Annotated in this window: 125 protein-coding genes; 72 read left to right on the forward strand and 53 right to left on the reverse strand. The window is 31.8% G+C overall.

Annotation, left to right across the window (positions count from 1 at the left end; all coding sequences use genetic code 11):
• Positions 1-708: IS110 family transposase (locus Q0829_RS06280; protein WP_298541245.1), on the reverse strand; the 708-nt coding region annotated here is incomplete at its 3' end.
• Between the two features lie 567 nt (positions 709-1,275).
• Between Q0829_RS06280 and Q0829_RS06285 the strand changes: the two genes are divergently transcribed.
• The 8 genes from Q0829_RS06285 to Q0829_RS06320 all read left to right on the forward strand — a co-directional run bounded on the left by Q0829_RS06285 (position 1,276) and on the right by Q0829_RS06320 (position 7,816).
• Entirely contained in the window at positions 1,276-1,647 is a 372-nt protein-coding gene (locus Q0829_RS06285) for a hypothetical protein (RefSeq protein ID WP_298542747.1), read from the forward strand.
• A gap of 78 nt (positions 1,648-1,725) precedes the next feature.
• A complete protein-coding gene (locus Q0829_RS06290) occupies positions 1,726-2,391 on the forward strand; it encodes a leucine-rich repeat domain-containing protein (RefSeq protein WP_298541247.1) in 666 nt (221 codons plus the stop codon).
• Positions 2,392-2,626: 235 nt separating this feature from the next.
• Positions 2,627-3,082, forward strand: a complete 456-nt coding sequence (locus Q0829_RS06295) for a GNAT family N-acetyltransferase (protein ID WP_298541250.1) — start codon at positions 2,627-2,629, stop codon at positions 3,080-3,082.
• Positions 3,083-3,274: 192 nt separating this feature from the next.
• On the forward strand, positions 3,275-3,838 hold the full coding sequence (locus Q0829_RS06300; RefSeq protein WP_298541252.1) for a hypothetical protein: 564 nt from the start codon (positions 3,275-3,277) through the stop codon (positions 3,836-3,838).
• A gap of 219 nt (positions 3,839-4,057) precedes the next feature.
• The gene (locus Q0829_RS06305) at positions 4,058-4,777 is read left to right on the forward strand and encodes a hypothetical protein (RefSeq protein WP_298541255.1); all 720 of its coding nucleotides are present in this window, start codon (positions 4,058-4,060) and stop codon (positions 4,775-4,777) included.
• A 137-nt stretch (positions 4,778-4,914) separates the two neighbouring features.
• Positions 4,915-5,514: a DUF6090 family protein gene (locus Q0829_RS06310; protein ID WP_298541258.1), complete on the forward strand. Its 600-nt coding sequence runs from the start codon at positions 4,915-4,917 to the stop codon at positions 5,512-5,514.
• Between the two features lie 81 nt (positions 5,515-5,595).
• Positions 5,596-6,924 carry a hypothetical protein gene (locus Q0829_RS06315; protein WP_298541261.1) on the forward strand — a complete coding sequence of 443 codons (1,329 nt, stop codon included), beginning with the start codon at positions 5,596-5,598 and terminating at the stop codon, positions 6,922-6,924.
• A gap of 58 nt (positions 6,925-6,982) precedes the next feature.
• The gene (locus Q0829_RS06320; protein WP_298541264.1) at positions 6,983-7,816 is read left to right on the forward strand and encodes a VOC family protein; all 834 of its coding nucleotides are present in this window, start codon (positions 6,983-6,985) and stop codon (positions 7,814-7,816) included.
• Between the two features lie 148 nt (positions 7,817-7,964).
• On the opposite strand, the gene Q0829_RS06325 is transcribed toward Q0829_RS06320, so the two are convergent.
• A complete protein-coding gene (locus Q0829_RS06325) occupies positions 7,965-8,564 on the reverse strand; it encodes a hypothetical protein (RefSeq protein WP_298541266.1) in 600 nt (199 codons plus the stop codon).
• Between the two features lie 205 nt (positions 8,565-8,769).
• Between Q0829_RS06325 and Q0829_RS06330 the strand changes: the two genes are divergently transcribed.
• On the forward strand, positions 8,770-9,291 hold the full coding sequence (locus Q0829_RS06330; protein WP_298541268.1) for a TetR/AcrR family transcriptional regulator: 522 nt from the start codon (positions 8,770-8,772) through the stop codon (positions 9,289-9,291).
• Between the two features lie 46 nt (positions 9,292-9,337).
• The gene (locus tag Q0829_RS06335; RefSeq protein ID WP_298541270.1) at positions 9,338-10,162 is read left to right on the forward strand and encodes an oxidoreductase; all 825 of its coding nucleotides are present in this window, start codon (positions 9,338-9,340) and stop codon (positions 10,160-10,162) included.
• Between the two features lie 142 nt (positions 10,163-10,304).
• On the opposite strand, the gene rsmG is transcribed toward Q0829_RS06335, so the two are convergent.
• Positions 10,305-10,934, reverse strand: coding sequence for a 16S rRNA (guanine(527)-N(7))-methyltransferase RsmG (gene rsmG, locus Q0829_RS06340; RefSeq protein ID WP_298541273.1), 630 nt, complete (start codon positions 10,932-10,934; stop codon positions 10,305-10,307).
• Between the two features lie 137 nt (positions 10,935-11,071).
• On the opposite strand from rsmG, the gene Q0829_RS06345 reads away from it, so the two are divergent.
• The 3 genes from Q0829_RS06345 (at position 11,072) to Q0829_RS06355 (ending at position 13,882) form a co-directional block, all read left to right on the forward strand.
• Positions 11,072-12,172, forward strand: coding sequence for an acyl-CoA desaturase (locus Q0829_RS06345; protein ID WP_298541275.1), 1,101 nt, complete (start codon positions 11,072-11,074; stop codon positions 12,170-12,172).
• Between the two features lie 43 nt (positions 12,173-12,215).
• Positions 12,216-13,403: a pyridoxal phosphate-dependent aminotransferase gene (locus tag Q0829_RS06350; protein WP_298542749.1), complete on the forward strand. Its 1,188-nt coding sequence runs from the start codon at positions 12,216-12,218 to the stop codon at positions 13,401-13,403.
• Positions 13,404-13,603: 200 nt separating this feature from the next.
• Positions 13,604-13,882 carry a hypothetical protein gene (locus Q0829_RS06355; protein WP_298541276.1) on the forward strand — a complete coding sequence of 93 codons (279 nt, stop codon included), beginning with the start codon at positions 13,604-13,606 and terminating at the stop codon, positions 13,880-13,882.
• Between the two features lie 16 nt (positions 13,883-13,898).
• Here Q0829_RS06355 and Q0829_RS06360 read toward each other — a convergent pair whose 3' ends face one another.
• Positions 13,899-15,395 carry a potassium transporter TrkG gene (locus tag Q0829_RS06360; protein ID WP_298541278.1) on the reverse strand — a complete coding sequence of 499 codons (1,497 nt, stop codon included), beginning with the start codon at positions 15,393-15,395 and terminating at the stop codon, positions 13,899-13,901.
• 1 nt (position 15,396) lies between these two features.
• On the reverse strand, positions 15,397-16,746 hold the full coding sequence (gene trkA, locus Q0829_RS06365) for a Trk system potassium transporter TrkA (RefSeq protein WP_298541280.1): 1,350 nt from the start codon (positions 16,744-16,746) through the stop codon (positions 15,397-15,399).
• A 292-nt stretch (positions 16,747-17,038) separates the two neighbouring features.
• On the opposite strand from trkA, the gene Q0829_RS06370 reads away from it, so the two are divergent.
• The 4 genes from Q0829_RS06370 to Q0829_RS06385 all read left to right on the forward strand — a co-directional run bounded on the left by Q0829_RS06370 (position 17,039) and on the right by Q0829_RS06385 (position 20,920).
• Complete coding sequence (locus Q0829_RS06370; RefSeq protein WP_298541282.1) at positions 17,039-17,836, forward strand: alpha/beta fold hydrolase; 798 nt, start codon at positions 17,039-17,041, stop codon at positions 17,834-17,836.
• A 301-nt stretch (positions 17,837-18,137) separates the two neighbouring features.
• Positions 18,138-18,722 carry a DUF1349 domain-containing protein gene (locus Q0829_RS06375; RefSeq protein ID WP_298541283.1) on the forward strand — a complete coding sequence of 195 codons (585 nt, stop codon included), beginning with the start codon at positions 18,138-18,140 and terminating at the stop codon, positions 18,720-18,722.
• A gap of 745 nt (positions 18,723-19,467) precedes the next feature.
• On the forward strand, positions 19,468-20,196 hold the full coding sequence (ubiE, locus tag Q0829_RS06380; protein WP_298541285.1) for a bifunctional demethylmenaquinone methyltransferase/2-methoxy-6-polyprenyl-1,4-benzoquinol methylase UbiE: 729 nt from the start codon (positions 19,468-19,470) through the stop codon (positions 20,194-20,196).
• Position 20,197: 1 nt separating this feature from the next.
• Entirely contained in the window at positions 20,198-20,920 is a 723-nt protein-coding gene (locus Q0829_RS06385) for a porin family protein (RefSeq protein WP_298541287.1), read from the forward strand.
• Between the two features lie 5 nt (positions 20,921-20,925).
• On the opposite strand, the gene Q0829_RS06390 is transcribed toward Q0829_RS06385, so the two are convergent.
• The gene (locus tag Q0829_RS06390) at positions 20,926-21,657 is read right to left on the reverse strand and encodes an RNA methyltransferase (protein WP_298541290.1); all 732 of its coding nucleotides are present in this window, start codon (positions 21,655-21,657) and stop codon (positions 20,926-20,928) included.
• A 115-nt stretch (positions 21,658-21,772) separates the two neighbouring features.
• Here Q0829_RS06390 and Q0829_RS06395 point away from each other — a divergent pair, with 115 nt between their 5' ends.
• The 4 genes from Q0829_RS06395 (at position 21,773) to Q0829_RS06410 (ending at position 27,519) form a co-directional block, all read left to right on the forward strand.
• Complete coding sequence (locus tag Q0829_RS06395) at positions 21,773-24,259, forward strand: outer membrane protein assembly factor (RefSeq protein ID WP_366892786.1); 2,487 nt, start codon at positions 21,773-21,775, stop codon at positions 24,257-24,259.
• Between the two features lie 87 nt (positions 24,260-24,346).
• On the forward strand, positions 24,347-25,414 hold the full coding sequence (gene fbaA / locus Q0829_RS06400) for a class II fructose-bisphosphate aldolase (RefSeq protein ID WP_298541294.1): 1,068 nt from the start codon (positions 24,347-24,349) through the stop codon (positions 25,412-25,414).
• 67 nt (positions 25,415-25,481) lie between these two features.
• Positions 25,482-26,342: an acetyl-CoA carboxylase, carboxyltransferase subunit beta gene (gene accD, locus Q0829_RS06405; protein WP_298541296.1), complete on the forward strand. Its 861-nt coding sequence runs from the start codon at positions 25,482-25,484 to the stop codon at positions 26,340-26,342.
• 181 nt (positions 26,343-26,523) lie between these two features.
• Positions 26,524-27,519, forward strand: coding sequence for an endonuclease/exonuclease/phosphatase family protein (locus Q0829_RS06410; protein WP_298541299.1), 996 nt, complete (start codon positions 26,524-26,526; stop codon positions 27,517-27,519).
• Positions 27,520-27,663: 144 nt separating this feature from the next.
• Here the strand turns inward: Q0829_RS06410 and Q0829_RS06415 are convergent, their stop codons facing one another.
• Positions 27,664-28,494 (reverse strand): hypothetical protein, encoded by an 831-nt coding sequence (locus tag Q0829_RS06415; RefSeq protein WP_298541301.1) that lies wholly within the window; start codon positions 28,492-28,494, stop codon positions 27,664-27,666.
• A 163-nt stretch (positions 28,495-28,657) separates the two neighbouring features.
• On the opposite strand from Q0829_RS06415, the gene rpsO reads away from it, so the two are divergent.
• From rpsO to Q0829_RS06430, 3 genes are all read left to right on the forward strand, one after another.
• A complete protein-coding gene (gene rpsO / locus Q0829_RS06420) occupies positions 28,658-28,927 on the forward strand; it encodes a 30S ribosomal protein S15 (RefSeq protein ID WP_025664998.1) in 270 nt (89 codons plus the stop codon).
• Between the two features lie 248 nt (positions 28,928-29,175).
• A complete protein-coding gene (locus Q0829_RS06425) occupies positions 29,176-31,380 on the forward strand; it encodes a polyribonucleotide nucleotidyltransferase (RefSeq protein ID WP_298541303.1) in 2,205 nt (734 codons plus the stop codon).
• A gap of 159 nt (positions 31,381-31,539) precedes the next feature.
• On the forward strand, positions 31,540-33,318 hold the full coding sequence (locus Q0829_RS06430) for a chondroitinase-B domain-containing protein (protein WP_298541305.1): 1,779 nt from the start codon (positions 31,540-31,542) through the stop codon (positions 33,316-33,318).
• Positions 33,319-33,585: 267 nt separating this feature from the next.
• On the opposite strand, the gene Q0829_RS06435 is transcribed toward Q0829_RS06430, so the two are convergent.
• The 8 genes from Q0829_RS06435 to Q0829_RS06470 form a co-directional block, all read right to left on the reverse strand.
• Positions 33,586-34,395 carry an outer membrane beta-barrel protein gene (locus tag Q0829_RS06435; protein WP_298541307.1) on the reverse strand — a complete coding sequence of 270 codons (810 nt, stop codon included), beginning with the start codon at positions 34,393-34,395 and terminating at the stop codon, positions 33,586-33,588.
• A 118-nt stretch (positions 34,396-34,513) separates the two neighbouring features.
• Positions 34,514-35,215, reverse strand: coding sequence for a hypothetical protein (locus Q0829_RS06440; protein ID WP_298541309.1), 702 nt, complete (start codon positions 35,213-35,215; stop codon positions 34,514-34,516).
• A 475-nt stretch (positions 35,216-35,690) separates the two neighbouring features.
• Positions 35,691-36,383 (reverse strand): hypothetical protein, encoded by a 693-nt coding sequence (locus tag Q0829_RS06445; RefSeq protein WP_298541311.1) that lies wholly within the window; start codon positions 36,381-36,383, stop codon positions 35,691-35,693.
• Positions 36,384-36,621: 238 nt separating this feature from the next.
• Positions 36,622-37,437: a hypothetical protein gene (locus Q0829_RS06450; RefSeq protein ID WP_298541313.1), complete on the reverse strand. Its 816-nt coding sequence runs from the start codon at positions 37,435-37,437 to the stop codon at positions 36,622-36,624.
• 432 nt (positions 37,438-37,869) lie between these two features.
• Positions 37,870-38,928, reverse strand: a complete 1,059-nt coding sequence (locus Q0829_RS06455) for a fatty acid desaturase (protein WP_298541316.1) — start codon at positions 38,926-38,928, stop codon at positions 37,870-37,872.
• Positions 38,918-40,015, reverse strand: coding sequence for an acyl-CoA desaturase (locus Q0829_RS06460; protein WP_298541319.1), 1,098 nt, complete (start codon positions 40,013-40,015; stop codon positions 38,918-38,920). The genes Q0829_RS06455 and Q0829_RS06460 overlap by 11 nt, the downstream gene beginning before the upstream one ends.
• Before the next feature lie 167 nt (positions 40,016-40,182).
• Entirely contained in the window at positions 40,183-40,569 is a 387-nt protein-coding gene (locus tag Q0829_RS06465) for a hypothetical protein (RefSeq protein WP_298541321.1), read from the reverse strand.
• A 2-nt stretch (positions 40,570-40,571) separates the two neighbouring features.
• A complete protein-coding gene (locus Q0829_RS06470) occupies positions 40,572-41,300 on the reverse strand; it encodes a hypothetical protein (RefSeq protein ID WP_298541325.1) in 729 nt (242 codons plus the stop codon).
• Positions 41,301-41,548: 248 nt separating this feature from the next.
• Between Q0829_RS06470 and Q0829_RS06475 the strand changes: the two genes are divergently transcribed.
• The 8 genes from Q0829_RS06475 to Q0829_RS06510 all read left to right on the forward strand — a co-directional run bounded on the left by Q0829_RS06475 (position 41,549) and on the right by Q0829_RS06510 (position 47,452).
• Positions 41,549-42,517 (forward strand): hypothetical protein, encoded by a 969-nt coding sequence (locus tag Q0829_RS06475; RefSeq protein WP_298541327.1) that lies wholly within the window; start codon positions 41,549-41,551, stop codon positions 42,515-42,517.
• A 174-nt stretch (positions 42,518-42,691) separates the two neighbouring features.
• Complete coding sequence (locus Q0829_RS06480) at positions 42,692-43,555, forward strand: sigma-70 family RNA polymerase sigma factor (RefSeq protein ID WP_027395748.1); 864 nt, start codon at positions 42,692-42,694, stop codon at positions 43,553-43,555.
• 221 nt (positions 43,556-43,776) lie between these two features.
• A complete protein-coding gene (locus Q0829_RS06485; RefSeq protein WP_298541329.1) occupies positions 43,777-44,184 on the forward strand; it encodes a BLUF domain-containing protein in 408 nt (135 codons plus the stop codon).
• A 125-nt stretch (positions 44,185-44,309) separates the two neighbouring features.
• Positions 44,310-44,717 carry a BLUF domain-containing protein gene (locus Q0829_RS06490; RefSeq protein ID WP_298541331.1) on the forward strand — a complete coding sequence of 136 codons (408 nt, stop codon included), beginning with the start codon at positions 44,310-44,312 and terminating at the stop codon, positions 44,715-44,717.
• Between the two features lie 126 nt (positions 44,718-44,843).
• The gene (locus tag Q0829_RS06495; RefSeq protein WP_298541332.1) at positions 44,844-45,248 is read left to right on the forward strand and encodes a BLUF domain-containing protein; all 405 of its coding nucleotides are present in this window, start codon (positions 44,844-44,846) and stop codon (positions 45,246-45,248) included.
• 50 nt (positions 45,249-45,298) lie between these two features.
• Entirely contained in the window at positions 45,299-45,958 is a 660-nt protein-coding gene (gene rpe, locus Q0829_RS06500; protein ID WP_298541333.1) for a ribulose-phosphate 3-epimerase, read from the forward strand.
• Positions 45,958-46,935 (forward strand): YpdA family putative bacillithiol disulfide reductase, encoded by a 978-nt coding sequence (locus Q0829_RS06505; protein ID WP_298541335.1) that lies wholly within the window; start codon positions 45,958-45,960, stop codon positions 46,933-46,935. Before rpe ends, Q0829_RS06505 begins: the two co-directional genes overlap by 1 nt.
• Positions 46,925-47,452, forward strand: a complete 528-nt coding sequence (locus tag Q0829_RS06510) for a hypothetical protein (RefSeq protein ID WP_298541337.1) — start codon at positions 46,925-46,927, stop codon at positions 47,450-47,452. Before Q0829_RS06505 ends, Q0829_RS06510 begins: the two co-directional genes overlap by 11 nt.
• A 71-nt stretch (positions 47,453-47,523) precedes the next feature.
• On the opposite strand, the gene Q0829_RS06515 is transcribed toward Q0829_RS06510, so the two are convergent.
• The 5 genes from Q0829_RS06515 to Q0829_RS06535 form a co-directional block, all read right to left on the reverse strand.
• Positions 47,524-48,228 carry a Bax inhibitor-1 family protein gene (locus tag Q0829_RS06515; protein ID WP_298541340.1) on the reverse strand — a complete coding sequence of 235 codons (705 nt, stop codon included), beginning with the start codon at positions 48,226-48,228 and terminating at the stop codon, positions 47,524-47,526.
• Between the two features lie 163 nt (positions 48,229-48,391).
• Positions 48,392-49,267, reverse strand: coding sequence for a zinc-dependent peptidase (locus tag Q0829_RS06520; RefSeq protein ID WP_298541342.1), 876 nt, complete (start codon positions 49,265-49,267; stop codon positions 48,392-48,394).
• 199 nt (positions 49,268-49,466) lie between these two features.
• Positions 49,467-52,247 (reverse strand): LuxR C-terminal-related transcriptional regulator, encoded by a 2,781-nt coding sequence (locus tag Q0829_RS06525; protein ID WP_298541344.1) that lies wholly within the window; start codon positions 52,245-52,247, stop codon positions 49,467-49,469.
• A gap of 526 nt (positions 52,248-52,773) precedes the next feature.
• Positions 52,774-52,959 (reverse strand): hypothetical protein, encoded by a 186-nt coding sequence (locus tag Q0829_RS06530; RefSeq protein ID WP_298541345.1) that lies wholly within the window; start codon positions 52,957-52,959, stop codon positions 52,774-52,776.
• 22 nt (positions 52,960-52,981) lie between these two features.
• The gene (locus Q0829_RS06535; RefSeq protein ID WP_298541346.1) at positions 52,982-53,254 is read right to left on the reverse strand and encodes a heavy metal-associated domain-containing protein; all 273 of its coding nucleotides are present in this window, start codon (positions 53,252-53,254) and stop codon (positions 52,982-52,984) included.
• A gap of 618 nt (positions 53,255-53,872) precedes the next feature.
• Between Q0829_RS06535 and raiA the strand changes: the two genes are divergently transcribed.
• On the forward strand, positions 53,873-54,175 hold the full coding sequence (gene raiA / locus Q0829_RS06540; RefSeq protein WP_298541347.1) for a ribosome-associated translation inhibitor RaiA: 303 nt from the start codon (positions 53,873-53,875) through the stop codon (positions 54,173-54,175).
• Positions 54,176-54,675: 500 nt separating this feature from the next.
• On the opposite strand, the gene Q0829_RS06545 is transcribed toward raiA, so the two are convergent.
• Positions 54,676-55,554 carry a sterol desaturase family protein gene (locus Q0829_RS06545; RefSeq protein ID WP_298541348.1) on the reverse strand — a complete coding sequence of 293 codons (879 nt, stop codon included), beginning with the start codon at positions 55,552-55,554 and terminating at the stop codon, positions 54,676-54,678.
• 187 nt (positions 55,555-55,741) lie between these two features.
• Positions 55,742-56,014 (reverse strand): acylphosphatase, encoded by a 273-nt coding sequence (locus Q0829_RS06550; protein ID WP_298541350.1) that lies wholly within the window; start codon positions 56,012-56,014, stop codon positions 55,742-55,744.
• 148 nt (positions 56,015-56,162) lie between these two features.
• Here Q0829_RS06550 and Q0829_RS06555 point away from each other — a divergent pair, with 148 nt between their 5' ends.
• Positions 56,163-56,999 (forward strand): universal stress protein, encoded by an 837-nt coding sequence (locus tag Q0829_RS06555; protein ID WP_298541352.1) that lies wholly within the window; start codon positions 56,163-56,165, stop codon positions 56,997-56,999.
• Positions 57,000-57,140: 141 nt separating this feature from the next.
• On the opposite strand, the gene deoC is transcribed toward Q0829_RS06555, so the two are convergent.
• The 6 genes from deoC to Q0829_RS06585 form a co-directional block, all read right to left on the reverse strand.
• The gene (gene deoC, locus Q0829_RS06560) at positions 57,141-57,785 is read right to left on the reverse strand and encodes a deoxyribose-phosphate aldolase (protein ID WP_298541353.1); all 645 of its coding nucleotides are present in this window, start codon (positions 57,783-57,785) and stop codon (positions 57,141-57,143) included.
• A gap of 2 nt (positions 57,786-57,787) precedes the next feature.
• Positions 57,788-58,087 carry a thioredoxin gene (gene trxA / locus Q0829_RS06565; RefSeq protein WP_298541354.1) on the reverse strand — a complete coding sequence of 100 codons (300 nt, stop codon included), beginning with the start codon at positions 58,085-58,087 and terminating at the stop codon, positions 57,788-57,790.
• On the reverse strand, positions 58,084-58,698 hold the full coding sequence (locus tag Q0829_RS06570; RefSeq protein ID WP_298541356.1) for a DUF998 domain-containing protein: 615 nt from the start codon (positions 58,696-58,698) through the stop codon (positions 58,084-58,086). Before Q0829_RS06570 ends, trxA begins: the two co-directional genes overlap by 4 nt.
• A gap of 19 nt (positions 58,699-58,717) precedes the next feature.
• Positions 58,718-59,602: an RsiV family protein gene (locus Q0829_RS06575; RefSeq protein WP_298541357.1), complete on the reverse strand. Its 885-nt coding sequence runs from the start codon at positions 59,600-59,602 to the stop codon at positions 58,718-58,720.
• 294 nt (positions 59,603-59,896) lie between these two features.
• Positions 59,897-60,181, reverse strand: coding sequence for a hypothetical protein (locus tag Q0829_RS06580; protein WP_298541358.1), 285 nt, complete (start codon positions 60,179-60,181; stop codon positions 59,897-59,899).
• Positions 60,182-60,274: 93 nt separating this feature from the next.
• Positions 60,275-60,679 carry a hypothetical protein gene (locus Q0829_RS06585; protein WP_298541359.1) on the reverse strand — a complete coding sequence of 135 codons (405 nt, stop codon included), beginning with the start codon at positions 60,677-60,679 and terminating at the stop codon, positions 60,275-60,277.
• Between the two features lie 107 nt (positions 60,680-60,786).
• On the opposite strand from Q0829_RS06585, the gene Q0829_RS06590 reads away from it, so the two are divergent.
• From Q0829_RS06590 to hemN, 4 genes are all read left to right on the forward strand, one after another.
• On the forward strand, positions 60,787-62,016 hold the full coding sequence (locus Q0829_RS06590) for a PAS domain-containing sensor histidine kinase (RefSeq protein WP_298541360.1): 1,230 nt from the start codon (positions 60,787-60,789) through the stop codon (positions 62,014-62,016).
• 6 nt (positions 62,017-62,022) lie between these two features.
• A complete protein-coding gene (locus Q0829_RS06595) occupies positions 62,023-63,078 on the forward strand; it encodes a response regulator (protein ID WP_298542752.1) in 1,056 nt (351 codons plus the stop codon).
• 75 nt (positions 63,079-63,153) lie between these two features.
• On the forward strand, positions 63,154-63,993 hold the full coding sequence (locus tag Q0829_RS06600; RefSeq protein WP_298541361.1) for a universal stress protein: 840 nt from the start codon (positions 63,154-63,156) through the stop codon (positions 63,991-63,993).
• Between the two features lie 21 nt (positions 63,994-64,014).
• Positions 64,015-65,379: an oxygen-independent coproporphyrinogen III oxidase gene (gene hemN, locus Q0829_RS06605; RefSeq protein ID WP_298541362.1), complete on the forward strand. Its 1,365-nt coding sequence runs from the start codon at positions 64,015-64,017 to the stop codon at positions 65,377-65,379.
• A gap of 15 nt (positions 65,380-65,394) precedes the next feature.
• Here hemN and Q0829_RS06610 read toward each other — a convergent pair whose 3' ends face one another.
• The 7 genes from Q0829_RS06610 to ccoS all read right to left on the reverse strand — a co-directional run bounded on the left by Q0829_RS06610 (position 65,395) and on the right by ccoS (position 71,912).
• Positions 65,395-66,099, reverse strand: coding sequence for a sulfite exporter TauE/SafE family protein (locus tag Q0829_RS06610; protein WP_298541363.1), 705 nt, complete (start codon positions 66,097-66,099; stop codon positions 65,395-65,397).
• A complete protein-coding gene (locus Q0829_RS06615; RefSeq protein WP_298541364.1) occupies positions 66,100-66,546 on the reverse strand; it encodes a FixH family protein in 447 nt (148 codons plus the stop codon).
• A gap of 129 nt (positions 66,547-66,675) precedes the next feature.
• Entirely contained in the window at positions 66,676-68,100 is a 1,425-nt protein-coding gene (ccoG, locus tag Q0829_RS06620; protein ID WP_298541365.1) for a cytochrome c oxidase accessory protein CcoG, read from the reverse strand.
• 135 nt (positions 68,101-68,235) lie between these two features.
• Complete coding sequence (locus Q0829_RS06625; protein WP_298541366.1) at positions 68,236-69,192, reverse strand: cbb3-type cytochrome c oxidase N-terminal domain-containing protein; 957 nt, start codon at positions 69,190-69,192, stop codon at positions 68,236-68,238.
• A complete protein-coding gene (locus Q0829_RS06630; protein ID WP_298541367.1) occupies positions 69,189-69,380 on the reverse strand; it encodes a CcoQ/FixQ family Cbb3-type cytochrome c oxidase assembly chaperone in 192 nt (63 codons plus the stop codon). The genes Q0829_RS06625 and Q0829_RS06630 overlap by 4 nt, the downstream gene beginning before the upstream one ends.
• A 143-nt stretch (positions 69,381-69,523) precedes the next feature.
• The gene (ccoN, locus tag Q0829_RS06635) at positions 69,524-71,716 is read right to left on the reverse strand and encodes a cytochrome-c oxidase, cbb3-type subunit I (RefSeq protein WP_298541368.1); all 2,193 of its coding nucleotides are present in this window, start codon (positions 71,714-71,716) and stop codon (positions 69,524-69,526) included.
• Between the two features lies 1 nt (position 71,717).
• Positions 71,718-71,912, reverse strand: coding sequence for a cbb3-type cytochrome oxidase assembly protein CcoS (gene ccoS / locus Q0829_RS06640; RefSeq protein ID WP_298541369.1), 195 nt, complete (start codon positions 71,910-71,912; stop codon positions 71,718-71,720).
• A 292-nt stretch (positions 71,913-72,204) separates the two neighbouring features.
• Between ccoS and Q0829_RS06645 the strand changes: the two genes are divergently transcribed.
• The 8 genes from Q0829_RS06645 to Q0829_RS06680 all read left to right on the forward strand — a co-directional run bounded on the left by Q0829_RS06645 (position 72,205) and on the right by Q0829_RS06680 (position 77,415).
• A complete protein-coding gene (locus tag Q0829_RS06645) occupies positions 72,205-72,738 on the forward strand; it encodes a DUF5946 family protein (RefSeq protein WP_298541370.1) in 534 nt (177 codons plus the stop codon).
• A gap of 133 nt (positions 72,739-72,871) precedes the next feature.
• Positions 72,872-73,297, forward strand: coding sequence for a VOC family protein (locus Q0829_RS06650; protein WP_298541371.1), 426 nt, complete (start codon positions 72,872-72,874; stop codon positions 73,295-73,297).
• Positions 73,298-73,385: 88 nt separating this feature from the next.
• On the forward strand, positions 73,386-73,754 hold the full coding sequence (locus Q0829_RS06655; protein ID WP_298541372.1) for a hypothetical protein: 369 nt from the start codon (positions 73,386-73,388) through the stop codon (positions 73,752-73,754).
• Positions 73,755-73,865: 111 nt separating this feature from the next.
• Positions 73,866-74,846, forward strand: a complete 981-nt coding sequence (locus Q0829_RS06660) for a hypothetical protein (protein ID WP_298541373.1) — start codon at positions 73,866-73,868, stop codon at positions 74,844-74,846.
• Positions 74,847-75,026: 180 nt separating this feature from the next.
• Complete coding sequence (locus Q0829_RS06665) at positions 75,027-75,773, forward strand: DUF6882 domain-containing protein (RefSeq protein ID WP_298541374.1); 747 nt, start codon at positions 75,027-75,029, stop codon at positions 75,771-75,773.
• Positions 75,774-75,788: 15 nt separating this feature from the next.
• Positions 75,789-76,178, forward strand: a complete 390-nt coding sequence (locus Q0829_RS06670) for an NTF2 fold immunity protein (protein WP_298541376.1) — start codon at positions 75,789-75,791, stop codon at positions 76,176-76,178.
• A gap of 118 nt (positions 76,179-76,296) precedes the next feature.
• The gene (locus Q0829_RS06675) at positions 76,297-76,455 is read left to right on the forward strand and encodes a PLD nuclease N-terminal domain-containing protein (protein ID WP_298542755.1); all 159 of its coding nucleotides are present in this window, start codon (positions 76,297-76,299) and stop codon (positions 76,453-76,455) included.
• 810 nt (positions 76,456-77,265) lie between these two features.
• A complete protein-coding gene (locus Q0829_RS06680; protein ID WP_298541378.1) occupies positions 77,266-77,415 on the forward strand; it encodes a hypothetical protein in 150 nt (49 codons plus the stop codon).
• Positions 77,416-77,479: 64 nt separating this feature from the next.
• On the opposite strand, the gene pdxH is transcribed toward Q0829_RS06680, so the two are convergent.
• Complete coding sequence (gene pdxH / locus Q0829_RS06685; protein WP_298541379.1) at positions 77,480-78,094, reverse strand: pyridoxamine 5'-phosphate oxidase; 615 nt, start codon at positions 78,092-78,094, stop codon at positions 77,480-77,482.
• A complete protein-coding gene (locus Q0829_RS06690) occupies positions 78,091-80,484 on the reverse strand; it encodes a heavy metal translocating P-type ATPase metal-binding domain-containing protein (RefSeq protein ID WP_298541380.1) in 2,394 nt (797 codons plus the stop codon). The genes pdxH and Q0829_RS06690 overlap by 4 nt, the downstream gene beginning before the upstream one ends.
• A gap of 22 nt (positions 80,485-80,506) precedes the next feature.
• Between Q0829_RS06690 and Q0829_RS06695 the strand changes: the two genes are divergently transcribed.
• Positions 80,507-80,638, forward strand: a complete 132-nt coding sequence (locus Q0829_RS06695) for a hypothetical protein (protein ID WP_298541381.1) — start codon at positions 80,507-80,509, stop codon at positions 80,636-80,638.
• Positions 80,601-81,512, forward strand: a complete 912-nt coding sequence (locus tag Q0829_RS06700) for a universal stress protein (RefSeq protein ID WP_298541382.1) — start codon at positions 80,601-80,603, stop codon at positions 81,510-81,512. The genes Q0829_RS06695 and Q0829_RS06700 overlap by 38 nt, the downstream gene beginning before the upstream one ends.
• A 177-nt stretch (positions 81,513-81,689) precedes the next feature.
• On the opposite strand, the gene Q0829_RS06705 is transcribed toward Q0829_RS06700, so the two are convergent.
• Positions 81,690-81,926: a hypothetical protein gene (locus tag Q0829_RS06705; protein ID WP_298541383.1), complete on the reverse strand. Its 237-nt coding sequence runs from the start codon at positions 81,924-81,926 to the stop codon at positions 81,690-81,692.
• A 143-nt stretch (positions 81,927-82,069) separates the two neighbouring features.
• Here Q0829_RS06705 and Q0829_RS06710 point away from each other — a divergent pair, with 143 nt between their 5' ends.
• The 12 genes from Q0829_RS06710 to Q0829_RS06765 all read left to right on the forward strand — a co-directional run bounded on the left by Q0829_RS06710 (position 82,070) and on the right by Q0829_RS06765 (position 90,834).
• On the forward strand, positions 82,070-82,918 hold the full coding sequence (locus tag Q0829_RS06710; RefSeq protein ID WP_298541384.1) for a universal stress protein: 849 nt from the start codon (positions 82,070-82,072) through the stop codon (positions 82,916-82,918).
• A gap of 12 nt (positions 82,919-82,930) precedes the next feature.
• The gene (locus tag Q0829_RS06715) at positions 82,931-83,848 is read left to right on the forward strand and encodes a universal stress protein (protein WP_298541385.1); all 918 of its coding nucleotides are present in this window, start codon (positions 82,931-82,933) and stop codon (positions 83,846-83,848) included.
• 44 nt (positions 83,849-83,892) lie between these two features.
• Positions 83,893-84,744, forward strand: a complete 852-nt coding sequence (locus Q0829_RS06720; protein ID WP_298541386.1) for a universal stress protein — start codon at positions 83,893-83,895, stop codon at positions 84,742-84,744.
• Between the two features lie 126 nt (positions 84,745-84,870).
• Complete coding sequence (locus tag Q0829_RS06725; RefSeq protein ID WP_298541387.1) at positions 84,871-85,719, forward strand: universal stress protein; 849 nt, start codon at positions 84,871-84,873, stop codon at positions 85,717-85,719.
• Between the two features lie 67 nt (positions 85,720-85,786).
• A complete protein-coding gene (locus Q0829_RS06730) occupies positions 85,787-86,638 on the forward strand; it encodes a universal stress protein (protein ID WP_298541388.1) in 852 nt (283 codons plus the stop codon).
• An 11-nt stretch (positions 86,639-86,649) separates the two neighbouring features.
• Positions 86,650-87,051 carry a hypothetical protein gene (locus tag Q0829_RS06735; RefSeq protein ID WP_298541389.1) on the forward strand — a complete coding sequence of 134 codons (402 nt, stop codon included), beginning with the start codon at positions 86,650-86,652 and terminating at the stop codon, positions 87,049-87,051.
• A 65-nt stretch (positions 87,052-87,116) separates the two neighbouring features.
• The gene (locus Q0829_RS06740; RefSeq protein ID WP_298541391.1) at positions 87,117-87,530 is read left to right on the forward strand and encodes a hypothetical protein; all 414 of its coding nucleotides are present in this window, start codon (positions 87,117-87,119) and stop codon (positions 87,528-87,530) included.
• 93 nt (positions 87,531-87,623) lie between these two features.
• Positions 87,624-88,067: an Hsp20/alpha crystallin family protein gene (locus Q0829_RS06745; protein ID WP_298541392.1), complete on the forward strand. Its 444-nt coding sequence runs from the start codon at positions 87,624-87,626 to the stop codon at positions 88,065-88,067.
• Positions 88,068-88,216: 149 nt separating this feature from the next.
• Positions 88,217-88,660, forward strand: a complete 444-nt coding sequence (locus tag Q0829_RS06750) for a hypothetical protein (RefSeq protein ID WP_298541393.1) — start codon at positions 88,217-88,219, stop codon at positions 88,658-88,660.
• A 96-nt stretch (positions 88,661-88,756) separates the two neighbouring features.
• Positions 88,757-89,185 (forward strand): hypothetical protein, encoded by a 429-nt coding sequence (locus tag Q0829_RS06755; protein WP_298541394.1) that lies wholly within the window; start codon positions 88,757-88,759, stop codon positions 89,183-89,185.
• A complete protein-coding gene (locus Q0829_RS06760; protein ID WP_298541396.1) occupies positions 89,178-89,849 on the forward strand; it encodes a hypothetical protein in 672 nt (223 codons plus the stop codon). The genes Q0829_RS06755 and Q0829_RS06760 overlap by 8 nt, the downstream gene beginning before the upstream one ends.
• Positions 89,812-90,834 carry a 2-hydroxyacid dehydrogenase gene (locus Q0829_RS06765; protein ID WP_366892809.1) on the forward strand — a complete coding sequence of 341 codons (1,023 nt, stop codon included), beginning with the start codon at positions 89,812-89,814 and terminating at the stop codon, positions 90,832-90,834. The genes Q0829_RS06760 and Q0829_RS06765 overlap by 38 nt, the downstream gene beginning before the upstream one ends.
• Here Q0829_RS06765 and Q0829_RS06770 read toward each other — a convergent pair.
• The 3 genes from Q0829_RS06770 to Q0829_RS06780 all read right to left on the reverse strand — a co-directional run bounded on the left by Q0829_RS06770 (position 90,823) and on the right by Q0829_RS06780 (position 92,119).
• Positions 90,823-91,236 (reverse strand): DUF6691 family protein, encoded by a 414-nt coding sequence (locus tag Q0829_RS06770; RefSeq protein ID WP_298541397.1) that lies wholly within the window; start codon positions 91,234-91,236, stop codon positions 90,823-90,825. The genes Q0829_RS06765 and Q0829_RS06770 overlap by 12 nt on opposite strands.
• A gap of 3 nt (positions 91,237-91,239) precedes the next feature.
• Complete coding sequence (locus Q0829_RS06775) at positions 91,240-91,797, reverse strand: YeeE/YedE thiosulfate transporter family protein (RefSeq protein ID WP_366892811.1); 558 nt, start codon at positions 91,795-91,797, stop codon at positions 91,240-91,242.
• A gap of 118 nt (positions 91,798-91,915) precedes the next feature.
• Positions 91,916-92,119 carry a DUF2892 domain-containing protein gene (locus Q0829_RS06780; RefSeq protein ID WP_298541398.1) on the reverse strand — a complete coding sequence of 68 codons (204 nt, stop codon included), beginning with the start codon at positions 92,117-92,119 and terminating at the stop codon, positions 91,916-91,918.
• A 238-nt stretch (positions 92,120-92,357) separates the two neighbouring features.
• On the opposite strand from Q0829_RS06780, the gene Q0829_RS06785 reads away from it, so the two are divergent.
• On the forward strand, positions 92,358-93,029 hold the full coding sequence (locus Q0829_RS06785; protein ID WP_298541399.1) for a bifunctional 2-polyprenyl-6-hydroxyphenol methylase/3-demethylubiquinol 3-O-methyltransferase UbiG: 672 nt from the start codon (positions 92,358-92,360) through the stop codon (positions 93,027-93,029).
• Positions 93,030-93,167: 138 nt separating this feature from the next.
• Here the strand turns inward: Q0829_RS06785 and Q0829_RS06790 are convergent, their stop codons facing one another.
• From Q0829_RS06790 to Q0829_RS06825, 8 genes are all read right to left on the reverse strand, one after another.
• Positions 93,168-93,842, reverse strand: a complete 675-nt coding sequence (locus Q0829_RS06790) for a Crp/Fnr family transcriptional regulator (protein ID WP_298541401.1) — start codon at positions 93,840-93,842, stop codon at positions 93,168-93,170.
• A gap of 49 nt (positions 93,843-93,891) precedes the next feature.
• Complete coding sequence (locus tag Q0829_RS06795; protein WP_298541403.1) at positions 93,892-94,335, reverse strand: rhodanese-like domain-containing protein; 444 nt, start codon at positions 94,333-94,335, stop codon at positions 93,892-93,894.
• A 3-nt stretch (positions 94,336-94,338) separates the two neighbouring features.
• Positions 94,339-95,751 carry a rhodanese-like domain-containing protein gene (locus Q0829_RS06800; RefSeq protein ID WP_298541404.1) on the reverse strand — a complete coding sequence of 471 codons (1,413 nt, stop codon included), beginning with the start codon at positions 95,749-95,751 and terminating at the stop codon, positions 94,339-94,341.
• A gap of 128 nt (positions 95,752-95,879) precedes the next feature.
• Positions 95,880-96,677 carry a sulfite exporter TauE/SafE family protein gene (locus Q0829_RS06805; protein WP_298541406.1) on the reverse strand — a complete coding sequence of 266 codons (798 nt, stop codon included), beginning with the start codon at positions 96,675-96,677 and terminating at the stop codon, positions 95,880-95,882.
• A 424-nt stretch (positions 96,678-97,101) separates the two neighbouring features.
• Positions 97,102-97,734: a Crp/Fnr family transcriptional regulator gene (locus tag Q0829_RS06810; RefSeq protein WP_298541408.1), complete on the reverse strand. Its 633-nt coding sequence runs from the start codon at positions 97,732-97,734 to the stop codon at positions 97,102-97,104.
• Between the two features lie 8 nt (positions 97,735-97,742).
• On the reverse strand, positions 97,743-98,522 hold the full coding sequence (locus Q0829_RS06815) for a patatin-like phospholipase family protein (RefSeq protein ID WP_298541409.1): 780 nt from the start codon (positions 98,520-98,522) through the stop codon (positions 97,743-97,745).
• 13 nt (positions 98,523-98,535) lie between these two features.
• Positions 98,536-99,957, reverse strand: coding sequence for a cardiolipin synthase (cls, locus tag Q0829_RS06820; RefSeq protein ID WP_298541410.1), 1,422 nt, complete (start codon positions 99,955-99,957; stop codon positions 98,536-98,538).
• Positions 99,958-99,980: 23 nt separating this feature from the next.
• A complete protein-coding gene (locus tag Q0829_RS06825) occupies positions 99,981-100,817 on the reverse strand; it encodes a universal stress protein (protein ID WP_298541411.1) in 837 nt (278 codons plus the stop codon).
• 607 nt (positions 100,818-101,424) lie between these two features.
• Here Q0829_RS06825 and Q0829_RS06830 point away from each other — a divergent pair.
• From Q0829_RS06830 to Q0829_RS06880, 11 genes are all read left to right on the forward strand, one after another.
• Complete coding sequence (locus Q0829_RS06830) at positions 101,425-102,312, forward strand: hypothetical protein (RefSeq protein ID WP_298541412.1); 888 nt, start codon at positions 101,425-101,427, stop codon at positions 102,310-102,312.
• The gene (locus Q0829_RS06835) at positions 102,287-102,727 is read left to right on the forward strand and encodes a hypothetical protein (protein ID WP_298541413.1); all 441 of its coding nucleotides are present in this window, start codon (positions 102,287-102,289) and stop codon (positions 102,725-102,727) included. The genes Q0829_RS06830 and Q0829_RS06835 overlap by 26 nt, the downstream gene beginning before the upstream one ends.
• Positions 102,728-102,751: 24 nt before the next feature.
• Positions 102,752-103,156, forward strand: coding sequence for a hypothetical protein (locus tag Q0829_RS06840; protein WP_298541414.1), 405 nt, complete (start codon positions 102,752-102,754; stop codon positions 103,154-103,156).
• Positions 103,157-103,248: 92 nt separating this feature from the next.
• A complete protein-coding gene (locus Q0829_RS06845) occupies positions 103,249-103,545 on the forward strand; it encodes a hypothetical protein (RefSeq protein ID WP_298541415.1) in 297 nt (98 codons plus the stop codon).
• Positions 103,546-103,584: 39 nt separating this feature from the next.
• Positions 103,585-104,037 (forward strand): hypothetical protein, encoded by a 453-nt coding sequence (locus Q0829_RS06850; protein WP_298541416.1) that lies wholly within the window; start codon positions 103,585-103,587, stop codon positions 104,035-104,037.
• A gap of 38 nt (positions 104,038-104,075) precedes the next feature.
• Positions 104,076-104,252, forward strand: a complete 177-nt coding sequence (locus Q0829_RS06855) for a hypothetical protein (RefSeq protein WP_298541418.1) — start codon at positions 104,076-104,078, stop codon at positions 104,250-104,252.
• Between the two features lie 41 nt (positions 104,253-104,293).
• The gene (locus Q0829_RS06860; protein WP_298541419.1) at positions 104,294-104,443 is read left to right on the forward strand and encodes a hypothetical protein; all 150 of its coding nucleotides are present in this window, start codon (positions 104,294-104,296) and stop codon (positions 104,441-104,443) included.
• Between the two features lie 65 nt (positions 104,444-104,508).
• Positions 104,509-104,955, forward strand: coding sequence for a nuclear transport factor 2 family protein (locus Q0829_RS06865; RefSeq protein ID WP_298541420.1), 447 nt, complete (start codon positions 104,509-104,511; stop codon positions 104,953-104,955).
• 1,496 nt (positions 104,956-106,451) lie between these two features.
• Entirely contained in the window at positions 106,452-107,417 is a 966-nt protein-coding gene (locus tag Q0829_RS06870; RefSeq protein WP_298541421.1) for a sodium-dependent bicarbonate transport family permease, read from the forward strand.
• A gap of 107 nt (positions 107,418-107,524) precedes the next feature.
• Positions 107,525-107,827, forward strand: a complete 303-nt coding sequence (locus Q0829_RS06875; RefSeq protein ID WP_298541423.1) for a hypothetical protein — start codon at positions 107,525-107,527, stop codon at positions 107,825-107,827.
• A gap of 242 nt (positions 107,828-108,069) precedes the next feature.
• A complete protein-coding gene (locus Q0829_RS06880; protein WP_298541424.1) occupies positions 108,070-109,116 on the forward strand; it encodes a succinylglutamate desuccinylase/aspartoacylase family protein in 1,047 nt (348 codons plus the stop codon).
• Between the two features lie 7 nt (positions 109,117-109,123).
• Here the strand turns inward: Q0829_RS06880 and Q0829_RS06885 are convergent, their stop codons facing one another.
• From Q0829_RS06885 to Q0829_RS06900, 4 genes are read right to left on the reverse strand one after another with little or no spacing between them, the layout of a single operon-like run.
• Positions 109,124-110,470 carry a DUF3526 domain-containing protein gene (locus tag Q0829_RS06885; protein ID WP_298541426.1) on the reverse strand — a complete coding sequence of 449 codons (1,347 nt, stop codon included), beginning with the start codon at positions 110,468-110,470 and terminating at the stop codon, positions 109,124-109,126.
• Positions 110,467-111,918 carry a DUF3526 domain-containing protein gene (locus Q0829_RS06890; RefSeq protein WP_298541427.1) on the reverse strand — a complete coding sequence of 484 codons (1,452 nt, stop codon included), beginning with the start codon at positions 111,916-111,918 and terminating at the stop codon, positions 110,467-110,469. Before Q0829_RS06890 ends, Q0829_RS06885 begins: the two co-directional genes overlap by 4 nt.
• A gap of 4 nt (positions 111,919-111,922) precedes the next feature.
• The gene (locus Q0829_RS06895) at positions 111,923-114,406 is read right to left on the reverse strand and encodes a TonB-dependent siderophore receptor (protein ID WP_298541429.1); all 2,484 of its coding nucleotides are present in this window, start codon (positions 114,404-114,406) and stop codon (positions 111,923-111,925) included.
• 24 nt (positions 114,407-114,430) lie between these two features.
• Positions 114,431-115,126 carry an ATP-binding cassette domain-containing protein gene (locus tag Q0829_RS06900; protein WP_298541431.1) on the reverse strand — a complete coding sequence of 232 codons (696 nt, stop codon included), beginning with the start codon at positions 115,124-115,126 and terminating at the stop codon, positions 114,431-114,433.
• Positions 115,127-115,343 lie beyond the last annotated feature (217 nt).

The following is a 115,343-nucleotide window of genomic DNA, read 5'->3' on the forward strand; positions in this document are numbered from 1 at the left end:
CTCTCTTATCATTGGGGTTATTCCAACATAACTACAAAGCTGTGCTGAAGTTTCAAACTTAGAAAAACCATCGGTCATAACTATTAAAAACAAGGCTGTCTTTTCTCCTATTCCTGGTATAGAAGTTAGTAAGGTTAATTGCTCCTGTTGATCCTCTTTTACCAATGATAAAATCTTTGATTCGATAGCAGCTACTTCTTTATCCAACTGTTTCTTGTTTCGTATTAGAGAACGGTAAACAAACTTTGATGGAATACCCAAAACAACTTCTCCATGTATCTTATTTTTAGTTGCTGTACGATGCTTTAAATAAGCATCTAGCAATCTGAATAGTTGTAAGCATTCACTTTGAATATCTGTCAAAGCATTATAAATAGGGACTTCGTTGATTAAAGCATATTCACAAATAGCTTTTGCATCACTCTTGTCCGTTTTTACCTTGGCCAACTTCATCTGAATAAACCGCTTTACAGACAAAGGGTTTACAACAGAGACAACTACTGCATTTTTGTATAAAAATTGGGCAAGTCGATAATGATAATAACCCGTGACCTCCATAACAACAAGACACCCTAAGGGTAAATCCTTTAATAATTTCTTGAAGCCTAGTTCATCATTTTTAAATTGGCAGTGACCACTGACACTACCATAAACATCAAAAACATCTTTACTAATGTCTACTCCATAAGTTTCTTTATATTTAATCATATAAAATAGTTGATGAAAGAACTAACTACTGGCTTCACAACAACTTGAAAACGAGATCTAAGGTCTCACAGAACTGAACGTGATCTGAGTAGTAAAAGAGAGAGGATTATCAATGTTGTCGAAGTCTAAAGCTTCACCGTGTATACTAACCTTAATTCTCTCTTTTGTTCTTTCTGATTATTATATCAATTTAAAGAGAATCAAACTTAAGACGTGTATAAGCAATAGCGGTTTGAGTAATAACTCGAACCGTTTTTGTTTTAAATAAAGTATATTGTAATCTGAAAAGCAGTTGTGCAAAATCCGCTACTGCTCATACACAAAACCGTTGTAGCTAATTAAAAACTAAAATGAAAAAAACAACTTTATTTCTTCTATTTTTTACAGGATTAATTTTTAACACTTACTCCCAAAAAAAAAACTCACGAATTATGGGAACATACTGAAATAGGCCCTGTAATAATATATTATTCTCTGGAAGAAGCTTTAAAGAACCCTGAAGAAATTAGAGGTTTACAAATAAGAGATAAAGGCTTTGAAAAGATACCTAATGAAATAGCTAAATTAATAAACCTTGAATATTTAAGATTGCATCATAATAAATTTGAGAAAATTCCTGATTTTATCTTCGAAATGAAAAAAATTAAAGTTTTAGAGATTGGAGGCAATAGATTAAGAAAAATTCCCAAAGAAATTGGTAAAATGGTACAATTAAAACATTTAGAATTAAAAGCTAATGGTTTAACAACTCTTCCAGAATCAATTGGAAATTTAATTAATTTAGAATCACTTGACTTAGATTTCAACCCATTAAAAACACTTCCTAAATCTTTAAAAAAATTAATTAACTTAAAGACTTTATATTTTTCTCACAACAAAATGTCTGATGAGGAAATCAATGAAATTAAAAAATTACTTCGTCAAAATCGTGGCTATTAAATACTAACTACAATAATATTTTTACTCACTATTTAATTTATTGAGATAGTAGCGTGGATTTTAAAATAAAACACAATTATGAAAAAACACATTGTATCGTACTTTTTTTTACTCTTCTCAAGTTTCACTTTTTCTCAAACTTCACAAACAACTGAAGACGACAAGGGTGAATATATGATAGAAAGTACTGAAGGAGAAGTTAAAAAAGAGAATAATAATAAAGTACTACCTTTTGAAAATCAAAAAAAAACAACAACTACTTTTTATTCATTAGAAAAAGCTTTCAAAACACCAAAAGATGTAAAATCTTTACAAATTGTAGATAAAGACCTAAAAAAAATACCTGAAAATATTTCTAAATTAATCAACCTTGAAACTTTAATAATTCGTACCAATAACATTAAAAAGATTCCTGTTTTTATTTTCGATTTGAAAAAAATAAAGCATTTAGAAATAGAAGGAATAACAGGAAATAATTTAGCTGAAATTCCTGAAGAAATAGGAAAAATGACAGAGCTAGAATATTTGAGTCTAAGTGCTAACGGCTTAAAATCGTTACCTGAATCTATTGGGAATTTGGTAAACTTAGAAACTCTTGATTTAGATTTAAACCCTATGGAAAAACTCCCTGAATCTATAGAGAAATTAACCAAACTAAAGAAAATATATTACGCCTTTCATAACTTTTCTGACAATGAAATAGAAAAAATTAAAAAATTACTATTACGAAACCGTGACTATTAAAAAACTAGCTACAATATAGGCTATAATTAATATGGGTTTTATCTTTAATCCAAAGTTTAGTGCATTTTTAAGGTCCGTCAAATAGAATATTACGCGATAGCGAATGGATTTAAAAAATAGGATAGTCGAATAAAAAACTGCACCCAACAATTTGCATAATGCATATGCCACCTTCGGCAGGCAAAACCCAATATACAAGGAACGTTAGCAACAAGCTGAAAAACCGAACTGAAAAATGAAATTTAGAACAGCAACAAGAAATGACATTGCCAAAATTGTTGAAATGATTGCTGATGATGAACTCGGAAAAACAAGAGAAAATTACCAGATTCCTTTGCCAACCGAATATCTTAATGCATTTGAAAATATTGATACTGACAAAAATCAAGAATTAATAGTTGTGGAAAACGAAAACTCTGAAATCATCGGAACTCTACAATTATCATTTATTCAATATCTGACTTATCGTGGCGGAATTCGTGCGCAAATAGAAGCAGTAAGAATAAGAAAAGACCAAAGAGGACTTGGAATTGGAAAAACAATGTTTGAATGGGCTATTAATAGAGCAAAAGAGCGGAATGCGCATTTATTACAACTAACAACTGATAAAAAACGACCGAAGGCGATTAAATTCTATGAAAATTTAGGATTTAAAGCCACTCACGAGGGAATGAAAATGCACTTCAAATGAAAAAAAGCCAGTTGCTAACAATGTATAACCGCAATTAAGGTGGATTCGACTACTTCCGAATCCAATCGGAATTGCTTATGTCTGTGCCAATCCGAAAATTAACGCATATAAACCCGTAACTGACGATTATACGAGACCGTTAACAAATATTAAAAAAAGAAAATTGAGATTATTAATTATTATTTTACTTGTTTGTTCTTTAGCTGTAAAAGAGCTAGTAAACTAGAAAAATTTGAAAAAGAAAATTCTAATATCAATAGAATTTGGTTAGTTGACAAGCAAAATGAAGTTGATAGTTTAAAATCAGAAACATATATTTTCCCAACTGGAGATTCTATTCAAAATCAATATAAAAAATTTGCGAATGGAAAATTAGATACTCTAAATAGCTATTTCTACGAATTTGGAGAATTAAAGACTGTTAATAATAAACAAAAAGTAAATCTGGAATTTTATTCTTGTTACGATACTCTAAAAAAATTTAATGAAAGAAAAATTGAGTTAACTATTTTTCATAAAAATAAAGATAGTTCATATAGTAAAACTTATTCTCCTATAAGCGGATACAATCATTTTGAATTTGACTATCTAGATTTCCAAAATGAAAATATATCTGGAATGATATGGGAACTAGTACAAATTGACACTGTTATTGACGGACAAGAAAAAGTGAGATTCTTAGAGAATGTAATTCTCGTGGATAATAAAAATCCTAGTTCAAATCCTTTTGACTTAATTGGATGGTCTAAAAAGTAAAACATTTGCTAACACTATATCCTATGTATTCATAGCAGCTAAATGATCAATCGAATGGTTATTGTATTTTTGGTATGGTGCAATGCTTGTAGAATGAAAAAGTTAGCTACCAATGCGCAGATAGATTGATTGGTTCAGGCTTGCTTGCCTTTCTCCGATTCATATATTTGACGTTGTATTTCATAATAAATCGACATCTATACAAGTTAAAAAACTAAAATGATAAAAGGAATAATAAAAAAAATATTAGGAAGAGATCTTCAACAAGTAATAATTAACCAAACCAAAGAATTAGAATGGGCACACATATATCATGACTCTATAAGAGATAAGGGATGGATAAATAGCCTCTCCTTAAATATAGGCAGATGGGCAGGTAATTATCCGTTTTTTTATATTCTTAATAGAATCTTAAACGATTATAAACCAAAAGAAATCTTAGAATTAGGTCTTGGAGAGTCTTCAAAATTCATTTCTACTTATCTAGATAATTACTTAATGGAATCGACTCACACAATAATTGAACAGGATAATAACTGGAAAAATAATTTTAATGATCGTTTTACACTCTCCACTAGATCTTCGGTACATATTCTTCCTTTACAAAAAAAGAATATAAACGGGTTTAAATTTAACGGTTATGAGAAAATTGAAGAATTTATCACAAAAAAATATGACCTATATCTTGTTGACGGTCCTTTAGGATCATCATATTACTCACGCTATGACATAGTTAACATTGTAAAAAAAATGAACAAGAATGATGAATTTATTTTGATACTTGATGACGTTAATAGAGATGGTGAGAAACAAACTTTTAATGAGCTAAAAAAACTTTTTAAAGAGAAAGAAATTGATATACATATTGGTCAATATGGAGGAATGAAATCCGTTGCTGTTATTGGAACCAAAAAGTATCGATTTGTTGAAAGTTTATAATTGAATTTCAAAATCATAGGTAATTAGAAATATAAAAATGTGTATACCGCATTAAAACGCGTCATATACTAACCGGTATTGGTTGGCAAAAAATATATCAACAAGGGCAAACAAAACTGAATAAACAATAATTTTAGATGAAACAATTAAATCAATTAATCAAAGAAGTTATTCCGGTCATAATTGGAATTTTGATTGCTTTATTTATTAATAATTGGAATGAGGAGAGAAAAGATAAGAAGTATCTGAATCAAATATTTTCCTCTGTCGAAAAGGAATTAAAAGAAAGCATTGTAGATATAAAACGAGTAATTCCCAAGCAACTGGCAACTGTAGACAGCATAAATATCTACTTAAATAATGAAGAACTCTCTATATATGATATAATACAAAGATCCGAAGGTGTTTATTCGCCAAGTATAAAAACTAATTCGTGGAATGCCATGGCCAATTCCAAAATTGAATTAATAGAATATGAAAAACTATCTGCATTAGCTGGTATTCAAGAAAGGAAGGAGAACCTGAATATGAGAACTGAAAAACATATGGATTTCCTATTTCAAAATTTTGAAGAGACCGATAGAAAAAAGAAAGAAGTTCTTAAAATGTTGATTTTAGATAAAGTTGGTGCTGAAAAAAGATTACTATCTTCCATCGAAGAAATATTAAAAAATGAATTTAATATTGATAATACACAAACTATAAAAGAACAAAGCCAAACTGACAATAAGCGATGATCTTGTTAGGCGAGATATCACCAAGAACTAATAGTAATTAAAAGCACTAACAAAGATTCACATACAACTAACTATTCATTAATGAAAAAAATAATTTTACTACTATTAGTATTTCAATTTCAATCTGTTTTAAGCCAAAAAACTTTAGAGCAAATTATTAATGAAATACCATTTTCTAAAAATTATTATTCACCTTTTAGTTATCACGATAGTGCTGAAAAAAAACAAGGTTTTTCTATACAAAACGAAACTAAAGTTTTAAAAAGATTAAACCTTTCTCCTTTAGAACATAGTGAATATTATATTACGGGTAAATATGAAATAAACAATTTAATTGTTCTTTTCTTCTCAAAATATTGGGTTTCCGAAAATATTCATTTTGCTATACTACTGGATAAATCCCTAAACATAATAGATAGGTTAGACGAAACTGCTTATGATAATGAAGAAGGTTCTTATGGGGTAAACTCATGGATAGACTACAATATCATTACGATCAATATTTATAACATTTATAATACCCCAGAATACGTAACAAAAAAATATTCAATTACCAATAGAGGTTTTAAGGCTATAAAAAATCAAGTTGTCATAAAAACACCATCTGGAATTAGGATCCGTAATAAACCAACAACAGATGGAACTATTGTAGCTTCTGCTCCGAATTTAAAAGTTTTTAATTACTTATCGAGCGATTACAAACTAGATTCGACCTCAGTTTTCGATAACGGAAAATATTTAAAAAACTACTGGTTAAAAATAGCAGCAAAAGATTCTTTACAACAATTAGGATATGTTTTTGGTGCTTTTGCAAAAAGACATATTGAAGTAATTACTAATGATCATAAAATAATTTTTGATGAAATTTCAAAAGAAGATTTTTATCAAGAAAATTACAAAAAACAGAACAACTCATCCGCCGAAAAAATTACAGATATTAAAAAAATAAAAAGTATTTTAAAAAACCAATTAATTGGAGAATATGAAAATGGTGATTTTTTTATTAAAAAAATATTGACGGATAATAACAAGGAAATTGATGTATATCAGGACGAATGTAATATTATAGCATATTACCCCAAGTATCATTATTTATTATTAGAATGTGGCCATTCTTCAGATTATACAATAGATTTAAAAAATGGAAAAGATGACACTAACCGAATAGGAAATCCGGACTATTACTTATCATCTCCACAAAATACTTTTCGTTTAAATGGATATTATAGCGGGCAATCCCATATTTATTTTTTAGAAAAAAACAACAAAAATGCTGCCCCAGAATATATGCTTAATATATCTAGTCTTGTTCAATTAGATTATTGGGAAAATTATTTTTGGAAAGACGATAATACTATTTTCTTAAAAATTGAAAAAATATATTACAAAATACAATTACAAAAGCATTGAGTAATAATGTAATTCAGTATCTAAGTCGTCAAACCTTGTTTATCACAAAACATTTAAAATGAAATTAAGTAATCATATTTTAGTCTTAATCTTTATTTTAGGATTTGCTTCCTGCAAAGAGAAAATAGCAGAACAAAAAACCAATAAAACAACACAAAATAGTTCAACCGATTTACAAGTCGACCACTTAAATATTTGGGTAGAAAACCCAAATATGGCAAAGGAAAAATTAATTAAAATTGGATTTACCGCTATTCCTGATTCGCTTTCACAAATTCATCACGGACAAGGAACGGCCGGAAGATATTTTAATTTTTTAAATGGATATCTAGAATTAATTTTTGTACATAACCAAAACGAATTAGAAGAAAATAATTTAAAAAACAAAGATTTAGATTTTACGGAAAGAGCAAATTATAAAAAAAATGAAGCTTCTCCTTTTAGCATTGCTTTAAAAATTAAAGATTATGACATAGATAAAATTCCATTTAAAACAGTCCAATATCATCAAGATTGGATGGAAGATAGTGTTAGTATCTATTCTGCTAAGAATTCGAAAACGCACCTTAATGAGCCTTCAATTTTTGTTGTTTATCCCGAAATTGAATCTCAAATATTTGAATCATTACCCATCTTACAAAGTATATCTAGTGAAGATGAATTCTGGAAAAGTTTTTTTAAACATCCAAACGGAGCAAAAAAGATTACCAATATTAGTATCACATCAACTTCTTTAGATCTCAAAACAGAAACAATTAAAGCGGTCAACGAAATTAAGAACATAACTGTAAAAAATGGAAATAAGCATTTAATGGAATTATATTTTGACAACAATATCCAAGGGAAATCATTTGACTTAAGACCCGAATTACCTTTAATTATATACTTATGACAAAACAATAAATTACCAACGAATTTCTAATAATTATTTATTTTCTTTCACTAGTACTGGTTAACAAATAGCACCTCGACGCAGTTGAAGCTTTCTTTTCTATTTGACTTGTCATTCTTAAATTAGTTTTCAAAAACAATAGCAGATGTTACTTTGCTTTTTTTCTCAAAAACCAGGACAGCTTCATAGCTAATGTACCATAAGCAGCTCCAATTCTCACTTCTCTCTTATAAGGAGCTATTTTAGCCTCTACGCGCAAAGGTGATTTCGATTCCCAAAGAACATTTTCTGGGTTTGCTATTTCATATATTTTAAGTGCTACTTCTATTTTACAAGGCTGCGAAAAACCTACATTATACCCAGGATACACCCACAATGTCTCCACATGCAAATTGTATTTTGCCTTAGGATTGTTTCTGGAAACTATGATTTTTCTTTTTTTAGGTATTGCATAGTTCAGGTTTTCAATAAACATTGGCGCATATACGGTATCTCTATCTGCAAACCAAGAGCCTTTAAATCTTTCACCAGATCCAGGTTTATGTTTTTCTCGTATTCGCATCTTATCTTTTATAAACTCTTCCTCTGTGGTATAGCCGTGTACCTTTATGTTATCATACCCAAAAGTAACTGATAGCTCTTTTTCTCCTGCTAATACAGAGATATTTCCAGAAGCTGTTTTGATTTTCTGACCTAAAACAGACAGCGTACAAAAGATAATTAGAAATATACTAAGTGCGTTTCTCATGTCCTTTATTTATTAAGTTCGGCAAACTTAACAATTATCTGATATATGGAAATTACAATACAACTTTTGTTTTCTCAGCTTTTTTTTTTGAGCTAGCACTAGTTTTACAACGAGTGGCCGAACATAGTTGATTTCTCTTTTTAACCTAAAAAATTGTTTCTTATAAAAAGTTTTATATTTTTGCAAGTGATCACTCACTATTAAAATGACAGAGAAACAAGAAAAAATTATTAATTCTGCGTTAACTCTTTTTGCAAAAGAAGGATATACAGCAACGTCTACCAGTAAAGTAGCCAAGCATGCTGGAGTTTCTGAAGGATTGATTTTCCGTCATTTTAAAAACAAAGAAGGATTGCTACAAGCAATTTTACAGCAAGGCGAAGCACGGATTAAAGAACTATTTATTCCTATTCTAACATCAGAAGATCCAAAAGAAGTAATCAGATTGACATTAGAAATGCCTTTTTCGGTTACAGAAAGTGAGTTCGAATTCTGGAAGCTTCAGTTTAAACTAAAGTGGGAGTTAGAATATAATAATCCGGAGAAAATGCAACCGCTGCAACAAGCGTTGATGATAGCTTTTCAGAAATTGGGTTATGAAATTCCCGAACTGGAAGCAGAATTCATCATTGTCTTTTTGGAAGGAATTTCGACAGCCATTATCAAAGACAATATGTCCGACAAACTAAAATTCAAAGAATTCTTAATTCAAAAATATAAGCTTTAAAAAAATTTATTAATAAAATTAGTAAGTACTCACTAATTTAAATATTATGAAAGAAAAAGTAATTTTAGTAACAGGTGCATCCTCAGGAATAGGAAAAGAAACCGCTATACAACTTATCAATGAAGGCCACATCGTGTATACAGCAGCAAGACGTGTGAAAAATATGGAAGCTCTGGATGCTTTAGGAGGGTTTCCTTTACAAATGGACATCACAAAAGATGAGGATATCCAAAATGTTGTGAACACAATTATCGAAAAACATCAAAAAATTGATGTATTAGTCAATAATGCCGGTTACGCAATCTATGGAGCTATAGAAGATACAACGATCGAGGATGCCAGAAGACAGTTTGAAGTGAATATTTTCGGACTGGGCAGATTGACACAACTGGTATTACCATATATGCGCAAACAACAAAGTGGAAAGATTATTAATATCTCCTCTATGGGTGGAAAAATGTATACACCTCTTGGTTCGTGGTATCACGCCACCAAACACGCATTAGAAGGATGGTCTGACTGCCTTAGATTAGAAGTAGCTCAATTCGGAATAGATGTAGTCATCATACAACCAGGAGCAATTCAGACTGAATTTGGGGATGTTATGACAAAACCTTTAATGGAAAGATCAGGCAACACTGCCTACAGCAAACTAGCCAAAGCCATAGAGAAATCTACTATTGACACCTACAATAAAACCGGAGGAGGATCTCCTAGTTCAGTGATATCAAACCTTATTTCGAAAGCTATTAAAGCAAGAAAACCAAAAACCCGCTATGTTGCCGGGAAGTATGCTAAGCCCATGATGTTTATTCGTAAATATTTTGGTGATAGGATTTTTGATAAACTCATCATGAGTCAGGTGAAGTAGGTAATGAGAAAAACTATCTAAAAAAATCTTGTCAATGTCAATTGTCAGTCTGAGCTTGTGGAAGACGTTTCTTAAATATATCGAAAAACACTTCGACAAACTAATTGTGACAGTGATGTCTTTTTAGAGAGCTTCTTCTTTATTACAACTTATACTTTATTGGTAGATGCACTACCTTTTTGGTTTCGAAAAAATCTTCTTCAAAATAGTCCGGTAAATTGTATTGCATCGCTTTTGGAAACAAAGTAAGCTCCTCTGTTAAATCACCTCCCTTAAGGTACAAAATACCATTAGGTAATTCGTGATTAGATTTTTTGGCAATATTTTTACGCACCCATTTCACAAAATCTGGCATATTGGTAACTGCTCTACTGACTATAAAATCAAAACGATCATCAAATGTTCCTGCGCGTCTTTGCTCTGCTTTAACATTTGTTAATCCTAACGCACTTGCAACCTCATTAACAACGCGTATTTTTTTTGCAATTACGTCTACCAAATAAAATGTAGTTGCAGGAAACATAATTGCCAATGGTATTCCAGGAAATCCACCACCAGTACCAACATCCAGCACAGAAGCACCCTCTTTAAACTCCTGAATCTTAGCAATTCCCAATGAATGTAGTACGTGTCTTTCATATAATAGATCAATATCTTTTCTAGAGATTACATTAATTTTAGCGTTCCAATCTTTATACAAATCACCCAGTTGACCGAACTTATGTATTTGGTCTTCTGTTAATTCGGGGAAATATTTAAGTAGAATATCCATTACGTTTTTTTTAAAGCGCAAAAATACATGTAAACTTGATATATTTTACTACTTTTTAAGAAGTTAGAAAAATATAAATACCTAACTTTACCGAATAATTTATGACTAATAACGTTTAGTTATAAACCCAAAAACCCATGACTACACCTAATGTAAGATTTAGCAGAGCGGATTCCGCAAAATTTTTCAGAACACTGAATAAACGTGTAAATGATTATTTTAAAGAAAATAATATAAAGCGCACAGGTAACTGGAAATTACATCTGAAAACGATTGTAATGTTTTCTCTTTTCTTAACACCTTATTTTTTAATTCTTACCCTAAATATTTCTCAATGGTGGATGTTATTATTAACCATCATTATGGGAGTTGGTATGGCTGGTGTAGGGATGAATGTTATGCATGATGGAAATCATGGTTCTTATTCTTCTAAAAAATGGATCAACAAGTTAATGGGTAGTAGCATGTATGTGCTAGCTGGCAACGTATATAATTGGCAGGTACAACATAATGTTTTACACCACACCTATACCAATATTCATGGTCACGATGAGGACATGGATGCTGGTAGAGTTATTCGTTTCACGAAACACGCTAAATGGGAGCGGTTTCATAAGTTTCAACATTATTATTCTGTATTTCTTTATGGTTTGCTAACTTTTAACTGGGCATTAACCACTGATTTTACACAAACTAAAAGATATCTGGCGCGAAAACTTGCTTACGGAAAACTACCAAGTCCATTAAAACAATGGAGTACGATTGTAGTCACTAAGATTATTTATGTGATGATCTGGATTGTAATTCCTATGCTTATTATGTCTATAGCTTGGTGGAAAATTTTAATTGGGTTTTTCATAATGCACTATGTAGCTGGTCTTATTTTGAGTATCGTATTTCAATTGGCGCATATGGTAGAAGAAGCACAGATGCCATTACCAGACACGACAGGCACAATGAAAAACACCTGGGCAATTCACCAGTTATTTACGACAGTAAATTTCTCAACTAAAAATAGATTAGTTAACTGGTTTACAGGAGGACTAAATCATCAGGTAGAACACCACATTTTCCCTAATATCAGTCATGTACATTACACTAAAATTTCTAAAATAGTGAAACAGACTGCTCAGGAATTTAATCTACCTTATAACGAATATAAAACCACTCGCAAAGCGATTATCGCTCATTTCAGACATTTAAAAGAAATGGGAATGAAACCCGCAATGCAACCATAACTTTTATTTACCAATTACCAAAATGAGCACACAAGTATCGGAAATGAGCATTCAATTATCAGACAAAATCAACAAGCTTAAAGCTTCTGCAACATTAGCAATGGCTGCAAAAGCTAGAGAACTAAGAGCAGAAGGAAAAGACATTATCGGCCTAAGTTTAGGAGAACCGGATTTTAACACACCGGATTTTATTAAAGACGCAGCCATTCAGGCGGTTAATGAGAATTACAATTCATATACACCAGTAGATGGATATGTAGAATTGAAAGATGCGATTATTACTAAATTTAAAAGAGATAACAATCTAACCTACGATCACTCTCAGATTGTAGTTTCTACTGGTGCTAAACAATCATTATACAATGTAGCACAGGTGTATCTTAATCCTGGAGATGAAGTTATACTTCCTTGTCCGTATTGGGTTAGTTATAGTGACATCATAAAATTAGCAGAAGGAGTTCCTGTAGAGGTAAAAACCTCTATAGATACTGATTTCAAAATGACTGCAGAGCAGTTAGAAAAGGCAATAACTCCAAAAACCAAAATGATTTGGTATAGTTCTCCATGTAATCCAAGTGGTTCTATCTATAGTAAGGAAGAACTAAGAGCACTAGCGGATGTATTACAAAAATATCCGGATATCATTGTAGTAAGTGATGAAATCTATGAGCATATCAATTATGTTGGTGATCACGCTTCTATGGCGCAATTTGATGATATGTATGATAGAACGGTTACTGTTAATGGAGTAGCAAAAGCTTTTGCAATGACAGGATGGAGAATCGGTTATATTGGAGCACCAAAAGCTATTGCCAGAGCTTGTAACAAGATGCAAGGTCAGGTAACTAGTGGAGCTAACTGTATTGCTCAGAGAGCAGTAATTACCGCATTAGAAGCTCCTGTTAGCAACATCCAATATATGGTAGATGAATTTAAAAATCGTAGAAAACTTATTTTAGGATTACTTGCTGATATTCCAGGATTCGAATGCAACGAACCTGAAGGTGCTTTCTATGTTTTCCCAGATGTTTCTTATTACTTCGGAAAAACTATTAACGGAAACACTATAAAAAATGCTTCTGACTTCTCTATGTTTTTATTAGAGCACGCAAATGTAGCAACAGTTACCGGTGATGCATTCGGAAATGGAAATTGTATTAGAATTTCTTATGCTGCCAGCACAGAGCAGATTACAGAAGCAGTAAGCAGAATCAAAAAAGCACTGTTATAGATTAACAAAATCATATAACTTCTATTAAAAAACCGATGATTTCACAAAAATCATCGGTTTTCTGTTTTTCTAAAAATAAATTGATGCTTTTGGAGTTATTCCTGTTATACTTTTAACTGTTTTGGGGAAAACATTTATAAGAAAGAGACAAATTGTGGTTTGAACATGAATAACATTCTTAAAACCTACTTTTTGTATTTATGGACATTCTTGAAAAAGAACGTATCGTTCAAAAAAATGTGCTTCAAATTTTCAAAGAAAATTTCAAGGCACCATACTCCGAAGATGAGATCTTAAACTATACACCTTCTGATGTAGAAAACACTGCACCTTATTACGAATCTATTCTCGATATCTTTTTTATTGAACAAGAATACTTACAAAGTGTAAAAGGTTGTGTAAAAGATACTATCAAAAAAGTCGCAGAGCTTTGGCATATAAACCCTTATGCTTTTGGTCCTTGGGAAGAATCTTTTTGACGTTTTAAGCTATCTATTATCTGTTTCTCCAGAAGAAAGGAGTTAATAAGATTAACACTGTAAACAATTCTAACCTTCCGATTAGCATTAGGAAACAACACCACCATTTACCAAATGCTGGTAATACATCGAAATTATTTACTGGGCTTAATTTACCCAAAGCTGGACCAACATTTCCTAGAGATGATGCTGCTCCACCTATAGCAGTTTCGAAATCTAATCCTAACATTCCTAACACCAAAGATCCTATAATAAAGGATAGCATATACAATATAAAAAAGGCTAATATATTAAATACAATTTCTTTGGAAACAGCTTTTGTATTATACCTCACAGGCAAGATAGCTCTAGGGTGTAATGTTCGTTTAAACTCAAGAATACCGTTTTTTATAGTAATAAGATGCCTTACAATTTTCATTCCTCCCGCTGTAGATCCTGCAGAACCTCCTAAAAAGAATAACCCGAAGAAAACGATTTTTAAAAAAGGCGTCCAAACCGTAAAATCCGCAGAAACAAATCCAGTAGTAGTTATAACCGCTAATACCTGAAACAGCGCATGTCTAAAAGCACTCTCCGCTTCACCATAAACCATTGGATGATCAATTACAGAATTAGCAGGGTCTGCTTTTAAATAAATAATTAGCGCCGATACAGCAGTAAAAGCAACTAAAAAGATGATGTACCATTTAAATTCTTCATCTTTTAAAAACTTTCCAAACTTGCCTTTAAAACCAAAATAACTCAATATAAAATTCATACCAGCCAAAAACATAAATAGTATAATAATATATTGAATAAGCGGCTGGTCATTCCAATACGCAACACTAGCGTTTTTTGTTGAAAAGCCTCCTGTAGACAACGTACTCAATGCATGATTTATCGCATCAAAGAAGTCCATTCCCGCAAGTTTCAGTAAGATAGTTTCTGCAGCTGTATACCCAAAGTAGATAAGCCACAGTCTTTTTGCTGTATCTGTAATTCTGGGATGTAATTTATCAGCACTGGGGCCAGGGGCTTCTGCTGCAAATAACTGCATTCCTCCTATCCCTAACAGTGGCAAAATAGCTACTGCAAGCACAATAATTCCCATTCCACCAATCCAATGGGTAAGACTACGCCAGAACAAAACCCCTTTTGGAACAATTTCTATTTCATTAAGAATAGAAGCTCCCGTAGTAGTGTATCCGGACATGGTCTCGAAAAAAGCGTTTGTAAACGACGGAATAGCTTCAGAAAACAAATAAGGCAAAGTTCCACTTAGAGACATAAATATCCAACCAAATGTAACTACAATATATCCTTCCCTTTTATTTATTGATTTTTGATGCTCTTTGGTAAGAAACATTAAAATTATCCCTAAAAACATTGTAGATAATGCAGCTAGCATGATTTGCATAGTAACACCATCTTTGTAGATAAAACTTACAATGGTTGCTATAAGCATAAATCCTCCATTACAGAGCAATAAAAGCCCCATAATGTGCGTAATAATTTTAAAGTTTAGCTTAGACATGTTATAAGAAAAGGTTTTCTATTTTCTTAATCGACTTGGGTAAACAACAAACTACAACTCGATCACCTGCTTTGATATAAAAACCACCTAATGGTATCATTCCTATACCATCTCTGATTACTCCCGCAATAATAGCAGAACGAGGAAAATCTAAATCTCTGATTAAATTATCACTTACTTCAGAAGTTGGTTTAACGATAAATTCCAATAACTCTGCATTCATATTATTGAGCTTGGTCATCGCTACCACTTCTCCTTTTCTAATAAATCTAAATATGTTATTTGCCGCTAACAGCTTTTTATTAATCAATGTGTCGATACCTATGGAATGGGATAGTTGAAAATAATCCATATTTTCTACCAAGGCAATTGTTTTACGGACTCCTTTTGACTTTGCCACCAGACAAGACATTATATTAGTCTCAGAGTTACCCGTTACCGCAATAAAAGCGTCCATATCATCTATATTCTCTTCTTCCAGTAATTCTACATTACGTCCATCACCATTTATAATCAAAGCATTAGGAAGATCATCTGCCAGATCAAAAGCCTTCTCCTTGTCAGTTTCGATAAGTTTTACTCTAAATTTATGATCACATAAATCACAGGTAGTTTTATAACCAATTTTACTACCTCCCAGAATCATTACTTTTTTAATCTGTTCCTTAACCTTACCTGTCAATTTATACAGTTCCTCTACTCCACCTTTTGAAGTAACAAAGTACACCTGATCTCCTTCCTTAAACTTGGTATCACCTCTAGGAATAATTGTGTATTGTGTTCCCGATCGCTGAATCGCAATTGGCATAAAATGAAGTTCAGGGAATATCTCCGCAGCTTCTCTAACAGTTTTATCTACAAACAGTGCCGTACTTGACAATGTTGTTCCTACCATCGTTAGCGCTCCATCCTCAAACTCATAACTATCACTAAAAGCCGATTGATTGAGTAATAATTCTATTTCGCTAGCCGCCAAAGCTTCAGGAGAAATTAATTCGTCTATACCAAACTTGATAAAACCAACTTCTTCTTTATTCTCTATAAATTCTGTATTAGAAATTCTGGCAATTGTGCGCTTAGCACCAAGTTGTTTTGCCAATACACACACCGTGATATTAGTTGTCTCACTAGAAGTGACACTAATCACCATATCTACATTCTGAACTCTGGCATCTTTAAGAATACTTATAGAAGTAGCATCTCCCTTAATCACTCTAATATCCAAATGGCTATCAGCATAATTCAAGCATTCCTTATCAGGATCTATAAGTGTAATATCCTGAGATTCAAATGAAAGTAATTTTGCCAAATGAAATCCAACTTCACCAGCACCGGCAATAATAATTTTCATCCGTATATTTTATTATTTATCATCAAAAGATAAAATTAAACTTCAGCTAATCCACCATAAATCGTGTGAAAATTTAACGCTGAAAAATAAAAGCCTACAAAGATAGTGGAATTTCAGAAACTGGTGAAATAATTAGACAATAGCAGCCCAATAAGCTGTTTTTTTTGTTCTATAAGTTGATAAACTTTTTCAACTACATTTCAGAAGTCAAAAGCAACAATTGGGTAACTTATTTTTTTAAAAAAATAGCAATAACAGCATCTTAGCTGTATAAACACTAACTTTTTAATCAATGAGAACAAAACTTTTATTACTGGCTTTATTACTAACGAATAGTATCGTTGTTAATGCTCAAATGGATGACAAATTCTATTACCCTAAAAAGGATTTGAGGCCCATCGAATGGAAAAATTATGAAGAATTAAAATTTAATGTAGAAACAGATACGATTTCCGCATTAATCCTAAAACCTATAACTAAGCCCAAAGCAACTGTATTTTATTTTCATGGAGCAGGCGGAAACATCACTTACTATCTCCCGCTTACCAGAATATTGGCAGAAAACAATTTTCAGGTGGTTATGGTAGATTTCCGAGGTTATGGTAAATCAACGGGAACTCCTACCCATAAAAATATAGCCAAAGATGGTCAGCAATTTTTTGAAATGCTTCTTGAACAGAAAGAAATAAAAAATACACCAAAAATAATTTATGGAATTTCTATCGGAACTCAAGTTGCTACACTTTTAGCCAAAGACAATCAAGATAAGATCGATGGATTGGTTCTAGAAGGTGCTATGGCATCTTTTACAGATATCGCTATGCACGCAACGCCTCAGTACAGAGATTTTTTAGAAAAAAATTACATCTCACCATATGCTGCAAAAGAAGACATAAAAAGTATTGATAAAATCGATAAACTTTTCATACATAGTAAAGAAGATAAAGACGTGCCATACGCACAAGGAAAAGTTATTTTTGATAATGCATCAGGTCCTAAAAATTTTATAGAGTTTACAGGAGCACATTTGTATGGACTAAAATATGAGAAAGAGCAAATACTCGAAAAGATGGAGGAAATGGTTAAGTAAGAAACAAGTATTCTGGGCGTCCGGGCGGGCTATTCGTTTCAATTCCGCGCATCTCTCCACCGCGGCGGATCGAACTGTGGGATTTTCTCTACTATCCCTGACGCATATAACAGATTTTAATAACCTAACTACGTTATAATCTTTAAAAAATCAAATATGATTTGACACATAGTTTTGTTAGCCGAAGAGTTTTACATTATTTTTAAAACTTAGAAACAAAAAACAGCTATGAAATTAAATGATTATGTAAAACTAAATAAATGTATTTAGGTGTTAGCAATCCTTCTAAAAAAGTCAAATAATGAAAAAGATGCAATGGTTTAATGAACCAGATAAATGGGAAATAATTAATGATACTTCGTTGTCTATGTATGTAACGCCTAATACAGATTTCTGGAGAAAAACTCACTATGGCTTTACTGTGGACGATGGGCCTTTTTATTACACTATTATTGGTGGAGAGTTCGAATTAAAAGTAAAAATAACCGGTGTATATAAAAGTAGGTTCGACCAAATGGGAGCAATGATTAGAATAGATGAAAAAACCTGGATTAAAGCTGGTATAGAATATGTGAACAAAAAAATTAATTTAAGTGCTGTTGTCACTCATAAATATAGTGATTGGAGTATCGTTGAGTTACAACAAAAACCTGACTTCGTTTGGTTAAAGATCATACGAAGATTGGATGCAATAGAAATAAAATACTCATTAGATAATGAAGACTACACTTTGATGAGATTAGCATACTTCCCCGATAACACACCTACGATGGTAGGATTAACTGCAGCTTCTCCGGATGGAGATGGGTTTGATGCTTTATTTGAAGATTTCGCCATTAAGCACCTCCCTGATAAACGAAGAACTGAGTGGTTAAAACAAAACTAACAGAAGAAAACGAATCGCTAACACCAGTAATATGTAATGAAAACTATTCAAAAGCCTACTGTTATTTGATGACTTTTAAATTAGCTCAGAACATCTACCTAACATTTAAATCACAAGTAATTCGAATTTTAGTACCTTAATAACAGGGAATATAGATTGCTTCAGGAACAAAAACTATGATACAGTAAGGGATATCACGGAAAAGTGTGGTATTACTAAAAATAACAAAAGAGATTAATACTGTTTATACAACATTAATACAAGTTATTATATGATAAAAACAATTGCGCTAGTCCTTTATTGGATTGTTATCATCTCTATTATAAACATCCTGGGTAGATATCTATATATTTATTTTATTATAGGGTATCACTATATGTACGCTATATATATTCTTCTAGCAGGGTTTTATGCTACACTAATTTCTATAATTATCTTTTTTGTTGTAAACTATTGGATAACTAAAAAAAGAAAAGAGCAAAACTTATTTTCTTCTACTAAAACTAGATTACTAACCATGATTATTTCAATAATCATAGCTCTTATAATCGAACTGATATATACATTTTCTGCATCTCTCTACACTTAATATAGATTCAGGAGATTCTAACAACAGAACAAAGAACAAGTATACCAAACATATTTTTAAATCAAAAAAACTGAATCACAACAAGGTATCACAACAAAATGACAATCTTTTCCTACGATCCATATCAAAAATGTATATTTGCCTAAATTTTTTTGAATGTCAGAAAAAATAACTCCATACAACGATAAAAACAAAACCAAAAAAGAACAGGTTACCGAAATGTTTGATACGATTTCGGGCAACTACGATGGTCTTAATAGAGTAATTTCTTTTGGGGTTGATATAAAATGGCGTAAAAAAGTTGTAAAAATTGTTACTAATTCCAAACCTAATAAGGTTCTTGACGTTGCGACTGGAACTGGTGATTTGGCAATTAATCTAGCCAAAACCGGTGCCTCAGAAATTATTGGCCTCGATATTTCGGCCGGAATGTTAGCTGTAGGAAAAGACAAGATAAAGGCTAAAAAATTGGATCAGATCATCTCTATGGTAAAAGGTGATGGAGAAAGCTTACCATATGAAGAAAATTATTTTGATGCGATTACAGTAGCTTTTGGTGTAAGAAATTTTGAAGACTTAGAACAAGGGCTTTCAGAAATATACAGAGTACTAAAACCAGGTGGTGTATTTGTAGTTCTAGAAACCTCCGTACCTACCAAAACCCCTTATAAACAGGGATATAAACTATACACATCTTCAATTTTACCTTTAATTGGAAAGATCTTTTCCAAAGATAGATCTGCATACTCATACCTTAGCGAAAGCGCTGCAGCTTTTCCTTATGGAGATGCTTTCAACAATATTTTGAGAAAAATTGGGTTTATAGAAGTCGAGGATAATCCGCAAACTTTTGGTGTTGCCACAATTTATACAGCCACAAAATAATATGAAAAAAGTTTTTATAGCAATAGCTGTTATCGTTTGCACTCAGAATGTGAGTGCACAATTGTTTTCTAAAGAACGTGTTAGAAATCTTCAGAATTACGATAAACCACGATTAAGTTGGGGGTACATCCTTGGTTTTAATAGCTATGATTTTAATTTTGATTATAAAGCTACACCAGAGGGAGAAGAACCTATACTAGATGGGGACATACAAGTTGCTAAATCTGTAGGGTTTAATGTTGGATTGCTGGGTAACCTTAGAATCAATGATTACTTAGATCTAAGACTGGAACCTCAGGTATCTTTTGTAAGAAGAGACCTTACGTTTAACTCACCCGATCTTGATGATAATCAATCTCAAAGAGAAGTTACATCAACCTATGTGCATATTCCATTATTATTAAAAGTTTCTACGAAAAGGCTCAATAATTTTAAACCTTTTATCGTAGGAGGAGTTTCTACTTCTCTTAATTTATCCAGTAACGAGGATAACCCTGATGATAATAGCGTTGGGCAATTTAGAACTAAAACCAGGACTAATTATTTTGAGTTAGGTTTTGGGATAGACTTTTATATGTACTACTTTAAATTTACACCTTCGATACGTGGAGTATTTGCTATGTCTGATGAATTAGTAGCTGATAGTGATCCGAATAGTCCTTATACTTCTACTATTGATAAAATGTCGTCAAGAGGGCTTTTTATCAATTTTACTTTTCAATAAAAAAACTAGATTCTTCTAAATTCATTTAGGATAATTGCAGTTGCTGTTGCTACATTAAGGCTCTCAGTTATTTGAGTATTTCCAAATCTTGGTATTGCAATTCTTTTGGACACTAATTTTTCTATTTCTGCAGAAATACCATTAGCCTCATTACCCATTACAATAATCCCCGTTTGAGGTAATTGTTCTCCATAAATTATTTCTCCATCCATAAAAGTACCATATATCGGCATTTTATTTTTTTGAGAAGTTAAAAAATCCTGTAGATTAGTGTAGATAATATTCACTCTTGTAAGAGAACCCATAGTTGCCTGAACTACTTTTGGATTAAAACAATCTACTGTTTGCTCAGAACAAACTAAGCCCGTAATACCAAACCAATCACATAAGCGAATAATAGTCCCCAAGTTACCTGGATCTCGAATATCATCTAATGCCAAAATCAAACCATTGTCATTTACAGGTTTAACTTTTGGAATATAAAATATTGCCACTGCGAACTGGGGGGTTGTTAAGAAACTAATACTCTTCAATTCTGTTTCAGTCACCACAAAGGTCTTGTCTGATGATGTTTCAAAATAAGAGGCATCTAATACAAAAAGAGCGTGAAGTTCTAAATCCGCTTCTAAAAGTTCATTAATCACCTTTTTCCCTTCTGCTACAAACAATCCATGTTGTTTTCGGTACTTTTTTTGATGTAAACTATTTATTAATTTCTTTTGGTTTTTGCTAACCATACAAATAATGTATTTTTGACACAATAATGAATTTCGATTGAAACACCTGCACACAAAAATAGTATTTGTTGTATTAACTACAATTTTTTTAATTTCATGTAATGCAATTAAAAGAGTGCCAGAAGAGGAATACCTATTAACTAAAAATGAAATTTTTGTTGATAGTGTTAAAACTAATGATACTAAATTATTCAATCAACTATATCAAAAACCTAATTCTAAACTTGCCTGGACTCCTCTTAGACTACATATTTATAATCTTGCTAAAGTACATCCAGACTCCTCATATCAAAATTGGCTTTATAAAACACCTAACAGAGAGCGAAGGTTAAATAATTTCTTATCTAAGAAACAAGTAAATCGACTAGGCACAGGTTATACAGGCCTTAACAATTGGCTAAAAAAAACCGGAGAAGCTCCTATTATAGTTGACGAATCCAAAGCGAAACGTTCTGTTAAGAGACTACAATCATATTACTGGAATAATGGGTGGTTTAATGTAGAAACCGATTACAAAATTAATCTAGAAGAAAACCAAAGAGCATCTGTAGCATATTATGTTCAACCTCATAAACCATATTTTATTGATTCTCTTCATACTAAAATAGAATCTAAGGCAGTAGATTCCATTTATAAACTGAACCAAAGTGAATCTTCTATAATCTCAGGAAAACAGTACAGAACATTAGACATAGAGGCTGAAAGAGAAAGATTAACACGATTATACAGAAATTCAGGACTATATCATTTCGAAAAAGAGTTTATTAAATTTGATGCAGATACCATAAACACAAACCAAAAAATACAACTTAACTTACTAATTAACAATAGACAAATAACAGAAGGGGAAGAAACCAAAAGAATCCCTTTTCAGGTTCATAAGATTAGTAAAGTAAACATCTTTACAGATTATTCTTATCAAAACAAGGATGAAAAACCTAAAGACAGTGTATCCTATAATGGATATAACATATACAGTTATGATAAGCTTAGATACACCCGTAAGGCAATCACCAACTCTATTCTAATAACACCAGGAGAAATTTTTAGAGATAACGATCGAACACTTACCTATAATCAAATTAGTAACTTAAAAACCTTTAAATACCCTAATATACGTTATAGTGTAGATCCAGAAGATCCTAATGGAACTGATCTAATAGCAAATGTTTTATTGACACCCAGAAAAAAATATAGTACAAATGTAGAATTTGATGTATCTACATCTAATATTCAGGTATTTGGAATTGGTTTTAGTGGTTCTTTTTTGATAAGAAATGTTTTTGGTGGTGCAGAAATTTTCGAAATCTCAGCAAGAGGAAGTGTAGGTTCATCAAAGGATCCAGTAGATCCGGATGGACAGTTTTTTGATATTTCAGAAATTGGAGTAGATCTTAAATTATCGTTCCCTAAAATAATATTCCCATTACAAACAAGAAGAATTATTCCAAAATACATGTCTCCAACGACCAATCTTATTTTTGGTATTAATTCACAACAAAACATAGGACTTGATAAGCAAAATGCTTCTGGAATATTTAATTACCAATGGAAACCAAGTACAAAGCTTACAAATCAGATCGATTTAGTAAATGTACAATATGTTCGAAATCTAAATACCGGTAACTATTTTAATGTGTACTCTAATTCATTTACAAGACTTAATAATATTGCCACAGAAGTACTTGATGCTAACTCACCTTTCTTTGACCAAGAAAACACGAATCAAAATGTATTATCTATTCCCTTGGGTGCCAATAGTTTTATTGCGCAATCCTTGGGAGAAAATACTAATGGTGATTTGACTACAGATCAATTACAGGAAATCAGAAATATTAACGAAAGAAAAGAAAGACTAACGGAAGATAACCTGATTTTTGCCTCTAATTACACCTATCTAAAAAACAATCGAGAAAATCTTTATGATGAAAACTTCTCCAGGTTTAGAGCGAAAATTGAATTCGCCGGGAATGTTTTAAACGCCGTTTCTAATCTTGCAGGATTAAAAGAAAACTCTAATGATCGTTTTGAAGTATTTGGTGTAGAATTCTCACAATATATCAAGACAGAATTGGACTACATAAAACATTGGGATTTGGGTAGAAAAAGTGTGTTAGCTATCAGAGCATTTGGCGGCATTGCTCTACCCTACGGAAATGCTAATAGCATTCCATTTGCTCGAAGTTTTTTTGGTGGAGGACCAAATGATAATCGTGCCTGGTTGCCATACGACTTGGGTCCAGGAAGTAGTGGTGGTAGAAATGAGTTTAATGAAGCTAATATGAAACTAGCAATAAATGCAGAATATAGATATAAGATCTTAGGAGCTCTCAATGGCGCATTTTTTATTGATGCAGGAAATATCTGGAATGTATTAGATAGTGTAGAAGAAGAAGATGCCGTTTTTTCTAGGTGGGATGATCTTCAGGAAATTGCTGTAGGTAGTGGCCTGGGTTTACGATATGATTTTGATTTCTTTGTCGTAAGACTAGATTTAGGTTTCAAAACATTTAATCCAGCAAGAATCGAAGACCAAAGATGGTTTAAAGGGTATAATTTTTCTGAAGGTGTTTATAATGTTGGAATCAATTATCCTTTCTAAAAACAATCCCTGTTTTTCATCCTTAAATATAAAATTCATTCCGTATTATTTTACTATTTTTGTTGGCTTATTAACTAAAAGTAAATTATGAGTCACAACATCAAACCAGGAGTTGCTACAGGAGACGAAGTGCAGGCTATCTTTAATTATGCTAAAGAAAAAGCCTTTGCTTTACCAGCAGTAAATGTAATTGGATCTAATTCGATTAACGCTGTATTGGAAACTGCCGCAGAATTAAACTCACCTGTAATTATTCAGTTCTCTAATGGAGGGGCACAATTTAATGCAGGAAAAGGACTTTCTAATGAAGACCAAAAAGCGGCAATTGCAGGAGCTACTGCAGGAGCAAGACACGTTCACTTAATGGCCGAGGCCTATGGAGTACCAGTAATTTTGCATACTGACCACTGCGCAAAAAAATTACTCCCATGGATCGACGGATTATTAGACGCTGGAGAAGCTTTTTATAAAGAAACAGGAAAACCTCTTTATAGTTCTCATATGATTGATCTATCAGAAGAACCAATTGAGGAAAATATAGAGATTTGTAAAGAATACCTTGCTCGAATGAGTAAGATGGGTATGACTTTAGAAATTGAACTTGGAATTACAGGAGGTGAAGAAGATGGTGTAGACAACAGTGATGTAGATGATTCTAAGCTATATACACAACCAGAAGAAGTTGCTTATGCTTATGAAGAATTAAGTAAAGTTAGTGACAAATTCACAGTTGCAGCCGCTTTTGGTAACGTTCATGGCGTTTACAAACCTGGTAATGTTAAATTAACTCCAAAAATCCTTAAAAATTCTCAAGAATTTATTTCTGAAAAATATAATGTAGAACATAACCACATTGACTTTGTATTTCACGGAGGAAGCGGTTCTACCTTAGAAGAAATCAGAGAAGCTATTGGATATGGAGTGATTAAAATGAACATTGATACAGATCTTCAATTTGCATTTTGTGAAGGTATTAGAGATTACATGACCGGTAAAATCGATTACTTAAAAACACAAATTGGAAACCCTGATGGAGCTGAGGAACCTAATAAAAAACATTACGATCCTAGAAAATGGTTAAGAGAAGGAGAAATCACTTTTAAAAACCGACTTAAAAAGGCTTTTGAAGATTTAAATAATGTAAATACATTATAATACGATAGAAAACCAAGCTGAAACTCATTATAACAAAGAGTTTCAGCTTTTTTAATACAAATAATTTATGGCTTGGTTTAAGAGAACTCAAAAAGGTATACAGACTGCTACTGAGGACAAAAAAGATGTTCCAAAAGGGCTTTGGTATAAGTCCCCAACAGGTAAAATAGTTGATGCAGAACAACTGGAAAAAAATTTTTATGTGAGTCCTGAAGATGGGTATCACGTAAGAATCGGTAGTAAAGAATATTTCGAAATTCTTTTTGATGATAATAAGTTTAAAGAATTAGATAAGAATCTAACTTCTAAGGATCCTCTTAAATTCGAAGACAAAAAGAAATACACTGATCGTCTTAAAGATGCTCAGGAAAAAACAAACCTTAAAGATGCCGTTAGAACTGCGGTTGGAAAATCAAACGGTAACGATTTAGTTATCGCATGTATGGATTTTTCGTTTATCGGAGGTTCTATGGGAAGTGTTGTAGGAGAGAAAATTGCAAGAGCTGCTGATCATGCTCTTAAAAACAAAATTCCTTTTATGATCATCTCTAAATCCGGAGGTGCTCGTATGATGGAGGCTGCACTATCATTAATGCAATTGGCTAAGACTTCTGCTAAACTTGCTCAATTAGCAGACGCCGGAATTCCTTATATCTCTCTATGTACAGATCCTACTACAGGAGGTACTACAGCATCTTTTGCTATGCTGGGAGATATTAATATCGCAGAACCTGGAGCACTAATCGGATTTGCAGGTCCTCGTGTGGTTAGAGACACTACCGGAAAAGAACTTCCTGAAGGTTTCCAAACGGCAGAATTCCTTAAAGAACATGGCTTTCTGGATTTTATCACTCCAAGACAAAACCTAAAAGAAAGAATAAACTTATATCTAGATTTAATTATGAATCGACCTTTATCGGCTATTTAGATCAAAACAATTTAAGTTTAAAATTTACAACCCGGTTTTTGCCGGGTTTTGTTTTTTAAACAGGTTATATCCCCCTAAAAAAAGGGGTGTTACATATATAAAACTTACAAAATCAAGCAGTAGATTTACAAAATACCCACTTCCCTTTCACACAAAAACTAATACCTTAATTATTTTTAGTATGAGACTTAGAATGGCGGTTTATAATGTAGATTGGATGCGTAAACTATTTCATACCGACGGCACACCAATTACCAACGGAGATGCAGGTAAAAGAAGTCAGCAATTGGCAACTATAATCAATACCATGAACCCTGACTTTATTGGAATTGTTGAAGGACCAGACACCTTGGTAGATGGTAGTAAAACAGCATCCATACAACTAGAAAATTGGGCATTACATTATGGACTCAATATTAATTTTAAAGGAGTTCATGGGTATCCTTCTAGCGGTCAACAAGAATTATGCGCGTTATATGACAGTTCAAAGATCAAAGTGAAGTTTACTCCTACAATAGACCCAAAAAATCAATTTAATGAAGCCTTTTTAGTAGATACTACGAATAGACTGATTAAAGAGCAGTATAAACATTACAGACCACCTCTAGAACTTACTATCAATACAATATCGGATGAGCATTTTACAAAAATCATTATAGCCCACACAAAATCCAAAGGAATTTTTGCTCCGGTTGACTATGCAAAATTTGAACAAATATCAGAAAGAGATCGAATGAGGTTATATGCAGAATGCATGTCTATCAGAAAAAGATGTAATGATTATATTAAAGAAGGACACAATGTAATTGTTATGGGAGATATCAATGACGGAATCGGGATGGACTTTTATGAAAACAGATTCAATAAAAGTGCTGTGGAGATATTGTTAGGAGACGTCTGGGAACCAGCAATGATACTTACATCAGTCTTACCAAAACCTAAATGGACAAGTAATGGATGGAAACCTTCATCCAGTAGGTATAGAGATAGAATTACGGAGGATTACATCAATGTCTTAATCGATCATATTTTAATTAGTAAAAACCTAAAGCACGGAAAAGCCAAAGTATGGAATCCATATGCTGAAAAAGAAGACAATATAATTCAATCAATAAGTAAAAGTTTAAAAGCAGCTTCTGATCATTTTCCGGTTGTAGCTGAAATCGAAAATATATAAAAATCCTGAAAGTAACACTGCTTTTAAAATGTCACATTGAGCGGAGTCGAAATGTATTGAAAGTCAATACATATTATTTCTCGACTCCGCTCAAAATGACAGGAAAATTATAATTTTAAGATCTTATTATTCATAAACTAAACGTTACAACAATATCTCTCTTTCTTCACCTTCTGCGTTTGTAAACACAGCTTTATTATCACAGGATCCATCTCCGTAATCTAATGCCCCACTGAAATTCGTTCTTACTAACTCCATAACCCCGCTTACCAAAAATCTGCAACTAGCTTCTCGTCGTAAAGAATTAGTTATAGTAGTGCTATGCATATTACCATTTACAAAATTAGTTTGCCAAGAACCTGTAATTAAGAAAACATTATCTCCCCAATTACCATTAAAAGCACCTTCTATCCATTCACGAGTTTTAGAACCTGTTCTTGAAGCTTGTGTACCATCTGCAAATGTTACCGTAAAATCAAGGTTCATTGAATATTGTGGGTTACCATTTTCATTAGCTCTAAGTCTAGTAATCGTTCTGGAACCGGAAAATCCGATGTCATCAATAAAAAAATCTTCCAAATTATAATTAATCACCAAAGACATCTCTTCTATATTTAGCTCATAAGACATAAGAATCTTCCCCTTTACAATATGCCCGCTTCTTACCTCGCATCCATCCGTACCAAAATCGATAGTAACGTTTTTAGAAGTATTTGTTAGTTCTACTGTTACTGTAGCACAATCGGGCAAAAAACGATTATTACCACTTTTAGCCAAACTTTCTTCATCTTCGAATCCTTGCATTGTCAGATCACTTAGCACTTCAGTACCATCGTCGATCTTTGCAGTAAGTACTGCTTCTTCACTATCAATACTATCAAGTGGTAATTGATCTATTGTTTCTTCACTATTACATCCTATTAAAACTATTGAAAAGAATGCAATAAAACCAAATTTCAAAATGTTGTTATTCATACTATTAATTTTTAATGTTACCCTTCTATGACTTAATCATTTAGAAAAGGTTTAATCCAAAATGTTTTTTTTACTAAAAGTATTTATAATCTAAAAAGTATTATATTTGCACGCTGATAGCAGAATGCTATTTATACATAAAAATCATTTAAATAATATTGGAATGTATTTAACGAAAGAAGTTAAAGAAGAAATCTTCGCAAAACACGGAAAAGGTAAAAACGATTCTGGTTCTGCTGAAGGACAAATTGCATTGTTTACTCATAGAATTACTCATTTAACTGAGCACTTAAAAAAGAATCGTAAAGATTATAATACTGAGCGTTCATTAGTAAAGCTTGTAGGTAAGCGTAGAGATCTTTTAGATTATCTTATTAAGAAAGATATTATGAGATATCGTGCAATTGTAAAAGAATTAGGATTAAGAAAATAATCAAAAAAGAGAGGCTGTATGCCTCTCTTTTTAATTATACTCGTTTCCTTTTATTGAAGTTTAAATTAAAAACATTTTGATCTGGAGATGATCAAAATGAATGCCTTAGTTTTTCATTGGTCGCGCAACTACAACAACAACACAACCTTGTCCGCCCGAGTAAGACGGAAACCAATGTTTAATTAAACCTATTGGTAAGTATTACTGATACATCATTAATAATACTATTAGGTCAGAATCAAAAAAATATGATTCCAAAAGTTTATAGAGAGGTCATAGACCTTGGTGATGGTAGAGAAATATCTATTGAAACCGGAAAATTAGCAAAACAGGCACATGGATCTGTAGTTGTTCAATCAGGAAAATGTATGTTATTATGTACTGTAGTTTCTAACTACAAAGCTGCTGACGTAGATTTCCTACCTTTAACAGTAGATTACAGAGAAAAATTTGCTGCTGCTGGTCGCTACCCTGGTGGTTTTTTCAAAAGAGAAGCTAGACCAAGTGATGGCGAAGTATTAACAATGAGATTAGTTGATCGTGTATTGCGACCTTTATTTCCTAAAGATTATCATTCAGAAACTCAGGTGATGATCCAATTAATGTCTCATGATGAGGATGTAATGCCAGACGCAATGGCTGGATTAGCTGCATCTGCGGCTATTCAATTATCAGATTTTCCTTTCGAATGTGCTATTTCTGAAGCAAGAGTAGGACGTATTAATGGTGAATTTATTATCAACCCTACAAGGGCTCAATTAGAAGAATCTGATATCGATATGATGATCGGTGCTTCTGCAGACTCCGTAATGATGGTTGAAGGAGAGATGGATGAAATCTCTGAAGAAGAAATGACTGAGGCTATTAAATTTGCTCACGAAGCTATAAAAGTTCAGTGTGCTGCTCAGGAAAGATTAGCAGAAGCTTTTGGGAAAAAAGAAGTACGTGAATATGAACCTGAAAAAAGTGATGAAGATTTAGCTAAGAAGGTTCATGATATGGCATATGATAAAGTGTATGCTGTAGCAAAACAAGGTTCTTCTAAACATGAAAGAGGAGCTGCTTTTGCTGAAATCAAAGAAGAAATAAAAGCAACTTTCTCTGAAGAAGAGTTAGAAGATTTTGGAGATTTAATATCAAAATATTACTCGAAGGCAGAAAAAGCTGCAGTTCGTGATTTAACTCTAAATGAAGGATTACGTCTTGATGGTAGACAAACTACAGAGATTAGACCAATTTGGTGTGAAGTAGATTATTTACCTTCTACACACGGTTCTTCTATATTTACAAGAGGTGAGACCCAAGCACTGGCAACAGTAACCTTAGGAACATCTAGAGAAGCTAATCAAATAGATATGCCATCTTATGAGGGAGAAGAAACATTCTATCTTCATTACAACTTCCCTCCTTTTTCTACTGGTGAAGCAAGACCTATAAGAGGTACTTCTCGTAGAGAAGTTGGACATGGTAACTTAGCACAACGTGCTCTTAAAGGAATGATTCCTAATGATTGTCCTTATACAGTACGTGTTGTTTCTGAAGTATTAGAATCTAATGGTTCTTCTTCTATGGCAACTGTATGTTCTGGAACAATGGCATTAATGGATGCTGGAGTACAGCTTAAAAAACCAGTTTCTGGTATTGCAATGGGATTAATCTCTGATGCCGATTCCGGAAAATACGCTGTATTATCCGATATCTTAGGTGATGAAGATCATTTAGGAGATATGGACTTTAAAGTTACTGGAACAGCTGATGGTATTACCGCTTGCCAGATGGATATTAAAGTAAAAGGATTGAGTTATGAGATCTTAGTAAATGCATTAAAACAAGCTCGTGACGGACGTCTACATATCCTAGAAAAGTTAACAGATACTATCGCTGCGCCGAATGCAGATGTAAAAGGACATGCGCCAAAAATGGTTACCAGAACAATTCCAGGAGAATATATTGGAGCACTAATTGGTCCTGGTGGAAAAGTAATTCAAGAATTACAAAAAGCTACAGGCACTACAATTGTGATCAACGAAGATCCAGTTACTGAAGAAGGTATTGTAGAGATTCTGGGAACTGGTCAAGAAGGAATTGATGCAGTACTAGCAAAAATCGATTCTATTACATTTAAGCCAGTCGTTGGTAGCGTATATGAAGTAAAAGTAGTCAAAATGTTAGATTTTGGTGCTGTGGTAGAATATATGGATGCTCCAGGTAATGAAGTATTACTTCACGTTTCTGAATTGGCTTGGGAGCGTACTGAAAATGTAAGCGACGTTGTTAATATGGGCGATGTTATGGATGTAAAATATTTCGGTATTGACTCTAGAACTCGCAAAGAAAAAGTTTCTAGAAAAGCATTATTACCAAGACCCCCACGACCTGAAGGAAGTAAGTCTAGAGATGATAAGCCTAGAGGAGACAGAAAACCAAGAAACAATGATAAAAAAGAGAATTAATAAGCTCTTTTAATGACGAATAGAAAACGCCTTCATATTTTGAAGGCGTTTTTGTTTTTTTCACAAAAAATATTGATTTTATAAAAATGAACAGTATATTTGTATTGGTTGACCAAATTGGTTAACCAATTTTTAAACAAAAAAGTAAAGCCCTAAATTATGGAAAACAAATATACAAAGGTACTTACCTTCTTACTTCTATTGATAGCTTTTTACAATCACACCTACTCTCAGATTGTAAACAACGAATCGGAATTACAGAATGCTATTACAAATGCATCTGCTGGAACCACTATTACCTTAGCAAATGGAACCTGGACCGATGTACTCATTAATATTAATAAAAACGGTACGCAGACTAATCCAATTACTATTAAGGCAGAAACAGTAGGATCTGTTTTTTTTGAAGGAAACTCTCACGTAAGCATGGGCGGTACTTACATCATTTTTGAAGGGGTAGTTTTTCAAAACCCCTCTAACCTAACCGACAATGGAAGTACGCTAGAACCTGTAATAGAATTTAGAGATTCTAGTAATAATGAATGTGATAATTGTACGGTCACCAATATAAAAATTGATAGTTATAATGGAACCACAGCGCAAGAAGAAGATACCTTTAAATGGATTCTTGTATATGGACAGTATAACGAAATTAGCTATAGCTCTTTTATAGGAAAACATGGTATAGGGAGCATTATTAATGATAACAGAAATGCTACTTCTACGGAGTTTGCAGAACCAGATTTCACTAAAATACATCATAATTACTTTGCTGATCGCACCCCAATAAACGAAGTAAATGAGGATAACGATCAAGATGCTATACGAATTGGAAATAGCAGCACCTCTCTACATCCATCTAACACCGAAGTATATGACAATCTATTCTATAACTGGTCGGGAGAAGTAGAAATTATATCTAATAAAAGTGGTGAAAATAAATACTACAACAATACATTCAAAAATTACCAAGGAACTCTTACGTTAAGACATGGTGATAATTGTGAAGTATACAATAATTATTTTTTTGCTGACAACCGACAATTTTCCGGGGGAATTAGAGTAATTGGAGAAGGTCATAAAGTATATAACAACTACATTGAAGGAGTAAATTCTGAAAAACCAACCGGAGGTAGAACCAAGACAGCTGGTGCCATTAATGTTAGTAATGGACGTCCTAATTCTGCGCTTAATGGATACTATCAAGTAATAGATGCTACCATTGTCAATAATACTTTTGTAAACTGTGATTATGGATTTAGAATCGGAACTAATGTTGGGAGTGATTTAACATTAGCTCCGGAAAATCTTATCGTTGCTAATAACATCATGGTCAATACCAGTGAAAATGCTGTTGACGAACAAACAGTTCCAATAGGCACTTCTGTTTATGAAGGAAATATTACTCAAAATGGATCATGGGATTTAACTAATGGAACCAACAATAACCAAACTGTATCTTCTGGCTTATTGGTAACCGGAACTGATTTTTATAGATTAGCGACTGGCAGTTCTGCAATTGATGCAGCAGTAGGAACTTATTCGTTCTTAACTAATGATATTTTGGACGGGACAAGACCTTCTAATTATGATGCTGGTGCCGAGGAGTTTGGGGCTAATGGAACCAGATTGCCTTATACCGTAAATGATGTAGGTGAAAAAATAGGTTTTGGTTCGCTTGATTTTATTCTTGGTGTTGAAGAAAACACTTTGGCTAGTAAAGGAATCCAGGTCTACCCGATCCCTGCAAAAAACCAACCTTTGACAATTCAATCTAATAACGTCATTGGTTCTATAGAAGTATATGACTTAAGCGGAAGAATTGTTCTTAAAAAACAAATCAATACTAATCTTGGACACATAGAAACTAATAATTTCAGTAATGGAGTTTACATAGCTAAAATACAAGGAGCTTATGGACGTTTTGTGATTCAATAGAGATACTATAACCATAAAACAAACCGCCTTAAATTATAAATATTTAAGGCGGTTTTCATTTGGCTAAAAAAGTCTCCCTAACACTACTCCAAACTGTAACCCATATATACTTTTAAGACTATTCATATTACTTTATACAAAAGTTACAGCAAGCGCTCTTTATTTCTTATAGGTCAAATTGAATTTACTTCGATTAATCACTCTTTTTTACATTTGTAAAGCATAAAAGACAATTGATTTTCTGTTATAAATATTCAATATATAATATCACTCTTTGTTTTTAAAAGTATATTTCACCCCAACATTAAATAATAAATTATTCAAGTATTTTGAACCATCAGAAAACAAACCTGGTGTTTTTCCCCTTTTCGGGCCAAAGTAATTTTCGAAATCAATATATACTGACATTTTTTTATTTACAAAATAATTAAGTCCTACACCTGGATTTACACTCCCATAATATTTTGGATAATCAGTACGTAAATTGCTGGTATAATTTACATACTCACTTTTAGTTTCTATATTATATGCGTAACCCAGTTTAATATTTCCACTTAAATTTTTGTAAATCCTAAATTCCCATTTTAGGTTAATAGGAATAGTAAAAACGTCTCCGTTAAATACACCTGAATATCTAGGACTAGAGAAACTAAAAAATCCAGATCCACCAGTAGCATCTTGATTAAATGAAACTCCCGTTTTAAAATACTTCAGTCTTCCTGATAAACTCCAGTGTTTAGCAAAATAATATTCTACTAAAATTCCACCTTGCAGTGATGTACTAGATTCACCCAAAGAATATGACGTAATCGTATTCGATCCAATTTCAGCTCCGAAAAACCACTTCCCTTTTGGGTTTATAATTTCTTTGCTTTGTGAAGTGATTGCGTTTGATAATAAACTAAAAAGAATAAAAGCTAATAATTTAGATCCTAATATAGCTTGAGCATTTACAAAAACTGTATTTTTTGGTTTTACATCTTTATCCAATACCGGATATGCATCTACTTCAGCACACAATTGCGACTTGAAATAAGACCATAGGTAATGGTATCCATATTTTACATATTCTATCATAATTAAATCGTTTTATTGTTTAGTGATTTAAACATACTGCCTATTGATCAACTACAGTTGTCAAAATTGCAAGTATGAAATTTTAATCTTGTGATAATCATGATCAAATTTTAGGTAATCAATAGAGTCTCCCCAACACAACTCCAAACTGAAATCCATATACACTTTTCACTCCATTTAGATTACCATAGGTAGAAAGCTCTACACCTACTACTTTGTTAAAGACATATCGTAAAGATATTTTTGAGAATCCTCCAATAATTATTTTTTTATTTTCCTTACTTCTCATATAGTCTAGTGAAGGACCTTTAAATCCACCAGGAAAGCAAATTCCACCAAATCCGCAAGAAGAAGCCGGAGAAAACTTTGCTTTATACTCATAATCTTCGCTATATATTATAGAAGGACCACCCATTACTAATATTTTAAGAGATCTCTTTTTATTAAGTGTAAAAGATTTGAACACGTTAGGTGATAGTGAATATAATCTATTGTCTCTCTCACCATCATAAGGAAATCTTTTTTCTATTCCTTCTGGTAGTTCAGTACCTTCAAAATTTTCTATTTCATCGTTTGGAGGAATTCCTTTAGTACTTTCAGGCCTATATGCTGAACTTGTAAAATCAAAACCATATCCCCATCCATTTTTTCGTTCCATCATGATACCCACATAAATATCCAGATCATTACTCTGATCACTTATTACTTTACTGTATCCGTTAGTAAAAGCAATTGGTTTTTTATCAGTCTTTACATCTTGACCCGAACAATAGTTAGAAATGTATAGCAGTAAAACAAATAGGTTAATTAATCTTTTCATTATAAAAATTTTATTGTTTAGTGATTCAAACATACTAGTTCTCCTACATCTAAAGTTGTCAAAAACACAAGCATGAAATTTTACATTTGTGATAATTACAATTCAGAAATCGTAAGTTTACAAACACCAAGTACGGTTGCTTGTGCAGATTTTATGGACTTTTGATCATGTTTGATTTTATTTTGTGGATCAATACTATTGCATTGGGGATTTAGTAATAATAACTCATATTGAAATCTATTATATTCAATAAAAGTAAGAGTCAAACATCTCAATTTATTAACTTTATACGTACTACCTAATAACCTACCTTATAAAGAATACATAACTAAGAAATCGTAAAAAAAGCACCTTATTAAAATGAAGGTGCCTAATTAAATAATTAGCTAAACTCAAAATCAATTCAAAAAATAAGATTCTTATAATATTCCTTAGAATTCTATAAAGTAGATAATAATATTAGTTACAGGTATATTTATTCAGGATAAATGAGCTTCCATTCATTTCCATGAACATCATTAAATTGTACAATCCCGAAATCATAGTCATAGAAAATTTGATTCACATTCTTCTGCATCATGAAATCACAGTATAAAAAATTATCATTTTCACTACTTCCTGAATTAACTGTAATAACATTTGTAAAAAGATGACCATTTATCATCATTTCCGATGTTTGTGTATTATTAAATTCTGTCATAAAGATGTTAATAGGGTTAATAAGATCATCAATGAAGCTAGATGATAACACATTCCATAAAGGAAAATTTATTCCATTATTAAACTCATCGTCTTTCTTTGAAAAAATATAATTTAATTTTGTTCTATCACCAGTTAAACCTGAGCCTATGCAATTGTCAATTATCTCAATCCTTATGATTTTATCATCATAAGAATGTTCAAAAATTCCGCCGCCAGAAAATGTTCCTCTTGAAAATGATTCACTAATTCTTTGTTCATTAGAAATTACATTAAATTCAATAGTTTCATTTTCTTGATTTTTATAAATTATTTTTTGACCTGCTGCATAATCATAGTCTATTATTAATTCTTTTTCATCAGAATTAAATTGATAATAAGGTTCTCTTGGACTATCATCATCACTACTACAGGCGATAAAAAGAGTAAGTGTTACGAAAAAATATAGCGTTTTAAATAAATGTTTCATATTCAATTTGTTTATACGAGTAATGTTTCTTTTGCTTGTTATTAGGAACGAAATAAATAGTTCAATAAATCTTCTTATGATAATATTGCTTTAAAATTCTTTAGCTATCTAAACATAAGAGCTATCCACCAACTTCAGTTATCACAAAGGTGAAATTTTGTATTTCCGTTAATGATAATCCTAATTCAAAAAATAAAAAGTGCCTTAATTTATAAGTATATAAAGCGTTCTTATGAGACTAAAAAAGTTGATACGTAATTCCGATTTTATGAGATCTTATTCCTATACTTCGATTCTCTTGTGTATCGATACCGGCGAATTGCGATAAATAACTCACTACCAATCGTTTATACCGATAGCTTACCATACCTCCAGTAATTGACGCATCTGTATCTCTAATGGTGTTTAATCCTAAGAACACACCTAAACTTACAGAGTTATTGGTGTTAATTTTATATACCGCTTCACTTTCTGTAATAATGGTGAAAAAAGATTTCTTATTATATATATTATAATCTTGAAAAGTGATATTGTCAATTTCTTCTAATCTATCCTGATAAGGCCCAAACTCATAGCTATACATAACTTTTAGCCCTATAGGTCTAAACTCGAATTTAGAAGTGGATACCCTAAAATTAACCCCTGCCTTTAGTCCTACGTTATAAAAATCCAGCTTTTCATCTAAAGCTATAATAGGAAGACCCGTAGTAATATCTAATTCCTCCCCTTTAAAGGTAAATGTACCATATGCCGCACTACCACCATAAAAGAAGTTCAACCACTTTTGTGAAAAAGATTTGTACACATCTAGAGATGCCACAGTTTTTCTGTCATCTTCCTCTTGTCTAAATTGTTGTTGTCTTGCTATATCTATGGCTCCGGAAGCATAGATTGCAGAGGTATTCTCTCCTTCATATAAGGGTTTTGCGATGTATGAATTTACCGAGCCATAACTGCCTGTTGTATAGGCTTTGGACAATCTAGAGACCGAACAACTAGTTATGGATTGAACTACTATTAAAAGTATTCCTGCTTTAATACATTTTCTCATCATAATATTGCTTTTTAAAGTGTTTAGTGGATCAAACATACTTGCTATTAGCTAACTACAGTTACCAAAAACACAAGATTGAAATTTTGCTGTTGCGATAATCGCAACTTGAAAATCACATGTTCATCAAGACCAAGTAAGATCACTAATACAGACTCAACATACTTTTGTGGAGGTTTGATCATATTTTGTGGATCAACAATACTTTAGAAAGGATGTAACTATAAAATATCACGCTCATTCTTACCTATTAAACACCTTATTCGTTCTAATTGACCCTATATTCTTTAGAACATTTACCGAAAAAAACTATCATACTGCATCTAGAATCAAAAACCAGTATTTTCTTGCGATAATTACAAATCATAGAACTTGATATAAAAAAACACCTCCAAAATATGAAGGTGTCCTTGTGATAATAATACCGATTATAATTTATAGCGTATTTCCTAACTGTTTCAAATGAGATAGATGCGATATCACTCCTCCGAGATAAGATGTTTGATTAGGTATAATATTATTACTTAGTAAAGTCTTATACAGAATCTTATTAAGCGCCGGATAGTACATATGATGAACATGAGGAAATAGATGATGTGCGATATGATTATTGAACCCTCCGAAAACAAAATTTGCTATGTTACTAAAAGGATAAAAATCATTAGAACTTTCTATTTGGTTCATAAGCCAAGAAGTTTTTATAAACCCAGAATTATCAGTCTCCGGATAAACAACACCCTCAATATGGTGTGTCATAAAAAAGGTAAACAATAAAAATAAGGATTGTATTAAATGCATTACAAGAAATCCCGTTAAGATCACATACCAATTATGTTTCGTAAAAAATAATGGCACAATCAATATATAGGCTATGTAAAATATTTTCTGTAGCCAAAAAGAAATCTTATATCCAGTCGTTTTAGTTTTTCCAGTAATTGTTTTACTAAAGAATAGTTTAAAATCCTTGATACATACCCAAAACAAAGAATATGTAGTATATAAAACAGGAGCATACCAATGTTGAAATTTATGAAACCATTTGATACGTGAACCAGGAACTACCCTAATAAGATTTGTAATCTCAAGATCCGTATCATACCCTTCTACATTAGGCGCATGATGATGAGATGTTACGTGCCTATCTTTCCAAGCTTCTGCATGTGCTCCAACCATAGTATACAATAACACGAAAAAGGTATGATTCAGCTTTTTACTTTTAAAAATTGTATTATGAGAAAAATCGTGAGCAAAATTAAATGCAAATAACAAGGAAATCAGTCCAAATAGCACATAAGTCATAATCAGCATAAACGGATTGCTTACATTATATAGACTTACATATCCTATTGTAGTTAACGTCAAATAAACGAATCCTTTAAAAACAAGCTTCTTTCTAAATCGATAAGAACAAAAATTTAATTTCTCATTAACCTCTTTCTGAATGGAAAGGAATAATTCTGTATCAGATGGATTATATATATGTTTAGATTTCATAAGACACAGGTTTAAATTCTTGTTGCATCCCCATTTTCTTTAGAAATCTAAAATGTGATCGTAATGCCTGGGTATATGTCATTTCCATATATGTGATACCATACTTTCTAGCTACTTCTCTAAATACAGGTAGTAATTTTATATAATGTACATGACAGATATTAGGAAGTAAATGATGTAAAGCGTGTGCATTAAAACCACCTAACGTCCAATTTAAAAAAACACTATTCACATTATAATCGACAGAAGTACACATCTGTAACTTAGGCCAACTCATGGCAAGTTTCCCTTCTGAATCAGGCTCAGGATGTGCTACATAATCTGATAAATGTGATACTCCTAATACTGCTGTGAATATTATTGATACTAAAAAATGATTTAAAAGAAATGCTACTAAAATGTATTCCCAACCAAAGGGCAATAGTATACTAGGAATCACAACCATATAGGTAATGTATACTATCTTAAAAAAGATAAGTTTAATAACCTCCCAAGTTGGAATAGTAACTTTAATCGTTCTACTAGAGCGATTAAAAATCATTAAAAACTCTCTGAATAAAAACCAGTTGAGGGAATAGAACAAATACAAAAACGGAACATACAAGTACTGAAATCTATGATACCATTGTATATCCTGATTCGGTGTCATTCTTACAAGTGGATTATTAAGAACATCTATATCACTACCTTCTATATTGGTATACAAATGATGAGACTCATTATGATTTTTGCCCCATACATATGCGTTATTTCCTTGTAAGTTAAAGCTTAATTGAAATAAAAGCTTATTCCAAAATGTACTTTTTACAGCAACTCCATGTGCAGCATCGTGCGAGACATTAAATGCATTTAATAACACAGATATTCCTAAACCAATGTAAAGAATAAAGAATGTACCTAAGTTAGATGAGGTAAGCATTAAAAAATAAAACACAAATACTAAGGTAAAATACATAACTATTTTAAAAATCATCTTTCTATTTCCAGTTTTATCTATTTGATTACTTTCAAAATAATTTCTAATTCGTTCATTTAGCTCCTTATAAAAGTCTGAGCCCTCATCTTTAGAAAATTTTATTTTTTTCATAATTATTTATTTTAAAATTTGACAAATTCATACCTACGTGATACTCAAAAGCAATTGCTTCAGTATCTCGATAGTATTGACTATTATATTGGTATGATTAGTTATATAAACAGATTGACCAACCCAAAGACTAAGATTATGCTTTAGGCTGATCAGAATCTTGATTCTTATTTTTTCTTTCTTGAAGTAATATCTCTAAAGACTCCCATTTTCACACTTCCGGTTTTCGACAAAAAAACCAATAGTTGTTCTTTTCCTGAACGCACATTTATTTTTTGAGTTCGCCAATGCTTTATAAATGAAAGTAATGAATCAACTCTATTACTGGATGAAATACTAAAAATCCCATCCTTAAGCGATCCTTTTATATATTTTGAAATCTTTTGAGTTTCTGATTTCATTAAACTAATTTTTAAAGTCTCTTTATCCATTAGTTTAATACGTGTATATAATTTTTCTTTTACTGGAATAAGACCAACCAAGTCTCCAGTAAGTACATAAAAAGCTTCGAATCCATAATCCCCTTCGAGGCTTAAGTTGCTAGTGATTTGCATAATTAAGATGTTTTTGATTTCACTTTTTTCTTAGAAAATTGCCAATTGATAAAAGGTAAAGATCTTCTGGCATTTCTATTCCAAAGACCAAATTGAAAACCTCTTTGATCAGTACTTTTATTAAATAACCCCAACTGAATACCGTTAAACTTTCCTGCTACATTTGAGATTGCAACCTGTAAACCATTGCCACCAGCAGAAATATTAGCTAAAGCAGAAACTTGAACACCATTAAAATCCTCTGAACCATTTACAATAGGAGCTAGAGATATTCCGTTTAAATCATTAACTATGGATACTAAAGATATGTTTAAGCCACTAAAATCTGTTCCTTCATAAAACCCACCGACGCTTAAATTCAAACCATTCATTGATAATTTAACTTTATTAGATTTATTATTACTGTCTAGCACATGGATTCCGCTACTATTATCATACGTTAAACCTACTGGTAATAACTTAAAAGGTATCTCTAAGCCAAAAGTCATTAATAATAATGGAGCAGGATGAATTACATCGATATTAACCCCATTGATTCTTTGATGTTCTATTTTCCTATTCCCATAATGTCCAACGCCAAATACCAAACCATTTACTTGTGATACATTAGAATGAATAGGAGAAAAACTAAATGACTTCACTTTTCCTGAAATAGTATCTAACTTATGCTCTTGTCCAAAAGTTATTGTCGTAAAGAAGAGCACCATTAATATTACAATTTTGTTTTTCATTTTTCTTGTTTTTAAAAATTCGACAAGTCAAAACTATTGTGATAATAGCAACACAATAGGCAATAATCACGAATAGAAATTTATTTTTTTGTGAAAATCGCAAAATATAAAGAGTAGATTTTACTATTTGTGAAAAACGTAATAATCACAAGGGGCGATCTATTTATTTGCGAAAATCACAAAATTAACTTATTTTTCTACTTTACTTTTCCATTCCATAACATCATCAATACTATTAAAATCAAAAAATGATACAGGAAAGCTTCTTAGAACTTATAAAAAAACAAATCAACTCTAAAAATTCTCTGATTGATGAAGTAGCTACCGCTTTAGATATTAGCTATGACGCTGCTCACAGAAGAATCAGCAAAAAAAGTAAATTATCATTAGAAGAAGGAGTTACATTAGCTAAATACTTTAGTTTATCTATCGATCAATTATTCTCTAGTGAGGATGAGCATATCGTCGCAGTAAAAAAGACAGCTCCAGTTCGGGATATGGAAAGCCTTCTTGCTTATTATGAGAACTCCTATAACTCTTTATCGCCTCTTATAAACAATAAGGATGTAGAAATGATTTATTCTGCTAAGGATTTACCCATTTTTTATACATCTGATGATAATTTACTTTCTAAATTTAAAATGTATGTTTGGTTAAAAATAATGGATTCTGATCTTGGTGATGTCAGATTTACAGGTTTTAATCCCTCTTTATCACTTTTAGAAGCTGCAAAACGTTTGGGTAACATGTATAATGACCTGAACTCCATAGAAATATGGGATATCACTACTATAAATAGTACTCTAAAACAAATACACTTTTATTTTGAATCTAATTCACTCACCTCTAAGGATGCATTAGAAATATGTGATGATCTTCAGAAATTGATTCAACAAATTTCTAAAAAAATAATTGATCAAAAAGATAATTTTAAGTTCTATTACAATGAGTTATTACTTATGAATAACCGTGTATTAGTAAAAACACCATCGGAAACATCGTTATATGTTCCATTCACTATACTATCATATTACAGAACAAATGATGTGATTACTTGTAATCAAGCAGAACATTTTTTGAACATACAAATGGATGGTTCTAAATTATTAAGTACTGCTGGTGAAAAGGAAAGAAATCTATTTTTTAATAAGATGTACAAAAAAATTGACGCACTCCGATCCCTTATCGCTGCCAAAAATGTACTTGAATTCGAATAAATTTGTAAACATTTAGATATAATCCCGACTAAGTACATAAGTTTTTTGTTGATGAAAAAGGGTGATAAAAAAAATAATTTTACTTTTTTGTAACATTTTCGTAACAACATACGTATAATAAATAAAAGCAAAGCCCTAAAGTATTCACATAATAAAATTTCAAGGATAACATAGATGAGACAACTTAAGATTACGAAGCAGGTAACGAATCGTGAGACTGCATCGCTGGACAAGTATTTGCAAGAAATAGGAAAAGTAGATCTTATTACTGCTGATGAAGAGGTAGAATTAGCTCAGCGAATAAAAGCGGGAGATGAGAGAGCCCTTGAAAAATTAACTAAAGCGAATTTACGATTTGTGGTATCTGTTGCAAAACAATATCAAAATCAAGGACTTACTTTACCAGATTTAATTAATGAAGGTAATTTAGGATTGATTAAAGCCGCAAAGCGTTTTGATGAGACCAGAGGTTTTAAATTTATATCATATGCTGTATGGTGGATTCGTCAATCTATCTTACAGGCTTTGGCAGAACAGTCTCGTATTGTTCGTTTACCTTTAAATAAAATTGGATCTATTAATAAGATCAATAAAACTTATGCATTCTTAGAGCAATCTCACGAACGTCCACCAAGTGCAGAAGAAATTGCTAAAGAACTGGACATGACTATAAATGACGTTAAAGAGTCTATGAAAAACTCTGGTCGTCATGTAAGTATGGATGCTCCTTTAGTAGAAGGAGAAGACTCTAACCTTTATGATGTATTAAATTCTGGTGAGTCACCTAATCCAGATAGGTCTTTATTACACGAATCTCTTCGTACAGAAATAGAACGTGCTTTAGAGACACTAACACCAAGAGAAGCGGATGTGATCCGTTTGTATTTTGGTCTTGGAGATCAACATCCAATGACGCTAGAAGAAATTGGAGAAACTTTTGACTTAACACGTGAGCGTGTTCGTCAAATTAAAGAAAAAGCTATTCGTAGATTAAAACATACATCTCGTAGTAAAATATTAAAAACTTATTTAGGATAACTTTTAATTTCCTAAATTGCGATTACAAACAGTTTATAACATAACTGTTCGTTTTTTGATTGATGAATGACCTCCGGCTGATTACCGGAGGTTTTTTCATGAGGTATATTTTTATTTCAATTACGGAAAAACAGTAGCCCATTTGTTTTCAAATTATTAAAATCTTAAAAGCATCTTTTTTTTTATCAAAAAACTGTACCTTTAAGTAAGAACCAAACATCATGTGGCAAACCATTAGTTATGTAAGTACGGCCAACCAATCCTTAACAAATGCTGAAGTAAATGAACTATTCAAATTTGTTAAGCTAAATAACGACAACCAAAATATAACTGGAATATTAATGTATTCTGATGGGAATTTTTTCCAAGTTCTAGAAGGAAAACCTAATCTAATACAAGATCTTTACAAAAAAATACTTCTAGATACCAGGCATTATAATGTTATTAAAATTTTTGATCGTGCAATAACAAATTGTTCATTCTCTGAATATCATTCTTCGTTTAAAGTTCTTGGTCAAAAATATGACCATAAAGAGCTAGATCACTTTTTAGAAGAAGAAAAATTCCACAACCCAGATAATTATAAGAATATTTCTTACTTAATTAATCAATTTATGAAGCTTTCTTAAAAACAATATAGTATATTTTATGTTTCACTCGCACCATACATCTTTTATGCATTTAATAACTAACAAAAACTTTAACATAAATTTTCCCCAAAAAAAGAGTACCTTTAAAACAAGATGTAAAATATATGTGGCAAACAATAAGTTATGTAAGCACGGCCAATCCGTCCTTAACAAATTCTGAAATAAATGAACTATTCGAATTTGTTAAGCTAAATAACGACAGTCAAAATATAACCGGAATATTAATGTATTCTGATGGAAACTTTTTCCAAGTTCTAGAAGGCGAAAAAGACTTAATACAAGATCTATTCGAAAAAATACTATTAGATCCAAGGCATTATGATGTAATTAAAATTTTTGATCGAAAAATACCTAATTCTTCATTTTCTACTTATCATTCTTCTTTTACAGTTCTTGGTCAAAAATACAACCACAAAGAATTACAACACTTTTTAAAAGAAGAAGAATCATATAATCCTGATAATTATAAAAATATTTCTTACCTCGCTAATAAATTCATGAAGCTTTTATAAAACCGCACAATTCATTTTGTTCTTTTTACCAGTAACAGCAAATCTAACTAGTCATTAAACAAAAGTTAAACAATAAATTTAACATAAATATTCCCTTATTTTAGATTAAATTTAGGTTAAAAAGTTATGTGGCATACGATATCTTATGTAAGCACTTCATCTAAGTTATCTGACTTTCAGATTAATGAATTAATGCATCAATCTAAACTAAAAAATGAGGATTTAGGTATTACTGGGATCTTAATGCACTCCGGTCAAAATTTTTTTCAAATACTTGAAGGGGATAAAAATATCATACAAGAGCTTTATATAAAAATAGAAAGAGATATAAGACACTCCAGTTTAATCAAAATATTTGATAGACAAATTAGTGTACCTTCTTTTAAAAGTTTCCACAATTCTTACGCTACGGTTCACAGAGAAAAAGATTTTACAGAGCTACAGCAATTCTTAGAGGCAGAAAAGTCTTATAATCCAAAAAATTTTAAAAACATTTCCTACCTGGCTCATAAATTTATGAAGCTCTCTTAGTATCCCATTTAAAAGTTAAGTAGTACTTTTGCGAGAAACAACACAATTTTATGGCTTCAAAATTAATTGCCCCTTCAGTACTAGCAGCTGATTTCGCTAATTTACAACGTGATGTAGAAATGATTAATCATAGTGATGCTGATTGGTTTCATATTGACATTATGGATGGTGTTTTTGTTCCTAACATCTCCTTTGGGATGCCTGTTTTAAGGGATATTGCTAAGCACGCAACAAAAACCATTGATGTACACTTAATGATTGTAGATCCTGATCGATATATTAAGACTTTTGCTGATTTAGGAAGCAATATTCTTACCGTTCATTATGAAGCTTGTACTCATCTACACAGAACTCTGCAAGCAATAAAAGCGGAAGGCATGAAGGCTGGTGTAGCTATAAATCCTCATACCAATGTAAGTTTACTTGAGGATACTATTAAAGATATTGACCTAGTATGTATTATGAGTGTCAATCCAGGTTTTGGAGGGCAATCTTTTATAGAAAACACCTATAAAAAAGTAAAACAACTTAAAGAAATCATTGATCGTAATAATGCGAGTACATTGATCGAAATCGATGGAGGAGTCACTAATAAAAATGCTAAGCAATTAGTTGATGCAGGAGCAGATGTATTAGTTGCAGGGAGCTATGTTTTTAAAAGTGAAGATCCAATCCAGACTATAAAAGGACTGAAAGAGATAATTTCTTAATGAAGCATATTGATCTCATAATAATTGGTGGAGGCCCAATCGGCATTGCGTGCGGTCTCGAAGCGAAGAAAAAGGGGCTAGATTATCTTATAATAGAAAAAGGTCCTATTGTAAATTCTCTTTTTAATTATCCTGTAAACATGCAGTTCTTCTCTTCTTCAGAAAAACTGGAAATTGATGAAATACCATTTATTAGTAATGAATCAAAACCTAAAAGAAATGAGGCATTAGAATATTATCGTAGGATTGTTACTTCTAATAATTTAAATATCCATCTTTTTGAAAAAGTAAACTCTGTACATAAAGAAGAAAATATCTTTCGTATAAAAACGGAAAAACAAGAATATACAGCTTCCTATATAATTCTGGCAACCGGATTTTATGACATCCCGAATACGATCAACGTTCCGGGAGAAGAGCTATCAAAAGTTTCACACTATTATAAAGATCCTCATTTCTTTGCAAAACAAAAATTAGCTATTATCGGTGCTAGTAATTCTGCAGTGGATGCCGCTTTAGAATGTTATAGAAAAGGAGCTGATGTAACTATGATTGTTAGAGGTCCAGAAATTGGTAGACGTGTAAAATATTGGGTGAAACCAGATATCGAAAATAGAATTGCAGAAGGAAGTATAAAAGCATATTACAACGCTACAGTTAAAGAAATACACCCTCAGAAAATCATACTAAACACTCCTGACGGAGAAGTTAGTGTAGATAATGATTATGTGTTAGCATTGACCGGTTATACACCAAATTTTAATTTTCTTGAAAAAATTGGAGTTCAACTTTCTGATGATGAAAAAATGTATCCCAATTATAACGAGGAAACCATGGAATCTAACATTGATAATCTATACCTGGCCGGGGTAATATGTGGCGGCATGGATACTCATATATGGTTTATAGAAAATTCTAGAATACACGCAAAAACAATCATAAAACATATAATTTCAGGAAAACAAAATGTTTCATAAAAATCCTGTTTCTACATTTAAAAAAAGATCCGAAAAATGGTATTTGGATCTTAAGAACTACAATCAGGAAAGTCTATATTACAAACCCTCTTCTGACCAATGGTCTCTTGCAGAATTATATGATCATATTATGCGTGTGGCGAAGACTTACCAACTTCCAAATTTTCATAAATGTATAAAGAATGACATTAAAAATGGGAAACCTAAGAACGGCGCAGCATATTTAATATTTAATCTGAATATCATTCCTTCTCGTAATATCAAAATGGAATCTTTTCCTTCTAAAATTGTAGTTGACTTTACGCCCGAAATATTAGAAAGAGATAGATTAGAAAACAACTTTAAAGAATTCATAACAGAAACAGTATCCATGGGAGATCTAATAAAGAACTGTGATACAAAAATAAAGCATAATCACCCATTCTTTGGGATGATTAATGCTATAGAATGGTTTTCTCTGATCGAAATACATATGCGTCACCACGAACGTCAAAAGAAACGATTAGAATCTATATAACAAAGGCTATCTTAAATTAGATAGCCTTTGTTATATAGATTATTTCTTATTTATTCAGATAGATTTCTTTTTTAATCATTAGATAAAATACTAAGGATATACCAGAAAAGTAACATTAGTGAAGCGAACAACCCTAAAGATGCACCCACATATTGATCCTCAGAATATTTATGAACCATATTAGAAGTCTGATATAATATAGAACCAGACGCCAAAATTACCATTCCTACACTAAACCACAATCCAAGATTAAATCCAAATAGTAATCCAGCTACAATTAAACCTAATGCAATAAAAAAGCCAATTGTTAGCATTGACTTAAGAAAAGAGAAATCTTTTTTGGTTATCAAAACAACTCCAGATAATCCTGTAAACAAAGCCAATGTTAATATTGCGGCCTGATTCAATATATTCGCTCCTCCATTCTCTGCAATCATCATTGCTATGCCAATCAAAGGAATAAAAATAAAAGCCTCAGCTACTACATATAAGAGAAGACCTAAATATTGTTTGTTTATATCATGTGTTTTGTGTGCCATTTTCTCAGCATAATTTGTTGCCAACATAAACCCTCCTAACATAAGCAACCATCTCCATCCTTGCGTCATCGAAAACGCAAAGTTTACTAAAGGCTCAATCTGAAAAAACACCCATTCTACAATCACGAATAACAATACTGCCATCGCCAAATGCGTATACGTTTTTTTATAAAAAGCCACTCTTTTTTCATCAGTAAGTGAACTTACTACAGGTGCTACTTGCTGAAATTCTTCCATGTTATTCTTTTTTATTAAAATTATTTAGTTAAGATAAATATAGTTTTTATCGTTTAATATAAGTGTCATATTTAAGTAAAATGTTACCCGTTTATTTTGGTTTTTTTTATAAATCGATTAATCCATTCATTTTAACACCAAAGACATTCATAGTTCTAACGCATTAATACTCGTTTTGAACCTGGAAATATCTAAAATTTAACATACGTCCAACATATGTATAAATATCAGGGAATTGTTCTTTGAGCTTCTCAGGAGATTCCATAAAAACTTCGACTAGTACTGCTATAAATTCAAATTTGTCTGTAAAAGCATATTCCCTTAAAATTTTAGATTCAATAATCTTATTTCGTAACTCTACAGAAGAGAGGTGCTTTTCTAATTCTAAAAAAGTATCATGAAATATTTCCGAGCTAATATTATTACTTTTTAGGGAACAGTAGTGGATCGCGTGTGTAATTTCGTGAATTCCTAGATTTATTCCATCTTGCTGATGCAAATTTCCTATATTAAAATGTTCCCAGGATAATACCAAAGCCTTAGATCGTGGATTAAATTCTCCATTATTTTCTGTTTTATTAAGAATCGAATAATAGGACGATGGATATAAAATAATTGTTTCTACATATTCCAATAAATAATTACGCATTCCAAAGGTTAATTGAATTACCATCATCGTAATTTGCATTCGCTTATCATCATCAATGATAAGTCCTTCCCTACCAACAAACTTAGTGCTTTCTAAAAATTGTACAACCCGATGCTCAAAATATCTCTTTCTTCTTTTGTCTAATTGATTATATAATGTATTTGCACTTAAAAAAGACAGCAAATGAGTTGGTAATTTTTTAGGAGCCAAATAAAAATGTACAAAAAAAGGTTTCTTATAAAATTTAGCATATACCGTTTCCAGATATCGAGAAACATAATATAAGCATATTGAAACAATACCAACTGTTAGTATGACTCCAAGGAATTTCGGAATCCCAGGTTCAGGTTTTTCCTGAAAGGATAATGTGTATAAAAAATTAAAAATCAAAAGGGCAAAGTAGGTTTACAAAGTCACAAAATAATGCTTTTGAGATAAAAACTCTGTTAAATCAACTACTAAAACGCTAATCATTAAATAATAGTATTAAAAAAGAACACAAAGGTTTAGACAAAAAACACCATAATTGTGAAATTTTCAAAAAATAATTAACCAAAACCTATCTGCTAATAACAATCAAAGAAAATATCTAAAAACTTACCAAAAACTGAGTCAAATTATCATCAGAACTTAGATTCAATTTTTTTCTAAGCTTATGTCGATTCACATCTACACTTTGGGGACTTATTCCTAGTAAAGGAGCTATTTCTTTTGAAGACAAATTCATTTTAAGGTAGGCACATAATCTTAAGTCTTTTGAGGTTAAACCAGGATGTTGTTTGGACAATCTTTCGTAGAATTCCTGATGAGATTTATCAAAATTTATCTTAAACAGTTTGCTTTCTTTATCAGTAATATAATATTCTACAAGTCTCTTTAGATCCGTATAGTTACTATCTTTTGATCTAGTGTTTGGTGACTCCTGGATTTTTACAATTTTATCTCTAATCTTTTTCAAAATCTTATTTTTATTAAGATTTACATAAGCAATTTGAGTAAGTTCCCTGCTTTTTGCCTTTATCTCATCTTCTAGTTTAGAGTTTTTGAGTTCAATAATTTTACGCTCTTGTTCTAATTTTTGGGCCTTATACTCCTCTTCTTGTTTATTTAGTTTTTCTTCTTTCTGCTTAAGTAGTTTAATTTTTTGTTTTTTCATTTTATAGCGATTAATAGAAAATGCTACAAACACTATCGCCCCAATTAGTAATAAATAAAGTACATATGCCCAAGAGGTTCTATATATAGGCGGCTCTACTGTAAAGAAAAAAGAAGACTCTCTTACAGTTTCATCATATTTAGCTCTGATATGGAATGTATATTCACCTTCATTCAGGTTATATAATGTATATTCTGTGGAAGTTGTCCAATCACTCCATTCTTGATCATTTATTTTTGATTGATAACGCACCTTCTTTCCATATATAGGTAAAGCATATCTTATTTTAAGGTCATTATCCTGAAAAGGTATTTCTGACTTCTCCAAATAAGACATGTTGCTATTGACCGATACAAAATCCCGAATTAACACCTCTTCTCTAGCACTATCCACAGGTAACAGATTATCTCTAACATATACCGAAAAACCACTATAAATAGGAATAAGTTCAAGCTCATCATCTAGTGTAAAAGAATTTAAAACATCAGGTACCAATTGATCCTGAAGTTCTTCGAGGCTCTTTAGTCCCTTTTCATTTTCTATTACAATACCTTTATTATCTACATACCAAATTTCATTACCTTTTTCAATAATACGAGGTGCATATCCTTTTCTATTTCCTAACTCTTTTTTAATGAATGAATTATTTTCTGGTTTATATGTATAAGAATTAAAACCTGATGTAATAACAATTTGATTTTTAACTTTAGATAACGATAAAACAACTCCTTCAAAATCACTTAAAGGGAAAAAAGCTTCTTTTACGAGTGCATTATTACTATCGTCTAAACTAAATTTAAACACCCCCTCTGATCTTAGTGCCAGCCATATATAATTATCTTGATCTATTTCTAAATATCTTACTGATTTATTAAATCCGCTAAGTTGATATTCTTTCCAATTATCATCAATTTTCTCATATAATGACACTCCATTATAATGTGGCGAAAGAATCAGGTTTTTATTCTTGTTCCTAAAGCTTCTAAAGTCCCAGGCTCCTTTACTAAAGCCCATTTTACTGATTTCTTTTCCACTCAAAGTGTATGCACCAGTATCATGTCCAACTAATACCTCATCATTTATAGAAACGATATTCCAAACCTGTCCTTTCAGCAATTGCTCAGGATCTGCTTCCTGAACTTCGGATTTACCATCTAATAAATACAATCCTTGATTGGTACCTACATAATAAAAACTCTCATCTTTTATTGCTGCATATGTTGTACCCAGTTTGCCATAATAATCGTAAAAATATTTTAAGGAAGAGTTTAATTTTAAATAATCAACTCCATAATCTAATGCTAACCAAAGATTATGTTCATCATCCTGAAATATGGATAAAACTGTATTATTCTGTAGCCCTTTTAACTTGTTAATGTTTTCGGTTTTTCCATTACCTAAATCAAGTATATACAGCCCATTGGATACCGTTCCTAAAGCAATTCTACCATCTTCAAGTTTTAAAAAAGAAAAAACCTGTGCTTTTTTTACTTCTTCTGATAAAGAAAAATCCAATGGAACAACTTTATCATTATTAAGTATAAATAACCCCTTTGTGTCGCTAATCAGAATTAAATCCTTGCCTACTTGTGTAACACCTATAATATTAGCATTTAATTCTTTACTATTATATATAGGCAATAAACTTGTGCCTAATAATTTAAAAATACCATACTCATAATCATTTACATATAAATCACCATTTACTTTATAACTCCATCTAAAACAACATGGAGCAGGTATTTTTGTAATAATATTACCTTGATTAATATATAAATTACTAAAGGTTTGAAAAACTACTTCGTTATCTATTTCATGTATCCTCCAATACTCTTCTGCACTATCAGAAACACTTCTATTAACATTGTTTAATAACGAAACTTTATAAGCACCTGTATCATCATCAATTAACAATCCAAAGTGTCCGTCTGCACCAAAATAGATTGAATCTTTATTCTTAACAAATAAACTTCTATTAACCATCGCATTATTAGTTGCCACAGAATTCCATTTACTTCCATCAAAGATTAGTACTTTATTTTCATTTGCTACATATACAACTCCATTTTCATCTTGCTCAATATCCCAAGACTGCGCTCCAAAACCCATATCTTTAGTATCATAATGGATAATTTCAGGCAAAATCTTATTTTCAATTGATTGCGAAAAAGAGAAGAATTGAAATAGAAAAAATAAAAAACAAATACGATTCATTAATTGCTTTATTTAAGCTAAGGTAGTCTCTCAAATATACCAAAAATAATCTTAACAGTACTTATCAAGGTGACTCTAAAGGCAATTCAATAAACTACCTTAATTTTAATAATTTCAATTAAAAACAAAAACATCTATACAAACGAGGATGCTTTTTGTTATAAACCATAATTTACTTTCTTGGATTTTTCCTTATTAGTTTAAGTCCTTTGTTCCTAGTTTTTGGGGATCTAAAAGTAAAATCGATCACAAAAAACACCATTCCAAGAGGTGCTTTGTCAGGTTTAAGCACTAGATTTTGAAACAAAAGAAGAATTTCAACAGTAGCGTTAAACATGGGTAATGATAAGTTTATGGCTACTCCTGTAATGATTGATTTAGGCGTGAGTTTTAGCAGAATTATTGGCTACTAATTCAATACAAGAGGTTTTATATTTAGCTTCTATTTTAATTGTGGCAATCAATATTTGTATATAAAACTTATAAGCTTCCTCCGGAAATTAAACTCACATTTTGATCAATATTATTAAGAAGCTCCGAGATATTTAAGAAGCTCATATACCAGAAAGGCAGGCCAAAAAATAGCCTTAAGAACTCCTAATACTCCCATCCAAAAAGTCGCAGCATGACTTATATAATAGATTAATGCTCCAATAATACCCAAACCATAAACAGTGTTCGACGAGGCTTTTTTTTGTACTTTTTCTTTCATTTTAAATGTACTTTTTATAATCCTAACTCTTTCTTATTCTTCCGATAGCGCAACTAACATAAGATCTTGCTTTTTTACCCAGATTATTTTCATCATCAGCTAAAGGATATCCAAGTTTAGTAAGCTCTTTTTGAACAGTCTCTAATCCATCATCTGTATCATACTTAAAGGAAACTGTACAATCATTAGTATTCACAGATACATCCTTAACCCCTTTAAGGTTGTGTATTTTTTTTGCTATTGTACTTTCACAGCCACTACATTTTAAATTTTGAATTTCTACAGTTGTTTTCATCTGTTCTTTTTTATTGTTTTCCTAATTGTCACACTTCCGCCATGCTCAGTGTAAGAATGTAATTCGTCATAGAACATTTCGTTTGTAATCGACTTAATTATTATGACTCATTTCATAATCACATTTTAACAACTTAAAAATAGGAGTATACACACCCTCTAACTATGATAATTATCAGTCTTTAAGATACATAAATCTGATGAATATCATTTTAATTAGATAACTGCAAATCTATATTTATGGATATATTTAGTAGCATATCTATGACACAATCACTTAGAATAGTAGAAAGAAGAAAAGCTTTTTTTACAGAAATTGGCGCTTTGTAATATCTAACAGAAGATCAATCCTTAGTTAAGAATATAGATGCTAAAATGAACAACATAAAAGAGAGAAGGTATCGATTTAATCAAAATATGAAAGCTCTCAAAAACAATTTCTTCTTCACAGTGTATTTTATGAAATTAGAAAAGAAAAAAATATTCCTAAAACTGATCTCAAAAAATGGATAACTGGTCGCAGAATATCAATGAAAAGACAAAACTTCAGAATGATATTTATCATATTTAAAAACGAGGAGAGCTGCTATTTTTGAGATAGATTTAAAATAGTAAAACAATGACAACAAACATTCAATTTGTACAAATGCCAACAAGTGAATATATGGAGGGTTATGTGCAAGAAAAATTAGAAAAATTGTATAAAAAATATGATTGGATCATTAAATCTGATGTGTTTTTTAAGAAAGAAAACGACCCAAAAGGAAACGGAAAAATCTGTGATATGGAATTAAGTTTACCAGGTCCTAAAATATATGCAACCTCTAATGAAAAAAATTATGAGTTAGCTGTAAAAGAAACCCTTAGCGATCTGGAAAGGCAGCTTAAAAAAAGAAAACAAGAAATGAAGCCTTATATGTAACAGCTAAAAACTTTAAAAACTGATATTTGTCATATTTAGTGATCACTGAACAAGCTACTTTTGTGTAGTAGTTAAATAATAGTTCTTCAGTATAGTGATTAGTTAAAAATAGGCTTTTTATTATAGTAATATAATAGAAAGTCTTAGAAGATATTAGAGATATCTTTAGACTATATGGTAGGTCTAGAATCACTTTAGCAATAAGGTGCTGTTTTAGGATTGAATTGTAGTTTGGTCATATTCTTAATATCTTTTATGAAACGGGGATGCTTAGGCATCACTGTTTCTATCATTCATAGCAAAGACATAGGTTTTATTGTTGAAAGACAGTAGAAGCTGAAACAGAGAAATTGACTATATTTTTTCAGGAAAATAACCTGATTTCGATATTTAGCAATAAATGGAACATTGAAGGTAATCGTATCGAAAAATAAAATTAATTTCTTTGTAGGAGACAGGTAGGTTTACACTTACCTGTTTCTGTTTCTGCTTTTATCTAATCAACCCTTTTTCGTTCTTCCGAAACCATAAATAAGTTGGCCAAAAAAGTTTTTAGGTACTTTTTCTTCTCCGGGGAAACCAATTTCAATGGTACCACTATCTTCTGGGATATAATTTGTTTTGAAAATATAATCCCAAAGACTTAAACTAATACCAAAATTCACTCCATAAGAATTTTTAGGTAGCACATAAGAATGATGATATAAATGCATCACTGGATTATTAAAAACATACTTCAATGGCCCCCAGGTAATTTTAATATTAGCATGATTAAAATGACCTATCGCTATTGCCAAAAAATGTACTATATAAGCTTGTTCTGGCTCAAAACCGCCCAAAATCATTACTCCAATTGTTTTTAAGGGTTTATAGAATATATTTTCCATCCAATGGTAACGTAAATGTGCAGCAAATCCCATTTCCTTCACGGAATGATGAATTTTATGAAATCTCCAAAGGAACGGATATTTATGTAACAGCACATGAGTAAACCATTGTACGAAATCCAATATGATAAAAAAGACAATTAATTGACCCCATTGGGGTAAAGCCGATATATCGACAACCGTTAAACTCTTTGTAGAAATTCCCAAATCACCAAGAATCACTCCTAATAACTGATAAAAACCGCTAATTATAATGGTGAAAACGAAAAAATTAAAGAACATATAAAATCCATCTAACCAAAAATCTTTCCTAAAAATAGATTGTTCTTTTCTCCAAGGAAATGCTATTTCTAATCCCCAAACCAATAATGAAATTATAATTAAACCCCAGAAATAATTAGTATACCAAGGAACTTCTAGAACTATGGAACTCCAGATCCATTGAATATTATTCATAAAAGCATCAGTAAATGCATTGGTATACTTTTCCATCTCATTTAGTTTTAAAAAGGACCTACATATTTATTAACGCAGCCCTCTAAAATAGCTCTTTTTACGATGTATCAAATCCCTTAAAGAGTTTCAAATATTAAAGGTAGAAAAAGTTATTATCTGTTTCGGTAACAAAAGTTACAATCTGTACTATTTAGTGCGAACATCTTACAATAATAATTAGGAATTAGTATAAAATCTCAAAAACTGTATAAAACAAAGGAATATCTTCTTCTTTAGCAACATCCAAAACCTCAGCAAACTCTGGACCTTCAGCACACCATTCTATAAATTCTTTGAGTTGATTTTCTTCTCCTTCTGCTTCAATATAAACACTACCGTCAGACTGATTCCTTACAGATCCTTTGATTCCCAACTCCATTGCTTTTTCTAAAGTACTTTTTCGATACCACACTCCTTGAACTTTCCCTTTTACCGAAATATTATAATGTTTAAGCATAGTTACAAAGGGTTTCTAATTTCTTTTAAGGATTGGATTTTGTTTACAAAAATACCACACTAAAAACATTAAAAAAGAATTCAATGACAATTATCATATTAATTCTTCTGAACATCATCTAGTTTTGATTTTGTAAAAACTAGTAACCATGAAAAAAATTCTTGTCCCTATTGATTTTTCTGAACACTCAGAATATGCATTACAAGTTGCCGCGAATATTGCAAGAAAGCAACAAGCAGAAATCATTGTATTACATATGCTTGGTTTGTCTGAAGCTATTCTTACCAAGGATGAAGCTCAAGAAGCTGCAGAGGCTATTTATTATCTAAAACTAGCAGAAAAAAGATTTAAGACTTTCTTAGATAAAGAATATCTAAAGGGTATTAAAGTCACAGAAACAGTACAGAATTATAAGATATTTAGTGAAATAAATGAAGTCGCAACCGAAAATGAAGTAGACCTTATTGTTATGGGTTCTCACGGTAGTAGTGGATTGAGTGAAGTATTTGTGGGTTCTAATACAGAAAAAGTAGTTCGTACTTCTGATATCCCGGTGCTGGTCATTAAAAACCAGATCGATGAATTTGATATGAAAGAAGTAGTTTTTGCCTGTGATTTTAAAATGGAAAACATCCGTGCTTATCATAACGCAAAACGGTTATTTAGTTTGTTTAATACTACTCTACATTTAGTCTATGTAAACCTACCTGGTGATCGATTTAGAAATTCTGGTCAAATCGAAGAGCAAGTAAAAGAATTTCTTTTTAAAGCAGATTCGGGCAATTTGGAAAATTTTGATAAAGTCGTTGTTCAAAATGATTATTCTGTAGAGAGTGGAATTTTTAACTATTGCCAAAAAATAAGTGCAGACGTTATTGCAATTCCAACTCATGGCAGAAGAGGATTATCACACTTTTTTAATGGAAGTATTGGAGAGGATATTGCTAACCACGCTAATGAACCAGTGATTACGTTTAAGATTTGATATTGCGGTTTAACTAAACAAACTACACCTCTTAGGTTTCCGAACTTGAGAGGTCTTTTAGTATAATCCACACTTCATTTTATAGAGTCTTTAGTACTATTCCTACATTTTATAACAGTTGTGATATGTGCTCACACATTATTATATTGAAGTTACCAGAGCTACTCCAGAAGAAGTCCCGAGTCGAGAAACACCCATCTTTATATATTTTTTGGCAGTTTCTATATCTCTAATACCACCTGAAGCTTTTATTTGTATTTTATCCTGGGCAATGTCCTTCATTAACGTAACATCTTCTACAGTAGCACCTCCGGTTCCAAAACCAGTAGAAGTTTTAATAAAGTCTGCACCTGAATCTATGGATAATTGACAAGCAATTTTCTTTTCTTCATTGGTTAGATAACAGTTTTCAAAAATGACTTTTAATATGTTATCACCAATAGCCTTTTTAATCTTGGCAATCTCATCTCGGACGATTTCATGGTATCCAGACTTAAGCAATCCTATGTTCAGAACCATATCGATTTCGTGAGCTCCATCTTCAATACATTGTTTTGCCTCGAATACTTTAGCTTTAGTAGTCATTGCACCTAATGGAAATCCCACGACAGCAGCAATCTTGACATCAGACTTCATTAATTCGCTACATGCTAAGCCGACATAGGCTCCATGTACACAAACAGAATAGAAATTATATTGCTTAGCTTCTTCACATAACTTGATAATATCTTCTACTGTTGCTGTTGCTTTTAGAATAGTGTGATCGATATATGTATTAAGTTCCATAGTTATTGATGAGAATTTATGATTCCTACAATATCATTCTTTTGTAAAACTCCCGATTGCCTCCAGAGCTGTTTCCCTTCTTTAAAAAGTAACATCGTAGGAACTCCTCTTACCTGGTATTTAGCTGCTAATGGTTGATTTTTATCAACATCAATTTTTACAATCTTTATGTTTGAACCTAACTCGTCTTTCACTTCTTTTAGAATCGGTCCTAACACTTTACAAGGACCACACCAATCTGCATAAAAATCTATTAGAACCGGTATTTCTGAGTTAATAATATTACTAAAGTTATCCTTCATTTTTGATTTCTATTTATTAGCTTAAAATACTCTTTTTTTGTAAAAACATATTCATAGAATTTAAAAGAATATAAGATCCATCCAAAAGCTATTATAAATATACCTCGTTCATATACCCCTCTATAATCAGAATGTATAACCATTAAATAGGATAATATCAGAGCAATGATTCCTATCAATATTGCCAACAATTTTTGGTTTCTCCACCTCGCTATAAAACTAATAGTCAAACAATATGTACAAAAGGATATTCCAGCAAGTGTTGAAAAAACAGAATGCATCTCATTCTGATACGAGTCAAAAGTCAACTCACGATTTATAGGAGCGTGTAGATATATCCCTGTTAACAGCAGAGAAATACAAAAAACTAACAGAACCAATACCTGAAGCCGAAATCCATCTAAAACTTTAAACCCATTTATAAAAATAATGAAACCTAACAGGATAAAAATGAAGTTCATAATCCAGTTATTTTGCGTATTTTGAGCCCCTAATTCACTTAAAGTATTTTCTGATATCAAATATCCTGGATCCGAAAAAAAAGGTAATAAAAATGCTACTAGGATCATCACAATATATGTGATTGAAAAAATTAAATAGCTCCACTTCATAGTATTGATTTTATAGATTTTATCCTATTAAAGGTTTATTGTTATATTTCCTAATCAGATGCATAATCTCTGTAATCGGAATCTCTATAGAATAGGTTCCTGTATATGAAGGACAAATAATACAATCGTCAAAATAGAATTCTACTACATCATCATTCACCACAAAATTGTTTTTATACACCTTAAAATCTCCTTCTGACAATTCCCAACATTCATAAAATAACTCCCCAGAGTTTATACCATCTGAAATTATTTTATTTATCGTTGTAAGTAATTCTTTTTCCGAATTTTCAATAAAAAAATCATTGTAATAAATGAACTTGTGATTATTAAGATCAAAATTTAGACACTCAAACATATACGTAGCATGTTTCATTCCTGAGTAGTAGTTTTCCTTATAGAGTAATACACTGAGAAGGTTACTTTTTACAGCGTAAATCTTATAATCCATTACTCTTTTATCCATACACCTACCAATTCCAAGCGAGTCGCAGAATATTACTTTATCTTCCAGAATTTCATTTTCTGTAGCTTCTATATCTAAGTAATTTTCAGTCAGAAAATCATTAAATCTAGTGTTATTAGTATCAATTTGTTCGTTGAGATAAGGATATTTATAATCCAAAACATAGAAGTCCTCTTCCTTATAGAACTTTTTAGCAATTACTAGTTCTTGTAGTTTCTTTTTATCATCTTTTATAGTAATAAGACGCTCTACCTTTATGGATTTTGTTTTTTCCTGATTTAGTTCTAAATTTTCTTCTGATAAATATTGAGAACTATCTTTATTTTGATCCAAAAGCTGTTCGCTATCTATAGTATCTTTTTCAGGATTTTCTTTGATTTGTGTTCTATTACACGCTATTAAACTTATAATAATAACACTGATAATAAGGGCTCTCATATAATGAATTTTTATTTTATATAAATGTAGTTTTGAGAGTGTTCAAAAAATATGACATCGCTCAGTTAAGATGTAAAAAAAGGCGAGTTTCATTTACAGAAACCCGCCTTCATAAATAAGTATATAAAATGAACTCATCTTGACTTTTTCTATTTCCTAAAAAATGGCTGAAATTCACCCATATTTCGTTACTTTTCTTACCTGTAGCTCTGCTATAGCTTCCAAAAAGTGCCTCATTTTGTCAAATTTCAACACATTTTCGGTTAAAAATAAAAAGTCAAGATAAGTTCAATATTAAAACAAGCCGTTCCCAATAATTATTAAACTATTCACTGCTAAACTCACAATCAGTAGATCTAACACTAATTTAGGTTTCTGAACAGTTAATATTGCAGCATTATGAGCATTACATACCGCAACAGTGAGAAAAACCAAAAACATTTGAATAAAACCATTCCCATCAAACAAAGTAGTCATAATGGCTATGGATCCTAAACAAGTTGAGGCAATGATTGCTAAAGCGGAATACCCTATATAGTTTTCAGAAAAATCAGCATTTATTTTTGCGTATAATGTCATAATAGTATGTTTTTTAATTTGAAGTAAAATTAGTGTCACTATAACTTTTAAAATATGATAAAAGTCAGTTCTCAAAACTATATCATAAATACATTATCCTTCAAAAATCAACTGAAGTCTTCCTAGCATCATTAATTCAGATTTATTCTTCCCTGAAAAAGCACTCGCAATACTACTAGAAGTACTACAAATTAATTGTTTAATTCTATCTGTAAAAAGAGATTTATTCTCTTTATAGAAAGAGGCGAATTCATTAAAACTTGCTTCTGCCTCAAGTGCAGAATAATCTAACCAATCAAAAACAATTTCTATCTGAAAAGCAGCATCGGCACCAAACTCATCTTCTAGATCATCCACAGCTAACCACTCTGACTTCACTAGACCTCGTAACGATGCATATTCTGATTTCCGGACTACTTTATCAGCTGCCGCAATAGCATAGAATAATTTGCCCAAGCTTTGGTAAAATGTAATTCCTATATTTTCTGTTGTATCCATTTTCTGCAAAATTTATTGGTTTATGGCATAAATCTACCAAGTAACGATCATCTTTTTTATGACAAAAATCAGTTATTACAACGCGACAAAATTATTATTTTTGGAGAATGAAAGTTTTCGAAAAAAACAACAATATTTTCAGAATACTTTCTGAAGCTATTTCAGAAGGAATCATTGTAGTAAATGAGGATCAAATAATTGTTGCTACTAATGAATCCGCAAATGACATCTTTGGGTATGAGAAAAATGAATTAGTTGGCAAAGAGTTAACTATTTTAATTCCAAAAAAACATCACAATGCACACGGTGGATATGTAGAGAAATTTATCGCAGACAGTGGAAAAAGGAAAATGGGGCTAGGACGTGATCTTTTTGGTGTACGAAAAAATGGTAACAAATTTCCGGTTGAAGTAGGATTAAACCCATTTGAGATTTATGACAATTCTTATGTAATGGCTTTAGTAAGCGATATTACATTACGTAAAGAACAAGAAGTAAAAATATACGAACTAAATACTGAACTAGAGCAAAAAATAAAAAAACGAACGCAAGAACTTTACACTACAATAAAGGAATTAGAAGAAGAGATAAAGCTTCGTAAAGAAGCAGAAGCTGTTACAAAAGAATCTCTAAAAAAAGAGCAACAACTTAATGAACTAAAAACTAAATTTCTTTCTCTTGTATCCCACGAGTTTAAAACACCACTAAGCGGAATTCTTACCTCTACAACATTGATTGGAAAGTACACCAAAGCTGAACAGCAAGAAAAAAGAGATAAGCATTTGGCAACGATCAAAAACAAGGTAAAATATTTGGATAATATTCTAAATGATTTCTTATCTGTAGAACGTTTAGAAAGCGGCAAAGTAAATTATAAATTCACTCCATTCCCTCTTAGTAAGGTTATTAATGAAGTAATCTATGATGCAAATATGTTACTTAAAGATGGTCAAAGAATAAAATACCCTAAGGATATTGATGACTACATTATAGATTTTGATGAGAAAATATTAGAGCTGGTCTTAACTAATCTTATTCGTAATGCTGTAAAATACTCTGGAGAGAACTCAACCATTGATTTACAGATCATTTTTGAGAATGATTTACTTACATTTCATATTATTGATCAAGGTATTGGAATCCCGGAAAAAGAACAGCCATTTATATTTAAAAGATATTTTAGAGCAGAGAATGCTTTACTAGATCAAGGTACAGGAATAGGTTTGAATATCGTTAAAAGTCATTTGGAAAATCTGGGTGGGAGTATTAATTTTACAAGTAAAGAAAACCAAGGTTCTACCTTTACCGTACAAATTCCTGTAGTTAAACAATCGTAACTAATGATGAAAACCGTTCTACTAATAGAAGATGATACTGTACTTAGAGAAAACACTGCCGAACTTCTGGAGCTTTCGGACTATAATGTGATTACTTCTCCTAATGGTAAACTAGGTATTACGAAGGCAAAAGAGCAAAACCCGGATATTATTGTATGTGACATCATGATGCCAGAAATTGATGGTTATGGAGTTTTGGAAGCCTTATCGCATGATTTAAGCACAAATCAAATACCGTTTATTTTCTTATCTGCAAAAACCGAACATAAAGAAATACGAAAAGGAATGGATTTAGGTGCAGATGATTATCTAACCAAACCTTTTGATGAAGACGAACTACTAAGTGCTATAGAAAGCCGTTTGGCAAAAGCTCAGATCATTTCTAAAATATTAAAAGAACAATCCCAAGAACCTAATCAGGATTCAGAAGATGGTCTAAGAAACTTACATGAACTCAAAAACTTTTTTGATGATTATGGTACTATTTCTCAATATAAAAAAGGCGAATCTATTTTTAAAGAAGGTGATCATTCTAATACCATTTATCTTATCCTAAAAGGTGTTGTAAAAACACACAAAATGGACATAAATGGTAAGGAACTTATTACGGCATTGTTTAAAGAAGATGATTTTTTAGGTTTTACCTCATTTATGGATAATACACCTTATCAGGAATCAGCCACGGCAGTAGAAGAAACGGAACTTGCTGGTGTATCCAAAATGGATTTAAAAGACATATTAGAAAAAAGCAAAAATATTTCTTTAGAACTCATGGAATTGCTCAGTGATAATCTTTCTGAAATAAAAGAACAATTATTACAAATGGCATATAGCTCTGTACGAAAAAAGACGGCACAAACCATTTTACAATTTGCTCAGATATTAAATAAAAAACCAGAAGAGAGTATTAAAATATCCAGAAACGATCTAGCTAGCGTTGCCGGTATCGCCACAGAAAGTCTAATCCGCACATTATCTACCTTTAAAAAAGACGGACTTATAGAAATTGAAGGACGTAACATTAAAATTTTGGATCTACGGAGACTTCAACTAGTAGAATAAAATATCTAAACTGATTTTTGTCATACTTTTCATAAATACATCCTAATACATTTGTTATGTTAGAAAGTATTAAAAATGAAGAATATCCTTATTCCGACCGATTTTTCGGAAAACTCCTGGAATTCGATTACTTACGCTTTGTCGTTTTTTAAAAAAGTAAAATGTAATTTCCATTTGTTGCATGTCTCTCCTTATCGGCAAGTGATAGGAAGTGATTCTTTTTTCGAATCCAAAGATCAAGTTGTCGAAAAAGTTACTCACAGTGATAAAGAGCAAATGCGATTATTACTAAAAAAAATCCAAAAACTATCTTTAAACAACAAGCACCGTTTCTATACTGTTAATGAACATATCTTTTTTGTAGATACAATTAGAAAACAAGTTGAAGAAAAAAACATTGATTTTATAGTGATGGGTACTAAAGGTGCATCTGGATTAAAAGAAAAAACGATTGGAAGTAATACAGGTGATGTGATTACAAAGGTAAAATGCCCTGTACTGGTTATTCCGGAAAAAGCAACATATAACAACATACATGAAATTGCTTTCCCAACGGATTACAACATCTTTTATAAGGATCGAATACTGAATACTATATCAAAAGTCCTAAACCTTAATAACGCAGCATTGCGGGTATTACACATTTCCAAAAAAGAACAAGAACTCACCGACTTACAAAAACAGCATAAAGACTTTCTAAACGATTACTTTGAGGATAATGCAGAACATAGCTTCCATTTTTTATCCAATCCTAATATCGAACAAGCCGTACAATGCTTTGTAGAAAGCAGAAATATTGGCATGATCACTATGGTCGCCAAAAACCTCAATTTTTTTCAGAGAATCCTATTTCACCCAACTGTAGAAAAGATAAGTTATCATATCAGTATTCCCTTTTTAGTATTACACGAATAAAAATCCAATAAAATTAATTATATGAATGCTAATTTAGTAGATAAATATAATGTTCCTGGACCCAGGTACACCAGTTATCCTACAGTTCCATATTGGGACAATGATACCTTTTCATTAAAACACTGGACTCGATCCGTTAAAAAGTCTTTTACACAAAGTAATGACTCGGACGGAATCAGTTTATACATTCACTTACCTTTTTGTGAAAGCATGTGTACTTTTTGCGGCTGCAATAAGCGAATTACCAAAAAACATAATGTAGAAATACCATATATCAATTCCCTTTTAAAAGAATGGCAATTATATCTGAATCTACTCGATTCTAAACCAAAGATCAAAGAATTACATTTGGGTGGCGGAACCCCTACGTTCTTCTCTCCGGAAAACTTGGAATACTTAATCAAAGGGTTATTTTGGTCTGCTAAATCTGCTTCAGCATGTGAATTTAGTTTTGAAGGACATCCAAACAATACAACTCGAGAACATCTACAGGCTTTATATGATGTAGGTTTTAGAAGAGTAAGTTTTGGAGTACAGGATTATAATGAAATCGTTCAGAAAGCAATTCATCGCGTTCAACCATTCGAGAATGTAAAATATGTTACTGAGGTAGCTAGAAAAATCGGTTATACTTCTATAGGTCACGACATCATTTTTGGTCTACCTTTTCAGACAGAAGAAGCTGTTATTCATACGATCCGTAAGACCAAAGAACTTTTACCGGATCGACTGGCTTTTTATAGTTATGCGCATGTTCCATGGCAAAAAGGTAATGGACAACGTGGATTTAATGAATCAGACCTTCCTAGCGGAGAACAAAAACGAAGACAATATGAAATAGGTAAAGAACTATTATCTAAAGTCGGCTACGAAGAAATAGGGATGGATCATTTCGCTCTAAAAAGTGACGCTCTATATCAATCCATGGAGAATAAAAGCTTACATCGCAATTTTATGGGCTACACGGTTTCTAAAACTAAAATGATGATCGGTTTAGGCGTATCTTCTATCAGTGATAGCTGGTATGGTTTTGCTCAAAATGTAAAAGGCTTAGAAGAATACCAAAATTTAGTCAATGATGGAATCATTCCGGTATACAGAGGTCATATGCTAACTCAGCAAGATGAAGTTATTAGACAACATATATTAAATCTAATGTGTCATTTTAAAACGGATTGGAGTAAAAACCTGCTTCACTTTGATAAATTAGCAGATGTATCGATGCGTTTAAAGGAAATGGAGAAAGATGGATTGGTAGAAATTGCCAGCCACGGCATTAAAGTTACTAAAAAAGGACGACCATTTGTTCGGAATATCTGTATGGCTTTTGATTTAAGGTTACAACATAATAAACCCGAAACTCAATTGTTTTCTATGACTGTCTAAGTAATCCATTTTTTATTAAAAGCAGTCAAAACTTGAAGATATTATTTCTGTGGATTGTTTTGGTGAAACATATGGAATACCTAATCCCATTCCACGTAAAACAAACAATAATCCAATCAAAACCACAAACACCGGAATTGCTTTTTGAATATGTTTTCGTATCCAATTTCCTTTAAACAAGTTCCCCACATACACAACTACTGTCATTAGTGGAATGGTCCCTAATCCAAAAAATAATACATACATACTACTCTCTGCAATACTTCCTAAAGCAATAGCAGCAAAAACAGCCATATATACTAACCCACAAGGAAGAAAACCGTTCAAAAACCCGATGGTCAGAAAGGTATCTGGTGTTTTCTTTTTAAGTTCTTTTCCTAAAGCATTCTTTACTTTAGATATCATCTTATATATAGGTTTAGAAAAATTATATTTCATAAGTAATGGTGATGGAATCAAAACCAATAAAATCATTAAGACTCCTATACCAATCGATAGTCCTTGTTGCATTCCAAAAATATTCAGGCTTTTTCCTATAAATCCAAAAAATAATCCAATAATACTATACGCAAGCAAACGACCCAAATGATATAGGGAGAGCTGAAAAAACTTCTTCAAATGATTCTTATGATCTAAAGGCAGCATAAAAGCAATAGGACCACACATGCCAACGCAATGAAAACTTCCTAAAAGCCCTAATATGAATGCTGAAACTAACATCTAATACGTAAATGATTCTTTAAATAAATAAGAAGTATTCTCATACTCCCAATTCACCGTAATATTCCATCGTCCTTCTATAAGTTGATTCTTGGGAACCAATATTTCGGAACTTTGAAGCGTGATTGGAATTTCGAAATCCAACTTTTTATTTGATGGTCTATATAAAGAAATAGTTCCTGATAGTTTAGTGTAGCTTTTATCTTTGGGAAACGCCACTAGTAATCCTTCTGCTATCTTTTTTACTTCTATATTATTCTGTAGTGCGTTTCCATTTTCTTCGGCATTGATTTCTTGCTGAAAAGCTAGTTCTTGTTTGTAGTAATCTTCAGTTACCAAATCGTGCTCAAACTTTTTGTCAGTATTCATTCTTATCACAAAGAATAATATGAAACTGATAAATCCTATAAATACCAGCACAATAGCTGTACCCCAGTTTATTTTCATCTTTTCATTTTTTCATTTCAAAACAGGACTAAGGAATCAAGATTGAAAATAAATCTCTTTTCCCGTTAACCCCTTATAGCTTGTCCTGTTTCATAAGTTTATTTTCAGTTTATAACTATCAACTAACAACTATCTATAGCTTCTTGGTCCTAGAAAAGCTGTTGTTGTTGTTTCTACCAGTTCGTCATTAGAATACACTCCTATTTTCACTTTATCCTTATCTCCACTTAAGGCAGATGCATTAATTTCTATGAATAGTGTTCCTTCAGCCAGGCCTTGTTTAGGCACTGTGAAGTTTTTATGAGTTACCAACTCAATAGTTCCTTTATGGGATAATAATTCAAAATGAACGTTTTCAATCTCATCTATGGTTTTATTCACCAGTTTATAGGTATACACATTACTGATAATATTATTATCTTTTCTCTCATAGAGCTGCCCTGGTAATCTTAAAATATTGGCTTCTATATCATTTCTTAAAAAAGACATTCCTAAAAAAACACCCGTCAATATCACCATTACCGCTGTATATCCTTTGAGACGTGGTGTAAACTTAAATTTCTCCTTTTTTGCTATATTATCTTCACTAGCATAGCGAATCAATCCTTTTGGAAGATTTACACTTTCCATCATATGATCACAGGCATCGATACATGCGGTACAGTTTACACATTCTAATTGTGTCCCGTTACGAATATCTATTCCTGTAGGACATACGTGCACACATTGGAAACAGTCAATACAATCCCCTTTTCCTGTAGTAGGTCTCTCTTCATTTTTCTTAAACTTTGCACGACCAGCTTCTTTTTCTCCACGCTTATAATCATAAGCAACTACAATAGATTTAGCATCTAACAAAACTCCTTGCAACCTACCATATGGACAGGCTATGATACAAACCTGTTCTCTAAACCAAGCAAAGACAAAATAAAAAACTCCCGTAAATATGAGCAAGGAGATTAATGTACTCACATGTTTAAAAGGACCGTCAACAAAAACATATTCGATAAGTTCATCACTACCGATCAAATAAGCTAAAAACACATTGGCGATCAAGAATGAAATAATAAAAAAAACGAACCACTTAAGTGCACGTTTTTTAATTTTATCAGCATTCCATGATTGCTTATCAAGACGTATTTGTTTTCCTCGATCTCCTTCGATCCAATATTCTATTCTTCGGAAAACCATTTCCATAAAAATGGTTTGCGGACATATCCAACCACAAAACAATCTTCCAAAAGCTACTGTAAAAAGGGTAATAAAAACAACTCCGATAATCATCGAAATCACAAATAGATGAAAATCTTGTGGCCAAAAAGGTGCTCCAAAAATATTGAAACGACGTTCTAAAACATTGAATAACAAAAATTGGTTTCCATCAATTTTGATAAATGGAGCCGAAAATAAAAAGATCAACAAACCATAGCTTACCCATTTGCGGTACTCATAAAATTTACCACTAGGTTTTTTAGGATATACCCAAGCACGTTTTCCTTCTTCGTTTATCGTACCGATAGAATCTCTGAATGTTTCGTTTTCTGATGCTTCCAATTGGGAAATTATTTTCTATTATTTATTGTTATTATTTATGACACCTTCGTTTCTGTCACATCGAGCGGAGTCGAGATGACGGTTAACTAATCTCATCATCAAGTATTGATGTAATTGTATTCAACTTTTTAATTACTAATTAGATACTACCACAGCAGTAGAATCAACCACTTTTTCAGGAGTTTCTTCTTCTAGAACATCTTCCTTTGCTGCTTCCGGATCGATCCAAATTTCACCTTGCGCTTCTTTGGGTTCTGCTGGAGTTGTTCCACCTAACGTAATCACATAACTTGCTACCTGAGCCATTTCTGCTGGTTTCAAGGTTTGTTTCCAAGCTACCATTCCTTTTCCATCTCGGCCTCCTTCAGAAATCGTACGGAATACATTTTTGATTCCTCCACCTAAAATCCAATTCGGGTCTGTAAGGTTAGGTCCAATACCTCCTCCTCCATCTGCTTTATGACAGGCAACACAATTAGTAGTAAAAATGGCTTTTCCGGCACTTATATCAGAAGCTTCAGTGAGTAATACCACGGTATTTACATCTACCAGGTCTTTAGCCGTTTTTTTATATTCTTCTATGGCTATCAAGGCTTCAGCAACTTCAGTTTCATATTCTTCTGTCTGGGTATAATCATTGAACACATGAAAACGTGCTAAATAAATTACTCCAAATAAAATTGTCGCATAAAAACCATATACCCACCAAGGTGGAAGATTATTATCCAATTCTTTAATACCATCATAATTATGGTCCAAAATAATTTCACCTTCCTCTTCTACAGGTTTACTATCCAATAATTTTAGATAGGTATCCTTAACCCAACGAAATTGCTTTTCTTTTTTAGCATTTTGAGCTACTAAATAGCGTTCCTGAGCTTCGGGTTTCAGTGATTTAAATAGCACACTGCGCAGCGCTTCTACACAAATTTCAATAGCGATAGCAAATAATAAAATTATTCCCATAGCTACCCAAGTCATGGGTTCTTTAATGAATGCTGATTCTTCTCCGGAATCCACTGCCCATTCTATTAAAAAATAGGCTACTAATAGAAAGATAATCACTCTTATATAGGATACTGTACTTCTCATAGTATTAGCTCGTTTTCGTTTTCTGTTTCAAATGGAATCTCACTTACTTCTTTTATATGTTCTTTTTTTGCTGAAATTACCCACCAGAATAAGGCAGTAAAAAAAATGAAAAATATGAGTAGGGATATTATAGGATATATCTCTATACCTTCTATACTTTCCAAATGTCCTTTTATGAATTTAAACATGGTATATAGTGTTTTCTAATTGTAAAATTTCTTTCTCTGTCACATAGAGCGCAGTCGAGATGTCATCAATCCTCTATGCACTAATTATTCTCGACTCCGCTCGAATAGACAGAAAACTGGTCATCATGTTCTAGTATGACTTATTATTCTGAACTCACGGTTTCGTTTTTAACCTTTATATCAGTTCCTAATCGCTGTATATAAGCAATCAAGGCGATTACTTCTCTATCTCTCATTTCGGTAAAATCCAATCCATTTTCTTTTGCATATTTTTTATCTGCTTCATAGGTTTTAGCAAAATCAGGATCATCATATAGGTTTTTCTCTATTTGTGTAGCCTGTTCGTTCATCCATTTTTGAGCTTTGGCAATTTCTTCTGGTGTATAAGGAACTCCAAGTGTAACCATGGCTTCCATTTTGGATTCGGTATCGGATCGATCTAATTTATTTTTAAGTAACCACTTATAGCTCGGCATAATCGAACCTGACGAAGTACTTTGCGGATCATAAAAATGATTCAAATGCCAATTGTCAGAGTATTTACCTCCTATACGCATCAGATCAGGTCCGGTACGTTTACTTCCCCAAAGGAAAGGATGGTCGTATACATATTCGCCAGCCTTAGAGTATTCTCCGTATCGTTCTACTTCACTACGAAAAGGCCTGATCATTTGCGAGTGACAAGACACGCAACTTTCTCTGATATAGAGATCTCTACCTTCTAATTCTAATGGCGTATATGGTTTAACACTGGTAATGGTTGGTATATTAGAATCTACCATCAATGTTGGAACGATTTGCACTGCACCACCAATAAGGATTGCAATAGTCGCAAAAATGGTCAACTTCACTGGTCTTCTTTCTAACCAAGTATGGTATCCTTCTTTTGCTGTTCTATGTTTCGTTACTTTAGTTAATGGAGCAGCTTCTGCTAATTCATCAGTAACCGTAGCTCCAGCTCTAATGGTTTTAATCACGTTGTACAGCATAATAAACATCCCGAAGATGAACATACTACCGCCGATTGCTCTCATCCAATACATTGGAATAATTTCGTTTACAGTTTCTAAGAAGTTACCATATACTAAGCTTCCGTCTGGATTAAATTGTTTCCACATAGAAGCTTGTACAAATCCTGCTACATACATGGGTAATGCATACATAATGATACCCAATGTACCGATCCAGAAATGTGCGTTTGCTAATCCTGTAGACCATAATTTGGTTTTAAATAATTTCGGAATTAACCAATATGCCATCCCAAAGGTGAAGAAACCATTCCAGGCTAAAGCTCCTACGTGAACGTGCGCAATAACCCAATCACTAAAATGTGCAATCGCATTTACATTTTTTAAGGAAAGCATAGGCCCTTCAAACGTTGCCATACCATATCCTGTAATCGCTACAACCATAAATTTAAGCACAGGATCTGTACGCACTTTATCCCAGGCACCACGCAACGTTAATAATCCGTTGATCATACCACCCCAAGAAGGTGCTATCAGCATAATCGAGAAAGCTACTCCCAAATTTTGTGCCCAATCCGGTAAGGAAGAATATAACAAGTGATGTGGACCTGCCCAGATATAGATAAATATCAAGGACCAAAAGTGAACAATAGATAATCGATAAGAATATACCGGTCTATTTGCTGCTTTTGGAACAAAATAATACATCAATCCTAAGAACGGAGTCGTTAGGAAAAATGCTACTGCATTATGCCCATACCACCATTGTACTAAAGCATCCTGAACACCTGCGTATACTGAATAACTTTTTAGCGCACTTACTGGTAATGCCAAACTATTAAAAATGTGCAGCACAGCAACCGTTACTACCGTAGCCAGATAAAACCAAATTGCTACATATAGGTGGCGTTGTCTTCGTTTAAGAATGGTACCAATCAGGTTCCAACCAAATACCACCCAAATAACTGCGATGGCGATATCAAAAGGCCATTCTAACTCTGCATATTCTTTAGAACTTGTGTATCCCAGCGGCAACGTAATGGCTGCTCCTACGATGATCAACTGCCAACACCAAAAATTAATAGTACTAAGTGTATCATTAAACATTCGCGTTTTTAGCAATCGTTGTGTAGAATAATACACTCCGGCAAATATGGCATTCCCTACAAAAGCGAAAATTACCGCATTGGTATGTAACGGACGTAATCGCCCAAAACTCAACCACGAGATACCATCGGTAAGATTAGGGAATAAAAACATAAATGCCAGCAGTAATCCGACTGACATCCCTACAATACCCCAAAGGAGTGTGGCATACAAGAATTTTTTTACGATTTTATTATCATAATAGAATTGTTCCATTTTCATATTATACTTGATTGTTATTAGCGGGTACTGAAGATTTTTCTTTGGATTCTTTGACCAGTTCATCGTCAAAAAGCATTCTGATAGATGGTGTATAGGTATCATCATATTGCCCATTCTTTACGGAAAGAATAAAAGCCACAAAAAACACAATGGCTACAACGATACTGATGGTTAGCAAAACATAAATAACACCCATATAGCATTTAATTATGTGCCAAAAGTATGTGTGAACATTTTCTTAAAAAATGACATTTATCAGGTTTTGGTATGCTAGTTTGTGGTAGGATTTGATACTATTAGCTATGTTAATCAACATAACGTAGAAAAGATTCGATCAGAGAAATACTAAAAATGGTTTTTGTAATTGGAGTGTTTTTGGAGTAAAACTGCAGAAGTAAACTTTATTATACGTCTTTAAATGGTTACAGTTGGATATATAAGAGAAATATGCGTAATATTATACGTGTTAGCAACAAGCAAAACAAATAATGCAAGATTATATTGATTTAGCAGAAAAGAATGGAGTGACTTTATCGAGTGAAGGTGCCTGTCAATTTTGCGGTGCAGCTACAAAACGTGGAATTCACGAATGCTTAGAAATTTTCAATCTTGGATTTCAAGAAATTGATTTTTCAAATATTGAAAACCACATATATAGATTTCTTATTGTTGATGCACACACATTACAACATCCAGAAATTCACGGTAGGTGGAATAATCATTTTCACCTGTCAAGACTTCATTTGATTTTTGAATACGGTATAAAGTGGACTTATGAACTTTCACCAAAGCTTAGTGATTATCTGAATAAATACAAAGTTCATAAACAGAATGAATATCTGAACCCACCCGAAATACTTAAAAGAGGAAATATTACAACAACAGATATTAAAAAGAAATCAACCAACGAAACTGAATGTAAAGATTTGATAAAAAAGTGGGCATTTGATGTCTACTATAAATGGAGTAATTCTCATAATGTAGTAGATAAAATTGCTAAAGGATTTTTAAAACATAAATAGAAAAGTCAATTACTAACACGGTATATAGCAAATAGGACATTCGGTGTTTTGAGAAAGTCCAGTGCTATTAACTAAAGCCGCCAAATCGTTGATTTGCTTTTAAAATGAATAAATAATCTTAAATTAAATATTTATGATAACAATAAATCCATACATCTACTTTAATGGAAATTGTGAACAAGCATTTGCTTTTTATGAATCAGTCTTTCGTAAAGAAATCAGTCATATTAGTAAATACAAAGACGTGCCAAAACCAACAAGAAATATTTTTCAGGAAACTGATGAAAAAATTATGCATGTCACTTTACCTCTGAGCAAAGAAACAATGCTAAATGGTTCAGACAACTCATTAGCATATAAAGAAATGGTACAGTATAAAACCTTTACTCTTATCATTCACACCGATAGCAAAGAAGAGGTTGACCGATTATTTGGTGAGCTTTCTCAAAACGGACAAATAAAAGTACCTGTAGGTTTGACCTTCTGGGGTGCATACTATGGCCAGTGTATTGATAAATTCGGTATAAGTTGGAAAATAACTTTAGCATCAGAAAATTAGCATAAATCTTCTATAAATAAAGGAGATATGAAAAAATTTAAATAACAATTGATATTATATAATTATTTGACTCTTATCAGAAACGGATATGAGATACGACCCAATAATTAAAAAAATTGAAAGTAAATTAGAATCATCTATTCATTTTTCTGACTATGATTTTGGAGGAAGAGATGGCCAAAAATGCCCACGACCTGATAAAACTGAATGGTTAACCGAACAATTCATTACTTTAATGAATAAATTAAAAGACTTTCTTAAAAATGATCCTGATCAAAATCTACTCAATGAATTTTTATTGAGTGAAATAAAAAATATAGATTCTTCTGTATTCTTAAAGGAAGAATTTGAACTCCTAATTTGGAAATATATGGAAAACCCATTCTTTTTATTAGATAACAGAACCGTGTATGACTATTTTGAAAAAAACAAAAGTCTATTAAAATATTATGATTAATGGATTATTGAACTTGTAGACATAAATTCAATTCGAAAAACTGGGGCATAAATTAATAAAACAAAAAAGCACCTAAAACCCTGTTTACCATTCTATTAAAAACAATCAACTATGAAAACACTTTTTAAACTATTCTTTTTGCTCTTTTTCACCCTTTTTAGTATAAAGTCTTTTTCCCAGAAAATGGTTGAATATTACGAACCAGTAAAAAATGATAGCCTTAGAGTTGGAACGGGTGAAAATGACTTTTTGCCTTTTATTCAAAAAGGATATACGCTATTGATTCCTGAAAAAAGGAAAATTAAAGGTGTACTCATTTTCCTTGAAGATTCAAGGTATGACAAAAAGAATAGGAGCTCAAAGCAAATGTATAATCAAGCATCTGAAAAAGACTTTGCGGTATTGTCAGTTTCAACCGAAATTCCTCTTGACTTTTACTTTTCTGAATCCTCTATAATTTCTACGCATACACTAATTCAGGAAGTCTTTAATAAACATAATTTGCCAAATGAAAATATTTTCTTTTTAGGAGCAAGTTTAGCAGGACATAGAGCAATGCGATATATTAAGTTTATGAAAGAGGGAGGTTTCGAGTTTCAACTCAACATAAAAGGTATTGTTATTTGCAATTTCACACTAGATTTTACAAGAAAATGGTATCAACATAAACGTGATATCAGAATTAACCGGATTGATCTTTGGGAACCAAAATTTATAAATTATTTACTAGAAAAACATTTGAAAGGTACGCCTAAAACTAATCCAGAGAGTTATCACGATTTCTCATCATACAGTTACTTTGATGAAAAAAATAAAAATATTAAGGTTTACAAAAGCTACAATATTAGAGCGTATATAGAACCTGCAATAAAGTATAAATTAACAAATCAACTAAGAACCTTGTATGAGAATAATTCAACAGATATTGTTGGTTTTTTAGCCGAGTTGGAACTATTAGGAAATAAAAATACCGAATTAATTGTTTTACAGCCTGAAGATAATACATCGTCAAAAAAGAATACGCAATCAACCTGGGATGCAATAAATAAATATGAACTTATGAATTGGATTCTAAAGCAAACGGAAATATAACTGCGTACAACATTGTATACGAAATCAGAGCAGTTAAGTGATCAATCGAATGATTCTTTTATTTTTGGTAAAGCATATGCTTGCAAAAAGCAAAAGTTAGTAATGAATGTGCAAATAATGTAGATGGTTTGGTTACATTCTACACAACTACAAAATATAAATTAAACATTAAAAGGAACTATGAGCTTGTTTAAAAAACTATTTGGAAAATCTGAAAAAAATAATGAAAATGAGATTAATCAATCAGACTTTTCATTAATCAGTAAAACTGATTTTAAGACTTTCAAGGATTTGGTAGAGCAGAATGCTGGTCTTTCTTTTGAAAAACAACAAAATTTCAATGATTTAACCGGAGGTTTAGCTTGGAATATAGACCTAAATACTGCAACATTATCTTTTGGAAATCTCGATTTTCCTATTGAAGTAATTGGCTCTTTGTCTTTCAATGATTATTCTTGGATGTGGGGATGGGCTAACACGAAAAGTGGAATCCCTGAAAACCTTTTGAATAGTTCTTTAAATATCAAAAAAATTGGAGAGGAAAGACAGATTGAAGAATTTACGAAAGGTCATTTTAGTGTAGAAGAAGGATTTGAACATAAAATGGGGATAGTTGCAAGTGGATTACTTAATACCGATGCATATTTTTGTGCAAACTATGGACAAGGGACGATGGTTTTAACCTTGAAAAGTGATAAAATCCCAAAAATTGATGAGAACAAACTGGAGAAAGTTTTGACTACTTTCCGGCAAGTAATAAGCGGAATAGATTTAAACCATAAAGAGGCTTTTAAAAATTATTTGATTGATCGTAGTTTTGTATTAAAAATATCTGATAACAAAATTGAAGGCCTAAAAAACAATAAAATTTTAATTGGTGAATTTGACCAACTGAATAGATTAACAGCACTTAATGGAAAAATATAAACTTTTGTTAGTAGTATGAAAACACCATCTGAAATCACAAAAGATTTTTTTTTAGATTATAAAGAGTGGAATGATTTCGCCTCTAAAACTTCAGAAAATAATGATGAAAATTCTGATCACAAAATAAGAAAAATGTATGATGATTTGATTTTAAAATTTTGTGATTCTGAAAAAAAATACCAAGGGCTTGCTTATGGAAGTGAGTCGTCTCATTGTATAGAACAAGAGCAAATAATAGAAGAATTAATTAGTGAAGATAAAGCAATTGTAAAAACTCTTTTTAAAAATAAAAAATTTGATTTTATACAACATAATTATGAATATCATTTTGAAAAAGTCAAAGATAGGTGGATTTTAAATGAAGTTTACTTAGTCGATGATGATGGACAATATGAATGTTTATAATGATTTGGTAAAAAATATTACAAATAATTACAGAATCAAAAATGAGTATACTTTAAAGAACATTCTGATGGATAAAATAGTAACTGACTTTTCCTTCGAACTTCTTATTTGTCAAATAATGATATTACTTTCAATTGGATTGTGGATTTATTGTCTTATCCATATTTTGAAAAACAGATTTAGTAAAAACGATAAAACAATTTGGATTTTAGTAGTTCTTTTAATTCCTTTTATAGGTTCTCTACTATATCTATTTATTGGAAAAAAGAAAAGATAGCTGTCAAAAAGTTTATTTGTAAATAAGTATATGAAATATTTCTCTTATATATTAGGTCAACTATTATAGTTTTAACTGCCCCATCCTCAAAAAATCACCACCTAAATTCTTTTATTTTTCCCAAAAAACATCTCAAAACACCTTTTTTTTGTTAAAAAGTGTTAAAATAGTACCTTTTTATACATAGTACTGTAACAAAACTAAAACATCTGCGTCTAGTAAGTATATAACAATTTAAAACAATAGAAATTATGAGAACATTAGACAATAATCAAATCACGAAAAAATTAAACAACACTAACGGAAATATCTGGAACAACAAAAGACGTTATAGATAGTCAATCAAAAATTATTAATCAATTAAAAAATAAGATCATGAGAACTTTAAACAACAATCAAATCACGAAAAAATTAAATAACACTAACGGAAATATCTGGAACGCAAAAAGACGTTATAGATAGTCAATCAAAAAATATTTATCAATCAACCTGTCCGCCTCTGGTGGATCATCAATCAAAAAATCAGAAATCATGAGAACTTTAGACAGCAATCAAATCACGAAAAAATTAAACAACACGAACGGAAATATCTGGAACAGCAAAAGACGTTATAGATAGTCAATCAAAAAATATTCATCAATCAACCTGTCCGCCTCGGGTGGATCATCAATCAAAAAACAAAAATTATGAGAATTTTAGATAGCAATCAAATCACAAAAAAATTAAATAACACTAACGGAAATATTTGGAACAGCAAAAGACGTTATAGATAGTAAATCAAAAAATATTCATCAATCAAAACTAATCATCATGAGGACATTACAAAATATAAGAAATAGAACAAGAAATAGTGCAACTCCACAATATAATAAGTTTGTAAACTACATCACACAATTCTACGATTATGAAGGAAACATTATTACCGGAAATAAACGATACACCTATCAGTTGGAACGATAAAACAAAAAGCTGAATTTTAGGATCCATTCCAAAATTCAGCTTTATTTTTTATACTTATTAAAACTTAAAACTCCCTGCTTTTCGTATACCTAACTCTCTTACCCCATCCAAAATCAGATTGAAGTTTATAGCTGGTAATCCTTTTGGAACCTACCGATGGGTCATGCTCGTTAAATTCTATATGAGAAGGTTTGATTATATATCCTCCCCAATATTCGGGTTTAGGGATTTCTTTTCCTTGATATTTCGTTTCATATTTCTTTAAACGATCTTCTAGTATTTTTCTAGAAGCAATTACTTCGCTTTGGTTAGATGCCCAAGCACTTAACTTACTCCCTTCTGGTCGAGATTCGAAATATCCCTCTGATAAATTTTCTGGAAGCTTTTCTGCCTTGCCGGAAATAAGGACTTCTCGTTTTGATTTTATCCAGTTAAACAAAACAGAAACTCTATCATCATTTGCTATCGCCATTCCCTTCTCACTGTTATAATTCGTAAAGAATATAAAACCTTCCCAGGTAAAACGTTTAAGCAGTACAATTCTACTTTTAGGAAAACCATCTAATCCTTTAGTTGATAATAACATGGCATTAGCTTCATCTTCTGGATGTGCTTTATCTACTTCATGAAACCACTGCTGAAAATGTTCTATTGGGTTATGATCATCAGCTATATTCATGATTCTTGAAGTTTTATTTTCCTCCCGTTCCAATTGGTCAAGATCGTTACATAAACAACTACAGAAATAGAGCTTAAAGGCATTAGTATAGCGGCAATAATTGGAGATAATTGCCCTGTAATGGCATAATATAAACCTATACTATTGTACAGGAATGACAAGACAAAACTTGATTTGATAATCTTGATTGCCTTTTTGGAAATCTTAAGATACTTAGGGATTTTGTCAAATTGAGAAGCATCTAAAATTGCATCACAAGCAGGAGAAAATACATTTACGTTTTCTGAAACTGCGATACCCACATTACTTTGAGCCAAAGCACCGGCATCATTTAGTCCATCACCGATCATAATTACTTTTCTTGCTGAATCTTGTAATGATTTGATATAATTCAGTTTATCATCTGGTTTTTGATTAAATAATAGCGAGGTGTTTTTCGGTAGTAATTCTGCCAAATGATCTTTTTCTCCTTCATTATCACCAGATAGTATAGATAATTTATATCCTTTGGTTAAGGTATCAAAAACCTTCTTTACATTCTTTCTATATTGATTATGGAAAACATATCTTCCTTTATATTCATTGTTTGCACTTATATGAACATTGGTATTTTGTAATGCTGAAAATTCGTAGTTTCCAACAAAATTCGAAGAACCTATTTTTATCGTACTTTCTGCCAACTTAGCTTCAATCCCTTTACCAATATACTCGTGGTATTCATCAAGTATGTGTATATCTTGCTCCTCTAAAATAATATACAACGCTCTACTAAGCGGATGATTAGATGCTCTTAACGTATTTTTGAGTAAAGATTCTTCTTCCTGAGTTAGCGCTATTCCTTCATATTCTACTTCACTTGTAGTATTAGTGGTTATAGTTCCTGTTTTGTCAAAAATTATACTATTCGTATGCGCTAACTGTTCTATAACATCTGCATTTTTAAGATAGAACTTATTCTTTCCAAAAATCCGTAGCATATTTCCCAGCGCAAAAGGTCTAGCCAATGCCAATGCGCAAGGACACGCAATAATTAATACGGCAGTAAATACATTAATAGCTTTTGTTGCATCAACGAACAACCAAAAAGTCGTTGCAATGATTGCTATGCTTAAAATAACAATGGTGAAATATTTACTAATAATATCTGTAAGATTGGTAAAAGATGCAGACTTGTCTTTGTTAAACACATCATTACTCCATAATCTGGTAAGATAACTTTGCTCTACGGTTTTAATAGCTTCAATTTCTATAGCTCCATATAATTGCTTGCCTCCTGCAAAGAGTTTGTCACCGGATATTTTAGTAACTGATTCGCTTTCTCCAGTAACAAAACTATAATCGATTTTTGCCTCTCCAGTAATTAATATGGCATCTACCGGTATTAATTCTCCATTGCGTATCAGCAGTCTATCCCCTTCTTGAATATCATACACCTGAATACTCTCTTCTCTATTTTTTTTCTCAAAAACTAACCGAGTGACCGCAATCGGAAAATACGATTTATAATCTCTTTCAAAAGATAAAAAAGAATAGGTTTTCTGTTGGAAAAACTTACCTAATAATAAGAAAAACACCAACCCTGTAAGACTATCAAAAAAACCAGTTCCCCAATCAAATATAACCTCAAAGGTACTTCTTAGAAAAAGTACTGCAATTCCCAATGCAATGGGTACATCTATGTTTAATATCTTGGATCTTAGCCCTTTAAATGCAGAAATAAAATAATCCTGTGCAGCATATAATACAACTGGTAATGAAAATGCAAACATCAACCATCGAAATACATATTTATATTGTTCTAACCAGTATTCTGAGACCTCAAAATATTCGGGAAACGACAAGAACATTACGTTACCAAAGGCAAATCCGGCAATACCTAATTTGTATATCAAACTCCTGTTAATATGTTTTTCCCCTTCAGAATAATCATCAAGGCTGATATAGGGTTCATACCCAATTGAATTAAGTAGCATCACTACTTCTTTCAGAGATGTTTTTTCATTATTAAAAGTAATTCGAACGGTTTTCTTCGGAAAATTAACCTGAGAATTGGCTATGGAAGGCTCTAGTTTATGTAAATTTTCTAATATCCAGATACATGAACTACAGTGTATGTGAGGAATATATAATGTAATAATCTCAGTGGTACCATCACTAAACTCAATTAGTTTTTCAGCAATAGCAGGAGTATCGAGATAATCGTATTTTCTTTCAATTTCTCCAGGAATGGCACCAGGAGCTGATTGTAAATCATAATAACAGGATAAATCATTACTCGAAAAAATATCATATACAGTTTTACACCCATGGCAACAGAATGTTTTTTGATCAAAAGTAATGGCTAACGCATCACAATCGTTACCACAGTGATAACACGTGGATTCTATCATACTCATTTTATTTACTACAAAAATGAAAAAGACTCTAAGTATATCATATGACAAAAATCATAGTTTTAAGGCTATTAAGGATTTAGTTTTGGCATATCACCATAATACTACTGATGATGAAAAAGATTTTATTACCTACAGATTTTTCAGATAACTCCTGGAATGCCATTGATTATGCTACGGAGCTTTTTAAAGAAGAAGCCTGTACTTTTTACCTTTTAAATGTATATAGTAAAATCATTTATGAATCAGTACATCTTTCTGATATACCATCCGAGCGTAGTATTGAAAACACTGTAAAAGCTAATGCAGTAACGAATTTGGAACATTTAAAAAAGACCATTGAACATATAAGTCCTAATCAAAAGCACCAATTCGAAATAATTGCAGCATTAGGATCTCTAACAGAGGTAACAGAAGAGGTTGTAGCTTCTAAAAAAATTGATCTCATCATTATGGGAACTAAAGGTGCGACCGGGGCAAAAGAAATATTTATGGGAAGTAATACAGTGCGTATCATTAATACTGTAAAAAAGTGTCCTGTTTTAGCAATACCGGATGGTTTTACTTTTATCTCCAAACCATCTGAAATTACTTTTGCTACCGATTTTACTCATTTTTATAGCAAAGAAGAGCTGAGACCATTATTGGATCTGGCGAAATCTTTTAACGCGGCTATCAGAATCGTTTATGTGCAACAAGAAGAAGGTGTTTTAAACGAAGAACAAAAATTCAATTTAGGTATGTTACAAAAATATTTTAAAGATATAACGTATTATCAGCATACCTTAACCAAAAGGGATTCCATTTCAAAATCACTTAAAGTTTTTACAGAAGAACTTGATATATACCTATTAGCAATGCTAAACTATTCTCATAGTTTTGTTGATAAACTAACTAGAGAACCCGTAATAAAAAGTGTTGCATTCCATACTCAAATACCTCTTTTAGTAATACCTGAATTAGGTATGAGTGCTTCTTTTTCTAAAACAGTCAAAAAAACTTCTAAACTAGAAGGAATACGATAAAAGTATCCCTATTCATTTCTATTTCTCGCCAGAAAACTTCAGGTAAAAATTATCAAAAAAATAAAGTAAAGATTGTGTTAAAAACACCCCTCCAACCTCCCTTCAAAGGGAGACTTTTTAGCTACCTTTCTTTGAAGGAAGGGTTGGGGATGGATGTTTACCAAAAAAGCATGACCTTCAAAAGATTCGACTTTTATCCTTAACTATCGAGCGATCTTCATAAAAATCTTCGAAAGTTTTATATGTGGTATACTTGTCGGTAAACACTGCATATACCATGAGTACAACCATTATCTGACCAATACAGGTAAGATAAAACACCCAGCTAAAAGCGATATTCATTAGTACCATAATGGTAATAAACAGCAATAGAATTGAAGTAATAACAACCATTAACATCCCGGAGATTCTCATGTTTTTCTTTTCTTAAAATTTAAAAAAAACAAATAAGAAATACTCTTAACGATTAGCCAAAACATGAATAGTAGCTGACAAAAATCATAGTTTCTATGCTTATAGTTATCTAGTTTTGAGAGAACATCTAATAATAGCGGATAATGAGAAAAATATTGATTCCTACAGATTTTTCAGAAAATGCGATGAACGCAATTCGATATGCTGTGGAGCTATTTAAATATGAAAAGAGTGAATTTTTGATCTTTCATGCATACGCAGACGAAGTTTATGACCATAATACGTTAGTCTCTCGAATAATCTTGGAAGAATTGAAAAAAGAGGTTCGTAAGAAATCAGATGAAGAGCTAACCAAAATACTATCAGTACTGCATAAGGTTTCTCCTAATCCAAGACACGAATACAAAACTTTATCGGTTTTTGGAACACTTGTAGATGAAGCTAATGATCTGGTGGATCAGGAAAATATTGATATACTAATTATGGCTACCAGAGGTCAAACAGATGATCGTAAAATTACCTTTGGGAGTAACACCTTACAGGTGCTCAAATATGTAAAGTGCCCTGTATTAGCAATACCGATAAACTGCATGTATACGCAACCAAAAAACATTCTCCTTCCTACTGATTATATGTTACCATACAAAAGACGAGAATTAAAATTGCTGAGTACATTGACTAAAAGCTTTAGATCTTCTATTAATTTTTTACATATTTCTAAATATAAAAAACTGTCGCTACGGCAGGAAGACAACAAAGCCTTTTTAAAAGAGTGTTTACCCGATGTAGACTTATCTTTTCATACAACCGATGAAACCGATATTACCACTGCTATTAATCAATATGTAGAAAAAAATGACATCAACCTGTTAGTTATGATAAATTCCAGGCATTCGTATCTGGAGTGTGTACTATATCAATCGACAATAGATAAGATTGGACTACACATCAAAATACCATTTCTAACTATGCAAAACTTACAACGAAATTAAATTAAAGTAATTATGAAACGGATCTTATTACCTACCGATTTTTCTGACAATGCATTTAATGCTATACGATATGCAATGCAATTTTTTAAGAATGAAGAATGTACATTTTATCTCCTTCATACGTTTACACCCGTATCTTATAACGTAGGATATCTTGTAGAAAACCCCATGCCTTATGGCCTGGAAGATATTGCTATGATGAATTCAAAAAGAGATATCGAACGCACAGAAGAAAAAATAAAAAAGGAGTTTAATAACCCAAAACATAGTTTTGAGAGAATTTCTGCTTTTAATATGCTCATTAATGAGATTAAAGACACCGTGGATCGTTATAACATTGATATGATAGTTATGGGTACTAAAGGAGCTACGGGAGCAAAAGAAATTTTTATAGGAACGCATACCATGTATACTATAAAAAAAGTGAAGTGTCCTGTTCTAGCAATCCCTTCCGGTTTTGAGTATGAGGAACCCAAAGAGATATTATTTCCAACAGATTATCATCTTAGCCCTACTAATAGGTACCTACCATTAATCAAGGACATGTGTAATCTACATACATCAAGACTTCATATACTTAATGCTTATTATGGCATTCCTTTGGATAAAAATCAAAAAGATACTAAAGATTTTATGGATACTTATTTTGAAGAAAATGCTCATGTTTTTCATATTGCTGACGGTATGGATGTGATTGAAGCGGTAGAAGATTTTCAAAAAATGAATATCATAAACTTACTCGTAATGGTGCATAATAAGCATTCATTTTTTGAAAACTTGTTATTCAAACCGGTGATAAACCAAATAGCTTATCACACGAATATCCCATTTTTAGTAATTCCATCAGAAAAGAGAATCGGATCTAGCCAACAAACTAATCCTACTAATGAAAAGAGAAAGAAAAAAGAGGATGAAGGTTTAGCAGTCTAACAAAAATGAGCATAGTCTTAACCTATATAAATACTTGCTAAAAGATGAAAAAAATACTCGTTACAACTGATTTTTCTGATAGGGCCTGGAATGCACTTGTATATGCAATTGATTTATATCGCGATGTTCCTTGCGAGTTTCATATACTTAACACATACGATCTTAACGCGGTGAGATTAGTTACTACATTAAGCTCGCAGAGGGTTGGATATTTTTATGAATCTATTAAGGTAGAATCTGAAGAGAGGTTAAAAATGACTTTAGAGGATATCAATAATTCTAAGACTGCTGAGCATCATACTTTCAAAACTATATCAAAATCCGGTATCTTGAAGAAGATTTTACAACAAATGACGGAAAAGAATCAATTTGATCTTATCATAATGAGTTCTAAAGGAACGACAGGATCAAAACAGGTTTTCCTGGGAAGTAATGTAAAGAAAGTATTAGAAAATGATTTTCATTGTCCTATTCTCATAATTCCTGAAGATGCTTATTTCCAAGGAATTAAAAACATCGCTTTTGCAACAGATTTTGAACGAATATACCATAAGTCCGAAATTAAACCCATTATTGATGTCGCAAAACAAAACAATGCTACTGTGCGAATGATCCATGTCTATGATGAACCAAAACTAAGTACCGTTCAAAATTACAACTCTACAACGTTGGAAAACTTTTTTAAAAATGTAAAATTTGATTTTCATGTAATCCCTGAGTTTTCAACCATAGAAAAAGGAATACAAGCTTTCATAGAAGAATTAGAAATAGATCTATTAACGATGATCAAATACGAACATAGTTTTATTGAGCGTTTAACCAGGGAAGCTGTTATTAAGAAAGTCACATTCAATACTAAAATTCCTTTCTTAGTTATTCCAGCAGATCATATTTAAAAAACAATTATTATTTAATAAACAAGGCTTACATTATCCTTCAAGTCTCTTTAGATATGAGAATTGTCATAGTATTCCTGATATTTTGGAAATAATTTTATGGTATAAATCATAAAACTTAGAACCATGAAAAGAATACTTGTTCCCACAGATTTTTCAAATAATGCATACAGTGCTCTTTTTTATGCTACCCGATTATTTCAGGAACACGAATGCCAATTTTATATTTTAAATACTTTCGAAGTCAATACTCCTGTATTAACCGGTAGAATGGATACAAGCAAAGGAGATTTATTATATCAAAAACTGAGTGGCAAATCCAACGATGGATTGACACAAACATTTCATTCAATTACTAAAGACACTGAAGACCTCGACCATACTTTTGAAACTATCTCTGTTTCTAAAGATCTAACAGAAACAATTAATAAAACTATTAAAAAGAAGAATATAGATCTGGTAGTTATGGGTACTAAAGGAGCCACTGGAGCTACTTCCCTTTTTATGGGTAGTAACACGGTTAAAGTAGTTCAAAAAATCCATAATTGTTCTGTTTTGGTAGTGCCAGACGAATATGATTTCGAAAAACCTATGGAGATTGCCTTTCCATCTGATTTTAGACGATTTTACATAACACAAGAACTAAAGCCATTAATCGATATTGCTTCTTTATTTGGCTCTAATATCAGAATCTTTCATATCCATGAAGACGAAAAATTAGATGATATACAGGAACACAATTACCATTCTTTAAAAAATCATTTAGCGGATTTTACACATAGCATTCATTGGATATCAAAAGAAGGGCAAAAAGCAAGATTAATTAATGATTTTATCGATGAATTGGATATTGATTTATTGGTAATGGTCAATTATCGACATAGTCTAATGGAAAGTATAACAAATGAACCCGTTATCAAAAAACTAGGATTTCATGCATCCGTTCCTTTTCTAGTTATACCGGATGCTAGCTGACAATTATCATAGTTTTCAACTGATTTGGACAATATATTTACATCATTAATCTTTAAAACCTATTCTAATGAAAAAGAAGATCTTATTGCCGACAGATTTTTCTAAAAATGCATGGAATGCTATAAGCTACGCTATTGAACTTTACAAGAATGAGGAATGCGATTTCTATGTACTCAATGTATTTAATGCCACCGGTTATGCTTTAGAAAGTATGATGATTCCTGAACCGGGAGAAAAAAAATATGATGAAGCCAAGGAAAAGTCAGAAAAAGGGTTAGGTAAAATTTTAGAACGACTTTCTTTTAGGGATGATTATCCACTTCATAATTTTTTTATGGTCTCTCAATTTAACAGTTTATTAGAAGCTATAAAAGATCTAGTTGATAAACAAGACATAGAAATGGTTATTATGGGAACCAAAGGAGCTACCAATGCCAGCGATGTTGTCTATGGTAGTAATACCGTTTTGGTTATGGAAAAAGTTAGAAACTGCCCAGTTATGGCAATTCCAGAAGATGTCATCTATACAGAACCAAAAGAAATTGTATTCCCTACCGATTACAAAATGCAGGTTAAACGAAGAGAGTTACAATATCTCATCGAAATTGCAAAAATCACTAATGCAGCTGTATGCTTTTTATACGTTTCTAATGATGATACATTGGATGATGAACAAGCAAATAATCAAAAATTATTAAAAGAATACTTTGACCATATACCGCACACATTTCACATCTTGCGCAATGTGGATGTAAAAGGAGGTCTAAGCGCTTTCGTAGAAAGCAGAAATAGCGACATGATCACTTTTATAAACAGAAAACATAGTTTCTTCGGAAGTATATTTTCAAGCCCCATGGTTAAAGACCTAGGATACCATTCTAGAGTACCAGTATTAGCGCTTCACGATATTAAAAATTAAATCTACTAGTTATGAAAAGTACAGGAGTATGGATGGATAAGGAAAAAGCTTATATCATCGACATAAAAGAAAATGATGAAGACATGACCACGATTTTTTCTGAAATAGAAGATTATCGTATTCACGGAGGCTCAGGAACTCGGTTTAAAGGAGGCCCTCAAGATGTAGTTCATGATAGCAAATATCTGGAACGCGAAAAGAATCAATTCAAAGCATATTTTAAAAAAATAATACCTCATATAAAAAATGCAGACACGATTGTAATTTATGGCCCCGCAGAAGCCGGTGAAAAATTCAATAAAGAATTAACAGAAAATTACAAAGATATCGGCAAGAGAGTTAAAGCTGTTCTCAAAGCCGACAGTATGACCGAGAATCAAACAAAATCTTTGATCCGTGAATATTTCAAATAAGTTGTAATTAGATATCTAGTCCAACAAATGATAATATTCGCTTTATAAATTTAAAAAATAAAACCATGGCAAGCGAAATAAACATAGTAAACAAAGATCTTAGAGATATCCATTTTGACACCCTAGAATCAAAGTCTAGCCTACAGTTTATTGACGATGAAGTGTTATTCATCAATCAATTACTACATTCTTATGTTTTTGAACCTACTACTCCTAATCTTTTTGAACGATTGCAAGAATTCAAACAAGAGATAAATAACGTAAAAAAAGAGATAGAAGAATTAAATGAAGAAATCCGAAAACACGAAAGTGAACTAGGTGGTATGCTCGAATGTGATACGATTTCTTGTGATCATTATTACTATGAAGAACATAAGTCGTTAAAAAATCGTTTTAATGCGTTTTACAGAAACTTTAGAAAACTAAAATCAGAAGTATTTAGCTATGCGGGTGGAATTCTAAAAAACAATAAAAAATAACCAACAAACTGATAATTGTCATTTTTTTAAGCACGATAAGCCTCTATTTTTAGAACACTTAAAGTAAACACTAATAATTAAAACCTAAACAAAATGTCTATAATTAAATTTAACAGAAACAGGTTTCCTTGGTTTAATGATACCATATCTAATTGGATGGATACTGATAATTTCTTTGCAGATGATTTTTTTGTCAAAAACAGAAATTTGCCAGCAATGAATGTAAAAGAACATAAGGATGATTTTGAAATTGAACTAGCAGTTCCGGGGTTTTCAAAAAAAGATATTGAAGTAACCATGGAAGATGATGTATTACACATCTGTGCAGAAAAAAGTACGGAAGATGTAGAAGAAGATAAAGAGTACACTAGAAAAGAGTTCAGTTATAGCTCTTTTGATAGAAAGTTACAATTACCTAATAGTGTAGATCAAAATGAAGCAGTGAAAGCTACATATGAAAATGGAGTTCTTACGCTAAATCTATTAAAAAAAGAAGAAGCGAAAGAACAACCTAAAAAAGTAATTGAGATAGAATAATCTCAGTTTATTAGCAGAAAATAATTTTGGGGAAGTTATTTTCTGCTTTATTCATATGTGTTAATACTATAAAATAAATACAGCACTATTTCTAACAGCCTTCATAGCGTTTATATCTGATTCTAAAATAAACCATAAAATGCGAACAGATGAAATCGAAAAAACCAAATATCAAATATATAGAATGGAAAAGCCCGGAAGAGTTGCACGAGGCTTCTCTTAATTGGATCTCTGAGCTAAAATTTATTAAGGATGAGCAGCATTTTTTAGAGGAACTTATAGAAAACTACACCATACAATTAATCTCAGGAAAAACTTTTGAAAAAAGCAGTGAAATAGTTAATGAACTGGCACTTAATAGAAAACAAATTAATCCTTTGCTAAAAAAAGTAATAAGACACTTCAATGAACTTACCATATTAGTAGATGGTATTGATCAGCCAAAAGAAGAAAAAAAATACAAAGAAAATCATCAGGAATTATTAGTAGAAGTAAGTACATATTTTGAAAGTTATAAAGAAACCAAAAGAAGAATTTTTGACCTTATTAAAGCTATCGTCAAAAAAGGTAAACAAAAACGTTTATTGAATTAGATATACAGACTTTTGATACCAATACTAAAAAAAATACTGTTCATTCTTATAGTTCTGTTTCTAGGATTCTGGGCTTGGTATGAATATACGTATTCTATGGATACAGTAATACCTTTTGAGGTTAATGATCCAAGGGCCAAAACAAAAGTTTTAATTGCTTCTCAAGGGAGTAAGTTTAAGGATTCTTTAGTACAAGGGATTTTAAGAAGATATGAAAAAGACACCATTTATTTTAAGGTAATAGATGTCTATACATTGTTTACGGTGAATCTTGAAAAATGGGATGCCTTAATATTTATTAACTCCTGGGAGTATGGTAGTCCTCCGAGAAATGTAAAAAAGTTTATAAAGAATCATCCTGATCAATTAGATAAGCTTATCATTTTATCCACTGTAGGCAGTAGTAATATTGCTCTAAAAGATGTTGACGTGATTTCTGGTGAATCTATTATTGAAAAAACATCTCAATACACAGATACTCTAGTAAATAGGCTTAATCAAATAATAAAAAGAAACAATGAATAAACTAAACATATATATCATCTTAATAGTTGCGGGATTTTTAGTGAGCTGCTCGTCTAGTGAGCTTGTCGAAGTATGGAAAAATCCTGAAATTGATAGTTTTGAAGCTAATAAAGTATTGGTGATTGGAATGACTTCTGACACCGATGGGAGAAAAGTATTTGAAAAGAAACTTACCCAAGCACTTAAAAAGAACGGAGTAAAATCAGAAAGAAGTCTTGATTTTTTTGAAAAATCATTTACTAAATCGCCAAAAACCGAAGAAGAGCTACTATCTATTGAGAGTAAACTTCTGGAAGCAGGTTTTGATGCCATTTTGTTATCCAAAGTACTAGCGGTAGAAGAAAAAGTAACTGTGACACAAGCCTATAGAAACTTGGATAAAGACTTCAAAAGTTTTAAAGACGACTATTATCAGAATCAAGAGATCTATTACGAAGACGGGTATTATTCAGCGTATGAAGTCTACCATGCAGAAACATCTTTATATTGCATCTGCCCCGATAAGGAAAGAGAATTAATCTGGAAAGGATCTATAGATATTACAGAGCCTGAAAATGTAAGGAAAGCCGTTGGAGATTATGTAAAAGTATTGATTTGGGCTCTAAAAGGACAAAAACTCTTAATCATTGAAGAAGAAATCAACGATGAAGATATTGATATATAGCGCTAAGGATTTTGAAATCCCTTTTCTAGAAAAAGCAAACAAGGATGTATATCAGATCAAGTATATCCCTGAAAGACTTACTTCCGAAACAGCCATGCTTGCTTTAGGGTTTAATGTTGTATCGATTTTTTCGTCAGATGATGCTTCATCTAAGGTATTGGAACTACTAAAAGACTTTGGTGTTAAGTATATCACATTGCGTTCTGCAGGTTATGACAACATACATCTAAAAACTGCTCAAAAACTAGGGATCAAAGTAGCAAATGTACCAGAATACTCCCCTAATGCTATTGCAGAACATGCAGTGGCCCTATTATTAGCATTGAATCGTAAACTGGTTTTATCTAATGAACAAGTAACTTCTTACAATTTTTCTCTAAGCGATCTTGTAGGATTTGACCTTAATAATAAAACAGTTGGAATCATTGGAACAGGCAAAATCGGAAAGGTCATCGCTAAAATAATGCTTGGATTCGGGTGTAAGGTTATAGCACAGGATATTAATGCAGACAAAGGTTTTGCAAAACAATATGATATCGAGTATGTGACATTACCAAATTTGTGTGAACAATCAGATATTATTATGCTAAGTGTACCTCTTACTTCAGAAACTCATTATATGATTGATGCTGATCTCATTCAGCTAATGAAACGAGAGGTATTTATCATCAATATTGCCAGAGGAGCCGTTGTGAATACTTCGGAAATTGTAGAAGCGCTAAAATGGAATAGAATTACCGCTTACGGAATTGATGTTTATGAATATGAACAGAGTCTATTTTTCTATGATCGTTCCAAAGACAAACCAAATGACACATTATTACAACAATTAATCGATTTACCTAATGTTCTTATTACACCTCATCAAGCTTTTGCAACCAAAGAAGCCTTGACTAATATTGCAGAAACCACCTTTTATAATATTGACTGCTGGCAACAAAATAGAACTCCCGAAAATGAACTTTCTATGGAATTAGTGCGGTAATTTATTTTTCAGTAATCCATAGATAAAAGTACCTACTATTGAGGCTAAAATTACAATAAGAATCGGCAAATATCCTGCGCCTGCCAATACAAACATTGGACCTGGACAAGCTCCTGCCAATGCCCAACCTAATCCAAAAATAATTCCTCCTAAGATATAACGGCTAAAGTTTTTTTCTTTTGGAGCGATTACAATCTTCTCTCCATAAACCGATTTCATTTTAAATCTTTTAATCAATTGAATAACGATAATTCCAAGTCCTACAGCAGATCCAATAATTCCATACATATGAAAAGATGCGAATTGAAACATTTCATAAATCCTGAACCAAGAAGCTGCTTCAGATTTAAATAAAACAATTCCGAAAAAAACACCAATAACTAAATAGATAATTGTACGCATTTTTTAAAATATTAAAGGGAATATTAAATGAACCATCGCTAAACCACCAATAAAAAATCCAACAACAGCAAAAAGAGATGGCAACTGTAAATTACTCAAACCTGAAATCGCATGACCAGAGGTACAACCTCCTGCATAACGAGCACCAAAACCTACCAATAATCCACCTACAATAAGGAATATTAAGCCTTTTGGGTTCGTAAAAACATCTTCAGAAAATAGCATCTCTGGCATATACGCATCGCCTGCACTAGTAAAACCTTTAGTATGAAGATCGTTAACAGTTTCTGGATTAAGATTCACTGCAATATCTTTTGATAAATAGTTTTCAGCGATAAAACCTCCTAAAACAACACCTAAAACCACAACAAGATTCCAGCGTTGTGATTTCCAATCAAATCTAAAAAAATCAGTAGTTTTTCCAGCTCCACAAATAGTGCACATCGTCCTTAAGTTAGAAGACATACCTAGTTTTTTTCCGATCATTAACAACATAAACATTACTAAAGTTATTAATGGTCCTGAAACATACCAAGGCCAAGGTTCATATATCCAATTCATCTGTTTACTAATTTCTTGTAAAGAACCTGTATTTTTCAGAAGAAGTAAGTAACTTTTGTTACACTCAGCATATTATGCTATATAAAAAATGTGATTATAAATGGTAATGTTAAAAAACCTATTTAACCTTACAGGTATTTAACCCGACAATCGAGTATAAAGGACAAAAACTAACAAAACTGGTAAGTGCAAATATCACAGAAAGTCCTAAAAGCACATAACCCAACGTACCTTGTATAACTCCTGTAAAGTACAATGTACCAATCACAACGGCTACTACTATTCTTATAATGCGGTCTAAACCGCCCATATTCTTTTTCATATACTTATATTTTATGTTAAAAAAATTCTATAATTAGCACTACTCCAGCCACAATACCCGAACATATAACACAAACAATCAGTAATTTAAATCCTTTATGTATACGCATACATTATTTTGTTTTTAGGTTTTATCCATCGATACATATCAAACAGCTAACAAATAAGTATCTTGAAATAAATTAACAATTGTTTCTCATAAAAGAGTTGAGTATCATTTTTGACTTTCTCAAATTAGCTTGAAACAAATTTATTTAGGAGAATCAACAAAAGATGTGACAATTGTTACAACTAAGATTGTTTTTATGATGCATACCGAAAAGCTAAGAAATGAACTAGGAAATATAGATATCTATATATTAGATCAACTATTAAAAGAGCGCTATTCACAAAATGATAAAATTCTGGATGCCGGTTGCGGAAGTGGTAGAAATATACATTGGTTTTATAAAAATAGATTTAATGTATATGCGGTAGACAAAGAAATTGAACAGATCGAATACTTGAAACTTGTATATCCGGACTGGAGCGATCAGTTTTGTAGTGCTTCTTTAGAACAATTACCCTACAATGATACTTTTTTTGATCATATTATCTGTAGTGCAGTGTTACATTTTGCTACAAGCACGAATCACTTTAGAACTATGTTTTCAGAACTTATACGTGTATTAAAACCTACAGGAAGTTTATTTATAAGAATGACTTCTGATATTGGAATTGAAAATAAAGTAACTCATCTAAAAGAAGGTGTTTATAGATTAGGTGACGAGTCTGATCGATTTTTACTGACTAAAGATTTGCTATCTCTTATAATGGATGAGCATCAATTATCATTTTTGGAGCCTTTAAAATCTACTAATGTTCATGACCTTAGGTCTATGTCTACTTTAGTACTTCAGAAGAATGGTTAAATAAGATTAATACCATTTCTCACTTAAAATTACCCGCTAAAATTTACTCTTTTTCGTTGATGCTTCAAAATAAAATTTAATCATAGCTAAGGCTATGCTTGCACTTTCTTTTTTGCCTAACCAAAAAATAGCTGTATTTTATTTGTGTAATTTTAAATCAGAACTGGTATAACCTTTATCAATCAGTTCAATAACACCTTGTCTTAAAAGTATAAAGCCTTCTTGTTCTAGTTTTTTGAGTAATCGGGATATCACTTCTCTAGAAGAGCCTAAATCATAAGCGATATGTTGGTGTGTAGTATTTAGTGTATTACGACCTTTTAGCTTAGCCTCTTTTTTTAGATATTCTAATAGCCTTATATCCTTATTAGAAAATGTTAGTATTTCTATGACATTTAATAATTCTTCGAATTTAAGATTAAAAAGATCATAAATAAATTCGTTCCACTTGGGATATTTTTTTGCGATGGCCAGTGCTTTATCTGCTGGGATAATTACTACTTCAGAATCTTCTTCGATAACTGCCTTTACCTTACTTGTTTCATTCTTTATTAAAGTGGTTACAGACATCACACAACTTTCTCCAGGTTTTATATAATATAATAAAACTTCATTTCCATTAGCTTGTTCTTCTTTAAAGACTTTTGCTAGCCCCGAAATAAGTAATGGAATTACCTTTATATACGATCCTTGTTTTAAAATTATTGTTCCAGCGTCAAATGTATGAATACTACTAATCGCAACAAGTTCTGCTTTTAATGCTGGCATTGTTGCCAACTTTGGGAAATACGTATCTAGCGCTTTTGAGATCAATAGGAACTATTTTTTACTAATTTAATCAATAATTTATCTCTATCTCAGACTATCTTTTTGGGTTCTCATTCCAGGCTTTATATCCTCCTTTAAAATCATATATTTTTTTAAAACCTAAAGTAACTAGCAACTTAGCTGCTCGGTGACTTCTCCAACCAGAATAACAATAGATATACACAGGTTTTTCTTTATCTAATTTCTGAAAATCTAGAATAAATTTTTCTTTGTCCGCAACACTAATATTAATTGCATCATCAATATATCCAGCATTATACTCTTTAAGAGTTCGAATATCCACAAGCTGAACATCTTTATGTATTACTTTTTCATTTATCGTATGAATATCTACAATGATAATTTTATCATTCTCTATTGTAGTATTGGATTTTTCATTTCCAGAAATTTGTTGAGAAAAAGCACCGGAAAAACTAAATAATAAAAGAACTAAACACAGAATACATTTTATTAATTTGGAATTTACTAGGTATATCATATTTTATTTTAATGTACTTGGGCATACATAGGCCGTAGTTTCTATTCCAGCTTCTTTCATTGCAGAAAAACCACCTGCAACATCAATAAGATTATGTATACCTCTACTTTTTAATATAGATGCCGCAATTACAGATCTATATCCACCAGCACAGTGTATATAGAATGATTTACCTTCTGGGAAATCGTTCATATAATCATTGATAAAATCCAGTGGTGAGTTATTAGCCGTATCCAGATGTTCTGCAACAAATTCACTTTCTTTTCTTACATCAAAAACTGCTGTCTCTTCTGTATCAAGTTTATTTTTAAGTTCCTTTGCTGTTATTGATGATATTGTATCATACTCTTTCCCTGCGTTTTTCCAGGCTTCTATTCCTCCTTTTAGATATCCTAGTGTTTTATCAAATCCTACACGAGATAATCTGGTAATTGTTTCTTCCTCTTTACCTTCTGGAGTTACCAATAAAATAGGCTGTTCTACATCAGCAATCAAAGCACCTACCCAGGGAGCAAAACCTCCTTGGATTCCAATAAATATAGATCTGGGAATATGTCCTTTTATGTACTCACTTTGATGTCTTACATCCAATACAATCGCGCCTGTTTCATTAGCCAATATTTCGAATTCTTCCGGTGATAATGGTTTAGTTCCTCTTTCTAGGACTTCGTTGATATCTTCATACCCTTCTTTATTCATCTTCACATTTAAAGGGAAATACTGTGGAGGTGGTAATAAACCTTCTGTCACTTCTTTTACAAATTCTTCTTTAGTCATATCAGCACGTAACGCATAATTCATTCGCTTCTGGTTTCCTAAAGTGTCTACGGTTTCTTTCATCATATTTTTACCACAAGCAGAACCTGCTCCGTGCGCTGGATATACGATTACCTCATCGGCCAAAGGCATAATTTTATTCCTCAAACTGTCGAACAATGTTTCAGCTAGTTCTTCCTGTGTCATATGAGCAGCTTTTTGCGCCAAATCAGGGCGTCCTACATCACCTAAAAACAATGTATCTCCACTAAAAATAGCGTGATCTTTACCATTTTTATCTCTTAGCAAATAGGTGGTACTTTCCATCGTATGACCTGGCGTATGTAGTGCTATTATTGTAAGATCTCCTACGATAAACTCCTGTCCATCTGTTGCAATTGTAGCTTCAAAAGATGGATTAGCATTTGGTCCATAAATAATCTCTGCGCCAGTTTCTTTAGCCAGTGTTACATGACCACTTACAAAATCAGCATGAAAATGTGTTTCGAAAATATATTTGATTTTCGCTCCATCATTCTTAGTTCTTTCTATATATGGCTTTACTTCTCTCAGAGGATCTATAATCGCCACCTCTCCCGCACTTTCTATATAATAAGCGCCTTGTGCAAGACATCCTGTATATATTTGTTCTATCTTCATCTGTTTTATTTTCTATTGTACTTCTCATAAATGGAAGTCCACTGTTTCTATTATTGAGCTCCAAAAATACGACTCCTATTATCTTTTTACAGTAACAATTGTTACAAAATACAAAATCAAAATTAAGGTTATGTCAATTCCTTGATAAGTATATAAATCCCCATCCCTAAAACAAACCAACCGAATCCTTTTTTTAGTTTTTCGCCTTCTATAAAATTAGACAGGTACATTCCTATAAAAATTCCGATAATAGAAATTCCTGTAAATACTATTAGAAAACTCCAATCAATAGCTAAATTTCCTATATCTCCTAAAAATCCAATTAATGACTTAATTGCAATAATTAATAATGATGTTGCAACTGCTTTTTTCATGGGTAATCTTGCGAATAAAACCAATGCCGGAATTATTAAAAACCCGCCTCCTGCTCCAACAATTCCGGTTAACGTTCCTACTACAATACCTTCTATTACAATCAATGGATAATTGTAGGATACTGTCTCTTCTTTTTCTGTTGTTTCTTTTCTATTTTTTATCATAGAAATAGAAGCCATTAACATGATGATTGCAAAAAATGCCATGATCCCAATATCTTTGGTAATGGTAAAATCAACTATGGAAAAAAGTTCGTTGGGTATTATAGGAACTAAAAATTTTCTCGTTAAATACACCGCAATAAAAGCAGGAATAGAAAATATAATGGCAGTTCTGAAGCTAATCAATCCTTTTCTTAGGTTGCTAACTGCTCCAACTAAGGCTGAAGATCCTACAACAAATAATGAATACGCGGTGGCAGTAACAGGATTGATATGCATTAGGTACACAAAAACAGGTACTGTAAGTATAGAGCCACCACCACCGATTAAACCTAATACAATCCCTATGGTCAATGCTCCAAAATATCCTAGAACTTCTGTTACTTCCATCAATTATTTTTTGGTAAAAATAATCTCAGGTTAGGGTGGTCACAGTAACATTGGTTACAGAGCTCTTAAAAATTAGAACGATTGTATAAAAAAATTATAATTTATTTTAGATTCCGGTGTGTTATATTGAGCTTGTCGAAATGTAGGCTTGAATATATTTTCAATAGTAATTAAATATATTTCTTTAGTAATAATCAGCTATTGATTTTCAATTTCAGAATGTTACACTGACCCCTTCTCTTGAGGGAAGGTTGGGATGGGTGTTTCTTTAAAAACATCCTCCTCGATCCTCCTTCAAAGGAGGAAGCAGAAACTACAGACACAACGAATTTTAGCTTAAACACTGGATAAAATTTTATTGGATGACTCAGACTGACAACTATAATTCTTAACTAAGAGACATTGTCAAATTTATACCTCAGCTTCAAAGATTTATAATTTCAATACTATTGCGGTTTAGTTTTATCTTTCCTTCTACTTCTAATTTTTTAAGTAATCTGGATATCACCACCCGAGAAGTGTGTAAGTCATAGGCAATTTCCTGATGGGTATTATTCACTACATTTTCATTATTAACTTTGGTTTTATCCTTTAGATATTTCAGTAATCGTTCATCCATTTTTAGAAAAGCAATGCTATCAATGGTTTCAATAGCTTCCATAAGTCGTTTATGGTAACTTTCGAAAACAAAATTTCTCCACGATTTATACTTGGCGGTCCATTCTTCCATTTTTCCGACAGGAATCATAATCAATTTAGCATCCGTTTCTGCAATTGCTTTGATCTCACTTTTATGATGACCGATACAACACGACAATGTCATCGCACAGGTATCTCCTCTTTCCAGAAAGTAAAGTAACAGTTCATCACCATCATGATCTTCTCTTAAAATTTTAATCGCCCCACTAATAATAAGCGGCATCGATTTGATATAACTTCCTGGTTTTATGAGTTCAATACCTTCAGAAACTTCCTTAAACATAGCAACGTTATTAATTTCTTCTAATAGCTCATTTTCAAAAAGATGCCCGTAACTATTCTTAAGTTCTTGAATCATAATTCTTATTACTGTTTTTGATTCTCAAAATATACTGCTAATTGTTGTTTTGCTTCCTGATATCCAACATCGAATATTTTATCCAGATTACCACTGCTAAAAATTCCGTGATTTGCCAGTTCCCTTGGTTGAATGATAAGATCACAGTGCTTAAATTTTGTTTCAGAATTAGGCATCGCACGTAAGTAGTATGCTCGTTGCATCACATTATAGGAATGTTTAAAATCCGAAATTTTAGGCTTTTTTATAGGCGTAACATCGATCCCTATAATTATATCGCACTGTTTCTGTAAGGGCTCTATCGGAAAGTTATCTAAAATCCCTCCATCAGAATATAGCTGTCTGTTTATTTTTACCGGAGAAAACATTCCAGGAAAAGCAGCAGAAGCTAATATCGGTCTTATCAGTTCTCCTGTACTAAAAACCATAGTAGTCCCTTCTACCAGATCCGTAGCTGTTACAAACAATTTTTTCTCCAGACTTTCGAAAGTGTTTTTAGGAAAGTAGGTTATCAGATCATCAAAAAACTTCTCTGAATCCAAAAACCCAGCTTTTTTTCTGGTAAATCTATTTAGTTTAAACAATGGTGTTTTACTAAAAAACTTCTTGATTTCTTCTATAGCATAACCACCGGCGTATAAAGCGCCTACAATGGCTCCTGCACTTGTTCCAGAAACAAAATTGGGATGTATCCCTGCTTCTTCCAGTGCTTTTATAGCTCCTAAATGTGCTACTCCTTTAAATCCTCCTCCGGAGAGTACCAAACCTATATTTTTTGATGCTTCCATTACACTTGTTTTTCTACAAAACCGGACTAAAAATTTTAGCTACTCCTTCTTTTAGCTTTTCTATCCAAGGTCTCTTTACAAAAGTAGCATAGTCTAACTGAATACTCTGTTCACAATCCCTTAAAAAATCATTTTTCAGTTCCATGGCAAACGCATCATCATATACCGCCACATTTACTTCATAATTTTGCTCAAAACTTCTGATATCAAGATTAGCAGTACCTACAGAAGAAACTGTATCATCAGCAACAATCGTTTTGCTATGTACAAAACCATTAGAAAACAAATAAATTTTAACTCCAGCTTGTAATAATCTCTCAAAATAAGATCTTACACACCATCTTACAATACTATTATCTGATTTATCCGAAAGAAGTAGCCTGACTTCTACTCCACTTAATGCAGCTACTTTTAAAGCTTCCAGAATTGCTTCTCCAGGAATGATATATGGATTAGCGATATATACATAATCTTTTGCTTCGTTAATCAATGAAAAATATAATTGCATCGTAGCAGAAAAATCTTCATCCGGACCACTATGAACGGTTTGGGCAGTCATATTACCCACTTTTCTATAGGTTGTAAAATAAGATGGGCTTAAAATATCTTCGTGATTACTGATCAGATACCAATCCATTACAAAAATTGCCTGTAAACTATGTACAACAGGACCTTCTAACTGTAAATGCATATCATGCCAGATTCCTAAATTAGGATCCCCTTTTACGTACTTATCAGAAACATTGATCCCACCGGTAAAAGCTATTTTATTATCTATCACAATAATTTTACGATGATTTCTATAATTTATAGATGATAAAAATTTACCAAACTTAACCGGTAAAAAACTATAGATCTCCACTCCTGCTTTCTGAAGTTTTCGGATATACTTTTTGCTTAAGGATCTGCTACCGATTCCATCATAGAGAATACGGATCTGAACACCTTCTTTTACCTTTTGTTCAAAAAGTTCGAACAGCCCTTCTGCCAAATGGCCATCTTCAAAAATATAATACTGTAGATGAATAAAGTGTTCCGCTTTTTGTAAACTTTCGAATATTGCCTTAAATGTAGCATCACCATTTTTTAGAAGCCTCAGCTGATTTCCTGCGCTAGGTGCAAAACTGCAGTTCATGGTAATGAGCTTGATTAACTTTTCATGTTCCTGATATTCCTCTTCTGTTACAGGTTCGTAATGACTTTCTGCTTTTTCTAAATAGGCAATAATTTCATCGGTTCTTTTTAACTGAAATAGTTTATTTTTTCTTCGGTTTCTTCCTAACAGCAAATAGAACAACATTCCGCCAACAGGAATTGTAAAAATAGCCAGCATCCAAGCCAAGGTTTTGGTGGGACGCATGCCATACAATATAAGTTTAATAACAATTACTATTCCTGCTAAAAAATACAGGATAAGAAAAGCAGCATACAGCATTTTATGACAAATTTTTTAAAGCATCAATTATGCATAATCAGCAACGGAACCCTGGTGCCATAACTTATCTTAGAAGTTTCTGAACCCTGAAAAAAGCGTTCCAAAAAGGTTTCCCTATGGATAAACATAGCGTTCATATCTACATTCATAATTTGTACAAAACTATCGATCGCTAATGGCGTAGGCACATTGGTAATAGAATGAAAGGTATGATTAATATCTTTAAAAAAGTCTTTTAAATGCTTTTTATCATCAAACTCAGCAACGGTAACCGTATCGTCTTCTTTTATTTTTAGGATTCTTAAAGATGCTTTATACTTGACTAATGTATCCATTAAGGGTTCAATGTTCTCCGTACTAAAGTAATCATTATAATCAATAGTATATTGTACGTTTTTTATATTTTCAAAAATATATCCTTGTGGGATCACTAGTACCGGACAATCTACCTTACGTATTACATTAAGCGTATTACTACCAAAAACAACTTCTCTGGCACCTGTAGCCCCATTAGTGCCCATAACGATAAGATCAATATCTTTTGATTTTACTGCTTGTTTAATCGCATCAGTAAAAACATCATAATCCGTACTTGCATGAAAGGTATAATTTTCATGCTCAATTTCTTCTTTTAGCGCCTCTATGAGTGTGCTCAGTTTTTCTTTGGATCCCTGTATAACCGATTGATGGATCGATGTATTGGCTGGTGCAGCCATGAGATCATCCATCATATAATTAGAAGCTTTCTGTACATTCAGTACGTGAAATGTGCAGAGTTCATTCTTAAAGAATTCCAGCGCATAATTAATCGCATTTCTTGCATTTTCTGAAAAGTCGGTAGGAAGCAGGATGTTTTTCATGATCTGATGATTTAATACCATAAAAATACTGTAGCTGCAGTGGAGGAACTATGATATTTGTCAGCTTGGTTTTATAGATATGATGAGAACCTTGGTTGATCCAAAGTAAGCTATTTTGTTCTTGTAACTCCTATTAAATAAAATACAAGTAAAATCGCTAATAATCTTAGAATATATTTTAATCGTCGTTTTATTGAACTTTTTACTAGAAACCAGGGAATAAAACTTATCAAGTTCAAAAAACCGGTTCATTGTATAAGTTTACCAATTAACACTTAAATGAACCATTGTTATTTGTTTAACATCCTTATCGTGAATACAAAAATAAAGGGAAAAAACAGCCTTTTAAATTTATTTTATTAACTTAGAAGCAACAAAAAATTATGAATCACCCCATATCCAGACAAACTCTAGATATGGGGTTATTTGTTTAAAATAATAAATTACTGATAATATGATTACAGAATATCCAAATTATCACCAAGAGAACGCATACAACAATAAAGGCTTTTTTTAAATACCCTGATTGCGATTATGAATGGGGAGAATCATTTGATGAAGCACAAATCAAAAATCTATATAAATGATTAATATTATGGAATAAATAATGAAAATTAATAAGTTATATAATAGTATCGTTTTGTTATTTATCGTTCTAATTGGAACTTTTAGTTTTCTAGATGGTCTTAGTAGTTCTATTGATTTTATAACTTTTCCGATTGCTTTAGGTGGAACTTTAAGTATTGTTATTTTGGTTTTATTAGCTCAATATTATTTAAGAAGAAATAAGATTACATGGCAAGCAAATTCGGGGTCTCCAATGCGATTAAAAAAAATAGGTAAAAAGATTTATTTAACACTATTAGCTATTATTATTGGTTTGTGGATTCCTTTATTTTTAAAAAAAGTTAGTCCTTCTGATGTTTTCATTGATGATAGATTTGTAGAATCTACGGCTGATGGCCTTGTTAGAGGCTTTTTATTTGATGATTTAAAAGCTAATCGAAATGATAAGATAAAGTTTTATTTCACAAGTAAGGATATTGATGATCCTGTCTTTATTGATCTCCATTTAAGTGATAATAAAGAAATCTGTTTTTTCAGTATTCCTGGAGATGAATATTGTCCTTTTAGTGTTGTTATTGATGGGAATAAGAATTTTCAATTAAATCTTATGATTAAGGATACTGAAGGAAATGTTTTATTAGAGATTAATAAAAACAAAGCCATTATTAATAAAAAAAATCTATATACTATTTCATGTAATGATAGAGAATTTGAGGTGAAGGATAATAATAACAATTTAATTTGTCAATTTAGATACCTTGGTAATAATGAGTTTATATTTAGAGGTTTACTAAGTTTTAATGAGCGTTGGATTGTATTTACTGATGATTATATGTATATAGCTAAAGATAGGACAGATTCCGAATTATATAGAAGTTTATCTGATAATTTACCTCGATTAGATGCTTCATTGGACTGGTGTAGATAAAGATAATCATTTAAAGAAAAATATTAAAAACAGAATATTAAAGTTTAATAAACCGATGAAAAAACATATAGATTTTCTAAATGATATATTAAATAATGAATTAGACAAATTGAAAGAAAGTCTATTTTCTAAAAAATTGCCTATTCAAATTTCAAAAGAGGAAAAAGAAAGATTAGAAAATTCTTCAATGGAATTGGATCATTATCAAAGTCACGTTCTAGGTTGTAAATGGGAGAGTGAAAAATTATTTAAAGAACGAATCATTGAATACGCCAATAAAGCCAATGATCAAGATTTTTCAAAAAGACTAGCAATTCAATTTATCAATATTACTTTATTGTTTAATCGCAGAGCTGAAGAAGAAATAAATTTGTATTGGAGTTCGAATCCTAAAAAAATAGAAGTCGTAGATTAAAAGTTCAATAAATCGATAGTTAAGATGAAGTACATTATATCCCTAATAATTCTGTGTTGGTATTCTAATTGTAAAGCGCAGGAAGTATTATTTAATGATGAAGAGCCAGATAATAGTGATTTAGTAATTATTTCCGAAACTATTAAGAGTGATTGGAATTTAATTACTTTTACTCAAAAATTTGATAATGAAAAAGTTGAAGTTTTTGTTGATCAAAATTCAGTATATAAAGGATCGGTATCGACTGACCCTCGTTTCGGATCGGCCCGAGGAGTTATACTTGACCGAAAATGTGATTCAATATTAGTTGTTATTAATAATGAAAAAATTCAATTAAAAAATAGCAATGAGTATCGATTTATTTACATAATAAAAAATGACAAGAAGTATACCGTAGAATTTAGAAAAAAACCTTATGTTTTTTACTGATCATTGGAATTTGAACCGAAAAATTTCTTTAAATGAAACCATCTTATATGATGAAAAGCTTAAATTATATAAATAGAAAAGTTCAATAAACAATGGAAAATAATTATAACGATAATCGTCCAAAAGGGTCAGGTATTCTTGTTTTAATCTTTGGAATAGTGCTTTTATCTATTGGTTCTTATTACTTGATTTTAAGTAATCCTATTCCCGTAGATAAAGATTTTCTGTTAAAAGTTTTTTTGATAGTAAATGGGATTCTTTTGATTATATGGGCAATAGAGAGACTGTATAACAGTAAAGGTGGTTGGTTTAGAGTTGGAAGAGATACTATTCAATTTTTAATAGCAGTAATATCTGCAATTATAGCAATAATGGCTTTAGTTAATTAAAAAGCTTAATAAACCGATGGAATACAGATTATAAATGAAATGAACCAATTGATAATAAAATGGAATAGCTATAAGGTTAAGTTTCTTATTGAACTCAAATATTTACATTATACGTTGAGAGAAGTTCTAGGTTTAAAAACAATTGGTTATAATAAATATAATAATCTAGTGCTTTTTAAATTGTTGAAGAAATATGAACTTCCCTTTTTTAGTATGCATGTAGCTACAACTAATCAAGATTTAAGAATCTCCAATATTGAAGAGATTCACGATTATGGCTTAAGACTTGAAAAAGAAGAGTATCTATCATTTATTACTAATATGCAAGATGGACAGGTAAGAATTGTAGTTGGGGAAAGCATGAGTAGCTTTATAAATGATTTTCAAAAATCAGAAATAGAAAATCTAGTACAAAAAAGATTTAGCAATGGAGAAATACTCGCCGGATTAGAAGAAGGAATGAAGCAAGTGTATTTTTACATATCAAATTAATAATAGTAAAAGTTTAGTAAACCGATAAAATTATTACGATGGAAGCTTTTAAGTATTTGCTAGTTTTTATAATTACATTGGCTTTAGTAGGTTATGGCATTTATGCTTTAATTAGAGGTCTGATTTCTAAAGATAAGAAGGCAATATTAGTAAGTTTACTATTTATCATTGCTCCATTAATATCTGCGTACTTTTATTTTTTAAGAACAGAATAGTTTAAAAATAAAATTCAATAAACCGATAAAATTATTTAGATATGAAAACAATAAAAACGATCGAAAAATTATCTAATTTCAAGAAACTGGATAGAGGTTTAAAATTTAAAGTAAAAGGAGGTACAGATCTCCCAAGAGATAGGAATAACGTTCAGAACCCATTCAAAATAAAAGTGAAATCAATACATTGAAATTATAAATAAACGATGATTAAATACATAGATGCACATATAGATAAAAACTAATAAAGGATATTATGAAATACTCAAAACTATTAGCTCTGTGCATAATAATTTTGCTTCCAATGTTGGTATTATCACAAGAAATATCAAAAGTGGATAGAGCGAAAAATATTGTAGCGGCAGTAAATCAAAAAGATGCAAAGCTATATATTGAAAATTTTACCAAAGATGTAAAAATCTATATGTACAGTGAGGACGGAGCCTTCGATCTAAAGGTTGATGGTATCGAGGCATTATATAAAAACCGAGCAGCACATCTTAAGAAACATCCTGATGTTCGTAATGAAATTCAGCATTTAGCAGAAATAGATAACCGACTTGTTATGCACGATAGAGTATGGCTAACTCCAAAACATACAACCGGTAGTGATATTGTAGAGATTTTTACGTTTGACGAATCCGGTAAAATTTCGCGAGTAGATGTATTACAGCAAAGTAATCTGTTTAGTCAAGAGCAATAGAAATCATAGAGACTAAATAATTGATGAACCAAAATATAAAAAACTTGCTTGGATTTTTTTCAGGAATTATACTAGCCATTGCATTCCTAGCGATCGGTGTTATACTAACTAATATATTGGAGCATGGATTTTGGGCTTTATTATCTGTTATTTTAATCCCGGTTTCTGGATTCATCTTTTTTCTTTCTAAGAAAAAGTATATTGGCTTTGGCATGTTCTTTTCGGCCATTCCAATAATAATACTAACTTTTTTGTTTATTCAAATAAGTAAATTACATTAAAATTTAATAAACAGATGATTGAAGTGCTACTTAATTTGATTGCAGAGTATATTGGAGGAAATAAAAGGTTAGGAATAACACTTGCAATCCTTATTATACTTTTTTTCATAGGTTTTTCAATTTACCTTAAAATTCAGTAAACAAATACAACAATTTAGGTTTCCCTTCTGGAAGCGCAACATTCTACAATAGTTAATTTTGTTTAAACATTTTCAGCTCTTTATATAAAATTTTAAAGATATCAAGAGTTCCAAGTTACTATCATTAGCGTTTTGCGAAATTTTTGTTTAGCCTTCAAACAAAGGCATCAAACGTTTCACAAAAAACACAGTAAATACTTCATAATAGTCTTAATAGCCTCATAAATTTCATACATTGTCTAAAAATTCATAGAAATAATTAAAAACTTTTTGAGCGCATATTTTATGAGCTTTATGAGTTGTTATATTATAATCCCCAGAGAATGACTATAATCAATAGATAAACAAAAAATTTATTATGGCAAGTCAGTTTGTATAGTCCGGAATTTACAACTGTGCCTTTGGGGATCTTATTTTCTAAATGTAAATCCTATTATACTTTTTTACTAAAAAACTTATCTGCAAAAATAGACACCAAACTAATATACTTAATACTCCATAATTGGAACTATTTTTCAAAATCAGTAACATATCATTTCTTCTAATTACTTAAGCTAAAGCCATAAAAGATTGATTCTAATTCTGTTTTAAACTCTATCAACAAATATAGTTGTGTTTAATGCAAATCTTCAAAAGTCTTCGTAGCCCTTTTTTCTCTCTCATTTAAAAAAACCTGTGAATAATAAAGATTACTTTTTCATAACTTTTACTTATGCAAAACATTATAAATATAAATAAAAATATATGAAATAATCCATACACCTTTGCAAAAACAAAACAAATGAGAGATTTACATTTAAAGAAAAAACAATCGAAAAAAGTACGGGTGATTTCATTAAACAAGAACAAGAAAATAGCATCACCTGCGATCTTGAGTCTAATCATAATCTTTATATTCTTTTTTACTTTTATTCCACTTTCTATAAGAAACAACAATCTTTTTTTAACAGAAATGCTACTTTCTGGAAGCATAATATGTTTGTTATGCCTACAAAACTCCTTGCCTAAAACAAAGAGATGAACACCTTACTATTTTTCACATAAACAACTATTATAAAATCATAGTAACAACTATATGGATTTACATTTGCTTATAGATAATTTGACGAACCCTGCATTGCTTTTTTTCTTCCTGGGTATTATCGCAGTTCAACTTAAAAGTGATCTTAACATTCCGGAAAACTCTTCAAAATTTATTTCACTTTATCTTTTACTTTCAATTGGTTTTAAGGGAGGTCAGGAACTTTCGCATAGCACATTTAATGCAGAAATACTATGGTCCTTACTTTTTGGGATATTTCTGGCTATTTTCATTCCAGTATATACATATTTTATATTACGAAGAAAATTTAGTCTCGAAAATGCAGGAGCCATTGCAGCATCTTATGGTTCTGTAAGTGCCGTAACCTTTGTAACTACCATATCATTTTTAGAAATAGAAAACATTGCGTTTAGCGGTCATATGGTTGCGGTTATGGCATTAATGGAGGCCCCATCTATAATGGTCGGATTACTCTTAGTTACAATCTTCAAAAAAAATAAAAACGAAGACAAAATTCCTGTAAAAACTGTATTGCATCACGCATTAACTAATGGTAGTGTTCTACTTATAATAGGTAGTTTAATTGTAGGTTTATTTGCAAGTGAGGCGCAAGCAGAAGGAATCAAACCTTTTACTACAGACATATTTAAAGGGTTTCTGGCTGTTTTTCTTCTGGATATGGGAATTACTAGTGGTCGTAAACTTTCTGATTTTATTAAAAAGGGATGGTTTGCTTTTCTATTTGCGATCATTATACCTGTCATAAACGGCTGTATTGTTGCGGTAGTAAGTGGTCTTTTTAGTTCTGGAGAAGGAAATAGATTGTTATTTGCCATACTCGCTGCTAGTGCATCTTATATCGCCGTACCCGCAGCTATGAAATTAGCACTTCCAAAAGCAAATCCTAGTCTTTATATTCCAATGGCTCTGGCAATTACGTTTCCTTTTAATATAACATTAGGAATGCCTCTATATCTATGCATTATTCAAATAACATAATAATAATTTATAATTAAGATAAAATATATAAATAAAAATATATAACATATTAACTCGACCTTTGTACAACAGTTTAAAATAAATTTTAATAAGAAATTATAATAGCTATGGAAACAGCAACAATGGAAGTAAAAACAGACCAAAAAATAAACTTAATTGATGGTCACTTTACAGCATCAGAAGCAGCAGACATTATTAACGCTGTACTTAATATAAAAATCAACTTTCATAAATTGCATCGATTATCAATTACTGAAGGAAATGCTGGGGATGAATGTGAATATGATAGCGGAAGAATAGACGAGTTATTGCAAGAGCAAGTTATAGCAAAAGAGTTTTTTAATCAAGCAAGATTAGATGGAAAAAAACTTAAAATGAATAGTATAATCAATATTTCTGTCGAAGACTAGATATTAGAATTAGTCTAATAGTTGAACATTTAATATTTTTTGTTCTGTCTAGTTAATAAACTTAATGTAAAAGAAGAGAGTTTCTTACTATAAGAGACTCTTTTTTTATTATTACTAACTTAATCAATAGTATTATTCGTCTATTATTCATTTTTTAAAAGATAATAAAACGATGATTATGAATATTTAATAATTCGAATAGAAATTATTAAATCCATTCTCGCATAGTTATCTTTGTTTATATGATTAAGACTAGCACTTTTTTATTCACTATTCTATTTGCTTCAACTTTTGCAATAGCGCAAAAACCTTTTGTTTTTCAAAATAAATCCATTGCTTCTGGTAGTAAACATCATTTTAAGATACCCGTAACCAGTAAGAAGGATAGCACCTTTATTCCTGTTACCATATTTCACGGTTCAAAACCAGGACCAGTTCTAGGTATTACAGCTGGAATTCACGGTTATGAATACCCGCCTATCCTTGCTGCCCAACAATTAAATCAAAAAATTGACCCAAAACAATTATCCGGAACCATTATTTTAGTTCAAATAGCTAATATTCCTGCATTTTTAGGCAGAAGTCCATTTTTAAATCCATTGGATGATAAGAATTTAAATCGCTCTTTTCCTGGGGATTCCAATGGTTCAATAACTCAACGCATTGCAGATATCATTACGACAGAAGTAATTGCCAAATCAGATTTTTTTGTAGATATGCACGCAGGAGATGCTCCAGAAGATTTACGTTCGTATAATGCTTGGTATCAAAGTAAAGCGCTTCCTGAAGTTTCGAAAAAAGGTCGAGCAATGGCCCTGGCAATGGGGTTTGACTATTCAATTATTTTTAATATCCCTGAAGAAAGACTCAAAGAACCTAGTTTATATTGTTCTCAAGAAGCTTTTCACCGTAAAATACCATCAGTGGATATTGAATGTGGAAGATTAGGTATCCCCAGTAAAACTAAAACTGATCGAATTGTGAACGGAATGTTTTCTTTATTCGAACATCTACAAATGTTAGATATCGGTGCTACATCTTCTAAAATCAGGCCAACAGTTATAGCTAAGAGATTTACAATCAAAAGTAAATCAACTGGTCTTTTTTATACCAAAAAAAAAGCCGGCGATTTTATTAAAAAGGGAGAGTCAGTGGGTTACATTACTGATTTTTTTGGTAACACTTTAGAAAATATCAAAGCACCACAAAGCGGAATGATCTTATATATGATCGGCACTCCCCCTATTAATAAGGATGACACTATTATGAATATTGGCATCCTACCTTAAGTTCATATTATAATCGTTTTATCATTGGTATCGAAAGTATTATCATAACAATTGACGCTATTATAAGTGGTATAATAGTTTTTATTGGCTTTAAAGTTATCTTTGTCTTATAATATTCTGGCACAAATTGACTCCAATCCATAGTGTTAGCAAGTTGACCTTCGAATATTTTTGGATAAAAAAACAATCTTAATTTTTCATGAAATTCGTCGGTGGCATTAAGATATTCTAATTGTTGACTCATACTAGTTCCCGCCAATTGATTAAAAGTTAATTGCAAATGCATATTAGGAATTACGGACGCAATTTGGACGCTCTTGTTTTCACGTAATCTAATTTTCTCGCTAAAAGCATTTTGCTCCTTTTCTGAATCGTCATCTCCCATCTGTTGCATAGCGTAATACCACAACCAATTAAATCCATCCGTAGGATATCCATATTTCTTAAATTGTGGATAATGCTGATAAAACTTCTCAATGGTAGCGCGCTTGTCAGTATCCCATTTAACGTGATAGCCATCCCTTTGTGCTATGGCTGTGCTCAAAGCTTCTGGCACAGGATATTTTGCAGTCACATATGCATTGATTCCAGCAGGCACAAGAATAAGTAACACCAGCCAAACAGATAAAAGTAACAAAGCATTAAAGCCAGAGGATTTTTTAAAACTTATGATAAAAAAACTAACTGTAAACCAGAAAAGTATGTAAAGTATAGATAAACCTAATATCCAAAAAAAGTGAATGTCCAGAGATAAGTTCAGGACTAATTTTGCAACAAAAAAAAGAAAAATTAATATTACATATAATAGCATCAATCGTATCAAAAGTTTAGAGATGATAAATCTAAGTTTAGATTTTGACTGAATAGCGACCAATCGCCAAGTACCTGTTTCTGTTTCTTCGGAAACAGCATTAAAAGTCAACACAATTACCAATAATGGAAATAAATAAATGATCACAAAAGAAAGGTCGAGATTACCAGATTGCAGGTTCATTGGGTTTACCAAATCAGTATCATACTTTTGAGCTTCAAAGGTTTTAATTGTGATCCTTTTTACCGTTGGATGTACATCTGACTGACCAATTGATAATCCAGCAAGTGGATTTAAGTTATTGATATGGGCAAAGTTTGCATAATATAACAGTAATCCTAAATCATCATTATGCAACGATACTTGTCGGTCAAAATGTCGCTCTTGGTACGTTTTTACCTCAGCAATAGTATCTTGTTGTCTTTCTAAATGTTTATTACCAATCACGATTCCTACTATGCCTAATAGTGTTATCAATACTAAGCTTATCCATACTTCTTTGGATCGAATACATTGTTGTAAAAATAACTTATATAACATCATATTGCTTTTGCTCTTTTTGAAATGAATAGTATTAAAAATATAGTCCCTACTGCCCAAAACAAGATAGATAGTAATGCAGGAAAAGCTTCTTTTACAGAACTGGTAAATGCGATTGGTTTGTGCCTAAAATCCTGAAAATCTTCCCAATGTTCATGCTCAACTACATGAGATTTACCTTCAGAACCGCTTTCTTTTTTAGGACTGATATATTCCATTTGCAATTCATTCATAGTTTGTGCTAATTGATATCGATAATCATCCGCTTTATCTTGAAAATCCATGTAAGATGAAAAATCGGTCCCAGACATCGTCATTGATATCAATTTTATCGCTGTAAAAGGATTAACAAACGATGAAAATCGAGTTATATCATTTTGGTTTTTATAAATGTTTACCAATTTAGCCTGATGTTTTCTATACAAAGTAGCTGTTATTTTTTCGCCCTCTCGCATTACAAAACCAGAATAGTTAAAAGGCAGATCAGTTACCTTGCTAACATTATGAACTGTCAATACAGAATCTCTTAAGTGATTATAATGTGGGTCATTAGGATTATGACTATCTCCTTTTTGGATCACTTCTTTTTCGATAGCAGATTGAAAGGCCAATTTACTAGGAGTAGGAAACCAATAGTTGCCCATCGCTTGTGCAGATTTCGGTAATAAGATTACTAACAAAAGCCAAATTCCTAATAATCGCAATAAAGCATTTTTTGGCGCATTACTAATCGCCGATACTATAACAGTAATAGAAGATATCATAAAAAGGAATATCAAATAACTTATGCCAATTATAAATAAACGTAACCATCTAAAGTCGTTTAGTTCTGAGGGTTCAAATAGTAAGAGTGTAATAATTACTACTAAAAGAATAGGTATAAAAAACAATAAAGAAATTGCAAAAAGTCCAATAGATTTACCGAATAATATCTCTTTCCAGGTGGCACCTTGGGATAAAAGAATTTTTAAAGTCCCGTTCTGTTTATCCTTTGCAACGCTTGAAAAACCTGTAAAAAAAAGTACTAAAGGTAATACCAACTGTAGTAATAACGCTAAACTCAATTCACCAAATCGTAGCATGCCTGTAGAAAATGTAGCTTCAGAAAAGTTTACACTATTTTGTCGATGTGCTTCTAAAAAAACGGTACTTCCTGTAAAACTTTCTAATCCGTAATCAAATATTCCCAAGGTAGGGTGTATTCGAAATGCAAATGTCCCAAAATGTGCCATTCGATGTGGATGTTTATCAGGATTTGCTTCCCAACTTTGTCTTGCTTTAACCTGGTGCTCCTGTCGAATATTATTTTGAGTGTTATGATTTTTTATACCGCTAACAGCTGAATACGCTGTTAACAGTATAAAAATTAAAAATAATAGATAAAAACTTTTGGGAGCTGTCGCATTACGCCAAAAGTGAACTGCGAATAATCGAATATTTGCCCATTGCATCTTTTTAGAATTTATAAGTTGTAGTTAGCAATACATTTCGGGGAGCTCCCGGAAAAAGTCTGGTTGCATTTAGAGCACCATTCCAATACGTTTCATCAAACAAATTATTAAGCTTTAACGCAATCTGCATATCAATACCTGTTGGACGATAATATAAAGCTGCATCAAACACAGTGTATGATGGCAATACAATACGATCTCCATACCAAGACAAACGATCTCCACGATATACCATACCTAAACCTACTCCAATATTTTTTAGAGCTCCACTTGTAAAATCATATCGCCCCCAAAAATTAGCACTATGCTCAGGCGCTCCTCCAATACGTTCTCCAATTAATGCAGGATCATCATCTTCTATAATTTCTGCATCTATAAAGGCATAGGAAGCACTTAGTTGAAAATTAGGTAACACATACCCATTTACATCTAATTCAAATCCTCGACTTCGTTGCTCTCCACGTTCTGTTAATACAGATTCATCATTTGGGTCTTGCTGTAATAGATTTTTTTGAGTTATTTGATACACAGCTGCATTCACAGTTAATTTACCGCCTAAAAATTCTCCTTTACTCCCAAATTCTATATTATTACTTTCTAAAGGATCAAAACTAGCAGGAGAGTCTGCCCAGAAAAAGGTTTCTGTAGCAGGCGAAAGTGTGACTGTGTTAGATTGTGGTTGAAACCCTTCTACATAAGAAGCATATACACTAATCGCCTCTGTAGCTTCATACGTTAATCCTATTCTAGGAATAAAAGCTTCGTTTTTATATGATTGCTCATTGTTTGATTTATAATTGAATATATCTTCGTACCAATCATACCGAAGATTCAGAAGAGCAGAAAACTTACCTATCTTAAATTGGTTTTGAATATAAATACCGTTTGAAGTAGTAAGGTTTGCTGGAATTGCAAATTCTGAAGTAATATACCCTGAAGTTTCTCTTGCTGTATTATTAGGATTGGCAAGATCGAAATGAGCTACATTAGGCCTTGGAGCAGTTACTCCATCAATATCTATAGTTTCAAATTGATCTGCTTCTGCAGGATCGAACGAAGTCGCTGTACCATTTAATCTTCGGTAACGACGAGCTCCATTAGAAGCTCCACCGACAGTTCTTTCCCATCTGCTACCATCATACCCAACCAAAAGCTTATTAGTAAAAGTATCATTTTCAAGATCAAAATTGATATATGCGGTATAGTTATCCGTTATCCAGAACTGTTGTCTTTCTGTGTAGCGTAATTCGGCCAATGTAGGTATCGCATTTCCATCTATGTCCACTGCAGCAGAACCTGCCACACGATGTTCTGCAAGGTCTTCTTCCCAGGTTTGTTTCATATAGGAAGCATTAAATCCTATATCATCAGTAATCTGCTTACTAAAATTGCTAATCACCATAAACTCTTTGGAAGCATAAAAATCATTAGCCGCGGCTACATTAGTAGTGATATCCGTACTATTTAGATCAAATTGACCATTGATAGCTCCAAAAAGCGGTTGACCACGATCAAGATTTCCTACTCCATTACTATAGATCATTTCCACATTAAGAGCGGTAGTAGTATTAGGTAAAAAAGTAATGGAAGGTGCGATTAAAAATTGATTGTTTTGCACCAAGTCTCTGAAAGACCTAGCTTCTTGTACGGCTGTATTAAAACGATATAATAATGTTCCTGAATCATTTAATGATCCTGTAAAATCTGCCGTTGCCCTTAATGTTCCGAAACTTCCGACTGTGGCGCTTACTTCATTTCTTTTTTCTTTTAATGGTTTTTTAGTTACTAAATTAACAGATCCTCCTGGATCTACACTCGAAAAAGTTACGGAAGACGGACCTTTAATAACTTCTGCTCTTTCTATATGAGATGTAATAGGTTGCAGAAAATAATATTGACGAGTTCTCATACCATTAATGAGCTGACCATCTTCTGCCTGAGTAATACCTCGAATGTTAAAATGATTGTAGAAACCTGTATGTGTAACACTACTAGCAGTTTTTATAGCATCTGCTATCTGAAACGCTTGGCGATCGTTAATTAGTTCTTTGGTAATTGTAGAAACTGCTTGTGGTAGCTCTTTATTCTTAATCGCTACTTTAGTAGATGAAAAAGAATAATCACTATTGTAATCCGTTCTAGGACGACCAACAATTTCGACGCTTTGAAGCTGCTCTGTTCCTTCCTCTAACCTAATAGTTCCTATATTATTAGAACTACTCCCTGTTTCTAAAGTGTTTTTATAAGGTTGAAAACCTAAGTAACGTACTTCAATAGTATACGTTCCCGAAGGGGCATTTATTTCGAATTTTCCTGAGTTATCCGTAAGTTTCCCGAAAGTATTGTCTTTGTTTTTTAATAAAATTGAAGCCCCTACGATAGGAACATCTTGAGTGTCGACGATGGTTCCTGTTATCTGCACTTGCGCAAAAGTTACGTAACTAAATAACAGAAATAAAAGTTTGGGTAATAATTTAAAAAGTTTCATTGTGTTAATTGATGTGTTTTATGTTTAGATCGTTTTTAAGTATAATTCTTGTAATTGGGTTGCATTGATAGCGTCCGTGTTTGATGTGTGAACTAATTGTCCTTCTTTCATGATGCCTATTTTGGTCCCCACGTTTACTGCATTAAAAATATCGTGAGTAGCCATGAAGATAGCTTTCCCTTCATTGCTAAGTTCTTTGCATATTTTAGTAAACTCTAATGTTGCTTTGGGATCAAGACCAGAAATAGGTTCGTCCATAAAAATATAATCAGCATTTTTAGAGAGTGCGATAGCAATACCTACTTTTTGGCGCATTCCTTTAGAATAAGATGATAGTTTGTTTTGATGAGCAGTTTCTTGAAGACCGGCTTTTGATAAAAAATCAGACAACTCGGAACTTTTATATTTAAACCCAGCCAACCTACTAAAGAAGTTAAGATTCTCTACACCCGAAAGATTACCATATAATTGGACAACCTCGGGGATGTATGCTATCATTTTAGTGGTTTTATTACTATTAGATCTAACAGTAATTCCATTGATCAAAGCCTCACCACTGGAAGGTTCAATTAGCCCTAAAAACAGATTGATTGTCGTTGTTTTACCAGCTCCGTTTTGACCTAGTAAACAAAAAATTTCTCCTTTGTCAACCGATAAATTCAGTTGACTAAGTGCTGAGTGCTTACCATATGTTTTGGTAAGATTGATTGCTTTTAGCATATGTATGATGTAAAATAAATTTGACGATTCGTGTTTGTAATTTCGGTTAGAACCGATAATAATTTGGATATAAAAGAAGAAGGACTAAAACCAAACGTATAATACGATAATACACTATTATACGTAGTATATAATTCGGTATGTTACAGTATCAATAACAAATGAGAATACATAACAGTTATGATGCAAAAAACTCACATCATTCTTAAAACTTAAA

It is taken from the genome of uncultured Aquimarina sp., assembly GCF_947492405.1.
Classification (GTDB): Bacteria; Bacteroidota; Bacteroidia; order Flavobacteriales; family Flavobacteriaceae; genus Aquimarina.

Bases quoted from the DNA above. Each gene is read 5' to 3' on its own strand.
- Q0829_RS06290 (WP_298541247.1), top strand. From the start codon at position 1,726: ATGAAAAAACACATTGTATCGTACTTTTTTTTACTCTTCTCAAGTTTC.
- Q0829_RS06295 (WP_298541250.1), top strand. From the start codon at position 2,627: ATGAAATTTAGAACAGCAACAAGAAATGACATTGCCAAAATTGTTGAA.
- Q0829_RS06305 (WP_298541255.1), top strand. From the start codon at position 4,058: ATGATAAAAGGAATAATAAAAAAAATATTAGGAAGAGATCTTCAACAA.
- Q0829_RS06310 (WP_298541258.1), top strand. From the start codon at position 4,915: ATGAAACAATTAAATCAATTAATCAAAGAAGTTATTCCGGTCATAATT.
- Q0829_RS06315 (WP_298541261.1), top strand. From the start codon at position 5,596: ATGAAAAAAATAATTTTACTACTATTAGTATTTCAATTTCAATCTGTT.
- Q0829_RS06320 (WP_298541264.1), top strand. From the start codon at position 6,983: ATGAAATTAAGTAATCATATTTTAGTCTTAATCTTTATTTTAGGATTT.
- Q0829_RS06325 (WP_298541266.1), bottom strand. From the start codon at position 8,564: ATGAGAAACGCACTTAGTATATTTCTAATTATCTTTTGTACGCTGTCT.
- Q0829_RS06330 (WP_298541268.1), top strand. From the start codon at position 8,770: ATGACAGAGAAACAAGAAAAAATTATTAATTCTGCGTTAACTCTTTTT.
- Q0829_RS06335 (WP_298541270.1), top strand. From the start codon at position 9,338: ATGAAAGAAAAAGTAATTTTAGTAACAGGTGCATCCTCAGGAATAGGA.
- rsmG (WP_298541273.1), bottom strand. From the start codon at position 10,934: ATGGATATTCTACTTAAATATTTCCCCGAATTAACAGAAGACCAAATA.
- Q0829_RS06345 (WP_298541275.1), top strand. From the start codon at position 11,072: ATGACTACACCTAATGTAAGATTTAGCAGAGCGGATTCCGCAAAATTT.
- Q0829_RS06350 (WP_298542749.1), top strand. From the start codon at position 12,216: ATGAGCATTCAATTATCAGACAAAATCAACAAGCTTAAAGCTTCTGCA.
- Q0829_RS06355 (WP_298541276.1), top strand. From the start codon at position 13,604: ATGGACATTCTTGAAAAAGAACGTATCGTTCAAAAAAATGTGCTTCAA.
- Q0829_RS06360 (WP_298541278.1), bottom strand. From the start codon at position 15,395: ATGTCTAAGCTAAACTTTAAAATTATTACGCACATTATGGGGCTTTTA.
- trkA (WP_298541280.1), bottom strand. From the start codon at position 16,746: ATGAAAATTATTATTGCCGGTGCTGGTGAAGTTGGATTTCATTTGGCA.
- Q0829_RS06370 (WP_298541282.1), top strand. From the start codon at position 17,039: ATGAGAACAAAACTTTTATTACTGGCTTTATTACTAACGAATAGTATC.
- Q0829_RS06375 (WP_298541283.1), top strand. From the start codon at position 18,138: ATGAAAAAGATGCAATGGTTTAATGAACCAGATAAATGGGAAATAATT.
- ubiE (WP_298541285.1), top strand. From the start codon at position 19,468: ATGTCAGAAAAAATAACTCCATACAACGATAAAAACAAAACCAAAAAA.
- Q0829_RS06385 (WP_298541287.1), top strand. From the start codon at position 20,198: ATGAAAAAAGTTTTTATAGCAATAGCTGTTATCGTTTGCACTCAGAAT.
- Q0829_RS06390 (WP_298541290.1), bottom strand. From the start codon at position 21,657: ATGGTTAGCAAAAACCAAAAGAAATTAATAAATAGTTTACATCAAAAA.
- fbaA (WP_298541294.1), top strand. From the start codon at position 24,347: ATGAGTCACAACATCAAACCAGGAGTTGCTACAGGAGACGAAGTGCAG.
- accD (WP_298541296.1), top strand. From the start codon at position 25,482: ATGGCTTGGTTTAAGAGAACTCAAAAAGGTATACAGACTGCTACTGAG.
- Q0829_RS06410 (WP_298541299.1), top strand. From the start codon at position 26,524: ATGAGACTTAGAATGGCGGTTTATAATGTAGATTGGATGCGTAAACTA.
- Q0829_RS06415 (WP_298541301.1), bottom strand. From the start codon at position 28,494: ATGAATAACAACATTTTGAAATTTGGTTTTATTGCATTCTTTTCAATA.
- rpsO (WP_025664998.1), top strand. From the start codon at position 28,658: ATGTATTTAACGAAAGAAGTTAAAGAAGAAATCTTCGCAAAACACGGA.
- Q0829_RS06425 (WP_298541303.1), top strand. From the start codon at position 29,176: ATGATTCCAAAAGTTTATAGAGAGGTCATAGACCTTGGTGATGGTAGA.
- Q0829_RS06430 (WP_298541305.1), top strand. From the start codon at position 31,540: ATGGAAAACAAATATACAAAGGTACTTACCTTCTTACTTCTATTGATA.
- Q0829_RS06435 (WP_298541307.1), bottom strand. From the start codon at position 34,395: ATGATAGAATATGTAAAATATGGATACCATTACCTATGGTCTTATTTC.
- Q0829_RS06440 (WP_298541309.1), bottom strand. From the start codon at position 35,215: ATGAAAAGATTAATTAACCTATTTGTTTTACTGCTATACATTTCTAAC.
- Q0829_RS06445 (WP_298541311.1), bottom strand. From the start codon at position 36,383: ATGAAACATTTATTTAAAACGCTATATTTTTTCGTAACACTTACTCTT.
- Q0829_RS06450 (WP_298541313.1), bottom strand. From the start codon at position 37,437: ATGATGAGAAAATGTATTAAAGCAGGAATACTTTTAATAGTAGTTCAA.
- Q0829_RS06455 (WP_298541316.1), bottom strand. From the start codon at position 38,928: ATGAAATCTAAACATATATATAATCCATCTGATACAGAATTATTCCTT.
- Q0829_RS06460 (WP_298541319.1), bottom strand. From the start codon at position 40,015: ATGAAAAAAATAAAATTTTCTAAAGATGAGGGCTCAGACTTTTATAAG.
- Q0829_RS06465 (WP_298541321.1), bottom strand. From the start codon at position 40,569: ATGCAAATCACTAGCAACTTAAGCCTCGAAGGGGATTATGGATTCGAA.
- Q0829_RS06470 (WP_298541325.1), bottom strand. From the start codon at position 41,300: ATGAAAAACAAAATTGTAATATTAATGGTGCTCTTCTTTACGACAATA.
- Q0829_RS06475 (WP_298541327.1), top strand. From the start codon at position 41,549: ATGATACAGGAAAGCTTCTTAGAACTTATAAAAAAACAAATCAACTCT.
- Q0829_RS06480 (WP_027395748.1), top strand. From the start codon at position 42,692: ATGAGACAACTTAAGATTACGAAGCAGGTAACGAATCGTGAGACTGCA.
- Q0829_RS06485 (WP_298541329.1), top strand. From the start codon at position 43,777: ATGTGGCAAACCATTAGTTATGTAAGTACGGCCAACCAATCCTTAACA.
- Q0829_RS06490 (WP_298541331.1), top strand. From the start codon at position 44,310: ATGTGGCAAACAATAAGTTATGTAAGCACGGCCAATCCGTCCTTAACA.
- Q0829_RS06495 (WP_298541332.1), top strand. From the start codon at position 44,844: ATGTGGCATACGATATCTTATGTAAGCACTTCATCTAAGTTATCTGAC.
- rpe (WP_298541333.1), top strand. From the start codon at position 45,299: ATGGCTTCAAAATTAATTGCCCCTTCAGTACTAGCAGCTGATTTCGCT.
- Q0829_RS06505 (WP_298541335.1), top strand. From the start codon at position 45,958: ATGAAGCATATTGATCTCATAATAATTGGTGGAGGCCCAATCGGCATT.
- Q0829_RS06510 (WP_298541337.1), top strand. From the start codon at position 46,925: ATGTTTCATAAAAATCCTGTTTCTACATTTAAAAAAAGATCCGAAAAA.
- Q0829_RS06515 (WP_298541340.1), bottom strand. From the start codon at position 48,228: ATGGAAGAATTTCAGCAAGTAGCACCTGTAGTAAGTTCACTTACTGAT.
- Q0829_RS06525 (WP_298541344.1), bottom strand. From the start codon at position 52,247: ATGAATCGTATTTGTTTTTTATTTTTTCTATTTCAATTCTTCTCTTTT.
- Q0829_RS06530 (WP_298541345.1), bottom strand. From the start codon at position 52,959: ATGAAAGAAAAAGTACAAAAAAAAGCCTCGTCGAACACTGTTTATGGT.
- Q0829_RS06535 (WP_298541346.1), bottom strand. From the start codon at position 53,254: ATGAAAACAACTGTAGAAATTCAAAATTTAAAATGTAGTGGCTGTGAA.
- raiA (WP_298541347.1), top strand. From the start codon at position 53,873: ATGACAACAAACATTCAATTTGTACAAATGCCAACAAGTGAATATATG.
- Q0829_RS06545 (WP_298541348.1), bottom strand. From the start codon at position 55,554: ATGGAAAAGTATACCAATGCATTTACTGATGCTTTTATGAATAATATT.
- Q0829_RS06550 (WP_298541350.1), bottom strand. From the start codon at position 56,014: ATGCTTAAACATTATAATATTTCGGTAAAAGGGAAAGTTCAAGGAGTG.
- Q0829_RS06555 (WP_298541352.1), top strand. From the start codon at position 56,163: ATGAAAAAAATTCTTGTCCCTATTGATTTTTCTGAACACTCAGAATAT.
- deoC (WP_298541353.1), bottom strand. From the start codon at position 57,785: ATGGAACTTAATACATATATCGATCACACTATTCTAAAAGCAACAGCA.
- trxA (WP_298541354.1), bottom strand. From the start codon at position 58,087: ATGAAGGATAACTTTAGTAATATTATTAACTCAGAAATACCGGTTCTA.
- Q0829_RS06570 (WP_298541356.1), bottom strand. From the start codon at position 58,698: ATGAAGTGGAGCTATTTAATTTTTTCAATCACATATATTGTGATGATC.
- Q0829_RS06575 (WP_298541357.1), bottom strand. From the start codon at position 59,602: ATGAGAGCCCTTATTATCAGTGTTATTATTATAAGTTTAATAGCGTGT.
- Q0829_RS06580 (WP_298541358.1), bottom strand. From the start codon at position 60,181: ATGACATTATACGCAAAAATAAATGCTGATTTTTCTGAAAACTATATA.
- Q0829_RS06585 (WP_298541359.1), bottom strand. From the start codon at position 60,679: ATGGATACAACAGAAAATATAGGAATTACATTTTACCAAAGCTTGGGC.
- Q0829_RS06590 (WP_298541360.1), top strand. From the start codon at position 60,787: ATGAAAGTTTTCGAAAAAAACAACAATATTTTCAGAATACTTTCTGAA.
- Q0829_RS06595 (WP_298542752.1), top strand. From the start codon at position 62,023: ATGAAAACCGTTCTACTAATAGAAGATGATACTGTACTTAGAGAAAAC.
- Q0829_RS06600 (WP_298541361.1), top strand. From the start codon at position 63,154: ATGAAGAATATCCTTATTCCGACCGATTTTTCGGAAAACTCCTGGAAT.
- hemN (WP_298541362.1), top strand. From the start codon at position 64,015: ATGAATGCTAATTTAGTAGATAAATATAATGTTCCTGGACCCAGGTAC.
- Q0829_RS06610 (WP_298541363.1), bottom strand. From the start codon at position 66,099: ATGTTAGTTTCAGCATTCATATTAGGGCTTTTAGGAAGTTTTCATTGC.
- Q0829_RS06615 (WP_298541364.1), bottom strand. From the start codon at position 66,546: ATGAAAATAAACTGGGGTACAGCTATTGTGCTGGTATTTATAGGATTT.
- Q0829_RS06625 (WP_298541366.1), bottom strand. From the start codon at position 69,192: ATGAGAAGTACAGTATCCTATATAAGAGTGATTATCTTTCTATTAGTA.
- Q0829_RS06630 (WP_298541367.1), bottom strand. From the start codon at position 69,380: ATGTTTAAATTCATAAAAGGACATTTGGAAAGTATAGAAGGTATAGAG.
- ccoN (WP_298541368.1), bottom strand. From the start codon at position 71,716: ATGAAAATGGAACAATTCTATTATGATAATAAAATCGTAAAAAAATTC.
- ccoS (WP_298541369.1), bottom strand. From the start codon at position 71,912: ATGGGTGTTATTTATGTTTTGCTAACCATCAGTATCGTTGTAGCCATT.
- Q0829_RS06645 (WP_298541370.1), top strand. From the start codon at position 72,205: ATGCAAGATTATATTGATTTAGCAGAAAAGAATGGAGTGACTTTATCG.
- Q0829_RS06650 (WP_298541371.1), top strand. From the start codon at position 72,872: ATGATAACAATAAATCCATACATCTACTTTAATGGAAATTGTGAACAA.
- Q0829_RS06655 (WP_298541372.1), top strand. From the start codon at position 73,386: ATGAGATACGACCCAATAATTAAAAAAATTGAAAGTAAATTAGAATCA.
- Q0829_RS06660 (WP_298541373.1), top strand. From the start codon at position 73,866: ATGAAAACACTTTTTAAACTATTCTTTTTGCTCTTTTTCACCCTTTTT.
- Q0829_RS06665 (WP_298541374.1), top strand. From the start codon at position 75,027: ATGAGCTTGTTTAAAAAACTATTTGGAAAATCTGAAAAAAATAATGAA.
- Q0829_RS06670 (WP_298541376.1), top strand. From the start codon at position 75,789: ATGAAAACACCATCTGAAATCACAAAAGATTTTTTTTTAGATTATAAA.
- Q0829_RS06675 (WP_298542755.1), top strand. From the start codon at position 76,297: ATGATATTACTTTCAATTGGATTGTGGATTTATTGTCTTATCCATATT.
- Q0829_RS06680 (WP_298541378.1), top strand. From the start codon at position 77,266: ATGAGGACATTACAAAATATAAGAAATAGAACAAGAAATAGTGCAACT.
- pdxH (WP_298541379.1), bottom strand. From the start codon at position 78,094: ATGAATATAGCTGATGATCATAACCCAATAGAACATTTTCAGCAGTGG.
- Q0829_RS06690 (WP_298541380.1), bottom strand. From the start codon at position 80,484: ATGATAGAATCCACGTGTTATCACTGTGGTAACGATTGTGATGCGTTA.
- Q0829_RS06695 (WP_298541381.1), top strand. From the start codon at position 80,507: ATGAAAAAGACTCTAAGTATATCATATGACAAAAATCATAGTTTTAAG.
- Q0829_RS06700 (WP_298541382.1), top strand. From the start codon at position 80,601: ATGAAAAAGATTTTATTACCTACAGATTTTTCAGATAACTCCTGGAAT.
- Q0829_RS06705 (WP_298541383.1), bottom strand. From the start codon at position 81,926: ATGAGAATCTCCGGGATGTTAATGGTTGTTATTACTTCAATTCTATTG.
- Q0829_RS06710 (WP_298541384.1), top strand. From the start codon at position 82,070: ATGAGAAAAATATTGATTCCTACAGATTTTTCAGAAAATGCGATGAAC.
- Q0829_RS06715 (WP_298541385.1), top strand. From the start codon at position 82,931: ATGAAACGGATCTTATTACCTACCGATTTTTCTGACAATGCATTTAAT.
- Q0829_RS06720 (WP_298541386.1), top strand. From the start codon at position 83,893: ATGAAAAAAATACTCGTTACAACTGATTTTTCTGATAGGGCCTGGAAT.
- Q0829_RS06725 (WP_298541387.1), top strand. From the start codon at position 84,871: ATGAAAAGAATACTTGTTCCCACAGATTTTTCAAATAATGCATACAGT.
- Q0829_RS06730 (WP_298541388.1), top strand. From the start codon at position 85,787: ATGAAAAAGAAGATCTTATTGCCGACAGATTTTTCTAAAAATGCATGG.
- Q0829_RS06735 (WP_298541389.1), top strand. From the start codon at position 86,650: ATGAAAAGTACAGGAGTATGGATGGATAAGGAAAAAGCTTATATCATC.
- Q0829_RS06740 (WP_298541391.1), top strand. From the start codon at position 87,117: ATGGCAAGCGAAATAAACATAGTAAACAAAGATCTTAGAGATATCCAT.
- Q0829_RS06745 (WP_298541392.1), top strand. From the start codon at position 87,624: ATGTCTATAATTAAATTTAACAGAAACAGGTTTCCTTGGTTTAATGAT.
- Q0829_RS06750 (WP_298541393.1), top strand. From the start codon at position 88,217: ATGAAATCGAAAAAACCAAATATCAAATATATAGAATGGAAAAGCCCG.
- Q0829_RS06755 (WP_298541394.1), top strand. From the start codon at position 88,757: ATGGATACAGTAATACCTTTTGAGGTTAATGATCCAAGGGCCAAAACA.
- Q0829_RS06760 (WP_298541396.1), top strand. From the start codon at position 89,178: ATGAATAAACTAAACATATATATCATCTTAATAGTTGCGGGATTTTTA.
- Q0829_RS06770 (WP_298541397.1), bottom strand. From the start codon at position 91,236: ATGCGTACAATTATCTATTTAGTTATTGGTGTTTTTTTCGGAATTGTT.
- Q0829_RS06775 (WP_366892811.1), bottom strand. From the start codon at position 91,797: ATGAATTGGATATATGAACCTTGGCCTTGGTATGTTTCAGGACCATTA.
- Q0829_RS06780 (WP_298541398.1), bottom strand. From the start codon at position 92,119: ATGAAAAAGAATATGGGCGGTTTAGACCGCATTATAAGAATAGTAGTA.
- Q0829_RS06795 (WP_298541403.1), bottom strand. From the start codon at position 94,335: ATGATATACCTAGTAAATTCCAAATTAATAAAATGTATTCTGTGTTTA.
- Q0829_RS06800 (WP_298541404.1), bottom strand. From the start codon at position 95,751: ATGAAGATAGAACAAATATATACAGGATGTCTTGCACAAGGCGCTTAT.
- Q0829_RS06805 (WP_298541406.1), bottom strand. From the start codon at position 96,677: ATGGAAGTAACAGAAGTTCTAGGATATTTTGGAGCATTGACCATAGGG.
- Q0829_RS06810 (WP_298541408.1), bottom strand. From the start codon at position 97,734: ATGATTCAAGAACTTAAGAATAGTTACGGGCATCTTTTTGAAAATGAG.
- Q0829_RS06815 (WP_298541409.1), bottom strand. From the start codon at position 98,522: ATGGAAGCATCAAAAAATATAGGTTTGGTACTCTCCGGAGGAGGATTT.
- cls (WP_298541410.1), bottom strand. From the start codon at position 99,957: ATGCTGTATGCTGCTTTTCTTATCCTGTATTTTTTAGCAGGAATAGTA.
- Q0829_RS06825 (WP_298541411.1), bottom strand. From the start codon at position 100,817: ATGAAAAACATCCTGCTTCCTACCGACTTTTCAGAAAATGCAAGAAAT.
- Q0829_RS06830 (WP_298541412.1), top strand. From the start codon at position 101,425: ATGAAAATTAATAAGTTATATAATAGTATCGTTTTGTTATTTATCGTT.
- Q0829_RS06835 (WP_298541413.1), top strand. From the start codon at position 102,287: ATGCTTCATTGGACTGGTGTAGATAAAGATAATCATTTAAAGAAAAAT.
- Q0829_RS06840 (WP_298541414.1), top strand. From the start codon at position 102,752: ATGAAGTACATTATATCCCTAATAATTCTGTGTTGGTATTCTAATTGT.
- Q0829_RS06845 (WP_298541415.1), top strand. From the start codon at position 103,249: ATGGAAAATAATTATAACGATAATCGTCCAAAAGGGTCAGGTATTCTT.
- Q0829_RS06850 (WP_298541416.1), top strand. From the start codon at position 103,585: ATGAACCAATTGATAATAAAATGGAATAGCTATAAGGTTAAGTTTCTT.
- Q0829_RS06855 (WP_298541418.1), top strand. From the start codon at position 104,076: ATGGAAGCTTTTAAGTATTTGCTAGTTTTTATAATTACATTGGCTTTA.
- Q0829_RS06860 (WP_298541419.1), top strand. From the start codon at position 104,294: ATGAAAACAATAAAAACGATCGAAAAATTATCTAATTTCAAGAAACTG.
- Q0829_RS06865 (WP_298541420.1), top strand. From the start codon at position 104,509: ATGAAATACTCAAAACTATTAGCTCTGTGCATAATAATTTTGCTTCCA.
- Q0829_RS06870 (WP_298541421.1), top strand. From the start codon at position 106,452: ATGGATTTACATTTGCTTATAGATAATTTGACGAACCCTGCATTGCTT.
- Q0829_RS06875 (WP_298541423.1), top strand. From the start codon at position 107,525: ATGGAAACAGCAACAATGGAAGTAAAAACAGACCAAAAAATAAACTTA.
- Q0829_RS06880 (WP_298541424.1), top strand. From the start codon at position 108,070: ATGATTAAGACTAGCACTTTTTTATTCACTATTCTATTTGCTTCAACT.
- Q0829_RS06885 (WP_298541426.1), bottom strand. From the start codon at position 110,470: ATGATGTTATATAAGTTATTTTTACAACAATGTATTCGATCCAAAGAA.
- Q0829_RS06890 (WP_298541427.1), bottom strand. From the start codon at position 111,918: ATGCAATGGGCAAATATTCGATTATTCGCAGTTCACTTTTGGCGTAAT.
- Q0829_RS06895 (WP_298541429.1), bottom strand. From the start codon at position 114,406: ATGAAACTTTTTAAATTATTACCCAAACTTTTATTTCTGTTATTTAGT.
- Q0829_RS06900 (WP_298541431.1), bottom strand. From the start codon at position 115,126: ATGCTAAAAGCAATCAATCTTACCAAAACATATGGTAAGCACTCAGCA.